Here is a 111,758-nt window from a genome sequence, read left to right as displayed (position 1 = left end):
CGTCTCGATGCCCTCGCCGGCCAGCATGCCGGTGAGCATCTGCGCCTCCAGCAGGTCACGCGGCTCGTAGATACGCTGCATCAATCGTCCTCCCGACGAACCTGCAATTGCCAGACTTGACCATCGGTACTCAAATCGAACACCGCAGGGCGACAGCACACCGGGCAATCCTCGACGTACTGCTGATCGCCGCCGCTCAGGTCGAGCAGCGCTTCGGCCTGCTCGCCGCAATATGGACATTGGTATAGCTGTGACTCCAGCATCGACGTCTCCCACGTGACTTGTCGCTATAATCGCCGTCTAGTTTCAGCCCCATTCAGGGACCCGCCGTGGTGATCGCCGGCAGGCACGACTGGACAGGCAGGCTCGGGCAGCCCCCATATTCCTCGGGCGGGTGGCCCCTCTTCCTACTGTATAGCGCGTCCGGACCGCAATCGTGATCCGCCCGGCACCTTTCTCGCCGCTTCCTTATAGAGAGAATGATGGACGAATTCGAAGCCATCCGCCCCTACGCCGACGCCGAAGTACCGGGCGTCATGGCCCGCCTGTTCGCCGATCGGGACTTTCTCGACATTCTGGTGCACTTTCGCTTCCCGCGGCTGGCAGACACTTTCGGCTGGCTGCTCAAGCCGGTCATCGCCCATCGCCTGCGCCGTGAGTTCGCCCGCATCGACTCGGTCGATGCGCTGCAGGACAAGATCGAAGGCTATGTCGATCGGACCATCGAGCGCGCCACCGATGGCGTGACCTACTCGGGCGTGCAAGGGCTACAGCCCGGACGCGCCTACCTGTTCCTGGCTAACCATCGGGACATCGTGATGGATCCAGCGTTCGTCAACTACGCCGTGTATCAGGCCGGTATCCGCACCCCGCGTATCGCCATTGGCGACAACCTGCTGCAGAGGCCGTTTGTCAGCGACCTGATGCGTCTGAACAAGAGTTTCATCGTGCGCCGGTCGATCACCGCCCGACGTGAGAAGCTCGCCGCCTACCAGCTGCTTTCCGCATACATCAATCACTCCATCCGCGAGGATGGCGAATCGGTGTGGATCGCCCAGGCCGAAGGTCGCGCCAAGGACGGTGATGACCGTACCGACTCGGCCATTCTCAAGATGCTGCACATGAGCCGCAAGGACGAACCCTTCGCCGAAGTGCTGGCGGCACTACGCCCGACACCGGTGGCGATCAGCTACGAGTACGACCCCTGCGACCTGGCCAAGGCCCGCGAACTGTTCACCCGCGCCACCACCGGCAGCTATACCAAGGCACCCGGCGAGGATGACGCCAGCATTGCGCTGGGCATCACCGGCTACAAGGGCCGGGTGCACGTGCACTTCGGCGCACCGATGAGCAGCGTACCGGATGATGCGAAGGAACTGGCGGCGGCCCTCGACCGCGAGATTCTCTGCGGTTATCGGCTGTTTCCGGTGCACTACCTAGCGTACCGCATGTGGGACGAGCAGGACCCGGCGCTCAGCGTGCCGAGTGCCGCCGAACTGTTCGACAGGGCCGAGCTGGAGCGGGCCGAAGCGCAGTGGAGCGCGCGCCTGGCCGCGTGCCCGAGCGAGCAACAACCCTACCTGATCCAGCAATACGCCACCCCGGTACGCAACCAGTACCGCCTCAACGCCGGCCTGCCGCTGTAATCGGTTGCCCGCCCCGCCCGGCGCCCTCATGGCAAGGCGTCGCCCGGCGGGAGCCCGAGTCCCCAGCTCGCATCATTGACGCGGTTTATATCTGCTCCTTCGCCAGATCATCTTGACGAAGGCGTCTCCCGCCCTCACCCTCCGAACACCCCGAATGGGCGAAATAGAGCCTTCGCCTGACGATCGTCCGGCACGCGCTCACATCAAAGGAGGACGGCGTAGCCCTGCCGCTGCGTCAATGACCCCAAGAATCAGCGCAATGCGCGAATTTGACCACCTGGTCATGAACGCATCGGATGGGTCATTACTTTTTCAAGGATCACAGGACAACAACAATGAGCACCACATTATTCAAATTGGGGGCCCTCTCGCTGGCACTGCTGGCGGGCACAGCCGGCGCAGCGGTATCCGAATCGGACGCAGCCAAGCTCGGCAACAGCCTGACGCCAGTCGGCGCCGAGCGGGCCGGCAACGCTGCCGGTACCATCCCGGCCTGGACCGGGGGCCTGGCCGAAAATGCGGCCCCGGTCAGCGCCGATGGCTTCGTCGGCGACCCCTTCGCCGATGACCAGCCGAAATTCGTTATCACCGCGCAGAATTATCAGCAGTACCAGGACAATCTGAGTCCGGGCCAGATCGCGATGCTCAAGCGCTATCCGCAAAGCTACCGCCTACCGGTGTTCGAAACCCGCCGCAGCGCGGCCCTGCCGCAGCACATCTACGACGCCGCCGCGCGCAATGCCCGCAATACGACCCTGGTGCGTGGCGGCAATGGCCTGGAAAACTTCGAGACCGCAATTGCCTTCCCGATTCCGCAGGACGGCCTGCAGGTGGTCTGGAACCACATCACCCGCTACCGCGGCGCCTCGGCACGACGCGTGGTCGCCCAGGCCACACCGCAGGTGAACGGCAGCTACAGCCTGGTAAAGTTCATTGACGAGGTGGTGTACGCCAACACCCTGACGGACTACAGCGCCGAAAAACACGGCAACGTGCTGTTCTACTTCAAGCAGCAGGTGACCGAACCGTCACGCCTGGCAGGCAACGTGCTGCTGGTACACGAGACACTCGACCAGGTGAAGGAGCCGCGCATGGCGTGGATCTACAACGCCGGCCAACGCCGCGTGCGCCGCGCTCCGCAGGTCGCCTACGACGGCCCCGGCACTGCCGCCGACGGCCTGCGCACCGCAGACAACCTCGACATGTTCAACGGCGCGCCCGATCGCTACGAGTGGAAACTGATCGGCAAGCGCGAACTGTACATTCCTTATAACGCCTACCGCCTGGACTCGCCGAAGCTGAAGTACGACGACATCGTCAAGGCCGGCCACATCAACCAGGATCTGACCCGCTACGAACTGCACCGCGTCTGGGAAGTCGAGGCGACCCTCAAGGCCGGTGATCGCCACATCTATGCCAAGCGCCACTTGTTCATCGACGAAGATACCTGGCAAGCCGCGGTAATCGATCACTACGACGGCCGTAACCAGCTGTGGCGCGTCGCCGAGGCCCATGCGCAGCAGGTGTACAACGTGCAGGTCCCGCTGTATGCAATGGAGACGTTGTACGACCTGGTCTCCGGGCGCTATCTGGTGATGGGCATGAAGAACGAGGAAAAGAACCCCTACACCTACAACTACAAGGCCAACTCCAACCAGTACACCCCGGCCGCACTGCGCAACGCCGGCGTACGCTGAGCGAACACGCCGCTGATGATCTAACGCCCCGATCTCGGGGCGTTTTTCGTTGCAGCGCTCAATCCTGCCGGCAAAGAAAAAGCCCGCTGCTGCGGGCTTTTCCGGGTCGATCAACCAGCGTAGCGCTAGTGCTCACTGCGCCAGCAGCTGGCCGATGTTCTGATCCTTGAAGGCGCGCGTCAGCGCGTCGCTCAGCACGTCACTGACCAGCTTGGTATTGGTCTGCTCGTTCGGTGCCATGCCGAAACGCTGGTTCAGCGAAGCGCCGTAGCGACCGCTGTAACGACGTCCGGAGTTCTGCACCTCGACCCGCAGCGTTGCGCCGATGTTGGCTTCGGTGACATACAGGCCTTCCTTCGGCGACTGGTACTTCAGCTCCGCCAGCGTCAGCGTCAGTTGCGGTGCGTTGTAGGCGTTCGGCGAAGGCGTGAAGCCGAGCAGCCGTACAGCCGCCTCAGTCTGCGCCTGCAGCTTGGGCAGCACCTTCTCGCTCGGCACGATGACCGCACTGGTTTCCGGATACAGCCCGCCACGCGTGCCCAGGGTCGGCGAGGAACGACCATCGACGACGCGCACAACGACCGGCTGACCCTGACCAACCGGATTGATGGTACCCATGAGTTTGGGATTGGGGTCGAGCTGCTGCGGGCTGTGGGCGCAACCTGCGAGAGCCAGTCCAAGCACAGCGATAAGTCCGAACAACAGGCGTTGCAGCATGCTGTTTTTCTCCAAGTGGGGGGATGACGAACGCCGCGCAGTATACCCAGCGCCACCAAACCCCGACAGTGATGCGAATCAGACCGGACGCAGCGCCGGTGCGTTCCTTCATCTAGCTGTCATGCGCAGCTGCGATAAAGCCGGCAACTCAACGACCGGGTATGCCGAGCATGGAATTTCTTCGCCGACTGCTGCGCCGTCAGCATCACCGCCACTATGCGCTCGTCGACGAGCAGGGCTGCTGTCGCATGCTGCTCAGCGCGACCCGCAGCCCCAGCGGCCAGCAATGGGTCGAGGTCACCGAGAGTCGACTCGGCTGGATCGGCCAACCGTTACCGGCCGGCAAGGCTGAACATGCAAAAAAAAACCGCCCTGTCTCAGTGAGGCAGGGCGGTTTCGTGTACGACGTCAGCAGATACGCTTCGATCAGCCCGCCAGACCCAGGCGCTTGTCGGCCATCGCACTGACTTCGCGATACGCAGCGGCATCGTTCTGCAGGGTCGTTTCCCGCGCCGGGAACATCTCGGCCAGTTTGGACGACCAAGCCTGCGAGCGGTATTGCTCGGGGAAGCAGCGCTCGATCAGGTCAAGCATGATCGATACGGTGACCGAAGCGCCCGGCGAGGCACCGAGCAGAGCTGCAATGCTGCCGTCCTTCGCCGCGACCAGTTCGGTACCGAACTGCAGGATGCCGCCCTTCTTCGGGTCCTTCTTGATGATCTGCACGCGCTGACCCGCGATTTCCAGACGCCAGTCTTCGGCCTTGGCCTCGGGATAGAAACCACGCAGGGTTTCCAGGCGGTCTTCCATGGACTGCATCACTTCCTTGATCAGGTAACGAGTCAGGTCCATGTTGTCGCGCGCCACGGCCATCATAGGACCGATGTTGCTCGGCCGGATCGACAGCGGCAGATCCATGAAGGAGCCGCGCTTGAGGAACTTGGTGGTGAAACCGGCATAGGGTCCGAACAGCAGGGATTTCTTGCCATCGACTACGCGGGTATCCAGGTGCGGCACCGACATCGGCGGTGCGCCGACCGCGGCCAGGCTGTAAACCTTGGCCTGGTGCTTAGCGACGATCTCCGGGTTGTCGCAACGCAGCCACTGGCCGCTCACCGGGAAGCCACCGAAGCCCTTCCCCTCCTCGATACCGGACATCTGCAGCAGCGGCAATGCCGCGCCACCGGCGCCAAGGAAGACGAAACCGGCAGCCACTTCGCGAGAATCGCCACTGCGGGTGTTCTTGATGTCGACCTTCCAGCCGCTCGCGGTACGCGCCAGTCCGGTCACCTTCTGGTTGTAGGAAACCTTGACGCCCGCGCTGCGCGACAGGTAGCCGAGCATCTGGTTGGTGACAGCGCCGAAGTTGACGTCAGTACCATTCATGGCGCGGGTGGCGGCGATCGGCTCGTCGGCGGCGCGACCCGGCATCATCAGCGGCATCCACTCGGCCAGCGTCGCGCGGTCTTCCGAGTAGGTCATGTCGGCGAAAGCATGGTGGGTCTTCAGCGCATCGAACCGACGTTTGAGATAGTCGATGTTCTTGCTGCCGCGCACGAAGCTCAGATGCGGAACGGGATTGATGAAGTCGCGGGGAGAGCCGAAGCCTTCGCGATCGGCGAGGTAGGCCCAGAACTGCTTCGAGACTTCGAACTGGGTATTGATCAGGACGGCCTTCTTGATGTCGATCGCGCCGTCCTTGCTGTCCGGGGTGTAGTTCAGCTCGCAAAGCCCCGCGTGGCCAGTACCGGCATTGTTCCAGGGATTGGAGCTTTCGATGGCTCCGGATTCCTGCAGTTCGACGATCTCAAGCTTGATGTTGGGGTCGAGTTCCTTGAGCAGTACCGCGAGGGTAACGCTCATGATGCCGGCCCCCACCAACACCATATCCACTGCTTCGCTATCGTGTTGCGTCATTAACGCGTTCTCCAGAATCACAGCATTAAACTGTCACGTCCGCAGTACGCGGGCGCGTATAACCCACCAGCCAGACGGCCAGAAACGGAGGATGGTTTCTGTTCCGCTGCTCGGGAATCCTGTGCCCGAGAACAGGCGAGAAAGACGCCTGCCAGCTGTCGGAAGGGCGGCTTTTGGCCTCCTTCCTATCACCTCAACCAGTCCGGAGCAGGGCTTTACCCAAGGCTCGACGGCCGGATGTGGCGAGAAAAACGATTGCGAGTCTGCGTGCCGGTCCAGCGCCTCGGCGTGCTGCCATGTTCGCCGCCGGCACTCGACAGTTTGCGGTCAGCCGCGAGCGGCTTCGATTACCTCGATGTAGGGCCGAGCCTGATGCTGATCGGCGATCAGGTCGATGAAGTCCTGGCCCTTGACGTTACGCGCGCCGAGGTCGTAGCCGGCAGCTACGAAGAAACCGATGAAGCGCTCGAAGTCGTCGATGCGCAGACCGCGATATGCCTTGATCAACTTGTGCAGCGACGGCGGCGTATCGTCAGCCGGTTCCGGCAACAGAAACAGCTTGATCGATTCGTCGCCGATCTCCTCGCCAATCACCTGTTTCTTGTCTTTACGCATGTCGATTCCGCTCCACGGGGTCTCACGGGGGCGGCAGTTTACTCCTCGCGGCCGGCACGCTCAACGCGCGAGGGCGGCTTGCGACCAAGGTCGTACACCCGCTGCCGCACACCCGGCGCGGGGATTAACATCGGTCGAGCATCGACCCGTGCTTATACTGCGGTATTGCGTACAAGGAGCGTCACTGCATGAACCTCCCCCCCCTGTTTGCTGCGTGGCGCCAAAGCCTACGTCTGGGTTACGGCGCCGCTGCTCTGCGTGGCGATCTGAGCGCCGGTCTGACTGTCGGCATCATCGCCATCCCGCTGGCGATGGCTCTGGCGATCGCGGTGGGTGTCCCGCCGCAACATGGCCTGTATACGGTGCTGGTGGCCGCCCCCCTGATCGCGCTGACTGGCGGATCGCGCTTCAACGTCAGCGGCCCGACCGCCGCCTTCGTGGTCATCCTGCTCCCCATCACCCAGCAGTTCGGCCTAGGAGGGTTACTGCTGTGCACCATGCTCGCCGGTCTGATCCTGATTACCCTTGGCTTATTGCGTGCCGGCCGGCTGATCGCCTTCATCCCTTATCCGGTGACCCTGGGCTTCACTGCGGGGATCGGCATCGTTATCGCCACGCTGCAGATCAAGGACCTGTTCGGCCTGACACTCACCGAGCAGCCGCAGCACTATGTCGAGCAGGTAGCGCTGCTGGTGCGTTCACTGCCGGATGCACATCTGGGCGATGGTCTGATCGCAGCGATCTGCCTGGCTGTACTGATTCTCTGGCCGCGCTGGGTTCCGCGGGTGCCCGGCCACTTGGTTGCGCTGACCGTCGGCGCATTGGCTGGACTCGCCCTGGAAGCCTCCGGCCTGGCAGTCGCCACACTTGGCGAACGCTTCAGCTATGAGCTCGACGGCACCACCTATCCGGGCATACCGCCACTGCTGCCCGACTTCAGCTTGCCGTGGCAGCTACCCGGTCCGGATGGCCAGCCACTGCAGCTGACCTACGAACTGTTCCACCAGCTGCTAGCACCGGCATTCGCCATCGCCATGCTCGGCGCCATCGAATCGCTGCTCTGCGCGGTAGTCGCCGACGGCATGACCGGCAGCAACCATGAGCCCAACGGCGAACTGATCGGCCAGGGTCTTGGCAACCTGATCGCACCGCTATTCGGCGGTATCACCGCCACCGCCGCCATCGCCCGCAGCGCCGCCAACGTGCGCGCCGGCGCGTTCTCGCCGCTGGCGGCAATCATCCATGCCGGCGTGGTGCTGGTGGCGATTCTCTGGCTTGCGCCTCTGTTCAGTTACCTGCCGATGGCAGCGCTGGCGGCGTTGCTGCTGATGGTGGCGTGGAACATGAGTGAAGCGCCGCATGTCGTACACGTGCTGCGCATCGCCCCACGCAGCGACGTGCTGGTACTGCTGACCTGCCTGATCCTGACCGTGCTGTTCGATATGGTGCTGGCGGTGGGCGTCGGCCTGCTGCTGGCCGCCGGCCTGTTCATCAAGCGCATGAGCGAGCTCACCGACACTACCGGGTTATCGCGCGACCAGGGCCGTATCCTCGCCGATCTGCCCATCCATGTGGCCGCCTACGCCATCCGCGGACCGCTGTTCTTCGGTGCTGCGGAAAAAGCGCTGGGGGCGCTGCGACGCTTCAATCCCGAGGTAAAGGTGGTGATCGTCGATATCAGTGCGGTGCCCATGCTGGACATGACCGCCCTGGCTGCACTGGAAAACGTGCTGATCGACTACCGACGCCTCGGTGTCACACTCATTCTCAGCGGCAGCAATGCCCGAGTCCGTCTGAAACTGCGGCGCGCCGGCATCCACCGGCTGCAGGGGCACCTGCTGTATGTGCGTGACCTGACCCAGGCACGGGAGAAAGCCATACGGCTGTTGCAGGCAGACAGCGAGTCCTTGCCGCAACCGGCCTGATCTCGCGCGGCAGCCGGCCGGCTCCGCCCGGCTGTCGCGCAGCGCCAGGTGCTCAGCCGGCGTACTTCTGCAGGTTGGCCATCATCTCTTTCAACGCCTCGAGGTTGTCCGCCGGGTGCGCGGCATCGCTGAAGTCGCAGATCTGCTGCCAGTTGGCGGCGACATCCTCGGCATCGAATCCGGCCTTCGGATCGAACCCGAAACCCAGGCTACGCTCCCAGCGCACCTTGCCCATCCAGCCACCGCCCACCTCGAACAGCCCGGCGGTCTCCTGACATTGCGCGCTCGCCAGATACACGACCAACGGGCTCACCAGCTCCGGCTTAAGCTGCTCGAACACCTGGGGCGGAATCAGTCCTTCGGTCATGCGCGTGCCGCCGGTGGGCGCGATGGCGTTGACCAGGATGTTGCTCTTGCGACCCTCCAGCGCCAACGTGCGGGTTAGGCCGTAGAGGCCGAGCTTGGCCATGCCGTAGTTGGCCTGACCGAAGTTGCCGTAGATGCCCGACGTGGACGCCGTGAAGATCACCCGGCCGTAGCCCTGCTCGCGCATCAGCGGCCAGGCGGCACGCGTGATCTTGTAGGCACCTTCGACATGCACGCGGTAAACCAGGTCCCAGTCGGCATCCTCCATCTTGTGGAAGGTCTTATCGCGCAAAATACCGGCGTTGTTTACCACCACATCGACGCGACCGAACGCGTCCAGCGCCTGTTCAACGATACGCTGGCCGTCGATAACCGAATCATGATTGGCCACCGCCGTACCGCCAGCCTGACGAATCTCCTCAACCACCTGATCGGCAGCCGAACTGTTAGCGCCTTCGCCTTGGGCGCTACCGCCCAGGTCATTGACGACCACGCGAGCACCGTGCCGAGCGAACAGTAGAGCATGGGCGCGCCCAAGGCCGCCGCCGGCTCCGGTCACGATAACCACTTGGTCTTCAAAGCGGATGGCTTGCGTCATTGTTGGATCCTTGGCTTGTCGTGGAGAGGTGAGTGTCCGGCAGCCTGGCTAAGCGCGGCAATCAACCGGCCCTGAATGAATGACTGAGCATAACGGGCCGGGATACGCGGAGACCTGTGATCATTTTTTAGACGAAGCTGCGCAGCCCTGTGGTACTGCGCTTCGCAGAGGTTTCCCACCAACTTATGCACAGCAGTTTCCACAGCATCCGGGGATAACGGCGGCTAGCTTGGCGTGGCATTAACGGAGTCCAACGATCCGGCGCAAGCCCTCTAAATTGGGCTTTCCCCTCTATAAAGCAACCGTTGATGGAAAATCACACGATCCTTCGCAAGCCAGGCTTCATCGCACCGCCGCAGTTCCACCCAATGGTTATCCACAGACTGTTACACAGGTTCAGGGGATAACGGCCAGCAGACGCGTGACGTGTCGTTTTCTCCTATGGACGCGATGGCCGAAATCAACGAGGCAGCCGGCGATTTCAGACCTAGCATGGGGGCGTCCAGTCAGAGCGGGAGCCGTATCATGTTCAGCCACACCTTTTTCCAACGCCTGTTCGCCAACTACGCATCCGCTGCCAGCGGTGCCTGCCCGGACGAGTGATCGGCTGACAGGCTTGGCCACAGCAGGGGCACGGCGGTACTCTTCGGGCCCGCTCTTGTTGGAATCCCATCATGTCCCTACGTTCCGTTTGCGTATTCTGCGGCGCCAGCACAGGCACCAATCCCGTCTACCGAGAGGCGGCTGCAGCACTGGGCGAAACGCTGGCCGCCAATGGCATAAGGCTCGTCTATGGTGGCGGCGCGGTCGGTCTGATGGGTGTAGTCGCCGATGCCGCGATGGCTGCCGGCGGTGAAGTCGTCGGCATCATTCCGCAGAGCCTGAAGGATGCCGAGGTCGGCCATAGCGGCCTGACTCGCCTGGAAGTAGTGGATGGCATGCACGCCCGCAAGGCGCGGATGGCCGAGCTATCCGATGCCTTCATCGCACTGCCGGGAGGGCTCGGGACACTGGAGGAGCTCTTCGAGGTCTGGACATGGGGCCAGCTCGGCTACCATCGCAAGCCGTTGGGCCTACTGGATGTCGATCATTTCTATAGCAAGCTCAGCCATTTCCTCGATCACCTGGTGGACGAAGGCTTCGTGCGCGCCCCGCACCGCGCCATGCTCCAGCGCAGCGATTGCCCCGCAACGCTGTTGCAATTGCTGGTGAACTGGCAGCCCACCGTGGTAGCCAAATGGCACGACCGTACGCCAAGCTGAGCTCGCCCGCGGCTGCGCTGCTCAAATTTCAACCGCATCGCTACAGCCGTCGCCTGGCAGGGCTTCCAGCGAGCCTTGCCCATGTTATCCACAACGTGATTCACAGTAACCGGGGATAAGCACGAGCGAAGCGCGATTCTGCACCTGAGCTTTGCCGAGATCGCTTTCCGGAACCCACTCCAAGGCCAACGATCAATAAATGATCAAGACGCCGAACGCCCCGCAGCGCAAGGCTCAGGACAAGTCATTCAGTACTTATCCACAACTCGTTGCACAACTAACGGGGATAACATGCCGACGGCTGCGGCGAACAGTCCCAGGCAAAAACCTATCAAGTCATGGAATGCCGTCACCTACGGACGGTCACACCCGGGTCGGCCAACCGCCGATGCGCGGAACAGCGCGCCCCCATCCACACCGATCCGGGACCCGCAATGAACCACACCATATCCATGCTGCTCGCCGGCGCCGCAAGCCTGCTGTCCATCTCCATCCAGGCCGCCACCGAGACCTGCCAGCCCGCTCGCGAAGACGACATCGCCGCCTTGTTCGTACGCTGGAACGAGGATTTGCAAAGCGGCGTCCCCAAGCAGGTGGTCAATAACTACGCCGCCAACTCGTTACTGTTGCCCACCCAGTCGAACACCCCAAGACGCTCGGCGGCCGCCAAGGAGGACTATTTCTCGCACTTCATGACCAAGCGCCCGACGGGCACCATCGACTCGCGGATGGTACAGATCGGTTGCACCACCGCCCTTGATACCGGGCTCTACACCTTCCACTTCGCCGATGGCTCGGCAGTGCAGGCGCGCTACACCTTCACCTACAAATGGTATCCACAGGAGCAGCGCTGGCTGATCACCAGCCATCACTCCTCGACGATGCCGGAAGAAACCGCCAACACCCGCTGATCCAACTACCACGCCGCTTGACCGACCCGCAGTATCGGGCCCATTGTGCGGCCGGTCTGTGGCCGCACAACCTGCCGTCGCCCCATCGCCTGCGCTTACCTTCTTCACCGCCCCAGCTTGTCCATACTGGATGCAGCCAACGGGTCAGAGTTATCGCCGCATGTTTCTGAAGACTCAGCTGCCCCGCCTGATCGACCAGCTCAGCCGCCTGGTCCGTCGCTACCCGGGGACCATCGCGCTATTCGGCTTCTGCTCCGGCTTGGCGAGCTTCCTGTTGGTGGAGCGCCATGCCGGGCTGGCCAAGGGCATCGCGCTGATCATGCTGATCAGTTGGGTCTGGCTGGCGCTCGAGCAAAGCCTGCGACGCAACCTGAAACGCTGGTTCGGTTGGCAGATCCCCGCGCCCCTGCTGCGCTACGCGACACAAATGGTGCATCAGGAAAGCCTGTTCTTCATCATCCCGTTCTTCGCCATCACCACCACTTGGAACAGCGGGCAGGCGCTGTTCACCGGACTGCTCGGTGTCGCCGCCCTGGTATCGCTGATCGATCCGTTGTACTACCGCTGGCTGGCGCCGCGGCGCTGGATCTACCTGGGTTTTCATGCACTGACGCTGTTCGCCGTCCTGCTCACCGCGCTGCCGATCATGCTGCATCTGTCGACTCCGCAGAGCTATCAGCTGGCCCTCGCCGTTGCCGTGGTGCTGGCGCTGCCAAGTCTGGGCAGCCTGTTTACGCAATGGAGCTGGCGTAGCCTGCTGGGCGTACTGGTGTTAGCGGCCGCGCTGGGTGGTGCCGGCTGGCTCGGGCGCACCTGGGTACCGCCAGCGACACTGTGGCTCACCGATGTCGCCGTGACGGTGAGCCTCGATGATCGCCAACGCAAGCCCGGCAAGAGCCTGCGTCAACTGAGCACAGCCGAACTGCACGACAACGGTCTCTATGCCTTCACTGCAATCAACGCGCCCCGCGGGCTGAAGGAGCGTATCTACCATGAGTGGCTGCACAACGGCCGCAAGGTCGATCGCATCGCCCTCGACATCAGCGGCGGACGCGAGGCGGGCTACCGCGCCTGGACGCACAAGCGCAACTTCCCGGCGCGACCGGCAGGCAAATGGCGCGTGCGGGTGGTTACCGAAGCGGGGCAGATGATCGGCATGCTGCGCTTCGAGGTGACCGACTAGCGAACCCGCAAACGCCGGCCCGACTCCAACGTAGAACGTCGAGGCGAATCCGGAGAGCGGCATGGAGTGGTGGGACATCGTGACGCGGACGATCAGCGCGGAGTTTTCGGACATTCCTGATCTGGACGAGGCGGTGCGCGTCAGCACACGCCTGCTGATTGCCGCGCTGCTCGGCGGTATGCTCGGCTACGAGCGCGAGCTTAGACGCAAGGCCGCAGGCCTGCGCACCCACATGCTGGTGGCCTTGGGCGCTGCCCTCTTCGTTCTGGTGCCCTTGCAGGCCGGCGTACCCAAGGAGGATATCTCCAGGGTCATGCAGGGCATCGTCACTGGCGTGGGCTTTCTGGGTGCAGGAACCATTCTCAAGGGCAACTCCATCGAAGACGTGCAAGGCCTCACCACCGCCGCTGGCATCTGGATGACCGCGGCAATCGGCGTCGCCGCCGGGCTAGGTCACGAGGCGACGGCCGTCCTGAGTACGCTGCTCGCCCTGCTGGTATTGCTGCTGATGCCTCCTCTGGAGCGTTATGCGGTACGCCGCGCAGCGCGCAAGCATCGCGAGATGCGCAGGCACTGACGAGCGACCGAACGATGTGGCTGCCTGGGCGGTCGTAGATCGGACAAGCCCGCGCCAGGAGTCGACCATGCGCTTTGCCCGCCCCTGTCTGACCACTGCCACCCTAGCCCTGACTCTCGCCGGCTGCGGTGATACCGCGAAGGCACCGGTGGAGTCCGGTTACGGCCCCAACCCCGCGCTGCCGGAGCCGCACAAGACGCTGCTGCCCACCGTCAACATCGCGCCTGCCAAGGGCTGGCCTGAGGGCGCCAAGCCGCAGGCCGCTCCCGGCCTGGAGGTCGCCACGTTTGTCGACGGCCTGGAACACCCACGCTGGATTTACGTACTGCCCAATGGCGACGTGCTGGTCGCCGAATCGGACGCGCCGCCCAAGGAAGACAGCCAGGGCATTCGCGGCTGGATCATGAAGAAGGTCATGGCCCGTGCAGGCTCCGGTACCCCCAGCGCCAATCGCATTACCCTGTTGCGCGACCGTGATGGCGACGGCCAGCCGGAACAGCGCAGCGTCTTCCTCGAAGGGCTCAACTCGCCATTCGGCATGACCTTGGTCGACGATCAGCTGTACGTGGCCAACACCGATGCATTGCTCCGCTTCCCTTACCAGCAAGACGTCATGCATCTCGACAGGGCGTCAGGCGAGAAGGTCGTCGACTTGCCGGCAGGCCCGATCAACCACCACTGGACCAAGAACGTCATCGCCAGCGCGGACGGCTCGCGTCTCTATGTAACCAGCGGCTCGAACAGCAACGTCGCCGAGAACGGCATGCAGGCTGAGGAGAACCGCGCGGCCATTCTCGAAGTGGACCCTCAGGCCGGGACGCTGCGACTCTTCGCCTCCGGACTACGCAACCCCAACGGCCTGGCCTGGCAGCCCGATAGCGGAGCGCTGTGGACTACCGTCAACGAGCGCGACGAGATCGGCAGTGATCTGGTTCCGGATTACATGACCTCGGTGCAGGAAGGCGGCTTCTACGGTTGGCCTTACAGCTACTACGGCCAACACGTCGACAAGCGGGTCAAACCGCCACGTCCGGATCTGGTGGCCAAGGCGATTGTCCCGGACTACGCGCTGGGCGCCCACACCGCCTCTCTGGGGCTGGCCTTCTACGACGGCAAACTGCTGCCGGAGCGTTACGCCAACGGTGCGTTCGTCGGCCAGCATGGCTCGTGGAACCGCAAACCTCGCAGTGGCTACAAGGTGGTCTTCATTCCCTTCCGCGATGGCAAGCCCGCCGGTCACGCCGAGGATGTGCTGACCGGCTTCGTCAACGAAGACGGCGAGGCCATGGGGCGCCCGGTCGGCGTGACGGTCGACAAAGCAGGCGCCCTGCTGGTGGCAGACGATGTCGGCAATGTCATCTGGCGGGTTACGCCGCAGACGAACTGATGACTTATCCGCAATCACCTATCTGCAATATCGGCCAAGGAGAACACTCATGCCTCGTGGGGATAAATCCAAGTACACCGACAAGCAGCAACGCAAGGCGGAGCATATCGAGGAGAACTACGAACAGCGAGGCGTCCCCGAGCAGGAAGCCAAAGCACGCGCCTGGGCGACCGTCAACAAGCAATCCGGCGGTGGCGAGCGCAAGGGCGGTTCAGGGCGCAAGAAAAGCGAAATCGCCAAGCGGGCCGATCGCAAGGACTCTGCCCAGCGTGCCGCCAAAGCGCGCCAGGGCGATTCGCCCAATCGCGGCTCAGCACGCGGGCGCGGGAAGTCTGCCAGCACCTCACTCAGCGACATGACCCGCAACGAACTGCTGCAAAAGGCCCGCGAGCGTGATGTCCAAGGACGTTCGAAGATGCGCAAGGCCGAACTGATCCGTGCACTTAGCTGAACCGGAGAACTGCCCATGTCCACCGAGACCGACCACTTCCCCGACCTACCCGCCGCTGATAATCCCAAACGCGAGGAACCGGACGAGCCGCTACCGCTTGGAGATCCGGAGCAACCAGAACCGCCAGAGCAAAACGACAACAGCTGACGTGATGCTCAGGTGCTGGACCAGCCACCGCAAAAGATAGGCAAAAAAAAGCCACCCGAAGGTGGCTTAAGAATTTCAGGAAGAGAGGTATTGCTTAGCCGGCTGCCGCCGGACGCATATAGGAGATCGGGGCGGTCTGAGAGTCATCGAAGGTGACCAGCTCCCACGCATCCTTCTGGGCCATGAGGGTGCGCAGCAGACGATTGTTCAATGCGTGCCCGGACTTGAAGCCACGGAATTCGCCAATCAGGCTGGTACCTAGCAGATAGAGATCACCGATAGCGTCCAGAATCTTGTGCTTGACGAACTCGTCCTCGTAACGCAGGCCGTCTTCGTTGAGCACACGATTCTCGTCCACCACGATGGCATTCTCCACGCTGCCGCCGAGAGCCAGATTATGCGAGCGCAGGAATTCGATGTCGCGCATGAACCCGAAGGTTCGCGCACGGCTGACTTCCTTGACGAAGGAAGTACTGGAGAAATCCACACTGGCGGTCTGGGTACGGCCCTTGAACACTGGATGGTCGAAATCGATCTCGAAGCTCACCTTGAAACCGTCGAACGGCAGGAAGGTCGCACGCTTGTCGCCTTCCTCAACGGTCACTTCACGCTTGATTCGAATGAACTTCTTCGGCGCGTCCTGCTCCTGCAGACCGGCTGATTGAATCAGGAATACGAACGGCCCGGCACTGCCATCCATGATCGGCACTTCCGAAGCGGAGAGCTCGACGTAGGCATTGTCGATCCCCAGTCCGGCCATCGCCGAAAGCAGATGCTCCACTGTGTCGACCTTGACGTCACCGTTGACCAGCGTCGTGGACATGGTGGTTTCACCCACGTTCTCCGCCCGAGCAGGAATCTCGACAGGCGGATTGAGGTCGGTACGACAGAACACGATTCCGGTGTCTACCGGTGCCGGTTTCAGGGTCAGGTAAACCTTCTCTCCCGAATGCAAGCCGACGCCGGTAGCGCGAATGATGTTCTTCAGGGTGCGTTGTCTGATCATGGCCTTTGGTTCGCTATAGCACTAGTTGCGAATTGTTTTCAACAATTGCCGGCGATAATAGCAGATGCCAACTTTGCTGAACACCAATCACACCAATACTCCTGATAACTTCAATCAATCGGCCTGACGACGCAGGAAGGCCGGAATATCGAGGTAATCCAGATCTTCTTGCGGGTTCAGTTTCGCCGCGGTAGCCGCAGCATGAGCCTGGTTGCGCATCACGGTCGGACGCTCGAGGTCGCGATAGTTCACCGCAGCCTGCTCCTGACGCGGCGCGACCGGGGCGGACGCAGCCACGGTGGTCTGCAGAGTATTGTCCACGACCTTCACCGGCTTCTCGTTGCGCGGACCCAGGCCAGTAGCGACCACGGTCACGTGCAGCTCGTCGCGCATGTCCGGATCGATCACGGCGCCTACCTTCACGGTGGCCTCATCGGAAGCGAAGGCTTCGATGATTTCACCCACGGCGGCATATTCACCCAGGGACAGATCCAGGCCGGCAGTGATGTTCACCAGAATGCCGCGGGCACCCTGCAGGTTCACGTCTTCCAGCAGCGGGTTGCGGATCGCCGCCTCGGTGGCCTCACGCGCACGATTCGGACCAGTGGCGCAGCCAGTGCCCATCATCGCCATGCCCATCTCGCCCATGACGGTCTTGACGTCAGCGAAGTCGACGTTCATCAGACCCGGACGCTGCATGATGTCGGAGATGCCGCGCACCGCGCCGGTCAGCACGTCGTCAGCCTTGGCGAAGGCGGACAGCAGGCTGGCGTCCTTGCCGAGGATGGTCAGCAGCTTCTCGTTGGGAATGGTGATCAGCGAGTCGACGCATTCGGACAGCGCGCGAATGCCTTCGTCGGCCACCTGCATGCGGCGACGGCCCTCAAACGGGAACGGACGAGTGACCACAGCAACGGTGAGGATGCCCATTTCCTTGGCCACCGACGCGATGATCGGCGCCGCGCCGGTACCGGTGCCGCCGCCCATGCCGGTGGTGATGAACACCATGTCGGCGCCTTCAAGCACTTCGGCGATGCGCTCGCGATCTTCCATCGCCGCCTGGCGACCGATGTCCGGATTGGTCCCGGCGCCCAGGCCCTTGGTGATCGCCGAGCCGAGCTGCAGCACGGTACGCGCTTCGATTTTCTTCAGCGCTTGTGCGTCGGTGTTGGCACAGATGAATTCGACGCCCTCGACGTTGTTACGGACCATGTGATTGACGGCATTGCCGCCACCACCGCCGACGCCGATGACCTTGATGACTGCACTTTGCGGGGTATGATCTACGAGTTCGAACATTTCCCTCTCTCCTTCCAGCTTTCTAGTTTTGAGTTGCCGCGTACTGCTTAGAAATTGCCCTGGATCCAGCCTTTGAGCCGATCCAGAACAGATGTTTTGGTTTCTTCGTTGAAGCTGCCGGTACCGCGCGGGCCGACACCATCGGCCTGCTTTTGCAGACCGTAGAGCAGCAGGCCGACACCGGTTGCGTATATCGGATTGCGCACCACGTCATTCAGTCCCTTGACCGTATGCGGAACGCCCAGACGTACCGGCATATGGAAAATCTCTTCGGCCAGTTCGACTGCACCTTCCATCTTCGACGTGCCGCCGGTCAGCACGATGCCGGCCGGTACCAGATCTTCGTAACCGCTGCGCCGCAGCTCGGCCTGGATCAGCGTGAACAGTTCGTCGTAACGCGGCTCCACCACTTCGGCCAAGGCCTGACGGGATAGCTCGCGCGGCGGGCGCTCACCCACGCTCGGCACTTTGATGGTTTCGCCGGCGCCGGCCAGCTTGGCCAGTGCGCAGGCATAGCGAATCTTGATTTCCTCGGCGTACTGCGTGGGGGTGCGCAGGGCCATCGCGATGTCGTTGGTGACCTGGTCACCGGCGATCGGGATCACCGCCGTATGGCGAATCGCCCCTTCGGTGAAGATGCAGATGTCGGTAGTGCCGCCGCCGATATCCACCAGGCACACGCCCAGCTCCTTTTCGTCATCGGTCAGTACCGCGTGCGCCGAGGCCAGCTGCTCGAGAATGATGTCGTCAACCTCCAGACCGCAGCGACGCACGCATTTCTCGATGTTCTGCGCAGCATTTACCGCACAGGTCACGACATGCACCTTGGCTTCCAGGCGTACCCCGGACATGCCCAAGGGTTCACGCACGCCTTCCTGATTGTCGATCACGTAATCCTGCGGCAGCGTGTGCAGCACGCGCTGATCCGCAGGAATCGCCACCGCCTGAGCGGCATCGAGCACGCGCTCGAGGTCCGCACTGCTGACTTCGCGGTCACGAATCGCCACGATTCCATGGGAGTTCAGGCTGCGGATATGGTTGCCGGCCAGGCCAACGAAGGCCGAGTGAATACGGCAGCCGGCCATCAGCTGGGCCTCCTCGACGGCACGCTGGATCGACTGCACGGTGGACTCGATGTTGACTACCACGCCCTTCTTCAGGCCGCGGGACGGATGAGTGCCGATGCCGACGATCTCCAGTTCACCGTCGGCCGTCACCTCGCCCACCAGCGCGACCACCTTAGAGGTGCCGATGTCGAGACCGACGATCATCTTGCCGCTTTGCACGCTAGACATTTTGTTTCGTTCCTCAATTCTTCACGGCGACGGTCATGTCCGTCGCCGCCGGGATCGGCTCACGCCAGGCAACGGCCAGGCCGTTGGCATAACGCAGGTCGATCCGTGCAATTTTCTCGCTTTCCGTCTGCAGCGCCTTTTGATAGATGGCATTGAAACGGCGCATTTTTTCCACCACGTGGTCCCGTCCCAGCAACAGCTCGATGCCCTGGCTGGTGGTCAGGAACCAGCTGCCCCGCTCCCGCAGTTCCAGGCTTGCGATGGAGAAGCCCAGCGGCCGAAGCATCTGGCTGAGCATCTGGTACTGCTGCATGACCCGTTGCTGAGCCCGCTTCGGACCATGCAATTGCGGTAAGTGTTCATAATGATTGAGGTTATTCGGCGCGAAAGCCTGCCCCTTATTGTTCAGCAGGGCCTCGTCGCCCCAGCGGGCGATCGGCAGTTGCTCCTCCAGACTCACCTGCACCTGATCCGGCCATACGCGGCGCACCTCGACATGGGCGATCCAGGGCATCTGCTCGAGGTCGTGGCGCAAGGCATTCAGATCAACCTTGAAGAAACTTGCCTCGACGAATGGTGCGATGCGCTGCTGTACCGCGTCTCGAGCCACATAGCTCAACTCGCCTTGCACGCTGACCTTGGTGATAGGCCGATCGGCATAAGGCAACAGACGTTCCCCTAGCTCGTAGAGGCCGACCGCCAGGCCAACCAGCAACAGCGGCCAGACGAAGCGTTTGATTCCGCCCAGGCTTGGCCGAGGCAGGCGCGCAGACAACGGCTCACGTTCCACCAGGCGACTCGCCCCACGCGGCGCCGGCTTGCGCGAAGTGCGGCCGCCTCCGGGTTGCGAATGACGCAGCGTGGTGATCATGCTTAGTTCCCCGCTCCGACGCTGTCTTCCAGAATGCTCAGCACCAGTTGCTGGAAGTCCAGCCCAGCCGCCCGTGCAGCCATCGGCACTAGACTGTGGTCAGTCATGCCTGGCACGGTATTCACCTCCAGCAGCCAGAAATCGCCGTTGTCATCCTGCATCACGTCGACCCGTGCCCAGCCGCGCACACCCACTGCCTCGCAGGCCCGCGCCGAGAGTTCCTTCAGCTGTTGCTCCTTGGCAGGATCGAGTCCACAGGGAATGCGGTACTGGGTATCGGAGGCCAGGTACTTGGCGTCGTAGTCGTAAAAACTGTGCGGGGTACCCAGCCCGATGGGCGGCAGTACCTCGCCACGCAGGACGGCGATGGTGAACTCGGGACCCTGAATCCACTGCTCGACCAGCACCTGCGAGTCGTAGGCACTCGCAGCCCGCCACGCAGCGATCAGTTCGGCAATCCCGGCGACCTTGGCCATGCCGATACTGGAGCCTTCATGGGCCGGCTTGACGATCAACGGGAAGCCCAGTGCTGCGGCGGCAGCGTGACAGTCATCCTCGCTGGCCAGCACGGCATGACGCGGTGTCGGCAGGCCGAGACTCTGCCAGACCTGCTTGGTCCGCAGCTTGTCCATCGCCAGAGCTGAAGCCAGTATGCCGCTCCCGGTGTAAGGGATGCCGGCACATTCGAGCAGGCCCTGCATGCTGCCATCCTCGCCGCCGCGGCCATGCAGGACGATGAATGCGCGGTCGATACGTTCGCTACCCAGACGCTGCAGCAGATCGTCACCGACATCGATGCCGAACGCATCCACACCAGCCGCACAGAGCGCTTCCAACACGGCCGCGCCGGATTTCAGGGAGATCTCGCGCTCGGCGCTCTTGCCACCGAACAGCACGGCGACACGGCCGAAAGCCTGCGGGGCGCGGGTCGATTGCAGGGCACTCATGAATTCTTCCTCGCGGTACCTTCGGCGCCGCTAAACAGGGGGCTTTTGATCAGTTGCGGGGCCACGCCACCGATATCACCGGCACCCTGACAGAGCAGGATGTCGCCGGCACGCAGCAACGGCTTTATCACCGGCGCGAGATCACTGCCCCGCTCCACGTAGATCGGATCGAGCTGACCACGCTGCCGAATGCTGTGGCACAGCTGGCGGCTATCGGCGCCGGGAATCGGCTCCTCGCCGGCCGGATACACTTCCATCAGCAACAGCACGTTGGCATCTGCCAGCACCTGCACGAAGTCGTCGTACAGATCACGAGTACGGCTGAAACGATGCGGCTGGTAGACCATCACCAGGCGTCGCTCCGGCCAGCCGCCGCGCACGGCTTTGATGACGGCCGCCACTTCGCGCGGATGGTGGCCGTAGTCGTCCACCAGCATCACGCTGCCGCCTTCGACCGGCAGTTGGCCATAGACCTGGAAGCGCCGACCGACGCCCTCGAACTGCGACAGGCCCTGCACGATGGCCTCGTCGTCAATGCCTTCGTCAGTTGCGATGGCAATGGTCGCCAAGGCGTTGAGCACGTTGTGGTTGCCCGGCATGTTCACCGAGACATCCAGCGGCTCGCAGCCGGCACGCAGCACCGTGAAATGGGTCCGCATACCTTCCTGACGGATGTTGATGGCCCGCACGTCGGCGTCCTCGCTGACGCCATAGGTAGTGGTCGGGCGACCAATCTGCGGAATAATTTCGCGCACGACCGGGTCGTCGACACAGAGCACCGCCAAACCGTAGAACGGCAGGTTGTGCAGGAACTCGACGAAGGTTCTCTTCAGCTTGCCGAAGTCACCGCCGTAGGTGCTCATGTGGTCGGCGTCGATATTGGTCACCACCGCCACCATCGGCTGCAGATGGAGGAAGCTGGCGTCGCTCTCGTCCGCCTCGGCGATCAGGTAACGACTGCTGCCGAGCTGTGCATTGGTGCCGGCCGCAGTCAGGCGACCACCGATGACGAAGGTCGGGTCCAGGCCGCCGGCGGCGAACACCGACGCCAACAGGCTGGTGGTCGTGGTCTTGCCGTGCGTACCGGCGACCGCGATACCGTGGCGATAGCGCATCAGTTCGGCAAGCATCTCGGCTCGTGGTACCACCGGAATGCGTTGTTCCAGCGCCAACGCCACTTCCGGGTTGGCCGCATTGATCGCGCTGGACACCACCAGCACATCGGCGCCGGCGACATTGCCGGCCTGATGGCCGATAAAGATCTGCGCGCCGAAACTTTGCAAACGCTCGGTGCTCGCCGACTCCTTGAGATCGGAGCCGGACACTTCATAGCCCAGGTTGAGCAGCACCTCGGCGATGCCGCACATGCCGACACCGCCGATACCGACGAAATGGATACGCCGGATGCGCCGCATGCGCCGCACTTCGGCTTTCACGGCTGCGGGAGACTTAGCCATTGGCCACCTCCAGACAGATATCGACCACGCGACGGGTGGCATCCGGCCGAGCCAGCCGGCGTGCGGTGGCTCCCATGGCCTTGAGTTTTTCCGGCTGCATCATTACCTCGGTCAGCCGTGCGGCAAGCACGGCGGCATCAGTCTTGGCTTGTGGCAGAAGAACGGCAGCGCCTTCCTTCGCCAGATATTCGGCGTTGCGTGTCTGGTGATCATCGATTGCATGGGGCAACGGAACGAGGAACGACGGCAGACCGGCAGCCGCCAACTCGCAGACGGTTAGCGCTCCGGCACGGCAAATCACCAGGTCCGCCCAGGCATAGGCCCGCGCCATGTCCTTGATGAAGGGCGCGACCTCGGCCTCGACTCCCGCCTCGACGTAGCGCTGTTTGGTGATTTCGGCGTGCTGCTTGCCAGCCTGATGGAACACCTCGGGGCGCAACTCCGCCGACACCTGAGCCAGCGCGGCCGGCAGCAGCTTGTTCAACGGTTCGGCACCCAGACTGCCCCCCAGAACCAGCAGACGCGGACGACGGCCGGTCAGCGTATCGCGCGGTGTCTCGAGGAACAGTTCCTCGCGCACCGGATTGCCGGTGGTACGACGCTTGTCGCTGGCCTTGAAGGTATCCGGGAAGGCCTCGCAGACACGACGAGCCAACGGCACCAGGCTGCGATTGGCGGTCCCGGCCACGGCGTTCTGCTCGTGAATGATCAGCGGCGCGCCGGCAAGCTTCGCCGCCAGGCCGCCCGGGCCGGTGACATAACCGCCTAGTCCGAGTACACAGACCGGCTTGATCTCGCTGATGATCCGCCGCGCCTGCAGCAGCGATCGGAACAGTTGCCAAGGTGCCTTGAGCAGCGCCAGCAGATTCTTGCCGCGCAACCCACTGACCTGGATCAGATGCAAAGGCAGGCCGGCAGCCGGCACCAGCTCGTTCTCGATGCCGCGCGGCGTTCCCAGCCAATGCACGGCATAACCGCGCGCCTGGAACTCCCGGGCACAGGCCAGGGCAGGAAAAACGTGGCCGCCGGTCCCGCCGGCCATGATCAATACATTAGCGGCCATGGGCGACCTCCTTGGCGGCCGGCGCCTCGTCGAAGTCCGCCTCGCTGAACTCGACATCCTCGCTGCCTAGCACCGTGCGGCTTTCCCATTCGATACGCAGCAGCAGCGCCATGCTTGCGCAGGTCACCACCAGCGAACTGCCGCCGTAGCTGAGGAACGGCAGGGTCAATCCCTTGGTGGGCAGCAGGCCGACGTTCACTCCAACGTTGATCAGGAACTGGCCGAGCCAGAGGAATGCCATGCCCCACGCCACATAGGCGGCGAAGAACTGCCGAGCCTTTTCCGCGCGCAGACCAATGTACAGCGCACGCACACCGACGAAAGCGAACAGCAGAATGGTCAGCAACGCGCCGACCATGCCCAGTTCCTCGGCCAGCACGGAGAACACGAAGTCGGTATGCGCCTCGGGCAGATAGAACTGCTTCTGCACGCTGTTGCCCAGTCCGACACCGAACCACTCACCACGCCCGAAGGCGATCAGCGCCTGCGTCAGCTGGTAGCCGGCGCCGTACTGGTCGGCCCACGGATCGGTGAAGGTGATCAGGCGCTGCAGACGATACTCCTGGGTCTGCACCAGCACGAACACCGCGCCAACGGCCGCGGCAACCAGCAGGCTGAAGCGGATCAGCCCGACGCCGCCGAGAAAGAGCATGGCCACCGCCGAGCCCATCATCACCACGGTGGCGCCGAAGTCCGGCTCCATAAGCAGCAGGAAGGCCATCGGCAGCAATACCAGGAACGGTTTGGCGAAGCCCCAGAAGCTCTCACGTACCTCTTCCTGACGGCGCACCAGATATCCCGCGAGGTAGATCACCACGAACACCTTCGCCAGCTCGGACGGCTGCACGTTGAAGGCACCGAAGCCGATCCAGCGCATCGAACCGTTCACCTCGCGGCCGATACCTGGAATCAGCACCAGGATCAGCAGGCCGAAGGCAGCCAGCAGCAGCATCCAGTCCAACCGCTGCCAGGTGGATACAGGGACCAGCAGCATCACCGCCGCTGCCCCCAGGCCGAGCGCCACGTACACCAGGTGACGACTCATGTGATACAGCGCGTTACCTGCGTTCACCGCCGCCACCTCGGAGGACGCCGAAGTGATCATGACCAGGCCCAGGCCGAGCAGCGCCAGGCAGCCGGCCAGCAGCGGGAAGTCCAGATCCAGACCGCGAGGGCCGAACAGTGGCGAAGGTGCGGTACGCAGGAAGGCCAACATCAGCTGAGCGCCTCCACCGCTGCGGCGAACAGACGGCCGCGCTCCTCGAAATTCTTGAACATGTCGAGGCTGGCGCAAGCCGGTGAGAGCAGCACTGCATCGCCGGTCTTGGCGCATGCGGTCGCCTGCTGTACCGCCTCGTTCAACGAGCTCACGTGAAGCAGCGGCGCGGCACCATCCAGCGCGACAGCCAGCTGATCGGCATCGCGCCCGAGCAGAATCACCGCACGGCAGAAGCGCGCAACCGGTGCATGCAGAGCGGAAAAATCGGCGCCCTTGCCGTCACCGCCAGCGATGAGCACTAGCTTGCCGTCGATGTCGGCACCAAGACCGTCGATCGCCGCGAGCGCCGCGCCGACATTGGTCGCCTTGGAGTCGTCGTAGAACGCGACGCCCTGATGCTGACCGACCCACTGACAGCGATGCGGCAACCCGGCAAACGAACGCAGCGTCTGCAGCATTGCGTCGAACGGCAGGCCGACCGCATGCCCCAACGCCAATGCTGCCAAGGCATTGGCCTGATTATGTGCACCGCGGATCTTCAACTCACCGACCGGCATCAGCGCTTCGAACTGGAACGCGAGGTACTTCTCGCCACGCTCCTCGAACAAACCGAAGCCCTTGAAATCCGGCTTGCCGAGGCCGAACGACCAGACCGGTACATCTTCGCCGATCAGCGGCCGGCTCAGACGGTCATCGCGATTGATCACCACCTGCCGCGCTCCGCGGAAAATGCGGTGCTTGGCCTGATGGTAAGCCGGCAGCCCGCTGTAGCGGTCCATGTGGTCTTCGCTGACATTCAGGCAGGTAGCGACCTCGGCGTTCAGCTGGTCCGTGGTTTCCAGCTGGAAACTCGACAGCTCTAGCACGTAGAGCTCGACATCGTCATCAAGCAGATCGAGTGCCGGCGTGCCCAGGTTGCCACCCACAGCGACCTTACGCCCTGCCGCGGCGGCCATTTCGCCAACCAGCGTGGTAACCGTGCTCTTGGCGTTGGAGCCGGTGATCGCGACGATCGGCGCCTTGGCCTCGCGGGCGAACAGATCAATATCGCCGGAGAGCTTCACACCGCGCGCGGCAGCAGCCTGTAGCGCGGGAGTGCTGACGGCCAGCCCGGGGCTGACCAGCAGTTCGCTGGCACGGCAGAGGAACTCTACGTCCAGCTCGCCGCAACGTACTTCGACCTGAGGGTATTGCGCCTTGAGCGTGTCCAACTCCGGCGGGTTCGCGCGCGTGTCGGCGACCGCAAACGGCAGCCCGCGGCGCGCCAGATGGCGAACCACGGACATGCCGCTCTTGCCGAGGCCGACAACGATACGGAACTGGTCGGAAGCGATGAGCACTCTCTGTTACCTCAGTTTCAACGTGGCAAGACCGATCAGCACGAGGATCACGGTGATGATCCAGAAGCGCACGATCACCCGTGGTTCAGGCCAGCCTTTGAGTTCGAAATGGTGATGGATCGGCGCCATGCGGAAGACCCGCTTGCCGGTCAGCTTGAAGGAGGCGACCTGGATCATCACCGACAGTGTTTCCATCACGAAAACGCCGCCCATGATGAACAGCACCACTTCCTGGCGAACGATGACGGCGATGGTGCCCAGCGCGGCGCCCAGCGCCAGGGCGCCGACGTCGCCCATGAATACCTGAGCCGGATAGGTGTTGAACCAGAGAAAGCCCAGGCCAGCGCCGGTCAGGGCACCGCAGAATACGATCAGCTCACCGGCCCCCGGCACGTAGGGAATCAGCAGGTACTCGGCGAAGTTCATGTTGCCTGACAGGTAGCAGAAGATGCCCAGGCCACCGCCGACCATAACCGTTGGCATGATCGCCAGGCCGTCGAGGCCATCGGTGAGGTTCACCGCATTGCTCGACCCGACGATGACGAAGTACGTCAGCACGACGAAGCCGATACCCAGCGGAATCTCGATATCCTTCAGCAGCGGTAGGATCAGGGTCGTCTCTACCGGCGTCTGCGCCGTCATATAAAGGAAGATCGCCGCGCCGATGCCGAACACCGACTGCCAGAAATACTTCCAGCGGCTCGGCAGGCCACGCGAGTTCTTCTCGATGACCTTGCGGTAGTCGTCCACCCAGCCGACTGCACCGAACAGCAGCGTCACCGCGAGCACCACCCAGACATAGCGGTTGGACAAGTCGGCCCAGAGCAGTGTGCTGATGGTGATGGCGCTGAGAATCAGAGCGCCGCCCATGGTAGGCGTACCGGATTTGGACAGGTGCGATTGAGGGCCATCGGTACGCACCGCCTGGCCGATCTGCCGCAGTTGCAGGGTCCGGATCAGCCAAGGCCCCATCCACAGCGACAACACCAGCGCGGTGAGCACGCCAAGGATGCCGCGCAGGGTCAGGTACTGGAAGACCGCGAAGCCCTTGTGGAACTGTTGCAGGTACTCGGCGAGTAGCAGCAGCATCAATGTTTCTCCATAACAGACCCGCACAGGGCGTCGACGACTTTGTCCATCGCCGCACTGCGCGAACCCTTGACCAGGATGGTGGTGGCGCTGCCCTGCTCGACGCGCAGCGCCTCGATCAGGCTCGCCTGATCGGCAAAATGACGCCCGCCGGCGCCAAAGGCATTGACGGCATGGGCCATCAGCGGTCCGACCGCGTAGAGCGCATCGACCTTGCCGGCGGCATAGGTGCCGACCTCACGATGTCCCTGCTCGGCCCACTCACCCAGCTCGCCCATGTCACCCAGCGCAAGGATGGTGCGACCGGAAAAGCCAGCCAGCACATCGATTGCCGCGCAGATCGATGCGGGGTTGGCGTTGTAGCTGTCATCGATCAGACGCACGCCGTTGCCGAGCATCTGGGCCACGCCACGCCCTTTGACCGGTTCCAGGTTCTCGAGACCAGCAACGATCGCCTCGGGTGAAATGCCCAGTGCATGCGCGGCAGCCGCCGCGGCCAGGGCATTGGCGACGCTGTGACGCCCCAACAGGTTGAGCTGGACCCGGACGGCACCACGCGGTCCGGTCAGCACGAAATTGACGCAGCCACGGATGTCGAAGGCAATCGAACCCGGATAGAAATCCGCCAGCGGATTCTGCAGGCCAAAACTGACGATACGCTTGCCGGCAGCCCGTGCGGCCCAAACCGGGTAGGCCTTGTCGTCGCGGTTGAGCACGGCAATACCGTCTGCGGCCAGCCCATCGAGGATCTCGCCCTTGGCCTCGACGATCTTTTCCGGACCACCGAACTCGCCGACATGCGCGGTGCCAGCGTTGGTGATCAGGCTGACATGGGGACGGACCAGTCCCACGGTGTAGGCGATCTCGCCTGGGCGCGAGGCGCCCAACTCGATGACCGCAGCGCGATGCTGGGGGCAGAGTTCGAGCAGCGTCAGCGGCGCGCCGAGGTCGTTGTTCAGGTTGCCGCGGGTGGCCAGCACGGCGTCTTGTCCGTACGCGGCACGCAGGATGCTGGCCACCATCTCCTTGACGCTGGTCTTGCCGCTGGAACCGGTGATTGCCGCCACCGGCCCGTTGAAGGCAGCACGATTCAAGGCCCCGAGCTGCCCGAGGGCAATCCGCGTATCCGCCACTACCAACTGCGGCAGCCCCGCACCTTCGATCTCACGCTCGACCAATGCAGCGACCGCGCCTTTGGCTGCCACGTCGCGAAGATAGGCGTGGCCATCGAAGCGCGGGCCCGTCAACGCGATGAATAACTGCCCCGGCTGAATGCCGCGGCTGTCGGTACTTACTGCCGTGAAGCAGGCGTCATCACCCACCAGACGCCCGGCGAGGGGCTCGCGCAGCTGGCTCAGGCGCATCGCTTCAAGCATCGTGCTTCTCCCAGGCGGATAGCGCCTTGCGGGCTTCGTCGAGATCGGAGAATGGCTGGCGGACACCGCAGATTTCCTGATAGTCCTCGTGCCCCTTGCCGGCGAGCAGAACGACATCGTCTGGCTGACTGCGCGCGATGCAGGCGGCGATTGCGGCGCCACGTCCAGTGGTAAAAATCGCTCGCTCGGGCTGGCGGAAGCCCTGACGGATCTCATCCAGAATCTGCTCGGCAGGCTCGTTGCGCGGGTTGTCGTCGGTGACGATGACCGCATCGGCCAGCCGCTCGGCGACCTGCGCCATCAGCGAGCGCTTGCCGCGATCACGTTCGCCGCCGCAGCCGAACAGGCAGACCAGCCTGCCGCGTGCATGCGGACGCAGCGCGGTCAGCACTTTCTCCAGTGCGTCGGGCGTATGGGCGTAGTCGACCACGACCAGCGGTCGATCGCCGCCACCCAGGCGTTCCATCCGTCCGGCAGGCCCCTGTAGCTCGGGCAGCACGGCAAGAATCTCATCCAGCGGGTAGTCCATGCCCAGCAGTGCACCGATAGCCGCCAGCACGTTGCTGACGTTGAAGCGCCCCAACAGCGGGCTGCGCAGCGAGCGCTCGCCCTGCGGCGTGACCAACCGTGCGTGAATGCCATCGTCATCCAACCGCGCGTCCGGGCAGTACAGGTAGGCCGAACTGTCGTCCAGGCTATAGGTGATCAAGCGCGACTCATGTGACTGCGCTGCCAGCACGCGGCCAAAGGCGTCGTCCAGATTGATCACCCGGCAGCGCAACCCGGGTACGTCGAACAGGCGGGCCTTGGCGGCGCCATAAGCCTCCATGGTGCCGTGGTAATCGAGGTGATCACGCGACAGATTGGTGAACACCGCGACGTCGAAGTCGAGGGCAGCCACGCGGCCCTGCTCGAGCCCATGGGAGGAAACCTCCATCGCCACCGCTCGCGCGTCCTGCTTTTTCAGATTGGCCAACGTGGCCTGCACACCAATCGCGTCGGGAGTGGTATGGCGTCCCAGCTCCAGCTCGCCATAAAAGCCTGTGCCCAACGTGCCGATGATTCCGCAGCGCTCGCCGAGACGATCGAGCGCCTGGGCGACCAGCTGGCTGACACTGGTCTTGCCGTTCGTGCCTGTCACGCCGATCAGATGCAGGCTCCGGCTCGGCTCGCCGTAGAAGCGCCCAGCAATCGCCGAAAGCTGGCTGGCAAGCTGGCGAACCGGCACCAGCACGGCGTCGCCGACCGGCTGCAGCTCGACGCCTTCCGACTCATAGGCAACGGCCGCAGCACCGCGCGCGACAGCATCGTCGATATGCCTGCGGCCATCCTGCTGCAAGCCTGGCACGGCTAGAAACAGGTCCCCGGGACGCACCTTGCGGCTATCGAGGGTCAGCTCGCGGATCAGGACCGGGCTATCAGCCTGGGGCAGCAATTGGTTCAGTGGCATCGGCATCAGGTGCGCCCTCCTTTGCCAGCCGCCGCTTCGGCGGTCTGAACTTCTGTTGGCGGCGGCAGGTTGTCCGGCGCCACATTCATCAATCGCAATGCGCGCGCCATGACCTTGCCGAACACTGGCGCCGCCACCAGGCCACCGTAGTACTGACCCTTGCTCGGCTCGTCGACCACGACCACCGCAGCGATGCGCGGGTTCGACAGCGGCGCCACGCCGGCGAAGAACGACCGATAGGCATCCTTGGTGTAACCGCCGGTGCCGGAAATCTTCTTCGCCGTTCCGCTCTTGCCACCTACGTGATAGCCGGGCACCTGCGCTCGCGCACCACCGCCGCCTTCCTCTTCCACGACAGCGCGCAGCATCTGCAGCACGATTCCGGAGATCTTCTGATCGATGACCTGCACGCCTTCCTGCTTGCGATCGAGCCGCAGCAGCGAAAGCGGGACGTTCACCCCCTCGTTGCCAAGCACGGCATAAGCATGGGCAAGCTGAACGGCCGTGACAGAAAGACCGTAGCCATAGGCCAACGACGCGGTTTCGGCCTCGCGCCACTTGCGATGATTGGGGAGATTGCCGACACGCTCGCCCGGAAAGCCGAGCCCGGTATCCTGACCGAAGCCAGCCTGCTGCATTACCGCATAGACCGGCTCAGCGCCGATATCCAGAGCGATCTTGCTGATGCCGACGTTGCTCGACTTCATCAGAATTCCGGTGAGCGTCAGCATGCCGCCGCGCGAGACATCGCGGATGGTGTAGCGACCGATACGCATCCATCCCGGCAATGTATTGACCACCGAATCCGGCTGATACTTGCCGGTTCCCAACGCCGCCGCGATGCTGAATGGCTTAACGGTGGAACCGGGCTCGAACACATCGATCATTGCTCGGTTACGCATCGCAGCCGGTTGCAGATTGCGGCGGTTGTTGGGGTTATAGGTCGGCTGGTTTGCCATGGCGAGGATTTCGCCGGTCTTGACGTCGACCATCACCAGGCTCGCCGCCTTGGCGCCGTATTCCTGAACGACGTTGCGCAGTTCGCTGTGAGCCAGGTACTGCAGCCGCAAGTCGATCGACAGCGCCATCGGCTTGCCCGGCTTGGCATTCTTGACCACCTGGACGTCCTTGATCAGGCGCCCACGACGATCCTTGAGCACCTGACGCTTGCCTGGCACTCCCGCCAGCCACTCATCGTAGGCCAGCTCCATGCCTTCGCGCCCACGGTCATCGATGTCGGTGAAGCCAACCAGGTGCGCGGCCACTTCGCCTGCCGGATAGAAACGGCGAAATTCTTCCTGGGCGTACACACCCGGAATTTTGAGATCGAGTACGGCTTGTCCCTGTTCGGGAGTCAAACCCCGCACCAGATAGGTGAACTCCCGCGCTGCTTGCTGCTGTAACCGCTCCGAAAGGGCAGTCGGGTCCTGGCCGATCGCCTTGGCCAGCTCAGCCCAACGCCCGCGCGCCGCCTGTAGCTCCTTCGGGTTGCCCCACAGCGTGGTAACCGGCGTACTGACGGCCAGCGGCTCGCCATTACGGTCGGTGATTAGACCGCGGTGAGCAGGAATCGGGATATGGCGAACACTGCGCGCATCACCCTGGCCCTGCAGAAAGGCCTGATCCATCACTTGCAGATCGACGATACGCCAGGCAATCACCCCCACCAGCAATGCGAGCAGAGCCAGGACGATGCGGAATCGCCAGGGATAGAGCGCGCCCTCGAGCCTCATGGCGCCACCAACCGAACATCCGCCGCAGCGGGAATGTGCATCTTGAGCTGCTCGCTAGCCAGCGCTTCGATACGGCTATGCGCCGTCCAGGTGCTCTGCTCGAGAATCAGTCGCCCCCACTCAGCCTGTGCTTTGTCACGCACGCTCAGCTCGCCATATAGCTCATTAAGCAGCTGACGATTCCAGTGCGCGCTGTAGGCCACGGCAATCGCGGACACCAGCACGCCGATGAACAGCACCAGCATCAGCAGGCTGCCACGCGGCATGGCGGAAAGGCGGCGGTTCATCGCACTTTCTCCGCGACGCGCATGACGGCGCTGCGCGAACGAGGATTCGCCTTGACCTCGGCATCGGAGGCGAATTGCGGCTTTCCTATCAGTTTCAGGCGAGGCTCGAACGCCTTGGGAATGATTGGCAGGTCGCGCGGCAACTTGTCCGCTTCGCCTTTGGCGTGCCGGCGCATGAACTGCTTGACGATCCGGTCTTCCAGGGAATGAAAGCTGATTACCACCAGCCGCCCACCTACCTCGAGCGCCTCAAGCGCCGCGTCGAGACCGGTTTCTAGATCGCCCAGTTCGTTGTTGATGTAGATGCGTAGCCCCTGGAACGCCCGCGTCGCCGGATTCTTACCTTTCTCCCAGGCAGGATTGGCGTCGGTCAGCACCTTGGCCAGGTCGGCGGTGCGCTCGAACGGCTTTTCCTGTCGCCGCTGCACTACCGCGCGTGCCATGCGCTTGGCAAAACGCTCCTCGCCGTAGTCCTTGAAGACTCGGGCGATATCATCCTCACTCGCCTGAGCGATCCACTCAGCCGCGCTGACGCCACGCGAGGGGTCCATGCGCATGTCCAGCGGACCGTCATTCAGAAAGCTGAAGCCTCGCTCGGGGTCATCCAGCTGCGGAGAGGAAACGCCCAGGTCCAGCAGAATGCCGCTCAAGGTCCCGGTCCAGCCGCGCTGCGCCACTTCGTCACCGAGTTCCGCAAAGCTTCTCTGCACAACGACAAAGCGGCCGTCTTCGGCCGCCAATGCTTGCCCCGTAGCGATGGCTAGCGGGTCCTTGTCGAACCCCAGCAACCGGCCATCGGGCCCGAGCTGCTGAAGCAGGAGCCGACTATGTCCACCGCGACCGAAGGTTCCGTCCAGATATCGCCCAGCCGGACGCACAGCCAGCGCCGCGACGGCTTCGTCGAGCAACACGGTGATATGTCGCAGGGCGCTGATCTGGCTCACAGGATAAGGTCACGTAGTTCTTCCGGCAGACCGCCGGGTTGCTTGATGGCCGCCAGGTCCGCGTCAGAGATCGCATTCCAGTCGTCCTCGTTCCACAGCTGAAACTTGTTGAGCTGCCCGACCAGCATGGCGTGCTTGTCCAGTCGGGCGTATTCACGCAAACGCGGCGGCACCAGCACCCGGCCACTGCCGTCCATCTCGACGTCCACGGCATTACCGATCAGCAGACGCTGCAACCGGCGGGTTTCTTCACGCAACGAGGGCAGCTCGCGCAGCTTCGCCTCGATCAGTTCCCATTCGGGCAGCGGATACACACAGAGACAGCGATCCACGGCATCGATCGTGACGATCAGCTGGCCCTCACCACGCGAATTCAGCTCGTCACGATACCGGCTAGGCATAACGAGCCGGCCTTTGGCGTCGAGACTGATGGCGTTGGCTCCGCGAAACACGGCTGCGCTTCCCCTGAATTAGCTATCCATGCCCATATAAACCCACTTCGTGCCACTTTCTACCACTTGCGCGCACTATAGAAATGCTCACGCCCCACCGTCAAGGCAAGCCTGACGGGAAAAAGCCTTATCCCGCGGTAATTTACGAAGCCTAGAGACATCAAGCGGAAGGAAGAGACAGAAATCGGGAAGCGAAACCAAGGAGGCGCAGGAAGTTACTCAACAAAGTTAAAGTACTTTATTAAGAGCAATACTGTTTCGGAATTAAAAACAGGAAGGAGCGAAGGGAAAAGTCGGAGAGTCGATCTGTAAGCCGGGTTCTGTCGAGGACAGCCATTCCTCTACGACAGCCATCGCTGACTGCCTCTAGCAACCTACCCGGATCCAGCGCGGGCCACGCCAATGGATCCCTATTTGGTCTTGCTCCAAGTGGGGTTTACCTAGCCGCGGACTGTTACCAGCCGCGCGGTGCGCTCTTACCGCACCTTTTCACCCTTACCGGCGCCGAAGCACTTAGGCGGTTATTTTCTGTGGCACTTTCCGTAGGCTCGCGCCTCCCAGGCGTTACCTGGCACTTTGCCCTATGGAGCCCGGACTTTCCTCCCTCCCCTCTTGTCGGAACAAAAAGAGACAGCGACTGTCCGATCGACTCTCCGGGCGCCAGAGTACCGTCGCGAATCATCAATCGCAAGGAGGACCAATGCGTGATCGGCACCTCAGCGCCGCCATCTGAGGTCAACGCAGGAACTACTGCTTGCGCTCTAGGGCCAACTGATACAGCAGATTCTTGCGCACGCCAGTGATCTCTGCAGCCAGCGCAGCTGCACGCTTGAGCGGCAGCTCCGCGAGCAGCAGATCGAGCACCCGCAGAGCCTCCGACCCAACCAGCCCATCACCCACTGGGGCCTGCCACCCCGCCACCACCAGCACGCACTCACCTCGCTGCTGGTTGGCATCCGCCTCGACCCAGGCACGCAGCTCGCCGAGCGGAAGGCCTTTGAGCGTTTCGAAGGTCTTAGTCAGTTCGCGCCCGAGAACAGCCGCCCGCTCGCCACCGAAAACCGCCTCGAGATCCTCCAGACATTCCAAGATACGATGAGGAGCCTCATAGAAGATCAATGTGCGCGGTTCCTCCCTCAGCAATTCGAGTCGCGCCCGACGCCCTGCCGCCTTGGCCGGAAGGAATCCTTCGAAAATGAAGCGATCCGAGGGCAACCCTGACGCCGACAAGGCGGCGATCAACGCACATGCCCCTGGCACCGGCACCACCCGAATACCGGCTGCGCGCACCTGCCGCACCAGGTGGTAACCAGGATCGGAAATGAGCGGCGTACCCGCATCGGAAATGAGCGCTACATCGGCGCCCGCCTGCAAACGCTCAAGGAAACGCCCCCCTTCCACGCGCTCATTGTGCTCGTGGCAGGCCATTAATGGTGTCGAGATACCGAAATGCGCCATCAGACGCGCCGAGTGACGGGTATCCTCAGCCGCAATCAGCGCCACCTCGCGCAACACTCGCAGCGCCCTAGCGCTAAGGTCCTCCAGGTTACCTATAGGCGTGGCAACCACGTAGAGCGTACCCGCACAGGAATTCGCAGCGGCGGTGACAGTCACAGGGCATACCTCGATCACAAAAACACGCATTGTAGCCCGATTACCCGCAGCGGCATCGCGACCTAACCGGGGCTTGGGTACAATCCGCCCCCACTTGCCATTGCCTTTCAGGAACGATCACATGATGGCCCGCTTACGTCCGCTGCTAATCCTCGGCCTGGCCGCTATGCTGTCAGCCTGCGCCAGCTCACCCTCATCCACGCTGGGCGAGCTGCCGCGCACCCCGCAAGCGACGACTCAACAGCTGCTCCAGCAAGCAGACCAGAGCGATCCGGAAAAAGCCGCACAGCTGCGCCTGGCCGCAGCGGATCAGAGCTTTGCCAAGGGCGAGATCGCTCGAGCCCGCAGCATCATCGATCAGGTTCCGATGGCTTCTCTGAAGCCGGCACAACAGATCTTCGCCAACACGCTACTGGCTGAAATAGCACTAGCCGACGACCGACTGCAGCAAGCCCAGCAAGCGCTCCAACACCCGGCATTCGAGCGCCTCGGCGAGTTGCCGATCGAGCAGCAGATCCGCAGCCAGACCGTTCGAGCCAAGGTCCTCGAGGCCGACGGACAGCAACTCGCCGCGGCTCGCGAGCGGGTCTTTACCGCCCCCCTTCTCAGCGGCCCGGCAGCAGAAGCGAACCACGAAGCGATCTGGAGCCTGCTTTCCTCGCTGCCGGGCGACGAGCACCCACACCTAGCCGCCGACGAGACTGATTTCGATGGCTGGCTGTCGCTGGCCGCGGCGGTCAAGCAAGCGGGCACCATCGCCCAGCAGCAACGCGCAATCGACGACTGGATCGCTCGACATCCGCAGCACCCAGCTGCGCAGCAGCTGCCGGTACAACTGGCTCAGCTACGCGAGCTTGCCGACCAACCGCTGACTCATGTGGCACTGCTACTGCCCATGCAAGGCAAGCTTGCGACCGTCGCACAGGCGCTGCGCGACGGTTTTCTCGCCGCGCACCTGCAAGCCCAGCAAGCCCAGCAAGCGGGCCAATCTGCACTGCAAATTGAGCTGTACGACAGCACGCAATTGACTTCCCTGGACAACTTCTACCGCCAGGCGGAAACGAATGGCGTACAACTGGTTGTCGGCCCGCTGGAGAAAGATCTGGTACGCCAACTGGGCGAGCGCGAGCGCCTGCCGATTACCACACTGGCCCTAAACTACAGCGATGCCGGACAGAAAACCCCGCCGCAGTTGTTCCAGTTCGGCCTCGCCGCAGAAGACGAGGCGCGGGAAGTGGCGCGCAGGGCGTGGGCCGACGGCCACCGCCGAGCTATCGCCTTAGCCCCCCGAGGCGATTGGGGCGCACGCATCCTCGAGGCTTTCCGGCAGAGCTGGGACCAGGCCGGTGGCACTCTGATCGCTGCCGAACCGCTAGCCGAGCCCGTAGAGCTGGCCAATCAAATCGCCCGCCTGCTGCAACTACGTGACAGCGAGGCACGCTCGCAACACCTCCAAAGCACGCTGGACAAAAGCGTAACCAGCGAGCCAACACGCCGCCAGGATGTCGACTTCATTTTCCTTGCCGCAACCCCGCAGCAGGCGCAACAGGTCCGCCCCACACTGATCTTCCAGTACGCCGGCGACATCCCCGTTTACGCCACCTCCCACCTGCATGCGGCTAATCAAAACCGCACGCAGTATCTGGATCTCGAGGGTATCCGTTTCGCCGAAACGCCCTGGCTACTCGACAACCAATTGCCCCTGCGCCAGCAGATCGAACAGAAATGGCCACAGGCGGGCGGCAGCCTCGGCCGTCTCTATGCAATGGGCGCCGACGCCTATTTGCTTGCCCCCCGCCTGAACCAGCTGCTCGCACTGCCGAGCACGCGCCTGAATGGTCTTTCCGGCTCGCTGGCACTCAACCCGCAGCAGCGTATCGAACGGCAGCTGCCTTGGGCGCAATTCCATGATGGCCAGATCGAACGCCTGCCGAACAACCCGTTGCCATGAACGACAAGCATGATCGCGGACGAACCACGGAAGCGCTCGCCCTCGATTACCTTGCCCGACAGGGCCTGCGCCTGCTGGCGCAGAACTGGAGTTGCCGCAGCGGCGAGCTCGATCTGGTCATGCTGGACGGCGATACAGTAGTATTCGTCGAAGTCCGCTATAGACGTCATGCCGGCTGGGGTGGAGCTGCGGCGAGCATCGACGGGCGCAAGCAGCAGCGACTGATCAAGGCCGCCGAACTGTTTCTGCAGAAAGAAAGCCGCTGGGCCCGACATCCGTGTCGTTTCGACGTAGTAGCACTCGACACGAGCGGGCCGATCCGGGAGCACCATTGGATCCGCAACGCTTTTGATAGCTGAACGCCGCACCTGCCGCACAGGCGCGAAATCGCAGCAACCGAGCACGCTCATAGCAAGCCCAGAGAGGCTTGCCGATCACTGAAGGTTATCCATCGATGGACATGCAAACCCGTATTCGTCAGCTCTTCCAGGCCAGCATCGACACTAAACAACAGGCTATGGAAGTCCTTGCCCCGAGCATTGAGCAAGCCGGACAGGCCATGGTCAGCGCCCTACTCAGCGAAGGCAAGATCCTCACTTGCGGCAATGGTGGTTCCGCCGGTGATGCGCAGCACTTTTCGTCCGAACTGCTGAACCGCTTCGAGCGAGAACGTCCAAGCCTGCCGGCCATCGCACTGACGACCGATAGCTCGACGCTAACCTCCATAGCTAATGACTACAGCTACAACGAGGTTTTCTCCAAACAGATCCGCGCGCTAGGTCAGCCAGGAGATGTTCTGCTGGCCATCTCCACCAGCGGAAACTCCGCCAATGTCATCCAGGCCATTCAGGCAGCACATGATCGGGAGATGCTAGTGGTCGCGCTGACGGGCCGTGATGGAGGCGGCATGGCCTCGCTGCTGCTTCCAGAGGACGTCGAGATACGGGTGCCAGCCAAGGTCACTGCGCGCATTCAGGAAGTCCATCTGCTTGCCATCCACTGTCTGTGCGATCTGATCGACAACCAATTGTTCGGGAGTGAGGAATGAAAGCGCTGCGTCTCCATGCCATAGCCCTAGGCCTCTGCCTGGCAGCCAGCGGCTGTAGCTCGGTGCTGACTGCAACCCGCGAGGATCCGATTGCCGACAATCGCGGCACGCGCACCATCGGCAGCACTATTGACGATTCGCTCATCGAAACCAAAGCAGCCGTCAACATCGCCAAGGCCCATCCAGACCTCGATACTGGCTCGCATATCGTCGTCGCCAGTTATAACGGCGTGGTCCTGCTGGCCGGCCAAACCCCACGCAACGATCTCAAGCAAATGGCGGAACAGGCCGCAAGCTCCGTGCAACGCGTCAAGCGAGTCCACAATGAACTGCAGGTGCTGCAACCATCGTCGGCGCTAGCACGCAGCAATGACACCTGGCTGACCACCAAGATCAAGACGCAGATGCTTGCAGACAATAGCGTTCCCGGCTCTCGTATCAAAGTGATCACCGAGAACGGCATCGTTTACCTGCTCGGCCTGGTTACTCGCCAAGAAGGCAATCGCGCCACCAGTCTGGTGCAAGGCGTTGGCGGTGTTCAGCGAATCGTCAAGCTGTTTGAGTACATCGACTGAGCAGCGCGCTCTCTTCCACCGCCCAGATGGCCAACTGAAAGCGCCCACCGACCATCAGGCACGCACCAGACGGCCGACAACGCATCGCACTGTCGTGCACGTAGCGAGTTACTTCACGACCTTCAGGCTGGGCCGACCACTGGGCCGCGAACTACCACCTTTATCATCGGACGAACCACCTTCAGTGGGCGCGTCATCCGGAGGTGACGGCTCGATCTCAAAGACCATTCCCTGGCCATTTTCCCGCGCATAGATCGCCATCACAGCGTCGGAAGGGATGTACAGCGAGTGAGGTACACCGCCAAAACGACCCTCGAAGGCAATGGCCACGTTGTCCATCTGCAGGTGGCGAACTGCACTTGGCGCAACATTCAGGACAATCTGTCCATCACTGGCGAAGCCGGAAGGAATCTGGACATTGGGGTATTCCGCATTGACCAGCAAGTGAGGAGTGCAGTCGTTATCGACGATCCACTCGTAAAGAGCCCGGACCAAATAAGGGCGACTTGAAGTCATGTGAACGTCCTCTCTAGCGCATGCCGCGCTCGACCTCAGAAAGACTGGCCTGAAAAGCCTCGCGCGCAAAGTTGCGTTCCATATACTCGAGCAATGGCTTGGCCGCTCGCGGCAATTCGATGTCCAGTGTGGGCAAACGCCAGAGTATCGGCAACAGACAACAATCCACCACACTGATGTCGTCGCTCATGAAGTACGGTTTCTCAGCAAAAATCGGGGAAACGCCACTCAAGCTTTCACGCAATTCCTTACGCGCCTGACAGCGCATCTCATTGCCGGTACGCCGGTCCAAGATACGATCGACTAGCACGCACCAATCGCGCTGGATGCGATGCACCAGCAGTCGCGTATTGGCGCGAGCGACCGGATAAACCGGCAGCAGCGGCGGATGCGGATAGCGCTCCTCCAGATATTCGAGAATGACGCTCGGCTCGTACAGCACCAAATCCCGATCCACCAGCGTCGGCACGCTGGCATAAGGGTTTAGCTCAGCGAGCCGTGCCGGACATTGCCCAGGCTGCACATCGACGACCTCGACAGCGACTCCCTTTTCAGCAAGCGCAAGACGCACACGATGGGAGTAATGATCGGCCGGATCGGAATAGCAGGCCAACCGATTGGTTGCGGCCATAGGTCCTTCCTCAGTCTACTTTCTGACGGCATAAAAAACGCGCGCGCCCATTGGGCGCGCGCAAGGTACAACCGGAAAAACCGGATACTAGTGAACGTCTTTCCAGTATTCGCGCTTGAGCAGATAAGCGAATACGAAGAAGAACGCCAGGAACAGCAGCACGTAGGTACCAATACGCTGGCTCTCCAGCTTCACCGGGTTCGCCGAGTATGCCAAGAAGGTCACCAGATTCTTGATCTTCTCGTCATATTCCGCCTCGGTGAGCGTACCAGTACCCGGCTCCACAACCATCTGGTCACAGGCTTCCTTGGTAATCGGCGTGCCGGTAAGCGGATCGAACTGCTTGCGTCCGTCCTCAACGACTTGGACCTGCTTGCAGCCCATCACACGACGCCCCTGCAACGGGGCAAGCACATGCGGCATGCCAACATTCGGGAATACCGTGTTGTTGACCCCATACGGACGCGCTGGATCTTCATAGAAGCTGCGCATGTAGGAATACAGCCAATCGTTACCACGAACTCGGGCGACAAGCGTCAGATCCGGCGGAGCAGCACCAAACCATACCTTGGCATCCTCGGGCTTCATACCAATCTTCATGTGATCGCCGAATTTCGCGTCACTGAAGACGACATTTCCCATCATCACCTCTTCGGGAATACCCAAATCGGTAGCGACGCGCTCATAACGCTGATACTGCGCACTGTGGCAACCCATGCAGTAGTTTGCGAAAGTCTTCAGACCATCCTGCATCGCGGCCTTGTCCGTCAGATCGACGTCGACCTTGTCTAGATGGGGCTCGGTGCCGGCAGCGAAGGCAAAGGCCGGCAGAATCGCGAGAATCAATGCAGCAAATTGCTTTTTCATCAGCCAGCCACCCTTTGCGGAACCACTTTGGTCTTCTCGAGCTTGGTATAGAACGGCATCAGGATGAAGTAGCCGAAGTAGATAGCAGTACAGATCCGCGCCAGCAGAGTGCGCTCAGGGGTCGGAGACAGTACGCCAAGCACGCCGAGAATGATGAAGGAGATGCAGAACGCCAACAGCGCGACTTTGCTCATCCAGCCCTTGTACTTCATGGACTTGACCGGACTACGATCTAGCCAAGGCAGAACGAACAGTACTGCGATGGCAGCTCCCATGGCGATGACGCCAAGCAGCTTGTCCGGAACGGCACGCAGAATCGCGTAGAACGGCGTGAAGTACCAAACCGGCGCGATGTGCGCAGGGGTCTTAAAGGCGTTAGCGACTTCGAAGTTAGGCTTCTCGAGGAAATAGCCACCCATTTCCGGGAAGAAGAACACAATGGCGCAGAAAACGAAGAGGAACACCACCACACCGACGATGTCTTTCACCGTGTAGTAAGGGTGGAACGGAATGCCATCAAGCGGCACGCCGGCTTCATCCTTGGTCTTCTTGATGTCGACACCCATCGGGTTGTTCGAGCCCACTTCGTGGAGGGCCAGAATGTGCAACACCACCAAACCGAGGATCACGATTGGCAGCGCAATCACGTGCAAAGCGAAGAAACGGTTCAGGGTGATCCCGGAGATCAGGTAGTCACCGCGAATCCACTGAGTAAGATCGTCGCCGATGACCGGAATGGCACCAAACAGCGAGATGATCACCTGGGCGCCCCAGTAGGACATCTGCCCCCAAGGCAACAGATAGCCCATGAAGGCTTCAGCCATCAGCGCCAGGTAGATCATCATTCCGAAGATCCACACCAGCTCGCGAGGCTTCTGATAAGAACCGTAGAGCAGGCCACGGAACATATGCAGGTAGACCACCACGAAGAACGCAGAAGCACCGGTGGAGTGCAGGTAACGGATGATCCAGCCGTACTCCACGTCGCGCATGATGTACTCGACGGAAGCGAAGGCACCTTCGGCAGAAGGCTCGAAACTCATCGTTAACCAGACACCCGTCAGAATCTGGTTAACCAGTACGAGCAGCGCCAGCGAGCCAAAGAAGTACAGGAAGTTGAAGTTCTTCGGGGCGTAATATTTAGATAGATGGTCTTCCCACATCTTGGTCGCGGGGAAGCGGGCATCAACCCATTCCATGAACTTGCTCATCAGGCGTTCTCCTGGTCCACACCGATGATGATGACATTATCGGTCTCGTACGAGTGCGGGGGCACCGGCAGGTTCAAGGGAGCCGGCTGCGCTTTATAGACGCGACCAGCCATGTCGTACTTGGAGCCATGGCAAGGACAGAAGTAGCCACCCAACCAATCAGCACCGAGATCCGCCGCCGCGACTTCAGGACGGAAAGACGGGGCACATCCCAAATGCGTACAGAGACCGACAACAACCAGCAGCTCCGGCTTGATCGCACGATTCTTAGGGTCGACATAGGTCGGCTGCACCGAAGCCTTGGACTCTGGATCAGCCACCTGAGGGGCAATCTTCTCCAGATTCCCGAGAACCTCCTCGGTACGACGCACGATAAATACCGGCTGACCGCGCCATTCGGCCACCATTTGCTGGCCCGGTTCGATCTTGCTGACATTTACTCTCACCGGTGCACCGGCAGCCTTGGCCTTGGCACTAGGGAACCACGATCCCACAAACGGGACCGCGGCACCCACCGCTCCTGCAGCTCCTACCACCGAAGTGGCGGCTACAAGGAAGCGACGCCGGCCAGCATTCACGCCGTCATTGCTCATTCAGTCGTCTCCCATCAGCTTCTTATGGCCTGCTTGACACAGGCATGTACTACGTAAAATTGAGCCGCGAAAAATTCGCCAAATGGTAAAGAAAAGACCCTCATCTGACAAGGTAATAGCCGGACACAAAACAGCTACAGCCCTGTAAAATCGCGGCTTTCGGCGCGCGACACGCTGTCGCAGCAAGAGTGCACGCATAAAAAAACGCCCAGCTCTTGCGAGACTGGGCGTTTTTTTGACAGCGTAAATTAACGCTTGGAGTATTGCGGACGCTTGCGCGCCTTGCGCAGACCAACCTTCTTCCGCTCAACCTCACGAGCATCGCGGGTTACGAAGCCAGCCTTACGGAGCGAACTGCGCAGAGTCTCGTCATAAGAGATCAGAGCACGAGTGATACCATGACGGATAGCACCCGCCTGACCGCTCACGCCGCCACCCAGCACGGTGACATAGACATCGAATTTTTCGACAGTCTGAGTCAGCTCAAGTGGCTGACGAACCACCATGCGCGCAGTCTCGCGACCGAAGAAATTGTCCAGCTCACGATTATTGATCGAGATCTTGCCCGTACCCGGACGCAGGAAAACACGTGCGGTTGCGGTCTTGCGACGGCCAGTGCCGTAATTTTGAGTCGCCGACATAATGAACTATTCCGTTAAATCTTAAGTTCTTGGGGCTGCTGAGCGGCATGCGGATGATTGGCACCCTTATACACTTTCAGCTTACGGTACATGTCGCGACCCAGCGGGTTCTTCGGCAGCATGCCTTTCACCGCGGTCTCGATCACACGCTCAGGCGCCTTGGCAATCAACTTTTCGAAGTTGATCGACTTGATGCCACCCGGAAAACCAGAGTGGGAGTAGTACATCTTATCGGACGTCTTAGCACCCGTAACACGCACCTGCTCAGCATTGATGACAACGATGTAGTCGCCTGTATCAACATGAGGGGTGTATTCGGGCTTGTGCTTACCACGCAGGCGGCTAGCGATCTCGGTAGCCAGACGACCCAGGGTCTGGCCGGCAGCGTCGACGACGAACCAGTCGCGCTTGACGGTTTCCGGTTTAGCAGTAAAAGTCTTCATTCGTTATAGCCTCAGGGCCGCCCTGAAAATAAGACGGCGAATCTTACTGAATAGTGCTCGCCCTGGCAAGGCCAGGACAGCCGGAAACAGACGCTATCGGGGGCTCGGGTCAGCGCGTCCGCCACGGCAGTGATTCGGTAGGCTAGGCATCCCCTACCTTGTTTTGCGTCGTCAGACTAGGCATCCCCAACGACAGGCTGCGGAATTATCCTGATTACCCAAGAAATAGCAACCCACTTTTCTTCAGAATGGCCGCCATTCAGCACGTATAGCTTCATCCGTAACGACAACCCACGACACCTCACCTCACGCAGCAGAGGCAATCCACCCAGAACCAAAGAGCGAGAGGGCAATCTGTAACACATGAAGTACGAAGGCTTCGAACAACTGGGCAGCACCCACCGCGCAGCGGCAGCCGATTTGAAGCGCCCTCAGCGCGAATGGCAGCTGGATTAAATGCTTCGCTACGACCGCGCTCAGACCCCAGACAAATTCTTAGTGGACGCAGCGCCTCGGCTGAAGCACGTAAATATACTGGTAATCGGAGATGGCCGATGATCTCAATCCACCTGCTCAGCCCTTCCAGCACGTTCTTCGGCTGGCTTATTTATGGGCTAGCCCTGACTTGGGCAGGAGTCCGCAGCCCCTGGATCGAACTGTTCAGCGATACGCGCAAACAACATCTATTTTTTGGCGCGATGCTATCCATCTTTTTGCTTTGGCTGGTTCGTCGCGACTTCGAGTCAGGACTGTCCATCCATTTTATCGGACTCACCGCCGTCACACTGCTGCTTGGCTGGCCCTTAGCGATACTCGCTGCGTTCGCGGCGCAAATTGGACTCACCGCAACCGGACACCTGCATCTCGGAGTGCTTGGTGTGAATGGTGTGTTACTTGTGCTAATCCCGGTTCTGATCACCGAAGCATGCGCATCGCTGCTCGAACGCACGCAGCCACGCAATCTCTTCGTATATATTTTTTTTGCTGGATTTTTCCCAGCCGCACTGGCGACACTACTCTGCGTAACAGCTTCGCTGGGAATACTTTGGGTCGACGGGCAACTTCCCATGCCGCCCTGGCTGGAAGATTTTGCCGGCTATATCTGGCTGATCATGTTTCCAGAGGCCTTCATAAATGGTACTGCAGTAACCGCCCTAGTAGTTCTTTGCCCGGAATGGCTAGAAACCTTCAACCGCAGCCGCTACCTGCAGACTCCCTGGAAAGAGGGAGAATGATTACCAACCCACTCAGAGCGCGCAGACAATAAACACTAGTGGTGCCTAGCTGGGAAATCATCAGAAAACAGCTCATCCTCGACATCGCCGCCGGGAATTGCATGCTCCTCGGCAGCCCATGCACCAAGGTCAATAAGCTTGCAGCGCTCCGAGCAAAAGGGCCGAAAAGGACTTTGCTCGCCCCACTCAACAAGCGCACTACAGGTGGGGCATTTCACAACAGCCGAACTCACTCCCGCCCTCCTCGAAGCTTCAGATAAAAAGCATGCAAACGCTCAACCTCCGAGCGCAACCAAGCGATGTCACGATCATTTACCAACACATCATCGGCATAGCGCAGGCGCTCCTCTCGACCGACCTGGCGCTTTAGTATCGAACGGACCTGCTCTTCGGATACCCGATCACGAAGCAGTGTGCGCCGTATCTGCGTGTCTTCCGGCGCATCGACGACCAGCACGCGATCCACGCGCCGAAATTGGCCAGACTCAATCAACAGCGGAGAAACCAAAATCGCATAGGGGAACTGTGCGCAAGCCAAATATCGATCAATCTCTTCACGAATCAACGGGTGCAGTAAGCGCTCCAACCATTCGCGCTCTTCTGCATGTTGGAATACCCGCTCGCGTAGCGCAGCCCGATTCAGCTCCCCGCTAGGCAGCACGATATCTGTTCCGAAATGGGCAACGATTTGCGCAAGCGCCGGCCTACCCGGCTCAACTACCCAGCGTGCCGCCTCATCCGCATCGACCAGAGGCACGCCGAGCTCAACGAAGCACTTTGCTGCCGCACTCTTGCCGCTCCCGATTCCGCCCGTCAGACCCAAAACCCAAGGTTTCATTCGACTCACTCCCCACCACGACAGGCAGTAGTAGCGCCTCGCTGCCAGATCCGCAAGCGCCGGAAGCAAAGACCCCCCCCATCCAACAGAGCAGCAATACTTGTCGCCGGCCTGCGAACCCCGCCGGCTAGAAGCGCACCAATTGCAGATAACCAGCAGTGATCATGTCACCCCAGATCAAAGCCACCCATCCCGCGACTGCCAAAAAGGGACCAAATGGGATTGGGGTCCCGTGCTCAGCCCTGCGCATACGCAGCATAATGCTCCCGAGCACCGCCCCAACAACGGACGACAACAGTATGGTCAGGGGCAGTATCTGCCAGCCCCCCCAAGCCCCGAGCATGGCGAGCAGCTTGAAATCGCCATAGCCCATACCTTCCTTACCCGTGACCAGCTTGAACAGCCAGTAAACCGACCACAGGCTTAGATAACCCGCTACCGCCCCCCACAGCGCAGTCTCGAGGGAGACGAACAGTCCGAAATTGTTGAGGATAAGCCCCATCCAAAGCAGCGGCAGCACCAACGCGTCAGGCAATAGTTGATGGTCGATGTCGATCATGCTCATGGCCAGCAAGGCCCAGGTTAGCAACAGCATCGCACCTGCATGCCAGGAGAATCCGAAATGCCACGCGACATAACCTGACAGGAGGCCGCAAGCCAGCTCCACCAGGGGATAACGGCAACTAATCGGCGCACGACAGGATGAGCATTTACCACGCAGAGCGAGCCAGCTGACTAGAGGGATGTTTTCCCAGGCTCGAATCTCATGGCCACAGTGCGGACAACGTGAGTTCGGCAATAGAAGATTGAAGCGCTGACCGGGCGATTCCGGCGGATATTCCAGAAATTCTCTTGCCTGAATACGCCATTCCCGCTGCATCATGATCGGCAAACGGTAGATCACGACATTGAGAAAACTGCCAACCAGCAATCCAAGCACGACTGCAGATAAAACAAAGGCCAGCACATGGCTGGCCAATAGCTCAAACATCATCAAGTTATCCAACCACGCTACCCAGCTGGAAGATCGGCAGATACATAGCAATGATCAACCCACCCACCAACACACCCAAGACCGCCATAATCATCGGCTCCATCAGAGTAGTAAGGTTGTCCACCATATTATCGACTTCAGCCTCATAGAAGCTTGCAAGCTTGTCGAGCATCTCGTCTAGCGAGCCGGACTCCTCGCCAATCGCCGTCATCTGGATCGCCATCGATGGAAAAATTCCGGTGGTGCGCATCGAGAAATTCAATTGAACACCTGATGACACATCGTTGCGAATTTTCCCGACCGCATTGCGGAACACCACGTTGCCGGTTGCTCCCGCGACCGAATCCAGGGCATCAACCAACGGCACCCCTGCAGCAAAGGTGGTAGATAGCGTCCGCGCATACCTAGCTACCACTGATTTATAAAGAATATCGCCAACAATTGGCAGTTTGAGCAGAAGGCGATCCATAGAGTCACGGAACTTCTCCGATCTCTGATATGCATTCTTAAAAAGAAATACGCCTAAAAAAAGCACAAAAAATACGATGTACCACCATTCCTGCAACCAACGGGAAAGCTGGACCACCATCTTAGTGAAGGCAGGGAGCTCTGCGCCGAACCCCTGGAAAACACTTTCGAACTGCGGAACAACCTTTATCAACAGAATGGCCGAAACGATGATCGCCACTACGATTACCGCGATCGGATACGTCATAGCTTTCTTGATCTTGGCTTTAAGCGCTTCGGTTTTTTCCTTGTACGTTGCCACCCGATCCAAGAGAGTTTCGAGCGCACCAGACTGCTCCCCCGACTCAACCAGATTGCAATACAGATCATCGAAGTATTGCGGCTTTTTGCGTAGCGAACCGGCAAAGCTATTACCTGCAGCCACCTCCTGCTTAATCTCATCGACTAACTTGCGCATTTTGGGATTATCGAAACCTTCCCCGATGATGTCGAAAGACTGAAGCAGTGGTACGCCGGCCTTCATCATGGTGGCCATTTGCCGAGTGAACAAGGCAATGTCCATCGGCTTGATTTTCTTGCCCGCCCCGAACAAGGAAACGGCCTTCTTGCGAACCTTCAGCGGATTGATGCCCTGCTTGCGGAGCTGCGCCTTGATCAGTGCCGGGCTCTGGCCTGCCAGCTCCCCCTTGACCTTGCCACCTTTTCTGTCGGTGCCTTCCCAGGTGAAAACACTGGTTTTCAACGCTCTTTCCGCCATGGTTAATCCTTGGTCACGCGGTTGACTTCTTCCAGACTGGTGACGCCGTTCATGGCTTTTACCAGCCCCGAAATACGCAAATCATTGAAACCATCTTTGCGCGCCTGCAAGGCGATATCGATGGAATTACCTTCTTCCATGATAAGCCGTTGCAGAGCCGGCGTGATTTTAACCACTTCATAAATACCGACACGGCCCTTGTACCCACCCTTGCAGCTATCGCAGCCCACAGGACCGTACAGCTTGAAAGTGCCGATCTTTTCTTCTGGAAATCCTTCCTTGAGCAGCACGTCACGCGGCACATCAATTTCCTGCTTGCAGCTCGGGCAAAGCTTGCGTGCCAGTCGTTGCGCGATAATTAGATTTACGGAGGTTGCGATATTGAACGCCGGAACGCCCATGTTTCGAAGACGGGTGAGCGTTTCCGCAGCACTGTTGGTGTGCAACGTGGACATCACCATGTGACCAGTTTGCGCTGCCTTGATGGCTATCTCGGCAGTTTCGAGATCCCGAATCTCCCCCACCATGATGATATCCGGGTCCTGACGCAGAAACGCGCGTAGCGCCTGAGCGAAATCCATTCCCTGCCGCGGATTGACGTTAACCTGGTTGATACCCTCAAGGTTGATCTCTACCGGGTCTTCCGCCGTAGAGATATTCACATCGACCGTATTGAGAATGTTCAAGCCCGTGTATAGCGACACCGTCTTGCCCGAACCGGTCGGCCCGGTCACCAAGATCATGCCCTGCGGCTGCTTCAAAGCATTCATATAAAGCTCTTTCTGATCGTCCTCGTAGCCCAGAGCGTCAATACCCATCTTGGCACTGGATGAATCCAGAATCCGCATCACGATTTTCTCGCCCCACAACGTGGGTAGCGTATTGACGCGAAAATCTATGGACTTGGTCTTAGAGACCTTCATCTTGATGCGTCCATCCTGCGGCTTGCGCCGCTCAGCGATGTCGAGACTCGCCATCACCTTGAGGCGCGCGGAGATTCGACTGACCAACTGCACGGGCGGGCGAGCCACTTCGTGCAACATACCGTCAGTACGGAAGCGCACGCGGTAGCTCTTTTCATAAGGCTCGAAATGCAAATCGGATGAACCACCTTTGATTGCATCCAGCAGCATCTTGTTAACAAAGCGGACAACAGGAGCATCATCGGCTTCGTTATGCTCGCCTGCGTCATCCTTCGTCTCTGCACTTACCTCGATATCCAGATCATCAAGATCCGAGCCGCTCAAACCATCGAGCGCCGTACTAGCGGATTCGAAGAACTTTTCAATGGCCTCACCGAGCTTGTCATCCTCGACCAACACCGCCTCGACTGAAAGCCCGGTGTTGAATTGAATATCACTGATCGCTTGATGATTGGTCGGATCCGAGACCGCCACATACAGCTTGTTACCACGACGCTGTAACGGCAGCGCACGATGCTGACGAACGAGCTTCTCACTAACCAGATCCTTCGGCTGGGTTTCCCTGTCTAGCGCCCCTAGATCAAAAATTGGAACGCCAAACTGCTCACCCGCGATGTCAACCAGCACCCGCCCTTTGACCAGTTTGTTTTGAACCAGCCAGGTCACCAGCGGCACCTGATTGCGTTGAGCCTGCAGGTGAGCCTGCGCTGCCGCTTTTTCGTCCAACTGACCCGACAGGACGAGCTGCCGCGCGAGACCACCGAGAGGAACAGTTTCGTTCATGGGATTCAACCGAGACTGAAAGAATCGCTGCCTTATAACGCAGTTCCGGCCATGAGCAAAATCCATCAAAACAAAGTGGCATTTTTTGTCAGCTACTGACCGCAGACGCCAAACCACGTTAGCAAATTTAACTAATCTCGCTTACGGATTGCAGCTTGTCGTACACCCAGTTCGGGTGACCGCAAGAATGACGAGACCTACGCCTCCTCGACACGCCTCCGCCTTGAAGGCCGCTGGAAATGGCGGCCTTTGGTGAACGAACTGCAAGCCCGGCACTCGGACCACCATCATTGAAACACCTCACAAACAGCGAACCACTGCACATCATTCGGCAGCAACAAAATCCCACGACTTGATTGGCACAGAAGCTGCTGCTCTTTTGCCGGGTCTAGGACCTTACCAACATAGGAGCTTTTCCATGAAGTCCATCAAGAAGCAAAAAGGTTTCACTCTCATTGAACTGATGATCGTGGTTGCGATCATCGGCATTCTGGCTGCCATTGCCATTCCGCAATTCAACGAATATCGCGCCAAGGCCAACGACTCTACCGCTCAGGCTGATGCCAAAAATAGCATCAGCGTAATGACCGCTGCCCAACGCTAAAACGCAGACTGAATCAAGAGGATAAAATTTATGAATATTAAAGCTTCTGCACTGATTCTGGCCCTTAGCATGAGCGCATCTAGCGTTATGGCTGCCGGCACCGCCATCCAATCCGGTCAACCAATTACTGGCGGAGATGCTGGAGATTGCGTACTGCTGGGCGATAACGTAAGCCTGAACCTCTCCAAAGACGTCTATGGCGCTTATTCTTGCACCGAAGTAAGCAGCGCGATCAAAGTCGCGACCTGCCATAAATCTGGTAGCCGCAAGCCAACAAACGTATCCTGCGCCGTTACTGGTGAAGATGCTTCTGGTAATCCGACATATAACGGCCCCGGCTGCGACGGCACCGCTGGTCAGACATTCGAAATTACTGACTACCGTGCATTTGTAGCAAACAGTCGCGGTGGCTCCGTTAGCGCGACCGACCTCGGCGGCTCCTGTAGCGACGCGCAAGTAGGCGGCCTGAGCCACTTTAATGATTAATTGAAGCATTAGGCTGGAGGGAAGCCCCTCCAGCCTTAAACTTTATAGAGCCTAAATCATGCCCGAAACAAGCAAGGAGTCAGCTTTCACACTGATAGAACTTTTGATAGTTTTGGCAATTATCGCAACCCTCGTAGCAATCGCCACACCCCAATACTACGAATACAAAAGCAGAAGTAATGATGCGCAAGCTCAAGCCGACGCAAAGAACTCGATTCAAACAATGACTGCCAATCTAGCGCGCTGAGCAGGACATTAAGTCGTTGACTGATCAGTCGCCCCATCTTAAGATCATCAATTGCTAGCGATGAAGCCCTGCAACCCGTCCAACTTGCAGAGTTTATAGAAGCAGTAAATTGTCCAGGTTCCGCGACCGACATGTTCCGCCGAGACATACCTCAAAGCCAGGCAGATCAGCGCGTAGGAACGCCGTTGCGTTAATTGAAAATATTCTATGCAAACCTCAACCAATATCGCGATTGGCTTGCAACTTTCCTTCCGCACGAACTTCGTCTGGTTGGCTAGCGGCGCTCTCGTTTTATTAATCCTAGCAGCATCCCTATCTGCACAGTTCAGCGGCCGCCAACCAGCAACTGTAGCACTAGATGTTGGCCTTTCGATGATCCGCCTATTATTACCGTTTGTGTTGATCCTAACGACACAAGATTTACTATCTCGAGAATTCGACCGGCGCTACTTTCTCAATACGTTTTCTTACCCACACTCACGGCGCAGGCTATTACTTGGTCGCTTTTTGGCATCTACAACATTAACCTTAGGTTTATTGATACTACTCGCAGGCGCCCTCGCTCTACTTGCCTGGACCGCTGAAAAGGACTATGCACAGGCTAGCCCCGTTTCGCTTGGCCTTCCTTACATGATCACTATTACTTTCATTGGACTAGATATCTTGTTGCTATCAGCATTAGCAACCTTTATAGCAGTTGTTGCATCCACACCCAGTCTCGTTCTTCTCGGCACCGTCGGTTTTATGCTGATCGCCCGCTCGTTCTCTACCATCATCGAGCTATTGACGCGCAGCAGCTACGTGGTCGAAGACCCAGAAAGCTACCGCTCCGGTCTTACTTTACTGGGCTATTTGCTACCCGATCTCGGCGCACTAGATGTCCGAGAGATCGCACTGTACGGCAAGATGCAGTTCTTGCCAGCAGACTGGGGCTGGCTAGTTGTATCCACCCTCGCTTACGTGATCGGCTTGCTCGCGTTGGCAACATGGGCACTCAATCGCAAGCGCTTTTCCTGATATGAGGCAGCGTTGTGCCCCACTACTAGCATTACTGAGCTTTACCCTGTTTTTTGGTACTGCATTCTGGCGTACCCAGCTCCCACCACAATTGACGCCTCCGATTGCAAAAGATCGGGTCGTTATCTCTGCACCTATTTTGCTTGCGCTGTATGGCGGAGACCGTTTTCTGACCGCGAACTTGGAGGCCATGCGCCTCGCCACCACCGGAATCAATGACCGGGGTACCGATATTGATTATCTGGTCCGAGCTCAACGCGAAGTAGCCCGCCTGAATCCTTGCCATGAAGACAACTATTATCTGGCCAACGGTTTGCTCACCTGGGGCGGCGCGGTAGAACAGGGCAACGAGGTGTTGCGCGCTGCCGTCGAATGCCGCTTCTGGGACGAGTTCCCGCCGTTCTTCTATGGCATCAATCTTTCATTCTTCCAGCACGACAACGAAGCCGCCGCCCGCGTGCTGGAGATCGGTGCGAAGCGCTCGACAGGCAACGCCGCGGCCATGCGCAAGCTGGCGGTGATGCTTCGGGCAGAGCAACTTGCCGACGAGCATCTGGCATTGAATTACTTGACCCAGCAACGCGACAGCGCAACGGATCAGAAACTACGTGACATGTTGGACAAGCGAGTCACCCGCTTACAGGGCCTAATCGACCTGCGCACCGCCCAGCATGATTACGAAGCGGTACATGGTCCGCTACGAGAACTCCAACTGCTGGTCGATCTAGGCATTATTAATGAGCTGCCTCACGACCCTCTCCGCCTCGGCTACGAGCTTCGCGACGGGCGCATCGAGCTGAAAAAACTGAAGATCGCCGGACTGGAGGAACAGCCTTGAGCGCTGCCGTTGAGTTTCAGGGTGTCAGCCATACCTTCAAGACGAAAGGCAAACAGGTACAAGCAGTTCGCGATGTGAGCTTTAGCCTTTCCGAGGGCGAGGTGTTCGGCTTTGTCGGCCCCAATGGCGCAGGCAAGTCCACCACAATCAAGATCATGCTAGACATCATCAATGACTATCAGGGTCGGGTGACAATTTACGGCACGGACGCTCACCGTGCTGAGGCACGTCAGGGCTTGGCATATGTACCCGAAGCACCTGCACTGTACGATCAGTTCACTCCACTGGAAATCCTGCGCATGGGCTTGTCCATGTACGGCATCAAGCGCAGCGACGCCGATGCCTGGTGTATGCAATGGCTCGAGCGATTTTCCATCGCAGAGTACGCCAAGCGACGGATTCGCCAGCTCTCCAAAGGTAACGTGCAGCGAACCGCCCTGGCCCACGCGATGGTCGTAGAGCCGCGACTGTTGATTCTCGACGAGCCGCTCTCTGGACTGGATCCTGTAGGTCGTAAAGATGTGGTCGACATCCTCAACGACTACAAAAAACAGGGCGGCGCAATCTTCTTCACCTCGCATGTGCTGCACGACGTCGAGCGAATCGCCGACCGCTTCGGTTTCATCAATAAAGGCCAGTTACTGACGGTCCGATCCCCTCGAGAGCTCGCTGCGGAGCGAGCTGGTCATTTCATCATCCGGTACCAAGCTGACCTCCCACTCACTGCAGGCTGTACCGTTCTGCGCCCCGGGGAGTTCGAATGCGAGATTGAGCAATCCAGGCTGCCTGAACTTATCGCTCAGCTGAATAACACCAGCGGGCATTTGCTCGCCCTTCAGCCGGCCGTCTCCTTGGAAACCGTATTCTTCCGAATTCTCGAAGAAGCTAATTGACCACTCAGCAGCAAACAGGTTTCTCTCGCACAAAAGAAAGCCCCGCATCCGCGGGGCTTTCTTTCTACCAAGCTGTCTTTAGACAACGCCTTGATCGCGCAACAGACTCATCACCTGCCTGACGCCCTCTTCCAGGGACGTCATTTCGCTATCAACCACCAAGTCAGCACCCAGCGGCACATCGTAGGGGAACGACTCGCCCGGAATATTATCCCCGCCCGCCGCATACAAACCCTGCGGATCGCGCTGGCGGCAGGCTTGCGGGGAGGCCTGGACGTAGACGGTGATCAGTCGATCATCACCAATCAGCGCCCTGGCCTGCTCGCGACCTTCAGCATCCGGAGCAACGAAAGCGGCCAGCGTGAGCAGGCCTGCCTCGTTGAACTGCCGTGCTACATGCGCTGCGCGACGCCAATTCTCGGTGCGCCCGGCGCGATCCTGCGGTAGCCCTTTGTTCAAGTCGTGACGCAGGTTCTGGCCGTCGAGGACGTATACCGCGCGGCCCATATCGAACAGCTTGCGCTCCACGGCATAGGCCAGCGTGCTCTTGCCGGCGCCGGACAGGCCGGTGAACAGCACAGTCGCGGGCTGCTGGCCGAATCGCGCGGCGCGCTCTTCGGTGGAGACATGAGCTAGGGCCCCGTGATGGTCGCCTGTGCCGTGAGCAACCGGTTCGGCAATGATCATTCCGGCGCCGACGGTGCCATTGGTCAGGCGATCAATGACGATGAAGGCGCCAGTCGTGCGGTTCTGCGCATAGCCGTCCAGCGCAATCGGCGCATCCAAGCTGACCTTGACCTTGCCGATCTCATTCAGCTGCAGGCTGCTCGCCACGCCCTTCTCCAGCGTGTTCACATCCACCTTGTGAGTGATGCTGGCTATCGAGCCTGGCACATAACTGGTGGCGCGCTTGATGTCATATTTCTTGCCCGGCAGCATCGGCTCCTCGCCCATCCACACCAGCATGGCGTCGAAGCTGTCGGCGATGCGCGGACGATTGTCGGCATGCACCAGCATATCGCCGCGCGAGACGTCGATCTCGTCTTCCAGCGTCAGGGTGATGGCCTCGCCCGGGGTGGCCTGCTCCAGCTCACCGTCGAAAGTGACGATGGATTTGATTCGGCTGGTCTTGCCGGACGGCAGGACGGCGATCTCGTCGCCCTTGCGCACGATGCCGCTGGCGAGCGTACCGGCGAAGCCACGGAAGTTCAGATTGGGACGATTGACGTACTGCACCGGGAAACGCAGATCGTCGAAATTGCGATCGCCGGCGATCTCGACACTTTCGAGAATCTCCATCAGCGACTGGCCGTCGTACCAGGGCGCGCGTTCGCTGCGGTTGACCACGTTGTCGCCCTTGAGCGCCGACATCGGCACGAAGAATAGCGAGGTCGACTGCAGCCCAATACGCTCGGCGAACGCCAAGTAGTCAGCCTTGATTCGCTCGAATACGGCCTGATCGAAGTCCATCAGGTCCATCTTGTTGATGGCCACAACGATGTGCTTGATGCCCAGCAGCGAGGCGATATAGCTATGGCGGCGCGTCTGCGTCTGCACGCCGTAGCGAGCGTCGACCAGGATGATCGCCAGGTCGCAGGTGGATGCGCCGGTGGCCATGTTGCGGGTGTACTGCTCGTGGCCGGGGGTGTCGGCGATGATGAACTTGCGCTTGGCTGTGCTGAAATAGCGATAGGCAACATCGATGGTGATGCCCTGCTCGCGCTCGGCTTGCAGACCGTCGACCAGCAACGCCAGATCAACCTCGTCACCGGTGGTACCGACCTTCTTCGAGTCGCGGGTGATGGCTTCCAGGTGATCTTCGTAGATCATCTTTGAATCGTGCAGCAGACGGCCGATCAGCGTGCTCTTGCCATCGTCGACGTTGCCGCAAGTAAGGAAGCGCAGCAGTTCCTTGCGCTCGTGTTGCGCCAGGTAGGCGAGGATATCCTCGCTGATCAGATCGGATTGGTGAGACATGGTGCGAATCCTTAGAAGTAGCCCTGGCGTTTCTTTTCTTCCATCGAGCCGGCCTGATCGTGGTCGATCACGCGGCCTTGGCGCTCGGATGTACGGGTCAGCAGCATTTCCTGGATGATTTCCGGCAGCGTGGTCGCCGTGGACTCCACCGCGCCGGTCAGCGGGTAGCAGCCGAGGGTGCGGAAACGCACCATCTTCTTGGTGATGCGTGCCTTCTCGTCATCGGACAGGTGCTCGAGGATGCGCTCGTCGTCGATCATGATCAGCGTGCCGTTCTTCTCGATCACCTCGCGTTCGGCGGCGAAGTACAGCGGCACAATCGGAATCTGCTCCAGATAGATGTACTGCCAGATGTCCAGTTCGGTCCAGTTGGACAACGGGAAAACGCGGATCGACTCGCCTTTCTTGACCTTGCCGTTGTACACGTTCCACAGCTCGGGACGCTGGTTCTTTGGATCCCAGCGGTGCTTGCTGTCGCGGAAGGAACAGACGCGCTCCTTGGCGCGTGACTTCTCTTCATCGCGGCGCGCACCACCGAAGGCCGCATCGAAGCCGTACTTGTCCAGTGCCTGCTTGAGTCCCTCGGTCTTCATCACGTCGGTGTGCTTGGCGCTACCGTGGGTAAACGGGTTGATGTCCTGGGCGATGCCATCCGGGTTGACGTGGGTGATCAGGTCCAGGCCCATCTCGGCGACCATGCGCTCGCGGAAGCGGTACATCTCCTGAAACTTCCAGCGCGTATCAACATGCATCACCGGAAAGGGCAGCTTGCCGGGGTAGAAGGCCTTGCGCGCCAGGTGCAACATCACGGCCGAATCCTTGCCGATGGAGTAAAGCATTACCGGGTTACCGAACTCGGCAGCCACCTCGCGGATGATGTGGATGCTTTCCGCCTCCAGCTGTTTCAGATGCGTCAGTTTGTCGACCATGGCTACTCACGGATTGTGCAGATGGAACGGCCGGGGGCCGTGGAGAGGCGCCAACTCTAGCACGCGGCCAGATTCTAATCAGGACGCCTTTTAGATCGAAATCTTATAGTTTTATAGCTGCGATCCTTGCTACTCGGCTTTGCGACGTAGCGAACGAACGACTCAGGCCGGGTTGTCGCAATCGATGAACAGATGGTCGATGGCAAACAGCGTCGCCAGATACTCGCCGAGCGCCTGCACGCCGTAGCGCTCGGTAGCGTGATGTCCCGCGGCGATGAAGCTCAAGCCGTTCTCGCGGGCGATGTGCACGGTAGGCTCGGATACCTCACCGGTCAGGTATGCGTCCACTCCAGCAGCTACCGCCTGCCCGATATAGCCCTGGGCGCCGCCCGTACACCAGGCGATGCGCCTGATCGGACGCCCACCATCGATCAGCAGAGGCTCGCGACCAAGCGCGTCCTGCACCCTCTTTCCGAAATCCGCCGGCATCATGGGCGTCTGCAGCGAGCCGACCAGACCGACCGATCTCGGATTATCCGGCTCCAGCGCCCCCTCCGCGACCAGGCCGAGTACGCGCGCAAGCTGCACATTGTTGCCGACCTCCGGGTGCACATCCAACGGCAGGTGGTAGGCCAACAGGCTGATGTCGTTGTTCAGCAGGGTCTTCAGTCGGCGTTGCTTGATACCGACGATGCGGGCATCTTCGTTTTTCCAGAAGTAACCGTGATGCACCAGGATCGCATCGGCCTGCGCCTCGACCGCCGCGTCCAGCAGCGCCTGGCTCGCGGTAACGCCACTAATAATGCGACGGACCTGAGACCGTCCTTCGACCTGCAGGCCGTTGGGGCAGTAGTCGACGATCCTCGCAACATTCAGATAACGATCACACTCTTCGACCAGCTTCGTCAGCTCAACGGTCATGGGTAACCTCTCGAATCGGTGGGGCACGTCAGCCGGACGGTTCCGGATCAGCGCACGGAGCTGCGCCGCACTGGCTCACACTCACTTTGTGGCGGGCTCTTCACTGACGTGCAGCGCGGAGCTGCATTTCGCCTGCAGCTTCGTATAATGCCGCCACCTTAAGGGGCGCTCCTCGCGCTCGCAACCTGTCCGGACCCCTTGCGATGCTCAATGCCCTGCGTTTTATTGGCTGGCCGCTGCTGGTAGGCATACTCGCCGCCCTGCTGATCATCCAGCGCTATCCGCAGCTGGTCGGCGGCACGGCTGACAGTTACACCCTGGAGCGGGCGCCGCAGGCCCTCACGCCAACGCAAGGGCCATACTCCTATGCCGCGGCGGTCAGCGGCGCGGCGCCAGCGGTGGCCAACTTGTACACCACCAAGGTGATCGACAAGCCGCAGCAGCAACCGCTGGCCAAGGACCCGGTATACCAGCGATTCTTCGGCGACAACCTGCCACGCCAGCGGCGCATGGAGTCCAGCCTCGGTTCGGCGGTGATCATGAGTCCAGAAGGCTATCTGCTGACCAACAATCATGTCACCGCCAACTCTGAGCAGATCGTGGTAGCGCTGCGCGACGGCCGAGAAACCCTCGCACGCGTCATCGGCAGCGACCCGGAAACCGATCTGGCGGTTCTCAAGATCGACCTAGCCGAGTTGCCAGTGATCAAGGTCGGGCAGTCTGACAGCATCCGCATCGGCGATGTCACGTTGGCCATCGGCAACCCGTTCGGCGTCGGCCAGACGGTTACGATGGGGATCATCAGCGCCACCGGCCGCAACCAGCTGGGGCTGAATACCTACGAGGACTTCATCCAGACTGACGCGGCGATCAACCGCGGCAACTCCGGCGGAGCCTTGGTGGACGCCGCCGGGAACCTCATCGGCATCAATACCGCAATCATCTCGGAGTCCGGCGGCTCGCAGGGTATCGGCTTCGCAATTCCGGTGAAGCTGGCACTGGAGGTGATGAACTCGATCATCGAACATGGCCAGGTGATTCGCGGCTGGCTAGGCGTCGAGGTGCAGTCGCTGACCCAGGAGCTGGCCGAATCGTTCGGTCAGGAAGGGCGGCCGGGAATCGTCGTCGCCGGAGTCTATCGCGATGGTCCGGCGGAACGCGCCGGCCTGCAGCCTGGCGACCTGATTCTGAGCATCGATGGCAAACAGGCCAGCGACGGCCGCACGTCAATGAATCAGGTCGCGCGTACACGTCCGGGCGACGAGATCGATATCGACATCCTGCGTAACGGCAAGCCACTGACCCTCACTGCAGAAGTGGGTGTGCGCCCGCCGGCGGCTAGCAGCCCCAGCGCCACCAGCCCTGAATAGCAGCGCGCCGCTGATCGCCAGCGATCGTCGACACGCATAGCATGGCGGGCGGGCTCAGCGAGCCAGCGCATCCAACAGCGCCCGATTCTGCTCCGGCGTACCGATGGTGATGCGCAGGAACTGCTCAATGCGCGGATGCTTGAAGTGCCGCACGATCACGCCCTGCTCCCGCAGGCCCGCGGCGATAAGCGCCGCATCGCGCTGCGGATGCCGGGCGAAGATGAAATTCGCCGCCGACGGCAGCACGTCGAAACCCAGCGCGCGCAACGCATCGACCACCGCTTCACGGCTGGCGATGACCTGACGGCAAGTCTCCTGGAAATACTCGCGATCCTCGAATGCAGCGGCGGCGCCGGCAATGGCGATTCGGTCCAGCGGATAGGAGTTGAAGCTGTTCTTGATCCGCTCCAGCGCCTCGATCAGGTCGGGATGACCGACCGCGAGGCCGACGCGCAGGCCGGCCAGTGAGCGTGACTTCGAGAGGGTCTGCGCCACCAGCAGATTCGGGTAGCGATCGACCAATGCAATGGCCGACTCGCCGCCGAAGTCGACATAGGCCTCATCCACCAGCACTACGGAGTCCGGGTTGGCCTGCAACAGCCGCTCGATGGCATCCAGCGCCAGCAGGCAGCCAGTCGGCGCGTTCGGGTTGGGGAAGATGATGCCGCCGTTCGGCCGATCGTAGTCGGCTACCTCGATCTGGAACTGCGCATTCAACGCGACGGTCTCGTAGGCGATGCCGTAGAGCCCGCAATAGACCGGATAGAAGCTGTAGGTCACATCGGGGAACAGCAGCGGACGGCCATGCTGGAACAAACCGTGAAAGGCGTGTGCAAGCACCTCGTCGGAGCCATTGCCGACGAACACCTGGTTCGGCTGCACGCCGTAGTAGTCGGCGACCGCCTGCTTGAGGCGCTCGCCGTTGGGGTCCGGATACAGGCGCAGGTTGTCGTTGACCTCCGCCTGCATCGCCGCGATCGCGCGAGGCGACGGGCCATAGGGATTTTCATTGGTGTTGAGCTTGACCAGCTTATTCAGCTTCGGCTGCTCGCCCGGCACGTAAGGCACCAGGTCCTTGACGAAGGGGCTCCAGAATTTGCTCATTGCCCTTTCACTCCTCGAAATTCGCTCGATCTATCGACCGCGGGTGAACGGCTTAGCCGCACCCACAGCACTCATTCTTTGATCCGGTATTCGGCGCTGCGGGCATGGGCAGTCAGCGACTCGCCACGGGCGAGGACCGACGCGACCTTACCCAGGTTCGACGCCCCTTCGGCCGAGCAGTAAATGATCGAGGAGCGCTTCTGGAAATCGTACACACCCAGCGGCGAGGAGAAGCGCGCAGTTCCTGAAGTCGGCAGTACGTGGTTGGGGCCGGCGCAGTAATCACCCAGCGCCTCGGCGGTGTAGCGCCCCATGAAGATCGCCCCGGCGTGACGGATCTGCGGCAGGTACTGCTCGGGGTTTTCCACTGACAGCTCCAGATGCTCGGGAGCGACACGGTTGGCCACCTCGATGGCCTGCTGCATGTCGGCGACCTGAATCAGCGCGCCACGCCCCTGGATGGATGTACGCGCGATCTCGGCACGCTCCAGGGTGGGCAGCAACCGCGCGATGCTCTCGGCGACCTTGTCGAGGAACGCCGCGTCCGGGCTGACCAGGATCGACTGGGCATCCTCGTCGTGCTCGGCTTGAGAAAATAGGTCCATGGCGATCCAGTCCGGATCGGTCTGACCGTCGCAGACCACAAGAATCTCCGAAGGCCCAGCGATCATGTCGATACCGACCTTGCCGAACACATGGCGCTTGGCAGTGGCAACGTAGATGTTGCCCGGGCCGACGATCTTGTCCACCGGCGGCACGCTCTCGGTGCCATACGCCAGGGCGGCAACCGCCTGGGCGCCACCGATGGTGAATACCCGGTCGACCCCAGCCAGGGCGGCAGCGGCCAACACCAGCTCGTTGATCTCACCGCGCGGCGTGGGTACTACCATTACGACTTCTGGGACACCGGCAACCTTGGCCGGGATCGCATTCATCAGCACCGAGGACGGATAGGACGCCTTGCCGCCGGGCACATAGAGCCCGGCACGATCCAGCGGTGTGACCTTCTGACCGAGCACGGTGCCGTCCGCCTCGGTGTAGCTCCAGGAGTCCTGGCGTTGTTTCTCGTGATAGGCGCGCACGCGTTCAGCGGCAATCTCCAACGCTTCGCGCTGCGCCGGCGTGATGCGCTCAAGGGCCTGTTCGAGTCGCGCGCGCGGCAGAATCAGATCGCCCATGGAGGCGACTTCCAGGCCATCGAAACGCTCGGTTAGTTCAACCAGTGCGGCATCGCCGCGCTCGCGCACGGCCTTGATGATCTCCAGGACCCGCTGATTGACGCCGTCATCAGACACGCTTTCCCAGCTCAGCAGATGGTCAAGATGCTGGCCGAAATCAGCATCTGCAGCGTTGAGTCGGCGAATAGCGTTGGGAGCGGTCATAGCGGGCCTCGTGATTGGCTAAGCATCGGAAACTGCTCGTGATCGTTGCGACTGCAACGATTCGAAGATCAGGCTCTCAGGCGCCGCTAGATTACCAAGCCGGCCGTGCGGGCACCTGAGAATTTCGGCTATGACACGGATAGGCGGGGGCGCGGCCACGGCCACGCGGAAGATCAGTGTTGGTGTCGCTCAACGGCCGCATGCAGGGAGTCGATCAGCGCCTGAATCCGCGCATGCTGCATCTTCATCGAAGCCTTGTTGACCACCAATCGCGAGCTGATCGTCGCAATCAGCTCCTGCGGCTCGAGCCCATTGGCACGGAGTGTGTTGCCCGTATCCACCACGTCGATGATCTTGTCGGCGAGCCCGACCAGCGGCGCCAGTTCCATCGAACCGTAGAGCTTGATGATGTCGACCTGCCGCCCCTGCTCGGCATAGTAGCGCTTGGCGACATTGACGAACTTGGTCGCCACCCGCAACCGGCCTTTCGGCTCCGGCGCACCGACCTTGCCGGCAGTCATCAGCTTGCAATTGGCTATGCGCAAATCCAGCGGCTCGTATAGCCCCTGCCCGCCATACTCCATCAGCACATCCTTGCCGGCGACCCCGAGGTCGGCAGCGCCATGCTCGACATAGGTCGGCACATCGGTGGCACGGACGATAAGCAGGCGCACGTCATCCTGCGTAGTCGGAATGATCAACTTGCGGCTTTTGTCCGGATTCTCGGTCGGCACAATGCCGGCCTCGGCCAGCAGCGGCAAGGTGTCATCGAGAATGCGGCCTTTGGACAGCGCGATGGTGAGCATGGAGCAGATTTCCTTTGGAACCGGGGATGGATCCCCGGCGCGCCGGGGATCCGCTAGCAGCCAACCGTGTCGTGCAACCTAGCCCGGCACGCGACGGATCTTGGCACCCAGCAACTGCAATTTTTCCTCGATGCACTCGTAACCGCGATCGATGTGGTAGATGCGGTCGATCAGCGTGTCGCCCTCGGCCACCAGGCCGGCGATGACCAGACTCGCGGATGCCCGCAGGTCGGTCGCCATAACGGGCGCACCCTTAAGGCGTTCGACGCCGGTGACGATGGCCGTATTGCCCTCGACCAGAATCTGCGCACCCATGCGGTTCATCTCGTAGACGTGCATGAAACGGTTCTCGAACACTGTTTCGATCACCGTGCCGGTGCCTTCGGCGATGGCGTTCAGCGCGATGAACTGCGCCTGCATGTCGGTGGGGAATGCCGGATAGGGTGCGGTACGCACGTTGACTGCCTTAGGCCGCTTACCCTTCATGTCCAGCTCGATCCAGTTGCTGCCGGTATCGATGTGCGCGCCGGCCTCGACCAGCTTGTGCAGCACGGCTTCGAGCAGCGTCGCGTCGGTGTCCTTCAGGCGCACCCGGCCGCCAGTCGCCGCGGCCGCCACCAGATAGGTGCCGGTTTCGATGCGGTCAGGCATCACGCTGTAGCGGCCGCCACCGAGACGCTTGACGCCATCGATGACGATGGTGTCGGTGCCAGCCCCGGAAACCTTGGCACCCATGGCGTTGAGGAAGTTGGCCAAGTCGACGACTTCCGGCTCGCGCGCAGCGTTTTCCAGCACGCTACGGCCGTTGGCCAGCGCCGCGGCCATCATGATGTTCTCGGTGCCGGTCACGCTGACGGTATCGAAGAAGAAGTGCGCGCCACGCAGGCCGCCGGCCGGTGCCTTGGCCTTGATGTAGCCGCCTTCCACCTCGATCTGCGCACCCATCGCTTCGAGGCCGCGAATGTGCAGGTCGACCGGCCGCGAGCCGATCGCACAACCGCCGGGGAGCGCGACTTCCGCCTCACCAAAACGCGCGACCATCGGCCCCAGCACCAGGATTGAAGCGCGCATGGTCTTCACCAGCTCATAGGGTGCGACCAGCGTCTTGATGCTGCTGGCGTCGACTTCGACGCTCAGCTTCTCGTCGATGATCGGCTGAACACCCATGCGACCGAACAGCTCGATCATCGTGGTGATGTCGTGCAGATGCGGCAGATTGCATACGGTGACCGGCGTGTCGGCCAGCAGGGTCGCTGCGAGAATCGGCAGGGCAGAGTTCTTCGCCCCGGAAATGCGAATCTCGCCATCGAGGCGAATACCGCCGGTAATGATCAGTTTGTCCATGGATGTTCCCGTAGCCTGCAGGCTGGAAGACCTGTCGAAGGGGGCGGCGCGCTCATCGCTGACGGAACGCGCTCGGCCTGAAAATATCTCTTTGTATCTGCTCGGCTGAGCCTTGTCAGGCGCGCGCGGCCCAGTCGGCGCGACTGAAGAACTTCATGGTGACCGCATGAATGCTGCCGTCAGCAATCCAGGGGTTGAGATGCGCGTAGACCTGCTGCTGGCGCTTGACCGGACTCAGTGCAGCCAGTTCGTCGCTGACGACATTCAACTGAAAGTTGCAGCCTTCGCCTTCGACTTCTACCTGGGCACCTGGAATCTTCTCTTCCAGGAAATTTTTCACTTCTAGGGCCTGCATGTTCAACCTCAATCGGCGCCGGACGCGCGCGGGCCGGCCATCATACAAAAAAGCCCTGAGGCTGCGAACCCCGATCCACACCGATCCGACAGAGACGTCTCAATCCAGTGTTTCGGCCGCAGCCCCGTCATGGCGCTGCTCGCGATGCCGATGGCCGTCGCCCTGCACCGCGGGAAAACGCGAAGAGGCAAAGCGCACCACCAGAATCGCCAATGCCAACAGCAGGATGGCCCCGGAAACGTAAACCACCGCCATATCAGGCCGATGATGATGGGAGATATCGGAGATCAGAAGACGGGTGAGCGCGGTGATCGCCACGTAGATCAGAAAGCGCACCGGCATGTGGTTGGTCTTGAAATAGATCCCCACCATGGCACCGAGCTCGAGATAGATGAACAACAGCAGGATGTCATCGACCGTGACGTTACCCTTGTCCACCATGCCCAGAAAGGCCATGACCGCCGCCCAGGCCGTCACCGCACCGATGGCGAACAGCGCCAGGTAGTGGAAGCTCTCGACCAGCAAGTTGCCCAGCGACTCGGCCAGCCCATGAACCTTGTCCCGCATGCTCTCAGCCCAGCGCAGACTCATTTGAGACGCTCCTGCGTCGCCGCATCCAGCGGCAGAACATCCAGCAAGCCGGACACCTTGGCGATCTCGAGCATGTCGCTCGGCAGTTCGCTGATGTGCACCGGGCGACGGACGGACTTCGCGTCACGCATGAAAGCTAACAGCAGGGAGAGCCCCACGCTGCTGGACTTCTCTACCGCCGAGCAATCCACGACCAGCGCGGTATCCGGAGCACCGAGAATCAGCCCCCGACCCTGCTCACGCAAGAGCGGGCCACTGCGATAATCGAGCACCCCGCCCAGCCGCAGCTCGCCATTGTTGCCAACGTCGATACGGCCCTCACTCATCGCCGGCGGCCTGCTGACCTGCCGGAGTGTCCTTGGCACGCGCCACGACCTCGGCCCAACCATCAATGGTCCGATCCAGGTCACCGCCGTTCTTCTGCATCGAATCGGCGAACTGGTCGCGGAAGAGCTTACCGATGTTGATGCCATTGATGATCACGTTGCGCACGCGCCACTCCCCGTCCTTCACCATGGTGTACGACACCGGATAGATCTCGCCCTGGCGCCCCACCACTTCCATGCCGACACTGGTGCGCTTGTCATCCTGTTTGCCGCTCGGCGGCAGCACGCGAATCTGCTGATTGTTGTACTCCAACAGTGCATTGCCATAGAACTGCATCAGACTGCGCTTGAAGTTCTCCTGGAAGCGCGTCATCTGCTCGGGCGTAGCACTGCGCGAGTATTTGACGGTCATGATGCTGCGCGAGATGCCTTCAGCATCCACCACCGGACCGAGGATCTCGTTCAACGCCTCGTAGAATGCCGAAGGATTGTTGCGATACTGCTCCTTGTTGGCCTTCAGGTCGGCCAGCAGCTGATCGGTGGTCTTCTGGATCAGCTGATGAGGACTCAACGCAGCCTGGGCGAACAGCGGCAGTGCCGCCAGCAGCACCAGCAGGCCACGACGCAGGACAGTCATCATTCGAAGCACTCCTTATTCCTTGTTAACCGAGTTGAGCAGGAACTTGCCGATCAGATCCTCGAGCACCAGCGAAGACTGGGTGTCGCTGATCGTATCGCCGTTGGCCAGCAGCTCGTCATCGCCGCCCACGCTGATTCCGATGTACTTTTCGCCAAGCAGTCCCGCGGTAAGAATCGATGCGGTCGAATCGGCTGGCAGCATGTCAACGTCCTGCTGAATTTCCATCGTCACGCGCCCGGTGAAGCTATCGCGATCAAGATCGATGGCAGTGACCTTGCCGATGGTGACGCCGGCCATGGTCACCTTGGATCTGACCGTCAATCCGGCAATATTGTCGAAATAGGCATACAATTTGTAGGTATCGGCGTTACCGACGTTCAGCCCGCTTACCCGTAGCGACAGCAACAGCAGCGCCAGCAAGCCTGCCAGCAGGAACAGCCCGACACCCATTTCCAGTGTGCGGATACGCATCAGAAATCTCCAAACATCAACGCGGTCAAAATGAAATCGAGGCCGAGCACCGCCAGCGACGCGTACACCACGGTGCGCGTGGTAGCCCGGCTAATGCCTTCGGAGGTCGGTTCGCAGTCGTATCCTTGGAACACCGCGATCCAGGTCACTACCAGCGCGAACACCAAGCTCTTGATCACGCCATTGAGCACATCCGAATGGAAGTCGACGCTGTTCTGCATGTTGGCCCAGAACGAGCCCTCATAGACGCCGAGCCAGTCCACGGCAACCATTGCGCCGCCCCAGATACCGACCACATTGAAAATCAGCGTCAGCAAGGGCAGGGAAATGAACCCCGCCCACAGGCGCGGCGCGATGATGTACTTGAGCGGATCGACACCGATCATCTCCAGGCTCGACAGCTGCTCGGTGGACTTCATGTTGCCGATCTCGGCCGCCAGTGCGGACCCGGCGCGACCGGCAAACAGCAGTGCCGTGACTACTGGTCCGAGTTCGCGCAGCAAGGTCAGCGCCACCATCTGTCCGACTGCCTGCTCAGAGCCGTAGCTACTAAGGATGTTGTAGCCCTGCAGCGCTAGCACCATTCCGATGAAGATGCCGGAAACCACGACAATCGCCAGCGACAGCACGCCGACCGAATACAACTGTTTGACCAGTAACGTCAGACCGTTGTGCAGTCCGCTGCGACCGAACAGCGCCCGCGCGAGAAATATTGTCGAACGCCCCAGCGCCGCCAGCACATCGAGGCCGGCGCGCCCAAGCAGGGCGACCCGATCAAACAAGGAACGCTTACGCATCGACGCCCCCCAGAAGATCGTCAGCATAGGCCGGCGCAGGAAAATGGAACGGCACCGGCCCATCGGCCGAGCCTTTCATGAACTGTCGAATGCGAGGATTATCCGATTCCATCAGTTCGGCCGGCGCGCCATGACCCAGCACCTGCGCATCCCCTACTACATAGATGTAATCGGCAATGGAGGCGGTTTCGGCCAGGTCGTGCGACACGACGATACTGGTAATCCCCAGCGCATCGTTGAGCAGACGAATCAGGCGCACCAGCACCCCCATGGCAATGGGGTCCTGGCCAGCGAAGGGTTCGTCATACATAAGAATCTGTGGGTCCAGAGCAATCGCCCGTGCCAGAGCGACCCGCCGCTTCATGCCACCGGAAAGCTCGTCAGGCATCAGCTCAATGGCGCCACGCAGGCCAACCGCCTGCAGTTTCATCAGTACGATGTCGCGGATCATCTCCTCCGGCAGGCGGGTATGCACCCGCAGCGGAAAGGCGACGTTCTCGAACACATCGAGATCGGTGAACAGCGCACCGCTCTGGAACAACACCCCCATCTGCTTGCGCATGTCGAACAATTCGCTGCGCGACAGGCTCGGCAGGTTATTGCCGGCTACCCAGACCTCGCCATGAGAGGGCATCAGCTGGGCGGCAATCAGGCGCAGCAACGTCGTCTTGCCACACCCGGACGGCCCCATGATAGCGGTGACCTTGCCTCGCGGAATGGCGATATCGACGTTGTCAAAGATACTCCGCTCGCCACGCATGAAGGTCACTCCCTTCAGCTCGACGGCGTAGTCGTTGCAGGCGCTCATCTGGTCTCCTTGCATGCAGTCTGCGAAACAGACGGCTCCCGACCGCGCCGGGATACTTTCTGCCATGACCGTTTTCGGCGGCGCACTATAGCACCGCACCGACGACCTCCCAACCTGCCGGGGTTTCAGGGAATGACGGCGCCTGCTATTCGCCTGCACCCAAGCGTCAGCCACTTTTTTCCAATGAGCCACTAGCCGATTAGCGCTATAATCCTGCGCTTTTAATCGGACAACCTCGCCCACGATGAGCCAGAGCAGCCAATTGATCGAGACCGCACAGCGCACCATTCGACTGGAGATAGAGGCCGTCGAGCAGCTTCAGACGCGCATCGATGAGCGCTTCGTACGAGCCTGCGAGCTCATCCTCAATTGCAAGGGACGCGTGGTGGTAGTCGGCATGGGCAAGTCCGGCCATATCGGCAACAAGATCGCCGCGACGCTCGCCAGTACTGGGACCCCGGCCTTCTTCGTGCATCCCGCCGAGGCCAGTCACGGGGACATGGGCATGATCACCCGTGACGATGTGGTCCTGGCGCTCTCCAATTCTGGCACCACCAGCGAAATCGTCACCCTGCTGCCACTGATCAAGCGCCTGGGGCTGACCCTGATCAGCATGACCGGCAATCCCGAATCCGTGCTGGCCAAGGCCGCCGCAGTCAATCTGGACGCCAGCGTGGCCGTCGAAGCCTGCCCGCTCAACCTGGCACCAACCTCCTCCACCACCGTCAGCCTGGTACTCGGCGACGCGCTTGCCATCGCCCTGCTGGAAGCGCGCGGCTTCACTGCCGAGGATTTCGCCTTCTCGCACCCGGGCGGCGCCCTTGGTCGCCGGCTGCTGCTCAAGGTCGAGCACGTGATGCACACCGGCGAACGTCTGCCGCGCGTCGCACGCGGCACCTCGCTGCGTGATGCCCTGCTGGAAATGACGCAAAAAGGCCTAGGCATGACTGTCGTCGTGGAGCGCGACGGGCGGCTGGCCGGGATCTTCACCGACGGCGACCTGCGCCGGACCCTCGACAAAGGCATCGACGTGCGTCAGGCGACTATCGACGACGTCATGACGGTTCACGGCAAGACCGCGAGCGCCGACATGCTGGCAGCCGAAGCGCTGAAGATCATGGAGGATCACAAGATCAACTCGCTGGTGGTGGTCGACGCCGGGGACCTGCCGGTCGGCGCATTGAATATGCACGACCTGCTGCGTGCGGGAGTCATGTGATGCAACAGGACATCCTGCAGCGCGCTCGCAACATCCGCCTGGCAGTGTTCGACGTTGATGGCGTACTCACCGACGGACGCTTGTACTTCCTGACCGACGGAAGCGAGTTCAAGACGTTCAACACCCTCGACGGCCACGGCATCAAGATGCTGATCAATTCCGGCGTGCGCACCGCCATAATCAGCGGCCGCAAGACGCCAGTGGTCGAGCGCCGCGCGCAGAACCTCGGCATCCAGCACCTCTACCAGGGGCGCGAAGACAAGCTGGTGGTGCTCGACGAACTGCTGGCCGAACTCGGACTGGGCTACGCTGAAGTTGCCTACTTGGGCGACGACCTGCCGGATCTGCCGGTAATTCGCCGGGTTGGTCTGGGCATGGCGGTAGCCAGCGCCGACGCCTTCGTTCGACAGCACGCGCACGGTGTGACGCAGGCCCGCGGTGGTGAAGGCGCGGCCCGTGAATTCTGCGAGCTGATCCTGCACGCCCAGGGCAACCTGACGGCCGCGCAATCAGCCTACTTATAGAGGTTCTGATGCTTCGCAAACTGCGCTTTCCCGCCCTGCTGACGCTGATGGCGGCGCTACTGGTAGCAGTCGGCTACTGGAATATCCGTCCGGAAAGCTTCATGCAGCAGCCGGCTCCGGTTGCCAGCGCGGAGCCGGCGATCGATTTCTACGTATTGAACTCACGCACCGTGCAGTACCAGCCAGACGGCAAGCGGCACTATGAGATGACCGCGGAAAAGATGGAGCACCTCAAGGCGAACGATATCAGCCTGCTCACACGCCCCGAACTGTACGCATACCGCGGCACGGACCTGCCTTGGCACGTGCGCAGCGAGCGTGGAGAGGTGGCTGCCGGGGGCACCGAGGTCGAACTGATTGAGCAGGTTCGGGTCGAGCGTACCGATGCCAAGGGCCGTCCGACGATCCTAACTACCAGCCGGATGACGGTATGGCCGGAGAAGGATTATGCCGAGACCAAGCAAGCCGTTAGAATCGACGCCGCTAACGGCGTGACCACGGCCACGGGAATGAAAGCGTATCTGAATGACGGCAGGATGCACCTGCTGTCCAATGTAAGAGGCAAGCATGAGCTGCGTTAAGACCCTCCCCCTCCTGCTCGGTTTGAGCGCATTGTTGCTTGGTACCACTGCCTCGGCGCTACCCGAAGACCGCGAACAGCCGATTCGCGTACAGGCCGATTCGGCAGAACTGGACGACCAGCAAGGCGTGGCAGTTTATCGTGGCGACGTCGTCATTACGCAGGGCACGATGAAGATCACCGGCGATACGGTGACCATCACCCAGGATCGTAACGGCGACGTCGAGGTGTTCACCTCCATCGGCAAGCCCGCCTATTACGAGCAGAAGCCAGCGGTCGACAAGGACATCGTCAAGGCATACGGACTAACGATCCAGTACTTCGCCGCGAACGAGCGCATCGTGCTGATCGACCAGGCCAAGGTCGTGCAAGAAGGCAACACCTTCGAGGGCGAGAAGATCGTCTATGACACCCAGCGGCAGATCGTCAACGCCGGGCGCGCGACCAATGCCGACGTCACCACGCCCCGACCGCGCGTCGATATGGTCATCCAGCCACGCAAGAAAGAGCAGCCAGCGGAGCAATCGCAATAATGGCCGTTCTCAAAGCCCAGCATCTGGCCAAGAGCTACAAGAGTCGCCAGGTGGTTCGTGACGTCAGTCTGTCGATCGAGAGTGGCCAGATCGTCGGCCTGCTTGGCCCCAACGGCGCCGGCAAAACCACCTGCTTCTACATGATCGTCGGCCTGGTGGGCGCCGATCAGGGACGCGTACTGATCGACCAGCAAGACGTCACGCATCTACCCATGCACGGCCGCGCACGGGCCGGCATCGGCTATCTGCCGCAGGAAGCATCGATCTTCCGCAAGCTGTCGGTGGCGGACAACATCATGGCCATTCTGGAGACCCGCAAGGATCTCGATCGTGCAGGCCGACAACAAGCGCTGGAAGCGCTGCTGCAGGAATTTCATATCAGCCATATCCGCGACAGCCTCGGCATGAGCCTGTCGGGCGGCGAGCGGCGTCGCGTGGAGATCGCCCGCGCACTGGCTACCGCGCCCAAGTTCATCCTGCTGGACGAACCCTTCGCCGGCGTCGACCCGATTTCGGTGGGCGACATCAAGCAGATCATCCATCACCTCAAGGCCAAGGGCATCGGCGTACTGATCACCGATCACAACGTCCGCGAAACGCTGGATATCTGTGAGACGGCGTACATCGTCAACGACGGCCAACTGATCGCCGAAGGCGACGCCCAGACCATCCTGGCCAACCAGCTGGTGAAGGAAGTCTATTTGGGCCACGAATTCCGCCTCTGACGGAGCTCTGCGCTACGGATTTTTGCGTCACCCTACAAATCGGGCCTAGGCAAAGCCTTCGCTAGCAGGCATATAATTTGCTTTCGTTCGGCGCCTGGCGCCAAGTAGGAACAGGCGCGGTTGCGCCGGCACATAAGGTTCGAAGTCCTCTGCCATGAAACCATCGCTAGTCCTGAAGATGGGCCAGCAGCTGACGATGACACCTCAGCTGCAACAAGCCATACGCCTGCTGCAACTATCCACGCTGGACCTGCAGCAAGAGATCCAGGAAGCCCTGGACTCCAACCCGATGCTCGAGCGTGAGGAAGACGGCGACGACTTCGATAACGCCGACCCAATGGCCGAAGCAGTCGACCAGAGCAACGAAGGTGGCGCGGCGAGCCAGGCAAGCAGCGACAGCCACTACGAAGAACCTGCCCATAGTGCCGAAAGCGCCGAAGACGGCGACTGGGGCGAGCGCATCCCCAGCGAACTACCGGTCGACACGGCCTGGGAAGACATCTACCAGACCAGTGCCAGCAGCCTGCCAAGCAGCGAGGATGACGAGTGGGATTTCACGTCCCGCACCTCCAGCGGTGTAAGCCTGCAGAGCCATCTACTATGGCAGCTCAATCTGGCACCAATGAGCGACACCGATCGCCTGATCGCCACGACACTCATTGATTGCATCAATGATCAGGGATATCTCGAAGAAACCCTGGAAGAGGTGCTCGAATCGCTCGATCCAGAGCTGGAGGTCGAGCTCGATGAAATCGAGGTCGTCCTGCACCGCATCCAGCAATTCGAGCCTGCCGGCATCGGCGCTCGCGATCTGCGCGAATGCCTGCTCCTGCAACTGCGTCAGTTACCCGAACGCACGGCCTGGCTCGAGGAAGCGAAGCGGCTGGTGAGCGATTACCTGGATGTGTTGGGCAACCGCGATTACAGCCTGCTGATGCGCAGGATGAAACTCAAGGAAGAAGAACTGCGGCAGGTCATCGAGCTGGTGCAGAGCCTCAACCCGCGCCCGGGCTCGCAGATCGAGGCCAGCGAGCCGGAGTACGTGGTGCCAGATGTCATCGTACGCAAGCACAATGGCCGCTGGCTGGTGGAACTGAACCAAGACGCCATGCCGCGTTTGCGAGTCAACGCCCAGTATGCCGGCTTCGTCAAACGCGCCGACTCCAGCGCCGACAACACCTTCATGCGCAACCAGCTGCAGGAAGCGCGCTGGTTCATCAAAAGCCTGCTTAGCCGCAACGAGACGCTGATGAAGGTCGCCACCCAGATCGTCGAGCACCAGCGCGGCTTTCTCGATCACGGCGACGAGGCGATGAAGCCGCTGGTGCTGCACGACATTGCCGAAGCAGTAGGCATGCACGAGTCGACGATTTCGCGCGTGACCACCCAGAAATACATGCACACTCCGCGCGGTATCTACGAGCTGAAGTACTTCTTCTCCAGCCACGTCAGCACTGCCGAAGGTGGCGAATGCTCGTCCACCGCAATCCGCGCAATCATCAAGAAGCTAGTGGCCGCGGAAAACCCGAAAAAGCCATTGAGTGACAGCAAGATCGCTGGTTTACTGGAAGCACAGGGCATTCAGGTTGCCCGCCGTACAGTCGCCAAATACCGCGAATCCCTTGGCATCGCTCCTTCGAGCGAACGCAAGCGTCTGTAGTACGGCCAGGTCGAACGTTCCGGCGGCAGGTAGTTAGCCTGCCACCCTCGCAGAAGGTAAAAAGGAGAAGCAGTATGCAAATCAACATCAGCGGTCTTCATCTGGAAGTGACTGACGCCCTGCGTAGCTACATCGAGGAGAAGTTTGAGCGCCTTGCCCGCCACTTCGATCGCATCATCAGCATTCAGGTGTTCCTGCAGGTCGAGAAGCTCAAGCAGAAAGCCGAGGGTACGCTGCATATTGCCGGTCGCGAAGTCGTGGCCAACGCAGAACACGAAGACATGTATGCCGCCATCGACCTTCTGGTCGACAAGCTCGATCGCCAGCTGATCAAGCACAAGGAAAAACAGCTCGACCACAATCAGGGTGTCGTTGCCCGCTGATCCTCAATCATGATTCGACTGGAAAATATCCTGTCCCCTGGACGTTCCCTGGTGAACGTCCCAGGCGGCAGCAAGAAGCGAGTCCTCGAACAGATCGCCAAGGTGATCGCCCAGGACCTTCCTGACCTCGACGCTCAAGCCATCTTCGAAAGCCTGATCGCCCGCGAAAAACTCGGATCGACTGGCTTCGGCAATGGCATAGCCATTCCGCACTGTCGCATGGCTGGCTGCAATGCGCCGCTCAGTGCCGTTCTGCGCCTGGAAACACCAGTGGATTTCGACGCCATAGACGGCGCGCCGGTGGATTTGCTGTTCGTGCTGCTGGTCCCGCAGGCCGCCACCGATGAGCACCTTGAACTGCTGCGCCAGATCGCCAGCATGCTGGACCGCGAGGACGTACGCGAACGCTTGCGCCAGGCGCCATCCAGCCACGACCTCTATCAGGTTGTAGTCGACGTGCAAAACGGCCAATAGATGCGCCTGATCATCGTCAGCGGCCGCTCCGGATCAGGGAAGAGCACTGCTCTGGATGTTCTGGAGGACAACGGTTTCTATTGCATCGACAACCTTCCTGCAGGACTGCTTCCGGAGTTGGCCGAGCGCGCGCTACTCCATACCGAGTTGCTGCAGCCGCAGGTGGCCGTGTCCATCGACGCGAGAAATCTGCCGAGTCAGCTGAAGCGTTTTCCCGAACTGCTTGCTGAGGTCCGCTCCCGGCATATCCAGTGCAATGTGCTCTATCTCGATGCCGATGACGAGACGCTGCTGAAGCGCTTTTCCGAAACGCGCCGTCGTCATCCTCTGACGAACGAAACGCGCTCGTTGGCCGAGGCCATTCACGAAGAAGAGCAACTGCTGGCTGCGATCAGCGATCACGCCGACCTGAAAATCGACACCACCCACCTGAATCTCTATCAGCTGCGCGACACCCTCAAGCTGCGCCTGCTGAACCAACCTGAGCCGGGCACTGCCTTTCTCATCGAATCGTTCGGCTTCAAACGCGGCATGCCGGTCGATGCCGATCTGGTATTCGACGTCCGCTGCCTGCCCAATCCTTACTGGAAAGCCGAGCTGCGCGACTTTTCCGGACTCGACCAACCAGTCATCGATTACCTGGCGGCACAGCCGGACGTGGACGAGATGTTTCAGGATATCCACGGTTACCTGACCAAATGGCTGCCACGTTTTGCTGCCAGTAACCGAGCCTACGTGACGATTGCCATCGGCTGCACCGGTGGCCACCATCGCTCGGTCTATCTGGCCGAGCGCCTAGGTCAGGCACTCAAGACCCCACTGAAGAATCTGCAGGTCCGTCACCGGGACCTCGCCTAGGACTACCAGCCGCCATGCCTGCCCGCGAAGTCACCATCATCAACAAGCTCGGCCTGCACGCGCGTGCGGCCGCCAAGTTCGTCGGAGTGGCCAGCCGCTATCCTTGCGACATCCGCGTCGGTCGCAGCGCCACCAGTCTGGTTGATGGCAAAAGCATCATGGCGGTAATGATGCTCGCCGCCAGCAAAGACACGCCACTGCACCTGCAGACGGAAGGTGAGCAGGAAGACGATGCACTCGAAGCCCTGATCGCTCTGATCGAGGATTATTTCGAGGAAGGCGAATAAAGCGAAGAAGGGATCGGCGCGCAAAACACCGCGCCCAGCAGCGTCCCGTGTTGGTAGCTGCTGGCACCTCGTCGAATCGGCTACGGCGTCCTTGCCGCTGTTACTTCCCGGCCACCATCATCCGCTCGATCAGCACAGAGCCAGTACGCACATTGCTGCGCGTCTCGGTATCGCAGCCGACCGCAAGAATCTGACGGAACATGTCCCGTAGATTTCCGGCGATGGTGACCTCCTGAACGGGGAACTGAATTTCTCCGTTCTCCACCCAGTAACCACCAGCGCCGCGCGAATAGTCGCCAGTGACCAGATTCAGCCCCTGCCCCATCAGCTCAGTCACCAGCAAACCGCGTCCCATCCGCCGGACCAAAGCAGCCTGGTCTTCATCGCCGTGACTGACAAACAGATTATGCACCCCACCGGCATTGGCGGTGCTTGGCATACCCAGCTTGCGCCCCGAGTAGGTACCCAGCACATAGGAGATTAGTTTGCCGCTCTCCACGAACGGCTTGGCGTAGGTGGCCAGGCCATCGCCATCATAGGCCGCACTGCCCAGCGCCTGTGCGAGATGCGGACGCTCATCCAGGCTCAGCCACTCGGGGAACAGCATCTGACCCAGCGCGCCCTCCAGGTAGGAGGCCTTGCGGTAGAGATTGCTGCCCGAGATCGCCGCAAGGAAATGGCCGAACAGCCCGGTAGCCAGATCCGCGGAAAACAGCACCGGTACCTCACATGTCGGTACCGGCCGCGCACCCAGGCGACGAACCGCCCGCTCGGCGGCACGACGGCCGATGCTGAGAGGATCGGTCAATGCGTCACCGCGACGACTAACGTCGTAGTAGTAATCACGCTGCATCTGCCCCTCGTGCTCGGCAATCATCACGCAGCTCAGGCTGTGCCGCGTGCTGCAGTAGCCACCGATGAAGCCGTGGCTATTGCCATAGGCTCGGCAACCCTGATGGGTGTTGAGGCTGGTCCCATCAGCGTTGCGGATGCGCGGATCCTGAGCGAAAGCCGCGCCTTCGCAGCTGAGCGCCGTCTCGATCGCCTGCTCGGGCGAGATCTGCCAGGGATGAAACAGATCCAGGTCCGGCAGATTCCGTGCCATCAGCGCTGGATCGGCAAGGCCGGCGAACTCATCCTCGGACGCATGTCGCGCGATCGCCAGCGCGGCGGCGACTGTTTCCCGGATTGCCGCATCGCCGCTGCCGGTGGTGCTCGCCGAGCCCTTTCGCTGCCCGACATAGAGAGTGATGCCAAAGCCCTGGTCGCGGTTGAATTCGACGGTTTCCACTTCGCCTTGACGCACCGTCGTGGATAGCCCCTGCTCCATCGAAACCGAAACTTCGCTGGCACTGGCACCTTGCCGACGCGCCTCCTCGATAATGCGCTCGACCTGCTCGCGCAACCCTGGCAGAGCCTGAGGGCCGATGCCTTCTACTTCAGTCATAAGAACTCCCAACCCTGCATTCAATCAAGACACAGCCCGCCGACGCTCTTCTGGAGCCTGCCCGGCGGGGCTGCTGTTATCATGGCGACATTTCCCAGTGGACCATCCCCATGCCTGAATACTCCGACGACGGCGCTTTCGAAGAGAAAAGCAAATCCCAGGTCAAACGCGAACTGCATGCGTTGCAGGAGCTGGGCGAACGCCTGACCACGCTCAAGCCCGACCTGCTGGATCGCCTGCCGCTGAGCGACGCCCTGCGCAAAGCCCTCGCCGACGCGCCAAAACATACGGCGCACATCGCTCGCAAGCGTCATATCCAGTACATCGGCAAGCTGATGCGCGATCAGGACATCGAGGCCATCCTCGCCTTGGTCGACCAGCTCGACGCTTCCACCCGCCAGTACAACGAACGTTTCCACGCACTCGAGCGTTGGCGCGACCGTCTGATCACCGGCAACGATGACAGCCTGGAAGCCTTCGTCGGCGAGTATCCGGATACAGACCGTCAGCACCTGCGCAGCCTGATCCGTCACGCCCAGCACGAGGCTGCTCACAACAAGCCACCGGCGGCCAGCCGCAAGATCTTCAAATACATCCGCGAGCTGGACGAGACCAAGCGCGGCCTGCGCTGAAGCGCGCAAAACGCACGCCAACGGGCCGAAGTACTCAGGCGCCGGTACCGCCCACGGTTATGCCGTCGATCTTCAGCGTCGGCTGACCAACTCCCACCGGCACCGACTGGCCATCCTTGCCGCAGGTGCCAACGCCACTGTCCAACTCCAGATCGTTGCCGACCATGGACACCCGGTTCATTACCTCCGGTCCGTTGCCGATCAGCGTCGCGCCCTTCACCGGCGCGGTGATCCGGCCATCCTCGATCAGGTATGCCTCGCTGGTGGAGAACACGAACTTGCCGCTGGTGATATCCACCTGACCGCCGCCGAGGCTGGCGCAATAGATGCCCTTCTTCACCGACCGGATGATCTCCTGCGGATCGCTCTCCCCGGCGAGCATGTAGGTGTTGGTCATGCGCGGCATCGGCAGATGCGCATAGGATTCGCGCCGGCCGTTACCGGTTGGCGCCACGCCCATCAGCCGGGCATTCAGCTTGTCCTGGATGTAGCCCTTGAGCACGCCGTTCTCGATCAGCGTGGTGCACTGCGTCGGCGTGCCCTCATCATCGACGCTCAAGGAACCCCGGCGGTCGGCTAGGGTGCCATCGTCGACGATCGTGCACAGCCGCGAGGCGACCTGCTCACCGATCCGCCCGCTATAGGCAGAACTGCCCTTGCGGTTGAAGTCGCCCTCGAGGCCATGGCCGACCGCCTCATGCAGCAGCACGCCGGACCAGCCTGGCCCCAGCACTACCGGCAGCGTGCCCGCCGGCGCAGGCACCGCCTCGAGATTGACCAGCGCCTGACGCAGCGCCTCGCGGGCATAGCCCATAGCGCGGTCTTCGCTGAGAAAATACTGATAGCCGGTGCGTCCGCCGCCACCTTGGCCGCCCCGCTCACGACGACCGTTCTGCTCGACGATCACGCTGACGTTGAAGCGCACCAGCGGTCGGATATCCGCCGCCATACCGCCATCCAGGCCGGCCACCAGAATGTGCTCCCAGACACCGGCCAGGCTTACCGTAACCTGTTTGATCCGCGGGTCCAGCGCGCGGGTCGCCACATCGATGCGCTTGAGCAGTTCGACCTTCTCCGCACGGCCCAGGCCATCCAAGGGATTATCGCGTCCGTATAGCGCGGCGAACTGTGCTTGCGACAGTACCTCGACCCGCTTCTGCTGTCCGCTGCGAGCGATGGAACGCGCGGCATGCGCCGCCTGACGCAAGGCATCACGGGTGATCGCGTTGCTGTAGGCGAAACCGGTCTTCTCGCCTGACAGGGCGCGCACGCCCACGCCCTGCTCGAGATGGAAACCACCTTCCTTGACGATGCCATCCTCCAGCACCCAGGACTCGGTCACCTGATCCTGAAAATACAGATCGGCCGCGTCGATGCCCGGCCCCGCAAGTTCGCCCAGCAGGGTCGGTAGATCGTCGATAGCCAGGCCGCTCGGGGTCAGGAGCCGCTCGACAGCGGGCAACAGCAGTTCACTCATACTTACTCCAAAGTAGCCGTAGCAACGCACGGTACGCTAAATCTTCGGTGGCTGGTCAGCGGCATACGCTCGCGGATCGCCGCCTGCTCTGCCGCATCGCGACGGGCGACCAGCGCGCCCGTGCCGGTCGCCTGCTCGCAGAGAAGGCGACCCCATGGATCAACGATAGCCGAATGACCGTGGGTCAGGCGGCCGCCCGGATGCATGCCACCCTGTGCCGCCGCCAGCATATAGCATTGTGTTTCGATGGCGCGGGCACGCGCCAGCGTCAGCCAGTGCGCCTCACCGGTCACCGCGGTAAATGCCGACGGCGCACTGATCAGCTCAGCGCCAGCCAGGCGCAAGGCCGTGTACAGCTCGGGAAATCGCAGGTCGTAGCAGACCGTCATGCCTAGCCGTCCTACCGGCGTGTCGACGACGACCAGCTCATGTCCCGGCGCATAATCATCCGATTCGCGATAGCGACCCCGGCTATCGGCGACATCCACATCGAACAGGTGCAGTTTGTCGTAACGCGCCACGCGCTGCCCCTGCTCGTCGATCAACAGCGAGCAGGCGCGTGGCTTGCCTTGTGGCTGGGCATCCGGCGGTAACGGCAAGGTGCCTGCGACAATCCACAACCTGAGGTCGCGGGCAGTCTGTTTCAACCACGGCAGGATCGGCCCTTTTCCCTCCGCCTCGGCGCGTCCTAGCGCAGGCAGGTCGCCTCGCCCCATGGCAGCGAAGTTTTCCGGCAGCACGGCGAGTCGGGCACCGGCGCCCGCGGCCTGCTCAAGCAGGCCGCGGGCGTGGCTCAGGTTAGCGAGAATGTCGGCCTGACTGGCCATCTGGATAACCGCTAGCGACATGCTGAAAACGCCCATGCAATCAAAGGGAACGCGCGCCGACAGTGGGCCGTTCCTGTGGTACGGCCTGATGCGTCCATCAGTTCGGCTTTTCGAACGGCTTGTCGAAGGTGATCTTGGGCGACTGCCAAGGGCCCTCGACGTTGTATTGAACGCTGGCGAATCGGGCCACCTTGTCGCCCAACAACTTGTCGACCACGAACAACGCGCCACCGATCGCCGGCGCGCCGACGATGAGTGCCGCCAGCGGCAGGTTATTGCTCACCGGCAGAGTCACCAGCAGTTTGGCGTCGATGCGGTCATGCACCAGATCCAGCTTGCCGTTGAGCTCAAGATTGCTCGACGGTCCGGTCACGGTGATCGGCTCGCGGGTCCGATAGACACCATCGCTGGCCTGCAGTAGGCCGCCGACACGGTCATAGCTGAAACCCTTGCCGAACAGATCGGAGAAGTCCAAGCGCAGACGCCGACCGATGGAGTTGAAATTGAGCAAGCCAAATACCCGCAATGCCTGGGCGCTCCCTTCGACCTCGACGAACTGGCCATTGCGCAAGCGTGGCTCCATGCTGCCGGTAAAACGCCCAACGCCGAACCAGGCCGGCGATCCAGGCCAGCTGCCGTCGACATCCATGCGAAAGCTCTCGCTGGTGGTCGATGGCGCGAACCCCCAGGCCAACAGCACATCGGCCAGGTTGCCCCCGGCCAACCGGCCCTTGTACCAACTGCGCCCCTCGCGCCAGCCACCGCTGCCGTTGATGCGCAGCCCCTTCAGATTCAGCTCCAGCGTCGGGAACGTCACCCCCCCGACCACCGGCCGCATCGTCAATGACCATTGCCCCAGCAGCGCGTCGCCCTGCAACACCTCGGCGATAGAGACATCCAGCGCCGGAAAGCGCGAAGGATCGACATCGGCCAGCGGATCGGCACGCTCCGCTGGTGCAGTACCAGGTTCGGAAGCCGGCAGACGCAAGCGCTGCAGGTTTGCCACGATTGGCGCGCCCTCGGCATCGGGCAACCGGACGGCACCCGTGATCAGGTCGCTGCGCAGATTCAACGCCCAGGCGTCGGCGACGCGACGCAGCTCGACGCCAAGGCCGTCGATTCGCGTACCAAATCCCTCGAAACGGTCGACGCTCAGCTGCGCATCGCGTAACAGCGACGCCACCGCGGGGCCTTCGGCTGCCGCCGCCTGGCGCTCCCGGACGGCCTGCCAGGCCGACCAATCCAGCCGTGCCAGGCGGCCACGCACACGCAAGCCTTTGGCAGTCGGCAGCGCGGCTGCCCCGGCGCCCAGACGCAGTTCGCCACGTCCGGCCCGCCAGTCCTCTGCTGGCGCCGCGAAGTTCAGCGAGGCCAGATCGGCATGCTGCACGACGTAACGTCGCTCCGCGCCCTGCAGCGTCATGCGCAGCGATGTGTCGCGACGCTCGCCGGCCGCCTTGCCGAACGGCTCGGGCAGCTCGATGGCCAGCCCCTGCAACGACGAGTCGAGCTGGAGCTGGCTGTCGGCGCCGGCGAGGTTCAGGCGCAGCTGGTACGGCAGTTCCCCCCTGGCCGGCAACGTCGGCTGGATATTCAGCCACGCTGCCAGGCGCTCGAGCGTGATGCTGCCCTGTGCCTCGATACGCGTTGCCGGGCTGCCCCGACTACCAGTGGCTACTGCGCTACCGCGCACCGTTCGGCCGAACGTTTGCGCGTGGATATCGCTGGCGCTGAAGCCTTTTTCGCTGTCGTAACGGAAATGCCCGCTCAGCTTGTCGAACTGCAGGTCAGGCTTGTCGATCTGTAACGTCGCCGCGCTGCTGGTGAAATCGACCGCAACGCGTGGCGCTTCGCCTTTAGCCAACGGGATGAGCAGATCGAGGGAGCCATCCAGCGCGCCCTCACCCTGCCAGCCCGCGAAAAGCTCTGCGGTGCCGAGCGGCGCCTCGCGCAGGATCTTCAGGCCGTCGCCGACGCTGCTCTGCAGCTGCCCCCTGATCGCCAGTTGCGGCTTTGCTCCGGGTTCGGCGTGGGGAATGTCAGCGGAGGCATCCTGCAGTCGACTATCGAGAATACGGCCCTCGGAGAGGCGCACCCGCACACCGCTATCCTCGATCAGGACCTCACCGCGAGCGTCGTGCAAGTTCGGCCAGCCGGGCTGGTACGCCAGTTCGGCATCACTGACTTTGAAGTACAGGCTGAGATTGCGCGCTGCATCCCCCGCGTCTTTGTTTAGCGCGCCTTGATACTGGAAATAGCCCTGCTCGATGGCGCCGCCGCGGATAGCGGTCTGCAGCCATTCGCTTAGCGCCGGGCTCAAAGCCGGTGAACGTGTCGGCAGATACTTTGCCGTGTAGCGCGCATCACCCTGGCTGAGGCCGACGCGCAGATCCATGTAATCCTCTTCGGCCGGATCGCGGCGCAGGCGAATGAGAAAATCGCCGGCGATCTGTCCCTCCTCGCCGTCGAGCCGCAGGTAGGGCGCAGCCAACGTGAAGGCCTGCTCGTCCAGACTCCAGCGCAGTCGACCACGCGCATGTCGGTAACGCCAGGGCTCGGCGAACAGCGGCGTCAGATGCAGGCTGAAGTCCTCGCTGTCGATGCGCAGCTCGCCGCTGCCGAGATCACCCTGAATGCTGCCGCTGACGTTCTCGGCTGCAGGGATCCAATGGTGCGCGCTGATCGTCACATCATCGAGTCGGGCGGCGAACTGTAATCGCTCGGGCCCCTGCAGCTCGGGCCGATAATCCGCCTGCAGCGCTCGCAGGGTTCCGCGCGGCGCGAGGTCGGCGAGAATCAGCCCCGCGCTTTCCGGCAACGGCGCCAGCGCCTGGGCAAGGGTAGCCAGCGGCGCGATTCCCACGCGATCAACCTGCAGGTGCCAGCTGCGCGCGCGCTCGTCCTGCTCGGCGATGAGGCGGGCATCGCCCCAGCGTGTCTCGCCCTGATTGAACGCCAGCTCGTCGACCAGCAGTCGATAGCCACGCTCGTCTCGCTGGGCGTAAGCCGTCAGCGCCAGATTGTCGACCTGTACTGACGGACGCTCGCCGAAGGCCGCGCTGATCTGTGGTGCATCGAGGCGCAATACCGCGCGAGTAAGCGCCTGTTGCTGCCAGCTGGCCCAGGCCTCACCGCCCGCGCGCAGGCGATCGAAGTGCCACTCACCGGTCAGCCGTTTCGGCAACCAGGCGGCCCAATCGCTCTGCGGCAGACTCAGATACAGCTCGACCGCCGCCTGCTGCCAACGCTCCGGCTCTACCCGCGCCTTGATCTGCAGCGCCAGCGGCTGCCCATCGGGCAGCACGGTGCGCCCATCCAGACGAAGATCCCGACCACCGACCTGCAGGCTGAGGTTGGTATAGGTCAGGGTCAACGGCGACTCGCCGTAAGGCTGTAGTGTTAGCTGGCTGTCGAGCAGAGCCAGCGAGCGGATCTTCTGCAACGCGAGCAGAAGCTTTGCAGGGTCCGGCGGCGGCTGATTGTCGCGCGCCGGCAGCCCTTCGATACGCCACTGTCCGCCGGCATCCTGCACCAGACTCAGGCGCGCACCGTCGAACTGCAGCGATGCCAGGCGCACTTCGCGAGCCCACAGGCTCGCCGGCAGATCGGGGATGACCACCAGGCGATCCAGATGCATCGCCGCAGCGCCCTCGCCGAGCAGCACATCATGCGCCAGCAGGCGGGGCGCGAAGCCTTCCCAGTGCCCCTCCAGGCGCCCCAGCGTTACCGGCATGCTGAGCAGTTCAGCGGCCTTGTTCTGCGCCTCCTGACGATACTCGGCCACCAGCGGCACCAGCTGCCGTCCCAGGCTGACGTAAAACGCAGCGGCAACCAGACCCAGCGCCCCGACCAGCAGCAGCTGGCGCAGCACCGAACCCAGGACGCTGACGAGCCGATTCATTGGTGCGTGCTCCGTTGTTCAGGACCGGGGCCGGACTGCAATCTGCTCAGAGCAACACCACGTCGTATTGTTCCTGCGAGTACATGCTCTCCACCTGGAACTTGATCGAACGGCCGATGAAGCTTTCCAGGTCGGCGACATTGCCCGACTCTTCGTCGAGCAGCCGATCGATCACCTTCTGGTTGGCCAGCACCCGATAGCCTTCCGGCTGATAGGCCCGCGCCTCGCGCAGTATTTCGCGGAAGATCTCGTAGCAGATGGTTTCCGGGGTCTTCAGCTTGCCGCGCCCCTGGCAGCACATGCACGGTTCGCAAAGCACCTGCTCGAGGCTCTCGCGGGTGCGTTTGCGGGTCATCTGCACCAGCCCGAGCTCGGTGATACCGATGATGTTGGTCTTGGCGTGATCGCGCTCCAGCTGCTTCTCCAGCGTGCGCAGGACCTGGCGACGATGCTCCTCGTCCTCCATGTCGATGAAATCGATGATGATGATTCCGCCAATATTGCGCAGGCGCAGCTGGCGGGCGATAGCCGTGGCAGATTCGAGATTGGTCTTGAAGATCGTCTCTTCCAGCGTGCGGTGGCCGACGAAAGCGCCGGTATTAACATCGATGGTGGTCATCGCCTCGGCCGGATCGATGATCAGATAGCCGCCGGACTTGAGCATCACCTTGCGCTCCAGTGCCTTCTGAATCTCGTCCTCGACCCCATACAGATCGAAAATCGGTCGCTCGCCCGGATAATGCTCCAGTCGGTCGGCCAGCTCCGGCATCAGCTCGCCGACAAACTGGCGAACCTTCTGGAAGTTCTCCCGCGAGTCGATGCGAATCTTCTCGATGCGCGGATTGACCAGGTCGCGCAGGGTGCGCATCGCCAGTGACAGGTCTTCGTAGATCACCGTCGGCGCGGCCGCAGTCTTCATCTGGCCGGCAATCTGCTCCCAGAGCCGGCGCAGATAGCGGATATCCATGAGAATCTCATCGCGTCCGGCCCCTTCGGCAGCGGTGCGCAGGATGAAACCGCCCACCTCCTCGATACCCTCGGCCGCGACGCACTCGGCAACGATCTGCTTGAGCCGTTCCCGCTCGGCCTCCTCTTCGATGCGCAGGGAGATGCCGACATGGCTGGTACGCGGCATGTACACCAAGTAACGCGAAGGGATCGACAGCTGCGTAGTCAAGCGCGCGCCTTTGGTGCCGATCGGGTCCTTGGTGACCTGCACCACCAGGCTCTGTCCCTCATGCACCAAGGCACTGATCGGTTCGACGGCATTGCCCTCGCGCGCAGAAATCTCCGAGGCATGGATGAAGGCCGCGCGTTCCAGACCGATGTCGACGAATGCCGCCTGCATACCCGGCAGCACCCGCACCACCTTGCCCTTGTAGATATTGCCGACGATGCCGCGGCGCTGGGTGCGCTCGACATGCACCTCCTGCAGGACACCGTTCTCCACCACCGCCACCCGTGATTCCATGGGGGTGATGTTCATCAGAATCTCTTCGCTCATTGTTGTTCTCGGCCGAAAAGCAAATACGAAGCAGCCGAAGCTGTCAGTCTGACCCGATTCTAACGGCATAAACGCCGCCACCACAGGTTCTAACCGGCGCTTTTGCTCCAGCGCGGCAATCCGAAGCGGTCGAGCAGCTGCGCCGTTTCGCACAGTGGCAGGCCGACCACGGCCGAATAGCTGCCGCGCAGCTGGCTGACGAACACCGCACCCCAGCCCTGGATCGCATATCCGCCGGCCTTGTCCTGCGGCTCGCCGCTGTCCCAGTAGGCTTGCGCCTCGGCAGTACTGATAGGACGAAACTCCACCTCGCTGCTGACCAGCCGCACTTCGCAGGCGCTACGGTTTGCTAGCACAACAGCCGTCAGGACGCGGTGGCTGCGTCCGGATAACGCGTCCAGCATCGCCAGGCCATCCGCACGATCCGCCGGCTTGCCAAGAATGCGCTGGTCCAGCACCACGCTGGTATCGGCGCCGAGCACACAGGCACTAGCGTCGGAAAGCATATCCAGTCCCGCACACGCTTTACTCCGAGCGACGCGCTGGACATATTCCTCGGCTGATTCGATCGGCAGCGGTGTTTCATCGACGCACACCGCCAGGAGAGAAAACGGCACACCGATCTGTTGCAAGAGTTCACGGCGCCTGGGCGACGCCGATGCGAGAAACAAGCTGCTCATGCCTGACCCTATCGACAAATAAGTCGCAGGGTCGCATATCGGCTAACACTGGGAAAGCGATTGGCCCGGCCCAGAGCGGCCGGGCGCGGGGACAGTCAGAACCTGAAATTGACGACGCGATCGTCGTTAAGCGACAGCTTGCGGGACTGGGTGACACCGTTGGACGTCACCTGGATGTTGTAAACGCCGCCCTCGAGAATCAACGATACCGGCGTCGCGCCGTGAGGCTGATCGTTGATACGCACCTGATCGTTGAACTTGTTGCTGCGCACGATCAGTGAATAGCTCTTGGCATCGCAGAGATCGTAGGTCACGCCAAGAATGGCGCATGGCATCAGTTTCTTCGGCGTGATCGCCGCTTCGATGGCGACTTCGGCAGTGACGGTGCCGTCGAGATTCATACTCGCTTCGGAAAAATCCGCCTTGGTACGGTACGCGTACCAATTCGGGTCCAGCTGCAAGCTGTCGACCTCATCACGAAGCTCTTCAGCCAGCACGCGCTGGTAGCGCTCCAGCACCCATTGTGACAGGCGACTGTCGTTACGGTGTTCGGCCAGACAGGCCGCCATGCTCTTGCTGGTGGAGCAGCGGAACGATACCGACTCGGTGAAGTGAATCGTCCGCTCCAGGCGCCGGGCAATCGCCTGGATCTTCTTGCCGTTGCGTTCGCGGGCCTCGGACGCCAGCAGCGCAGTCAGCCGCTCAACCTCACGAGTCGCTTGGGAGAATTTCAGATGCTGGCGTCCCAGCTCCTCCTCCACCGTCTGCACACGCTGCCGGGCCGTCAACTCGGCTTCGGCGCCGCGCTGATAGTCGGCAAGCAGGCCATCCAGCCGCTCCTGGCTGGAAGGCTGCTTGAAGAAGTCTTCGACTTCCTGGCGGATGAGTGTCTTGGTATTGGCGAGCTGCAGAACCGCCGCGTCCTGCGTACTTTTCTCGCTGCGCAGCTTGTCCTCCAGCTGCTGTTTCTCCCGCCGGATCACGTCGAGCTCGCCCTGCTTGCGGGTCAGCTGCTCCTCGCGCGATAGCTCGACCGCCGCAACAGCCATACGGTCGCCCGACTCCGCCGATGACGTCATCGCGGTCCGCACCGGCTCACCGGCGCTTTCGGCCTGGCTGTAACCGGTCAGCAGCGTCAGCAGCAGAGCCGCCAGGGCGCCGCCGGCAACCCACGAACGCACTCCCTTGGAACAAATCGATACTTCAGCATCCATAACCACTCGCCCGTGTTTTTTGTTTGCGCTGTGTCGGAATACTTCTGGGCCGCCCACCACTGATGGCCCAGCGCCATAAGAGCGGCATGATTTCAGAAAAGCAAGCCAGGTTCAATGCGACCACGGGAGGGTGGCACGCGAGCATCCCAGGCCGACCGTTGCCAGAGCGGAACGCGGACAGGAATTAATTGACGTCGAAACGCCGGCGCAACCAGTGCAGCACGACGAAAACCCAAGGCCAGAGCAGCGCACTGATCGGCACAGGCACAAGAAAGAGCAAGGTCGGCGGACGATTGCCAGTCAGGGTGTTGAGCCACAGCTGCACCAGCTGCGCCAACCCCAACACCACCAGCAACACCATGCTCTGCTGCCACAACGGGAACATGCGTAGCCGCTGCTGCAGGCTCAGCACGAGGAAGGCGATCAGAATCAGCGGCAAGCCGTTCTGCCCCAGCAGCGTGCCGGAAAGCACGTCGAGAGCAAGACCGAAGCCGAACGCGGCCCCCATCCCGCCCCGATGCGGCAGGGTCAACGACCAGTAGGCGATCACCATCCCCAGCCACAACGGCCTGCCAAGCTCGGCGCTGGCCGGCATCGGCGCGATGCTGAGCAGCAACGCCACCAGCAGCGACAGCCAGATCACCCAACCATTACGAGCACGCCCCGCGATCATGGCCGCACCTCGCTAGAGCCGGATGCCGGCTCCACCGCCTGGCTAGCGCCCGCCGGAGCAGGTTGCACGGCCGGCGGAACCGCGTCGCCCACCGGTGGGGCCGGGTTCTCTGTAGCCTGCCGATCGGCACTGGCCTGGGCCTCGGCGGCGGCCGCGGCACGCTCTTCGGGGCTGCGCGAATCACTGAACACCAGCAGCAGATACCGGCTGCGATTGAGCATCGCGGTGGGAACGGCGCGCACGATCGCGAACGGCTGGCCCGAGCCACGGACCACTTCCTTCACCTGCGCCACCGGATAACCGCTAGGAAAACGCTGCCCCAGACCGGAGCTCACCAACAGGTCGCCCGCCTTGATATCGGCGGTTTCCGCGACATGACGCAACTCCAGATACTCGGGATCGCCGGTACCCACGGCGATCGCCCGCAAACCATTGCGATTGACCTGCACCGGAATGCTGTGGGTGACGTCGGTGAGCAGCAGCACGCGAGCAGCGTACGGCATCACTTCCACCACCTGCCCCATCAGACCATTGGCATCAAGCACGGGCTGGCCAAGGAAGACACCGTCCTTGCTGCCCTTGTCGATCAGAATACGATGAGTGAACGGATTGGGGTCGAGCCCGATCAGCTCGGCAACGATGACGCGGTCATCGACCAGCGCCGCCGAATTGAGCAGCTCGCGCAGGCGCACATTCTGCTCAGTGAGCATTGCCAGCTTCTGCAGACGCCGCTGCAACAATAGCGCCTCGGCCTTGAGCTTCTCGTTCTCTGCCACCAGGCTGCTGCTGCTGGTGATCTGCTCGGTCGCCCCCTTCCAGACCCGCACCGGCAGGTCGGCCAGCCAATAGAACGGCGTCAGCACCAGCCCCATCTGGCTGCGTAGAGGTTTGAGCGAGTCGAACCGCGCATCCACCACCATCAGCGCGACACAAAGCACGGCAAACGCCAGCAGGCGCACACCGAGCGAAGGTCCCTTGGCAAATAGCGGTTTGATCGCGAGTTCCTCGAAATTGCCGGCTACAAACTAAACGCGGCGAGCCGAAAGCAGAGTCTGACTCGGCCCTCGGCTCGCCGCATCGGGACGTGCCGCCTGCGACTCACTCCGTGGAGAGCAGGTCCATGGCATGACGGTCCATCATCTCCAGCGCACGGCCACCGCCACGAGCAACGCAGGTCAGCGGCTCCTCGGCGACGATCACCGGCAAACCGGTTTCCTGGGACAACAGCTTGTCCAGATCACGCAGCAGTGCGCCGCCACCGGTAAGCACCAGACCGCGTTCGGCAATATCGGACGCCAGTTCCGGCGGCGACTGCTCGAGCGCGCTCTTGACTGCCTGGACGATGGTCGCCAGCGATTCCTGCAATGCCTCGAGCACTTCGTTGGAGTTCAGCGTGAAGCTGCGCGGTACGCCCTCGGCCAGGTTGCGACCGCGCACGTCCACTTCGCGCACCTCGCCACCCGGGAAGGCGGTGCCGATTTCCTGCTTGATACGCTCGGCGGTCGATTCACCGATCAGGCTGCCGTAATTACGACGCACGTAGGTCACGATGGCCTCGTCGAAACGATCACCGCCAACACGTACCGACTCGGCATAGACCACGCCATTGAGGGAAATCAGGGCGATCTCCGTGGTGCCGCCGCCAATGTCGACGACCATCGAGCCGCGCGCCTCGTCCACCGGCAGACCAGCACCGATGGCCGCTGCCATCGGCTCCTCGATGAGGAACACCTCACGAGCGCCAGCACCAAGGGCCGACTCACGGATCGCCCGGCGCTCGACCTGAGTCGACTTGCACGGCACGCAGATCAGCACCCGCGGGCTCGGCTGCAGAAAGCTGTTCTCGTGCACCTTGTTGATGAAGTACTGCAGCATCTTTTCGCAGACGCTGAAATCGGCGATCACGCCATCCTTCATCGGTCGGATGGCCGAGATGTTGCCAGGAGTACGGCCCAGCATCCGCTTGGCTTCGGTGCCTACGGCTACCACGCTCTTCTGATTGCCATGGCTACGAATCGCAACTACCGAGGGTTCATCGAGAACAATGCCGCGATCGCGCACATAAATGAGGGTATTGGCAGTGCCCAGGTCGATCGACAGATCACTGGAAAACATGCCACGCAGTTTCTTGAACATGGGAAAAGGGCCCTGGGGCAAACGCGTGGGGAAAAAAGTGCCGCAAACTCTAACAATGGTGCCAAGTTAGGGCAAGGCAGGAATCCGTGACACAGCTGTCAGACGTGAGTCGCCGCGCGAGTCGTGCGCGTTCGTCGACATCCCGCACAGGCCGCCGCCGCAGCAGCCCGCGCTACCGGGAAGCGCGTCGGGCATGTAAGATTACCGGCTTTTCCGGGCCCGAAAGGCCCTTGCCGCGGCTCGACCCGCTGCTCTTCCGCCGGCCCATCCGACGGAAGGTGCAACCCGATTCGCTTTCCGCTGGAGAACCCCGATGGCGCTTGAACGCTGCGAAGTGGAAAAGATCGCTCACCTGGCCCGTCTTGGGCTGAGTGAAGACGACCTGCCCCGCACCACCGAGACCCTCAACAACATCCTCGGCCTGATTGACCGCATGCAGGCCGTCGCCACCGATGGCGTCGAGCCTTTGGCCCACCCGCTGGAGACCATCCAGCGCCTGCGCGCCGATGCCGTGACCGAAACCAACCAGCGCGACGCCTACCAGGCGATCGCCCCGGCCGTAGAGAACGGTCTGTATCTGGTGCCCAAGGTGATCGAGTGATGACTATGCAGCAACTGACTCTCAGCCAGATCGCCGCCGGGCTGGCCAGCAAGGACTTTTCCGCAGTCGAACTGACCCAGCATCTGCTGGCACGCATCCACGCACTCGACCCGCAACTCAACAGCTTTATCACTGTCACCGAAGAGCTGGCGCTGGCGCAGGCCAAGGCCGCGGATGAACGCCGCGCCGCCGGTGAGAGCGGCGCCCTGCTCGGCGCGCCGATCGCGCACAAGGATCTGTTCTGCACGAAGGGCGTGCTGACCAGCTGCGGCTCGAAGATCCTGCACAACTTCAAGGCGCCCTACGATGCCACCGTGGTCGAAAAGCTGGCAGCTGCCGGTGCCGTCAGCCTTGGCAAGCTGAATATGGACGAGTTCGCCATGGGCTCGGCCAACGAGTCGAGTCACTTCGGCGCGGTGAAGAATCCCTGGGATCTGTCCCGCGTGCCGGGCGGCTCTTCCGGCGGCTCCGCTGCGGCTGTGGCTGCGCGGCTTATCCCGGCCGCGACTGGTACCGACACCGGCGGCTCGATCCGCCAGCCCGCGGCGCTGACCAACCTCACCGGCCTCAAACCGACCTACGGCCGCGTGTCGCGCTGGGGCATGATCGCCTACGCCTCCAGCCTCGATCAGGGTGGACCGCTGGCGCGTACCGCCGAGGACTGCGCCCTGCTGCTCGGCAGCATGGCCGGTTTCGATCCGAAGGATTCCACCTGCGTCGACCAGCCCGTGGATGACTATCTGAGCGCTCTTGCCCAGCCCTTGGCGGGCCTGCGCATCGGCCTGCCCAAAGAATACTTCGGTGCCGGCCTCGACAGTCGCATCGCCGATGCCGTGCTGGCCGTGGTCGAGGAGCTGAAGAAGCTCGGCGCCACAGTCAAGGACATCTCGCTGCCGAACATGCAGCACGCGATTCCTGCCTACTACGTGATCGCTCCTGCGGAAGCCAGCTCCAACCTGTCGCGTTTCGACGGCGTGCGTTTCGGCTACCGCTGCGAGAACCCGGTCAACCTCGAGGACCTGTACAAGCGTTCGCGCGGCGAAGGCTTCGGCGCCGAAGTGAAGCGGCGCATCATGGTCGGCACCTATGCACTGTCGGCCGGCTACTACGACGCCTATTACCTGAAAGCGCAGAAGATCCGCCGACTGATCAAGAACGACTTCGTCAATGCGTTCGCCGAAGTCGACCTGATTCTTGGCCCCACCACACCCAATCTGGCCTGGAAGCTCGGCGAGAAGAACTCTGACCCGGTCTCCGCCTACCTGGAAGACATCTACACCATCACCGCCAACCTCGCCGGCATCCCCGGCCTGTCCATGCCGGCCGGCTTCGTCGACGGCCTGCCGGTCGGCGTGCAGCTCCTGGCGCCGTACTTCCAGGAAGCGCGCCTGCTCAACGTGGCGCACCAGTACCAGCAGGTCAGCGACTGGCACACCCGCACCCCGGCCGGATTCTGAGGACGATACACATGCAATGGGAAACCGTGATCGGGCTGGAAATCCACGCCCAGCTCAGCACCCGCTCGAAGATCTTCTCCGGTAGCGCCACCACCTTCGGCGCCGAGCCGAATACCCAGGCCAGCCTGGTTGACCTGGGCATGCCCGGCACTCTGCCGGTGCTCAATGAAGAAGCCGTGCGCATGGCGGTGAAGTTCGGCTTGGCGATCGACGCCGAACTGGGCCGCACCAACGTGTTCGCACGCAAGAACTACTTTTACCCGGACCTGCCCAAGGGCTATCAGACCAGCCAGATGGATCATCCGGTGGTCGGCAAGGGCCATCTGGACATCACCCTGGAAGACGGCACGATCAAGCGCGTCGGCATCACCCGCGCACACCTGGAAGAGGACGCCGGCAAGAGCCTGCACGAAGACTTCCACGGCATGAGCGGCATCGACCTGAACCGCGCCGGTACGCCGCTGCTGGAGATCGTCTCCGAGCCGGACATCCGCTCGGCCAAAGAGGCCGTGGCCTACGTCAAGGCGATCCACGCGCTGGTGCGTTATCTCGGCATCTGCGACGGCAACATGGCCGAAGGCTCGCTGCGCTGCGACTGCAACGTCTCGGTGCGTCCGAAAGGTCAGGCCGCATTCGGCACCCGCGCCGAGATCAAGAACGTCAATTCCTTCCGCTTCATCGAGAAGGCGATCAACCACGAGGTGCAGCGGCAGATCGAGCTGATCGAGGACGGCGGCCAGGTCGTGCAGGAAACTCGCCTGTACGACCCGAACAAGGACGAGACGCGCTCGATGCGCAGCAAGGAAGAAGCCAACGATTACCGCTACTTTCCCTGCCCCGACCTGCTGCCGGTGGTGCTGGAAGAGTCCTTTATCGAGCAGATTCGTGGCGAATTGCCGGAGCTGCCAGGCGAAAAGCGCGCGCGCTTCGAGAGTCAGTTTGGCCTGTCCACCTACGACGCCTCGGTACTCTCTGCCAGCCGCGAGCTGGCCGACTACTTCGAGGACGTACAGAAGGTCTGCGGCGATGCCAAGCTGTCCGCCAACTGGGTGATGGGCGAGCTGTCCAGCCTGCTCAACAAGGAAGGCCTGGAGATCGAGCAGTCGCCGGTCTCCGCCGCGCAGCTCGGCGGCCTGATCCAGCGCATCCAGGACAACACCATCTCCGGCAAGATCGCCAAGATGGTCTTCGAGGCCCTCGCGGCCGGTGAAGGTGTCAGCGCCGACGACGTCATCGAGAAGAAGGGCCTCAAGCAGGTCACCGATGCGGGTGCCATCGAGGCGATGCTCGACGAAGTACTGGCCGCCAATGCCGAGCAGGTCGAGCAGTACCGCGCCAGTGACGAGGCCAAACGCGGCAAGATGTTCGGCTTCTTCGTTGGTCAGGCGATGAAGGCGTCGAAGGGCAAAGCCAACCCGGGCCAAGTGAACCAACTGCTTAAGCAGAAGCTCGAAGGTTAAGCCCAGCGTGGCGGCCGGCCTGACCTGGCCGACCGCCCGAGTACCGCCAGCAGCGTTCGCGCTGCACCGCGGCAGCCTTCACGCGGTCCGCGCCGACACATCCTGCGAGTGCCACACTGTCCCGCGGCTGGCGTACCGCAAACCGGCAACAGCGCTCATCAAGGAACGGATCGCACATGCACGTCATACGCCTGCTCGCCCCGCTACTGCTGCTCGCCCTTTTTTCCGGCTGCGCCGAACGCCAACCGACGTCGCCCGCGTCACAAGCCGAGGCACAGCGAGGTTTCAGTCAGCAGGGCAAGGCGTCCTACTATGCGCGGATGCACCACGGCCAGCGCACCGCCAATGGCGAACGTCACGACCAAACCGCGCTGGTGGCAGCCCATCGCTCACTGCCGTTCGGCACGCGGGTGCGCGTAACCAATCTAGCCAACGGCCGGCAAGTCGTCGTTCGCATCAACGATCGCGGTCCGTTCCGCCGCGGCCGTATCATCGACCTCTCACGGGCCGCCGCACAGCAGATCGACATGATCGAACGTGGCGTAGTGGCCGTGCGTATCGAAACCATCGAATGAACTGCAGTCGTCAATGCGCGCGATGCGGCTGGCGACACGCATCGTCGCCTGCCCGCCGCGGACCCCGTGCATGTCGCTGATCATCCTCGCCTATCTACTCGCCGGCTTGACACTGCTGACGCTGGGCGCCGAAAGCCTGGTCCGCGGCGCTACGCGCCTGGCGGCACGCTTCGGCATCCCGCCGCTGATCATCGGCCTCACCGTGGTCGCCTTCGGCACCAGCGCACCGGAGACTGCGGTTAGCGTCGAGGCGTCGCTCAAAGGCAACGGCGACATCGCTGTGGGCAACGTGATCGGCAGCAACATCGCCAATATCCTGCTCATCCTCGGCCTTTGCGCGCTTGTCGCCCCGCTGCGGGTCTCGCGTCAATTGATTCGCCTGGACGTGCCACTGATGATCGGCGCCGGGCTACTGACCTACGCCCTGGCCTACGACGGCCGTATCAGCCGCCTCGATGGCGGCGTGCTGCTCGTAGCCCTGATCGGCTACACCACTTTTCTCGTGCTAGCCAGCCGCCGCGAACGGCGTCCACTCGCTGCCGACGAGTTCGTCAGCGAATTTCACCCCGAGCCAGGCGCACGACCGGCCGCCTGGCTCAAGCACCTGCTGCTGGTAGGGTTCGGCGCGGGCCTGCTGGTAGCAGGGGCGCACCTGCTGATCGAGGGCGCGGTGGCGCTGGCGCGGGCCCTCGGCCTGTCCGAACTGATCATCGGCCTGACAGTCATCGCGATCGGCACTTCGCTGCCAGAACTGGCCGCTTCGTTACTCGCCGTACTGAAAGGCGAGCGCGACATCGCAGTCGGCAATGTGATCGGCAGCTGCATCTTCAACCTGCTGCTGGTACTCGGTGCCGGCGCTGCGGTGACGGCCGAAGGCCTGTCGATTTCGCCCAATGCACTGGCATTCGATTTTCCAGTGATGCTCGCCGTATCCGCCACCTGCCTGCCGATCTTCTTCTCCGGTTACTGCATCAGCCGCTGGAACGGCCTGCTGTTCCTCGCCTATTACCTGGCCTACAACCTGTATCTGGTGATGTTTGCCACCGGCCTGGCGCTGGGTGCACCACTGCGCCATGCAATGACTTGGTACGTATTGCCATTGACCGCCGTGACGCTTTTGGTGATCTTCCTGCGCGCTTGGAAACACCAGCGCTGACTATCCCCCTTTCTTTATTGGAGTCCGATCGCCGTGTCCGTTATGACCTTCGTCTACCTGATTGCCGGTCTGGTGCTGCTCGTCGCCGGAGCCGAGGTGCTGGTGCGCGGCGCCGCCAAACTGGCCGCGCGCTTCGGTATTTCGCCGCTGATTATCGGTCTGACCGTGGTGGCCTTCGGCACCAGCGCGCCGGAAACCGCGGTCAGCGTACAAGCCTCGTTCAACGGCAGCGGCGACATCGCGATCGGCAACGTGCTAGGCAGCAATATCGCCAATGTGCTGCTGATCCTTGGCGCCACGGCGCTGATCGCACCACTGCTGGTGTCGCGTCAGCTGATCCGGCTCGACGTACCGATCATGATCGGCGCCAGCCTGGTGACCTATGCCTTGGCCTGGGACGGCGCACTCAGCCGCCTCGACGGCGCGCTGCTGTTCAGCGCTGTGATCACTTACACACTGTTCCTGATCATCAGCAGCCGGCGCAACAATGCGGCCAACGATGAAGACGAGTTCGCCAAGGAGTTCGGCCTGCACGAGCCAGCCAAACCCCACGCCACGCTGATCAACGTCGGGCTGGTGATCGCCGGCCTCGCGTTGCTGGTGGGCGGCTCGAACTTTCTGGTCGAGGGTGCCGTATCGCTGGCGCGGGCACTGGGGCTGTCGGAGCTGGTCATCGGCCTGACGGTGATCGCCGTCGGCACCTCTCTGCCGGAATTGGCCACTTCGATTCTCGCGGCCATCCGTGGCGAACGCGATATTGCAGTGGGCAACATCGTCGGCAGCAATATCTTCAACCTACTGTGTGTGTTGGGGCTTTCGGCGCTGGTTTCGCCGCAGGCGATCGGCGTCTCCGACAACGCGCTGGGGTTCGACTTCCCGGTGATGATCGCCGTCGCCGTAGCATGCCTGCCGATCTTCTTCGTCGACTATTGCATCCGCCGCTGGGAAGGCCTGCTGTTCCTTGCCTACTACGCGGCCTACACCTCTTATCTGGTACTGGTCAGCACTGGCCGACCTTTCGCGCAGACCCTTGGCGAAGCCATCCTCGGCTATGCGCTGCCGCTGACTGCCGTGACGCTGCTGGTGATCGCCGCCCGCGCGTGGAAGGTGCAGCGCTGACGTCTGGAGCGAGGCTGCGCCGGGCGCGCAGACATCGTGCGGTGCAGCGCGCGGCTCAGCCTTCGCGGACGTGCAAACGTGGCAGCTCGAAGAGCTGAGCCGTCTCGCTCTCATCGCTGATGCACTGGAGCGTGCCATCGACCACTGCGCCGCTTTCCATGCTCAACTGGCGGTAGCGGATATTGCCGCACACCCGCGCATTGGAATGCAGCTCGAGCAGATGCTCGACCACGACGTCGCCAACAATGGTGCCGTCGATCAGCGCATCGTAGCTGCTGACGTTGCCCTCGATCCGGCCTTCGGTGCTCAAGGCCAGCAGGCTGTGCGTTCCAGGTTTGTGGCAGACATTGCCACGCACCGCGCCGCTGACCTTCAGCCCTTCCTCGAACTCCATATCGCCCACCAGCGAGAGACTGCCGGAAATCAGGCTCGAGAACTGATCGATGGTGACTCGAGGCACCGGCTTTTTCCTATTGAACATCTTCTACTCCAACGGTTTAACGGCTTTTCTTCTGCTGACGAAAGAACGCCAGCTCGGTCTGCAGGCGCTCGATCTGGGTGGATAACTGGGTGATGCGCCGCAACAGCTGCTCTTCCGTGGCCTGTGCTTCCTGGCGCTGCAGCCGGCTCCGTTCGAGCGCGGCGTGCAACGCCTCACTCTCGGCGGCCAGCTGCGTGATCTGCTGCGCATGCGCAGAGTTCTCAGTGAAACGCAGGAACAGCAGCGCCGCGACCACACACAGCATGACGCCCGGAAGCCAGTACCGGCGTCTGTTGCGGGCAATCACTGGGCGGTGCTCGGCGTGCAGCAATTCGCGGGTTGAAGGCCTTCTAATCATCGGCCAAGCCATCGCCTGCGCGCTCCAGATCACCCAAGGCCAGGAAGCGCTGCGGATCGACGAAGCGCCCGTTGTGCAGCACCTCGAAATGCAGGTGCGGTCCGGTCGAGCGCCCGGTCGACCCTACCGCGCCGATTCGCTGCTGCGGCGTGACGACATCACCGGCTCGCACGTGCAGCCGCGATAGATGTGCGTAGCGAGTCACCAGCCGGTTGCCGTGATCGATCTCCACCAGATTGCCGTAGGCACCACGGTAGCCAGCAAAGCGCACTCGCCCACCGGCCGAGGCAAATACATCGGAGCCCGTTTTTAGCGCGAAATCCACGCCAGAGTGAAACGCCAGCTGCTTGCGGAACGGATCGACGCGGTTGCCGTAGGCCGAACCCAGGCGCGCCACCGCGACCGGTCGACGCGACGGAATAGCCATCAGCGCCGCGTTGCGCTCGGCCACGCGCTGCATCATCCCATCGAGCGCTGCGCGCATGCAGCGCGCCGATGTCTCACTGTGCTCCAGATCGGCTAGCGTCACGCTATCCGCCTGCAACGACAGCTCGCCCGAGCAGCCACGCGGAGGCAATAGCAGACCGCCCTGCGCGGCGCTGCTGCGCGAAGCCGGGTCCGGTGCTAGCACCGGCAGCAAGCTCGGATCCAACGCTGAGAGCTGCTCACCGAGGGCGCGCTGCTCGCTAAGCATCTGCTGCAACGCGAGCACATCGGACTCCAGCGATTTCAAGCGCCCTACCATTTCCCCGACCCGCGCAACGGCGAAACGCCCTTCATTCGCTAATTCAGGTTGGCCGGGGCTTACCGCAGCGGTGTCGGGGCTCAGGTCCCGCCCGACCAGGACACCTCCAGCGAAGGTCCCCAGGTTTGCGAGCAGCAGCACCAGGACTGGCGCGCGCATGCGCCGCAAGTTGACTACTCGATTGGTCTCACGCGTCAGCGAACGGGTCGATGGTGTGAAGAACGGCATCTTGGCATCCCCAGAGAACAAGACGACCTGCCCAGATAGGCAAGCCGTCGAACATCCGGGGGCGATTGGACGGGAATGAGGCTTTTTTTTCTGCGGCCTGTTGGGCGATTAGACGCATCTACCCCTTTCTCACGCTGGAAAGCCGATATCGGTCACATCACCGACGCCGACGTTGGCTGTTGCAGACAACACTTAAGAAACGCCGAGGCCAATTGTGCTGGTCACTAGATCCAACCGAGCCAGCCGAGCAGCAACAGACCGATGTTGATGCTCAGCGCGGCCATCAGCGTCGTCACAACAATGATGGTGGCCGCCAGCTGGTAATTGGCGTTCACTGCGCGGGCCATGACGAAACTCGCCGCGGCAGTCGGGCTGGCAAAGTAGAGAAACAGAATGCCCAGTTCCGGCCCGCGAAACCCAAACAGCCAGGCACCAAGCGTGGCCAGAACCGGCAACCAGATCATCTTCATCAGGCTGGAGCTGAGAGCGATGCCGCTACTTTCGCGCAAGGCGGCTAGCGACAGGGTGGCGCCGATGCAGATCAGAGCCAGTGGCAGCGTCATCTGCGCAAAATAACCGCCGGAGGTCATCAACCATTCGGGCAGGGCGATCTGCCAATAGGCAAACGGCACGGCCACCAGCACACCGAGGATCAGCGGATTGCGCAGGATACCGAGGCAGATCGACGCGACAGTGGTACGAGCACCCGGGCTATAGATCGCCAGCACCACCGCCGACAGGCTGTTGTAGACCAGAATCACCACACCGGCCAGCACGCTGCCGAGCGACAGGCCATAGTCGCCATAAAGGCTGCCGGCCAACGCCAGTCCGACGATGCCATTGTTGCCGCGAAACGCGCCCTGCACATACACGCCGCGGTCCGCTTTCGGGCAACGCCACAATGCCCAGGCCCAAGCCATGCCGAAGGTCGCCACTGTGGCAAGCACGAAGTAACCGAGCACCGCTGGCTGCAAGGCGGCGCTCAGATCCGCCTTGACGATGGAGATGAACAGCAGCGTCGGCATCGTCGCTTTGAACACCAGTGCCGACGCTGTGTTGATGAATGCCGCATCGATCCAGCCCAGCCGCTTGAGCGCCACGCCAAGAAACAACATGACGAAAACCGGCGCCGTGACGCTGAGGGTTTGAAGCACGAGAGGAAGCATGGACCCGCCTGCAGAAGCAAAGGCGCCATGTTAAAGCATGGGCGGGCAATTAGCGGCCCGGCGCAAGGAGCGTGCCGGGATCACGCTGAGAGACGGTGATGGCTGCCAGATGGTGGCACTCTGCATGGGCAGGCGGCGAATCTGCGCGTTCTGCCCATGCCGGGTAACCTAGGCGATCAGCGACGGACCGGGCGCTTCTGCAATTTGCGTTGCAGTGTGCGCCGGTGCATGCCCAGCGCGCGCGCAGTGGCCGAGATGTTGCCGTCGTGCTCGCTGAGTACGCGCTGGATGTGCTCCCACTGCAGCCGGTCGACCGACATCGGGTTTTCCGGCACCAGGCTGTCGAGGTCGGCGTGCTGGGACAGCAGTGCGGCCAGCACATCGTCGGCGTCCGCCGGTTTGCACAGGTAGTTGCAGGCGCCACGCTTGATCGCCTCCACCGCAGTGGCGATGCTCGAGTAGCCAGTGAGGATCAGCACGCGCATTTCCGCGTCCAGCTCGAGCAGCTTGGGCAGCAGCACCAGTCCGGAGTCACCCTCCATCTTCAGATCGAGCACGGCGTAATCCGGAATATCCTGCTTGGCCAGGGCCAAACCTTCCTCGGCGGAACCGGCAATGCTCACCCGCAGCCCACGACGGCTCATGGCCCTTGCCATCACACGGGTGAATGTCGGATCGTCGTCCACCAGTAGCAGGTGGGGTTGTTCTTCGCCCTCTTGCTGCAACTCGTCGGTCATCTATGCATTCCTCGCATTGGGGTCACGATCGGATCAGGCGCGTACCGAACCGTGCGGCAGGCGCAACTCGGTCAGTGTGCCACCTTCTTCGTGATTGTAGAGTTTCACCGTTCCTCCGGCGCGAGTCACGCTGGCCTGACTGAGGAACAGGCCGAGGCCGAAGCCTTTGCCTTTGGTGGTAATGAAAGGTCGGCCGATCTGCTCGGCGATCGCCAGGGGGACGCCTGCGCCATGATCACGAATGGTCAGCTTGATCCACTGTGCATCCCAGTCCAGACGGATGTCGAGATCCTCCGGGCTGGCATCGGTGGCGTTGTTCAGCAGGTTGAGCAGCGACTGGCTGAGATCGGCCGGCGGCATCAGGCGTGGTGCGCTACCCCGGCCGATGCACTGGAACCGGTAGGTCGCTTCCGGGCGCATCAGGTGCCAGCGCTGCAGCACAGATTCGACCCACTCGCGCGCCGTCTGCTCGACGATCGCCTGCCGTCGATCGGCCTCGGCGGCGCGCACCAGCTGACGCAGACTTTCCTTGCACAGCTGGACCTGCGACTGCAGCAGCCCCAGGTCCTCGCTCAGCTGCGGATCCTTGTATTCCTGACGCAACTCCTTGAGCAGCACGCTCATGGTCGCCAGCGGTGTACCCAGCTCATGGGCGGCGCCGGCAGCCTGAGTGGCGACAGCCAGCAGTTGCTGGTCACGCAGGCTCTCCTCGCGGCGTTGGGCCTGCAGTTGTGCCTGGCGACGCAGTTGCTCGGCCATCCGCGCGACGAAGAAGGTGATCAGCGCGGCAGCCAGCGCGAAGCTCAGCCACATGCCATATACCAGCAACGTCGCACGCTCGACTGGCGGCAGGGTGATCGGGTCGTACCACACCAGCATCAACGTGTACCCCGCCAACGCCAGCCCGGCGAGCACCAGGGTGTACAGCCACGGCAATGTCGCGGCGGCGATGGTCAGCGGGACCAGATAGTAGGAGACGAAAGGATTGGTCGAGCCCCCGGAGTAATACAGCAGCGCACTGTGGACCAACAGATCGAAGCCCAAGTGCACCGCATATTCCAGCTCGGTGACCGGCCAGGGACCGCGCAGGCGCAATGCGGCGCCGAGACACAGCAAACCGGACACCGCCAGTGTCAGGCCCAGCGCCAGCCATGGCAGCGTCAGTGCCTGGGTGGCGTAGGCAAGCCCCACCGCGCCGGACTGTGCCGCCAGCACGAGGACACGAATCAGAATCAGGAGCCGAAGGTTCTGACGGCTGGCCGAAAGCAGCTGAACGGATGCGTACATGGAGTCTCCAAAGATGCGCCGAGTATAACCAAGCCACTGATCGGGCAACCTCCGTGCGGCAACGCGACGCAGAGATTCACTGCACGACGCCGTCGTCGCGGTTACAGTTTGTGCCTGCTGCCGCGATTGCCGGCGCTCACCACCAGGAGCCGTCATGTTCTACCCCGTCTCTCGCACCACCGTTCTGCTGGCCAGCCTGGCCAGCCTCGCCACCCTGCCCGCCAGCGCCGAAGAGCAGCGCTACAACCAGGTGTCGCTGCGCGCCGAAGTCAGCAGCGAAGTGGCGCATGATCGCATGCATGTCACGCTCTACAGCGAAGCACAGCACAAGGATCCAGCCCAGCTCGCCGCCGCGACCACCCGCACACTGAATCAGGCGTTGCAGCGCGCCCGCCAAGCCAAGGGCGTGACCGTCAGCCAGGGCAGTCGCAGTAGCTACCCGGTCTACGACGACAAGGGCCAGCAGATCACCGGCTGGCGCGAGCGCGCCGAACTGCGCCTGGAAAGCGGCGACTTCGCTGCGCTGTCGCAACTGACCGGCGAACTGATGCAGAGCCTGAAGATGGGTGACATGCACTTCAGCGTGTCCGACCCGGTCCGCAAGCAGAACGAAGACGCGCTGCTCAAGGATGCCGTAACAGCCTTTCGGGCCCGCGCGCAGCTTGCCACCGAGGCGCTCGGCGGCTCCGGCTATCGACTGGTCAGCCTGAACCTCAACAGTGGCGGCGGCTATCAGCCGGTGATGCGCAGCGCCGCGATGAAGCTCAGCCGCGATGCCATGCCGACACCCGAGATCGAAGCCGGGACCCGCGAGATCAGCATCAGCGCCGATGGCGTGATCGAAGTGCAGATGCGCTGATCCGAGCCATATTACCGCCCTGCGAATTACAGCCCTGTCGAGCGGCCTGCCGGCCCGCCCGGCTGCGGCGGGCGACCTTGCAACAATTTCTTACAATCGCCCAACCCCACGCCAGCCTTGGCTTTCGCCGCTTTCCACAACGCCGGCTGGGCACATTGACATGTAAATGATCCTACATAACAGGTGCGACTGATTATCATGCGCCGCTAATTCGCAACCCGCGCATTGTTCAGGAGCCCGCATGTTCATCCCCTTCGCTCGTACCGCCCTCGCCAGCGCCCTGCTTGGCAGCAGCCTCGGCGTCATGGCCCAGTCCTCCCCCGTCACGCTGGACAACATGGTAGTCAGCGCATCCGGCTTCGAGCAGAAGGTCACCGAGGCGCCGGCTAGCATCAGTGTGATCAGCCAGGAGGACTTGCAGCAGAAGCGCTACAACAACCTGGCACAGGCCTTGGGCGACGTGGAAGGCATCGATATCGGCCAAGGCACCGGCAAGACCGGCGGATTGAATATCAGCATCCGCGGCATGCCGAGCCAATACACGCTGATCCTCATCGACGGCCGCCGGCAGAACGCTGCCGGCAACGTCACGCCAAACGGCTTCAACGAAACCTCCACCAGCTTCATGCCGCCGCTGTCCGCCATCGAGCGCATCGAAGTGATCCGCGGCCCGATGTCGACGCTCTATGGCTCCGACGCCATGGGCGGCGTGATCAACATCATTACCCGCAAGGTAGCCAAGGAGTGGACCGGCTCGCTGACCCAGGACTACACCTATCAGGAAGACCGGGACTTCGGCGACACCCGAAACACCAGTGTTTACGCCAGCGGTCCGCTGATCGACGGCCTGCTCGGCCTGCAAGTTCGCGGCAGTCTGTTCGACCGCCAGGAGTCGGACTTGAGCTATGGCAACGGCGTCGATGTCAGCAAGCGCGGGCCCTCGCCGGTCGAAGGCCGCACTAATAACTTGGGCGCGCGCCTGACGCTGACGCCGCACGAGGATCACGATTTCGGCCTGGACGTCGAACGTGGCCGCCAGGTCTACAACAACGACGAATGCCAGCTCGGCAGCCTGGACGGCCAGAATCAGCAGTGCAGCGCCAGCGCTGTCACCCGGGCGAATGGTTACGACGACGAGCTTCGTTTCGAACGCGAGCAGATCGCGCTCACCCACACGGGCCGCCTGGGTTTCGGCACGCTTGAATCCAGCCTGATGCGCAACACGACCGAAACCCTAGGCCGCACCATCCCCGGCACCATCGGCGACCCGACCGCAGTGCCAGGTGCCATCGGCGGCGCGCCACGCGAACTGGAGACGACCAATCTGGTACTGGACACCAAGCTGGTCGCGCCTGTAGGTGAGTCGCACATCGCCACGGTTGGCGGGCAGTGGTGGAAAGCCGAGATGGACGACGGCATCGCCCAGACCACGTTCGAGCAGAAAACCTGGGCCGTCTTCGCCGAAGACGAGTGGCGCCTGCGCGAGGATCTGGCGCTGACGCTGGGTGCCCGCTACGACGATCACGAAGCCTTTGGCGGGCATGTCAGCCCACGCGCTTACCTCGTCTGGAACACGTCCGACAGCTGGACCATGAAGGGCGGTGTGAGCCGCGGCTACCGCACACCGGACCTGAACGACCTCCACTCCGGCGTAAACGGTGCGACCCGACAGGGTCAGGTCATCACCATCGGCAACCCCGACCTCGAGCCGGAAACCACCACCAGCACCGAATTCGGCGTGTACTTCGACAACCTGGCTGGTTTCAACGCCAACGCCACGCTGTTCCACAACAAGTTCAAGGACAAGATCGCCAGCGGCGACCCTATCCAGATCACCGGGCGCCCGGGAATTCCCGACGGCAGCTATGCGCAGCAGATCAACATCGATGAAGCCGTCACCCAGGGCCTGGAACTTGCCGCCAGCTGGTCCTTCGCCCCCGCCTGGACGCTGAGCGCCAACTACACCTATACGGACAGCGAGCAGAAGAGTGGCGAAAACAAGGGCGAACCCCTGACCAACACGCCGGAGCACCTCGCCAATGCCAAGCTGAACTGGCAGACCAGCGACCGCCTGAACCTCTGGCTGAAGAGCGAATACCGCGGCGAGCGTGCTCGCTTCACGTCCAAGTATGAAAACCTTGCCGACAGCGGCCGTTACTCCACCAACCAGTCCATCTACGACACGTTGGGCAAGAACACCAAGGCATATACGCTGTTTCACCTAGGCGGCTCGTTCCGCGCATCGGAGAACCTCACGCTCAACGCCGCCATCTACAACCTGCTGGACAAAGACTTCGTCGATGGCAAGGCTTACAGCACGTATAGCTACGCCAACTCCAATCCGGCGACGCTCCCCACCATTGGCACAGCCTACGGTACCGACTTCTCTCACTCGACCGCTGGCACGACCGGGGTGATGGAAGAAGGCCGTCGTCTCTGGCTATCCGCCAACTTCACCTTCTGACCGCCCAGAAATACCACGAGCCGGGTTTAACCCGGCTTCGTTGTTTTAAGCACAGCCCCGGCAGCCAAGACGCGAATGTATGCTGTTTGTAAATCTTTAACATTCCCGTGCTGAGGCGCCCTAGAATTCGCCCCACTCTTCTCCAAGGCAAAGGATCACCATGCGTCTGTGGCTCGGCACGTTGCGCCAATGGCACTGGATCAGCTCCGCGCTGTGCTTGGTCGGCATGCTGCTGTTCGCGGCCACCGGCATCACCCTGAACCACGCTGGGCAGATCGAGAGCAAACCGCTGGTGCAAAGCCACGCCGCGCAGCTTCCCGAGCCGCTGCTCGCCAAACTGCAGGCCGAAGCGCCCGAGTCGGGTCTGCCCGTCGAACTACGCGCATGGCTGGAGCAGACCTTGGAAATCCGCCTGGCCGGGCGTGAAGCCGAATGGGGCGATGGCGAACTCTACGTCGCCCTGTCCCGCCCCGGTGGCGATGCCTGGCTGAGCCTGAGTAGCGAAACCGGCGAACTGGAATACGAGTCGACCGACCGCGGCTGGATCGCCTACTTCAACGACCTGCACAAGGGCCGCCACAGCGGCGAGGCCTGGAGCTGGTTCATCGACTTCTTCGCCGGTGCCTGTGTGGTGTTCAGCCTCACCGGCCTGCTGCTTCTGCAGCGTCACGCCGGCAACCGCCCCAGCACCTGGCCCCTGGTGGGCCTGGGGCTGGTGATCCCGCTGCTGCTGGCGCTGCTCTTCATTCATTAAGGACTGCCCATGCGTAAACGCCTGTTGTTGCCCCTCGCCCTGCTCAGTGCCCCGCTGCACGCGGCGGACCTGCAGCTGGACGTGAAGATTCCGCGTCTGGATGTCGCCGAGTACCACCGGCCCTATGTCGCCATCTGGCTCGAGCGGCCGGACCAGAGCCACGTCGCCAATCTGGCGGTGTGGTACGACACCAAGCTCAAGGACAAGGAAGGCGAGAAATGGCTCAAGGACCTGCGCCAGTGGTGGCGCCGTAGCGGCCGCAGCCTGGAAATGCCGGTCGACGGTGTCAGCGGTGCCACCCGCGCCGTGGGCAGCCACAGGCTGCAGTTCTCCGACCAGCAAGCGCCGCTCAAAACCCTGGAAGCGGGCGAGTACCGCGTGGTGGTCGAAGCGGCTCGTGAGGTCGGCGGTCGCGAGCTGCTGCGCGTCCCATTCAGCTGGCCGCCCCAGCAGAACGCCGAACGTCAAGCCCAGGGCAAGAGCGAGCTGGGCGCCATCACCCTCACGCTGACCCCATGAACAGGACCCACGCCATGAAACCCGTCATCAAATGGACCGCCCTGGCGCTCGCCGCCTGCCTGCCGCTGTCGGCCCAGGCCCACCGCGCCTGGATGCTGCCTTCGGCTACCGTGCTCTCCGGCGAAGAGCCGTGGATCACCGTCGACGCCGCCGTATCCAACGACCTGTTCTATTTCGAACACGTACCGATGCGTCTCAAGGGCATCGGCGATGCTGCCCAGGCCCCGGCAGGCGGCCCGCCGGGCATGCGCGCGCGGCCGGCACCGGAGCTGCAGATCATTGCCCCGGATGGCTCGAAGGTGTCGGCACAGAACGGTGCCGTCGGTCGCTACCGCAGCACCTTCGATGTGCAGCTGAGCCAGAAAGGCACCTACAAACTGGCCGTGGCCAACAATGGCCTGTTTGCCAGCTGGAAGGAAAACGGTCAGCCGCGCCGCTGGATGGGCAGCGCGGAAGGTTTCGCCAAAGACGTCCCGGCCAAGGCCGAGGGCCTGAAGGTCAGCCAGAACAGCAGTCGCATGGAAGTCTTCGTCACCTCTGGCGCACCGACCCGCAGCGTGCTCGAACCAACCGGCCAGGGCCTCGAGCTGAAGCCGCTCACTCACCCCAACGACCTGTTCGCTGGTGAGCCGGCCGAGTTCGTCTTCCTGCTCGACGGCAAGCCGGCGGCCGGCGTCGAGATCAGCGTGATCCCTGGCGGCAACCGCTATCGCGATGAGCTGGGCGAGATCAAGGCCAGCACCGATGCCGCGGGCAAAGTCAGCATCACCTGGCCGCAGGCCGGCATGTACTGGCTGACGGCCGAGTACACCACCCGCGAGGGCGTCCGCAAACCCGCCAGCGAGCGCCGCGCCAGCTACAGCGCCACGCTCGAAGTCCTCGCGCCCTGACCCGCCAGCGTGTCGAACGCCCTGCTGCGGCTTCTACCGCTGTCTGCCGTTGTCGCGCTCGCGGCACTGCTGCTGACCTGGCAGCCGGCGCGCGAAGTGTCGGCGGCGCTGGTGGCATTCGCCTATGTCGCGCTATGCGCCGGCATCTACCGGCAACGGCGCGCCCGCCCCGCACCTGAGCCGGCCGGTGAGCTGCTGATCGCCTACGCCAGCCAGAGCGGCCAGGCGCGCAACATTGCCGAACGCAGCGCCGCACAGCTGGCCGCCGCCGGCATGCATGCCATGCCGCTCGCGCTGAACGAGCTGGACCCCAGCCATCTCGCGCGCTACCGACGGGGGCTATTCGTCGTCAGCACCTATGGCGCAGGCGAAGCCCCCGACAACGCTACGCGTTTCGAGCGCCAGCTGCTCACCAGCAGTCTCACCCTGCGCGGCTTCGAGTACGCCGTGCTGGCTCTGGGCGACCGTAACTATCCTGACTTCTGCGCCTTCGGCCGGCGCCTGGACCGTCGACTGCAAGCCGCGCAGGCGAGTCCGCTGTTCGACCGAATCGAGGTCGATCGCGGCGAACACGGTGCGCTGCGTCACTGGCAGCAGCGCCTGGCTCATCTTGGCGGGCAGCAGGAATTCAGCGACTGGCAACCCACGCCCTACCGTCGCTGGCAGCTGCAGCGCCGCCAGTGCCTCAACCCCGGCAGCGCGGGTGCGCCGGTCTACCTGCTGACGCTGCTGCCACTCGACGGCGAGGATCGCTGGCAGGCTGGCGATATCGCCGAAGTCGGGCCGCGCCACGCCGCGGAAACCGTCCGCGCCTGGTTGCGACGCGCGGGACTCGCCGCCGATCAGCCGCTGCCGGACGGACGCACCATTGCCGACGCGCTCGGCGACCGGCGCCTGCCACCGGCCGGCAGTGCAAAACCGGACATCGCCAGCCTGCTTGCGCTGCCGCCGCTGGCACCTCGGTCGTACTCGATTGCCTCGATCGGCACCGGTGGTGCCCTGCAATTGCTGGTCCGCGAGGCACGCGCGGCCGACGGCCACCTCGGTCTCGGCTCCGGCTGGCTATGCCGGTATGCCCCGCTCGGCAGCGAAATCGCCTTGCGCGTGCGTGCCAATCCCGCCTTCCACGGCCCGTCCGCCGACACCCCGCTGATTCTGATCGGCAACGGCACCGGCATCGCCGGCCTGCGCAGCCACCTGCAGGAGCGGGCGGCACTGCCGAACACGCGCAACTGGCTGCTGTTCGGCGAGCGCAACGGCAAGCACGACTTCTTCTTTCGCGAGGAACTGCAAGGCTGGTTGGACAGCGGTCACCTGCAACGCCTGGACCTGGCCTTCTCCCGCGACCAGGCAGCGAAGCTCTACGTGCAACACCTCCTGCGCGACGCTGCCGACGAGCTACGGTGTTGGGTCGATGCCGGTGCGGCGATCTATGTCTGCGGCAGCCTCGAGGGCATGGGCGCCGCGGTGCAGCAGATCCTCGTCGGCGTGCTCGGCGAACAGCGGCTCGCGGTGCTCGCCGAGCAGAGCCGCTACTGTCGCGACCTTTACTAGCAGCACCGCAAGCGCCGCGCTAAGGCTGGGTCAGCTGCTTGTACAGCTGCGGCAGACGGAACGGCAGCTGCTGCGGCTCCTTGATCAGGGTGTAGCCGTTGGCGCCGAACATGTAGGGCAGGTAGTCGCCGGCCTCGCGGTCGATGGTGATGCAGAACGGCAGCAGGCCCTGCTTGCGCGCTTCCATCACCGCCTGGCGGGTGTCCTCGACGCCGTAACGGCCTTCGTAGAGATCCAGATCGTTGGGCTTGCCGTCGGTCACCAGCAGTAACAGCTTGCGCCGCTGCTTGCAGTTGCCGAGCAGCTCGGTAGCGTGACGAATTGCGGCGCCCATGCGGGTGTAGTAACCGGGCTTGAGCGCCTGGATGCGTCCGCGGGTTTCGTCGCCGTAGGGCTGGCGAAAGCTTTTCAGCTCCTGCATGCGCACCTGCTGACGACGCAGCGAGGAGAAACCGTAGAGCGCGAATTGATCGCCCACCGCCGATAGCGCCTCGCCGAACAGCAGCAGACTGTCGGTGATCACGTCGATCACCCGGTGCTCGTTGTCCAGGTGCGCGTCGGTGGACATCGACAGGTCGGCCAGCAGCAAACAAGCGAGGTCGCGGCGGTTCTGCCGCTGCTCCATGAACAGGCCGCGCTCGGCGCACTGGCCGTTCTGCCGCTCGACGTGGAAATCCAGCCAGGCCTGCAGGTCCAGCTCCGAGCCCTGGGGCTGCTGGCGCAGCCATTGGCGATCATTGCGCAGGTGCTCGAACTGCCGGCGCAGACGGCGTGCCAGCGGCGCCAGATGCAGCGGCAGCGGCTTGGCCTCGGAGCCGCGCGGCAACATCAGCTGCAGATTGACGAAGTCCTTCTGCAGGGCCTGCTTGCGATAGTCCCATTCGGGCAGTTTGATGCCTTCGCCCAGCGGCACGTCATCGAAATCTGCCGCTGGCAGGTCCAGGTCCAGCTTCAGGCCGCCACCCTGACGCATGCGTTGACGCGACAGCGCCAGTTCATCGAGATCCTCGGCGACGCGCGCGGCATCCAGATCCTCGGTGTCATCGCCGCAGCGATCCAGCTCGACGTGCTCCGACCAGCTGAACAGGTTTTCCAGACGGAACAGCAGCAGCCCGCCCTTGCTGGTGCTCTCCTCGACGCGCTTGGCGCGCTTGCGCTGACGCGCTTCACCGCCCGGAGGGGTTTCCAGATTGCCCTCGCCGTCCTCGCCGCGGTCGGCGGCCTGGGGCTCACCGAGGTTTTCCGCCGGATATAACCACAGCGGCAGCGGCCAGGGCGCCCGCTCGCTGCGGGGAAACTGGCTGACGCTGCCCGGCTCGCGCAAAGCCTGACACAGCGCCACTTCCAGCGCGGCTTCGGCCTTGGGCAGCTGGCTCGGGTCCGGGCGCAGCAGCAGGTGCGCCTCGACCAGACGCTGATAGCGTGGACGCATGGCGGGAAATTGTTCCAGCAGCTGCTGAGTCCAGCGCTGGTTGTCACGCGCCCAATGGCGCATCTCGCCGGCCTGCGCTGCGAGCAGCGCCAGCCAACGATAAAGATCCTGGTTCAGCGCCGCCTCGGGGTAGACCGCGAGGCTTTGCGGAAGCCGAAGGTTGTTGCGGTCGCACCAGGCCACCGGCAACTGCTTGCAGGTGCCCGCGACCTGTTGCAGCAGGTTGCGCCGCAATAGCAGATCCCGCGCAGCAGCGGCTTCGACACCGACACCGCTGGCGCCGCCCATCGCGCGGAACAGCAGCGCCAGCGGCCGCTGCATGCTTTCCAGCTCGACCCGTGCCTCCGGAAAGTCCGGGCTGGCGCGGCGGGTGATGAAGCGGTGCCAGACGCTGCCGACCCACTCTTCCACTTCGATGGTAAAGGCCATGGCGGGTTACTCCGTGCAGGCGGTTGAAAAGCACAACGGCCCGCTAGTACCAGCCGGGCCGTCGATCATCGCTACGCTTCGTCTCAGGCCGCAGCGGCGGCTGTCGAAGCGACTGTCACCCGGCCACGCTGCCGGAAGCTGTACAGGTAGCAGACCAGGCCGATCAGGAAGAATACCCCGGCGATTAGACGCAGCCAGAAGAAGATGGCCAGCTGGTCAGCGGTATTCATGAACGACATGGCAGCACCATCGGCCGGCAGACGCTGCAGCCACACCTGCACCACGCCAGCGGCGGTGAGGAACAGGGTGATCAGCACCATGGAGATGGTCATCAGCCAGAAGCCCCAGATCTCCACGGTCTGCGCACGGGCATCCGGCGCTTCACCGAGGCCACGCAGACGCGGCATGGCGTAGCTGATCATGGTCATGACGATCATCGCGTAGGCACCGTAGAAGGCCAGGTGACCATGCGCGGCGGTGATCTGCGAACCGTGGGTGTAGTAGTTCACCGGAGCCAGGGTGTGCAGGAAGCCCCACACGCCGGCACCGAGGAACGCAGTCACGGTTGTGCCCATGGCCCAGATCGCGGCGGCACGGTTCGGATGCTCGCGGCGGCGACGATTCACCATGTTGAAGGCGAACAGCACCATGGCGAAGAACGGCAGCGGTTCCAGCGCGGAGAAGATCGAACCCAGCCACAGCCACACGGTCGGTGCACCGATCCAGAAGAAGTGGTGACCCGTACCGATGATGCCGGTGATCAGTGCCATGGCGATGATCACGTAGAGCCACTTCTCGACCACTTCACGGTCCACGCCGGTGATCTTGATCAGGACGAAGGCCAGCATCGAACCCATGATCAGTTCCCACACGCCTTCCACCCACAGGTGCACCACGAACCACCAGTAGTACTTGTCGCGCGCCAGGTTTTCCGGATTGTAGAAGGAGAACAGGAAGAACACCGCGAGGCCGATCAGACCGGTCATCATCACCGTGCTGACCACGGTCTTGCGACCCTTGAGCATGGTCATGCCGATGTTGTAGAGGAAGCCCAGGGCCACCACCACGATACCGATCTTGGTGATCGTCGGCTGTTCGAGGAACTCGCGGCCCATGGTCGGCAGCAGCTCGTTACCGGTCATCGCTGCCAGGCCCGCATAGGGCACGAACAGATAGCCGAGAATGGTCAGCACACCGGCAGCGGCGAACACCCAGAACAGGATGAGTGCCAGCTTCGGACTATGCAGTTCGCGATCGGCTTCCTCGGGAATGAGGTAGTAGGCCGCGCCCATGAAGCCAAACAGCAGCCAGACGATCAGCAGGTTGGTGTGGACCATCCGGGCCACGTTGAACGGCAGCAGCGGGAACAGGAAGTCACCCACCACGTACTGCAAGCCCATGATCAGACCGAACAGGATCTGGCCGACGAACAGCATCAGCGCAAAGACGAAGTAAGGTTTGGCAACAGCCTGCGATTGGAATTTGAGATGCGGATTAATGATGCCCATCTCGTAGCCCTCCTAAGGATTCGGTAACAAAGACGTTCATCAACTCAACCTTCCTTGTTTGGCGGCCAGTTGTTGGTGTCGATCTTCGAAGTCCACTTGAGGAACTCCGCCATATCGTCAACTTCCTGCTCGCTCAGATTGAATTGCGGCATGGCGCGACGACCCGGAGCCCCGAGAGGCTGGGCCTTCATCCAGGCGTGCAGGAAAGGCTTGAAAGCCTCATCTCCACCGCGACGGACGAATACGTTGCCCAACTCCGGCGCGAAGTAGGCGCCTTCACCGAGCAGGCTGTGGCAGCCGATGCAGTTGTTGTTTTCCCAGACCGCTTTGCCGCGCACCACCGCCTCGGTAATTTCCGATTCGTTGGATCGCTCGGGAAAGGTCTGCTCTGTGTGATAGGTCAGGCCCAGGAACACCAGGAAGAAGAACACGCTCCCCCCGAAGTAGATATTCCTGGCCATTCCTTTGGTGAAGGTCTCGGACATGGTCGCCTCCTCATGGCTTGGCGTGGCCAGTTTAAGAAGGGGGCTATCGAAACCTGCTTGATGGCAATCAAGAAAAACCTGAACGCTACAGTAGGGCTTTATACGCAAGGCAAAACGCGCGCTCGGCGGCCATCGACGCAGCGTTGCCGATGCCAGAGCGGCCGGGGGGGCGATTGCCGTTGCCGACATCGCCGAGGGAGAGAGCGGGTGCTAGGCGCTGCGCTGGGCGGCTACGCGCAGGCCGGTCTTTTTCAGAATGCGGGTGGAAACCAGCATTTCGTCGGCCCGGCAGGCCGTGCCGAGCAGCGCACGGATCTGGTTGCGGTAGGCCTCGATATCGGAGGCATCACGCCCGTGGACCATGGCGAACAGGTTGTAGCGCCAGCCTTCACGACGTGGACGGCGATAGCAGTGACTGACGAAGGCCTGGGCGCCGATCAATGCGCCGAGGCGTTCGATCTCGGCGTCGTCGACGTCCCACACGGTCATGCCGTTGTGCCGATAACCCAGACGATAGTGGTTGGGTACCGCGGCAATGC

At 61.9% G+C, this 111,758-nt stretch carries 113 protein-coding genes and 1 other RNA gene (2 of these 114 only partly in view); 44 read left to right on the top strand and 70 right to left on the bottom strand.

The window, feature by feature from the left end:
• Both N8H22_RS14955 and N8H22_RS14950 read right to left on the bottom strand, forming a co-directional pair.
• Positions 1-81 carry the beginning of a DUF2007 domain-containing protein gene (locus N8H22_RS14955; RefSeq protein WP_264591301.1) on the bottom strand. Its footprint begins 180 nt before the window's first position, so the window shows 81 of its 261 coding nt (coding positions 1-81); it begins with the start codon at positions 79-81; its stop codon lies off the left edge, out of view.
• Positions 81-263, bottom strand: a complete 183-nt coding sequence (locus N8H22_RS14950; RefSeq protein ID WP_264591300.1) for a CPXCG motif-containing cysteine-rich protein — start codon at positions 261-263, stop codon at positions 81-83. Before N8H22_RS14950 ends, N8H22_RS14955 begins: the two co-directional genes overlap by 1 nt.
• Before the next feature lie 216 nt (positions 264-479).
• On the opposite strand from N8H22_RS14950, the gene N8H22_RS14945 reads away from it, so the two are divergent.
• Both N8H22_RS14945 and N8H22_RS14940 read left to right on the top strand, forming a co-directional pair.
• Positions 480-1,646: a 1-acyl-sn-glycerol-3-phosphate acyltransferase gene (locus tag N8H22_RS14945; protein WP_264591299.1), complete on the top strand. Its 1,167-nt coding sequence runs from the start codon at positions 480-482 to the stop codon at positions 1,644-1,646.
• 335 nt (positions 1,647-1,981) lie between these two features.
• Complete coding sequence (locus tag N8H22_RS14940; RefSeq protein WP_264591298.1) at positions 1,982-3,343, top strand: DUF1329 domain-containing protein; 1,362 nt, start codon at positions 1,982-1,984, stop codon at positions 3,341-3,343.
• A 132-nt stretch (positions 3,344-3,475) separates the two neighbouring features.
• Here N8H22_RS14940 and N8H22_RS14935 read toward each other — a convergent pair whose 3' ends face one another.
• From N8H22_RS14935 to N8H22_RS14925, 3 genes are all read right to left on the bottom strand, one after another.
• Positions 3,476-4,060, bottom strand: coding sequence for a YajG family lipoprotein (locus N8H22_RS14935; RefSeq protein ID WP_264591297.1), 585 nt, complete (start codon positions 4,058-4,060; stop codon positions 3,476-3,478).
• 426 nt (positions 4,061-4,486) lie between these two features.
• The gene (gene mqo / locus N8H22_RS14930) at positions 4,487-5,998 is read right to left on the bottom strand and encodes a malate dehydrogenase (quinone) (protein ID WP_264591296.1); all 1,512 of its coding nucleotides are present in this window, start codon (positions 5,996-5,998) and stop codon (positions 4,487-4,489) included.
• 306 nt (positions 5,999-6,304) lie between these two features.
• Positions 6,305-6,592 carry a PA4642 family protein gene (locus N8H22_RS14925; protein ID WP_264591295.1) on the bottom strand — a complete coding sequence of 96 codons (288 nt, stop codon included), beginning with the start codon at positions 6,590-6,592 and terminating at the stop codon, positions 6,305-6,307.
• A gap of 188 nt (positions 6,593-6,780) precedes the next feature.
• On the opposite strand from N8H22_RS14925, the gene dauA reads away from it, so the two are divergent.
• Positions 6,781-8,517: a C4-dicarboxylic acid transporter DauA gene (gene dauA, locus N8H22_RS14920; protein ID WP_264591294.1), complete on the top strand. Its 1,737-nt coding sequence runs from the start codon at positions 6,781-6,783 to the stop codon at positions 8,515-8,517.
• 52 nt (positions 8,518-8,569) lie between these two features.
• Here dauA and N8H22_RS14915 read toward each other — a convergent pair whose 3' ends face one another.
• Positions 8,570-9,481: an SDR family oxidoreductase gene (locus tag N8H22_RS14915; RefSeq protein WP_264591293.1), complete on the bottom strand. Its 912-nt coding sequence runs from the start codon at positions 9,479-9,481 to the stop codon at positions 8,570-8,572.
• 674 nt (positions 9,482-10,155) lie between these two features.
• On the opposite strand from N8H22_RS14915, the gene N8H22_RS14910 reads away from it, so the two are divergent.
• From N8H22_RS14910 to N8H22_RS14880, 7 genes are all read left to right on the top strand, one after another.
• Positions 10,156-10,743, top strand: a complete 588-nt coding sequence (locus tag N8H22_RS14910; protein ID WP_264591292.1) for a TIGR00730 family Rossman fold protein — start codon at positions 10,156-10,158, stop codon at positions 10,741-10,743.
• Positions 10,744-11,177: 434 nt separating this feature from the next.
• Positions 11,178-11,654 carry an SgcJ/EcaC family oxidoreductase gene (locus tag N8H22_RS14905; RefSeq protein WP_264591291.1) on the top strand — a complete coding sequence of 159 codons (477 nt, stop codon included), beginning with the start codon at positions 11,178-11,180 and terminating at the stop codon, positions 11,652-11,654.
• A 160-nt stretch (positions 11,655-11,814) separates the two neighbouring features.
• Positions 11,815-12,837: a DUF2914 domain-containing protein gene (locus N8H22_RS14900; RefSeq protein ID WP_264591290.1), complete on the top strand. Its 1,023-nt coding sequence runs from the start codon at positions 11,815-11,817 to the stop codon at positions 12,835-12,837.
• Positions 12,838-12,898: 61 nt separating this feature from the next.
• Positions 12,899-13,414 carry an MgtC/SapB family protein gene (locus N8H22_RS14895; RefSeq protein ID WP_264591289.1) on the top strand — a complete coding sequence of 172 codons (516 nt, stop codon included), beginning with the start codon at positions 12,899-12,901 and terminating at the stop codon, positions 13,412-13,414.
• A 67-nt stretch (positions 13,415-13,481) separates the two neighbouring features.
• Complete coding sequence (locus N8H22_RS14890; RefSeq protein WP_264591288.1) at positions 13,482-14,801, top strand: sorbosone dehydrogenase family protein; 1,320 nt, start codon at positions 13,482-13,484, stop codon at positions 14,799-14,801.
• A gap of 49 nt (positions 14,802-14,850) precedes the next feature.
• Positions 14,851-15,252 (top strand): Rho termination factor N-terminal domain-containing protein, encoded by a 402-nt coding sequence (locus N8H22_RS14885; protein ID WP_264591287.1) that lies wholly within the window; start codon positions 14,851-14,853, stop codon positions 15,250-15,252.
• Positions 15,253-15,267: 15 nt separating this feature from the next.
• The gene (locus tag N8H22_RS14880; RefSeq protein WP_264591286.1) at positions 15,268-15,399 is read left to right on the top strand and encodes a hypothetical protein; all 132 of its coding nucleotides are present in this window, start codon (positions 15,268-15,270) and stop codon (positions 15,397-15,399) included.
• A gap of 94 nt (positions 15,400-15,493) precedes the next feature.
• Here N8H22_RS14880 and lpxC read toward each other — a convergent pair whose 3' ends face one another.
• The 18 genes from lpxC to rsmI all read right to left on the bottom strand — a co-directional run bounded on the left by lpxC (position 15,494) and on the right by rsmI (position 34,841).
• The gene (gene lpxC, locus N8H22_RS14875; protein WP_264591285.1) at positions 15,494-16,405 is read right to left on the bottom strand and encodes a UDP-3-O-acyl-N-acetylglucosamine deacetylase; all 912 of its coding nucleotides are present in this window, start codon (positions 16,403-16,405) and stop codon (positions 15,494-15,496) included.
• 114 nt (positions 16,406-16,519) lie between these two features.
• On the bottom strand, positions 16,520-17,704 hold the full coding sequence (gene ftsZ / locus N8H22_RS14870) for a cell division protein FtsZ (RefSeq protein WP_264591284.1): 1,185 nt from the start codon (positions 17,702-17,704) through the stop codon (positions 16,520-16,522).
• A 47-nt stretch (positions 17,705-17,751) separates the two neighbouring features.
• A complete protein-coding gene (ftsA, locus tag N8H22_RS14865; protein WP_264591283.1) occupies positions 17,752-18,999 on the bottom strand; it encodes a cell division protein FtsA in 1,248 nt (415 codons plus the stop codon).
• Between the two features lie 13 nt (positions 19,000-19,012).
• Positions 19,013-19,870: a cell division protein FtsQ/DivIB gene (locus N8H22_RS14860; protein ID WP_264591282.1), complete on the bottom strand. Its 858-nt coding sequence runs from the start codon at positions 19,868-19,870 to the stop codon at positions 19,013-19,015.
• A 2-nt stretch (positions 19,871-19,872) separates the two neighbouring features.
• The gene (locus tag N8H22_RS14855) at positions 19,873-20,817 is read right to left on the bottom strand and encodes a D-alanine--D-alanine ligase (protein WP_264591281.1); all 945 of its coding nucleotides are present in this window, start codon (positions 20,815-20,817) and stop codon (positions 19,873-19,875) included.
• Positions 20,814-22,274, bottom strand: a complete 1,461-nt coding sequence (murC, locus tag N8H22_RS14850; RefSeq protein WP_264591280.1) for a UDP-N-acetylmuramate--L-alanine ligase — start codon at positions 22,272-22,274, stop codon at positions 20,814-20,816. Before murC ends, N8H22_RS14855 begins: the two co-directional genes overlap by 4 nt.
• Positions 22,267-23,337 carry an undecaprenyldiphospho-muramoylpentapeptide beta-N-acetylglucosaminyltransferase gene (gene murG, locus N8H22_RS14845; RefSeq protein ID WP_264591279.1) on the bottom strand — a complete coding sequence of 357 codons (1,071 nt, stop codon included), beginning with the start codon at positions 23,335-23,337 and terminating at the stop codon, positions 22,267-22,269. The genes murC and murG overlap by 8 nt, the downstream gene beginning before the upstream one ends.
• Positions 23,327-24,553, bottom strand: a complete 1,227-nt coding sequence (gene ftsW / locus N8H22_RS14840; RefSeq protein ID WP_264591278.1) for a putative lipid II flippase FtsW — start codon at positions 24,551-24,553, stop codon at positions 23,327-23,329. Before ftsW ends, murG begins: the two co-directional genes overlap by 11 nt.
• Complete coding sequence (murD, locus tag N8H22_RS14835; RefSeq protein ID WP_264591277.1) at positions 24,553-25,896, bottom strand: UDP-N-acetylmuramoyl-L-alanine--D-glutamate ligase; 1,344 nt, start codon at positions 25,894-25,896, stop codon at positions 24,553-24,555. Before murD ends, ftsW begins: the two co-directional genes overlap by 1 nt.
• A gap of 6 nt (positions 25,897-25,902) precedes the next feature.
• Positions 25,903-26,985, bottom strand: a complete 1,083-nt coding sequence (mraY, locus tag N8H22_RS14830) for a phospho-N-acetylmuramoyl-pentapeptide-transferase (protein ID WP_264591276.1) — start codon at positions 26,983-26,985, stop codon at positions 25,903-25,905.
• A complete protein-coding gene (murF, locus tag N8H22_RS14825; protein ID WP_264591275.1) occupies positions 26,985-28,361 on the bottom strand; it encodes a UDP-N-acetylmuramoyl-tripeptide--D-alanyl-D-alanine ligase in 1,377 nt (458 codons plus the stop codon). The genes mraY and murF overlap by 1 nt, the downstream gene beginning before the upstream one ends.
• Positions 28,354-29,817 (bottom strand): UDP-N-acetylmuramoyl-L-alanyl-D-glutamate--2,6-diaminopimelate ligase, encoded by a 1,464-nt coding sequence (locus tag N8H22_RS14820; RefSeq protein WP_264591274.1) that lies wholly within the window; start codon positions 29,815-29,817, stop codon positions 28,354-28,356. Before N8H22_RS14820 ends, murF begins: the two co-directional genes overlap by 8 nt.
• Positions 29,817-31,544, bottom strand: a complete 1,728-nt coding sequence (locus N8H22_RS14815) for a penicillin-binding transpeptidase domain-containing protein (RefSeq protein ID WP_264591273.1) — start codon at positions 31,542-31,544, stop codon at positions 29,817-29,819. The genes N8H22_RS14820 and N8H22_RS14815 overlap by 1 nt, the downstream gene beginning before the upstream one ends.
• The gene (gene ftsL / locus N8H22_RS14810; protein ID WP_264591272.1) at positions 31,541-31,831 is read right to left on the bottom strand and encodes a cell division protein FtsL; all 291 of its coding nucleotides are present in this window, start codon (positions 31,829-31,831) and stop codon (positions 31,541-31,543) included. The genes N8H22_RS14815 and ftsL overlap by 4 nt, the downstream gene beginning before the upstream one ends.
• Positions 31,828-32,775 carry a 16S rRNA (cytosine(1402)-N(4))-methyltransferase RsmH gene (rsmH, locus tag N8H22_RS14805; RefSeq protein ID WP_264591271.1) on the bottom strand — a complete coding sequence of 316 codons (948 nt, stop codon included), beginning with the start codon at positions 32,773-32,775 and terminating at the stop codon, positions 31,828-31,830. The genes ftsL and rsmH overlap by 4 nt, the downstream gene beginning before the upstream one ends.
• Positions 32,772-33,227 carry a division/cell wall cluster transcriptional repressor MraZ gene (gene mraZ, locus N8H22_RS14800; RefSeq protein WP_264591270.1) on the bottom strand — a complete coding sequence of 152 codons (456 nt, stop codon included), beginning with the start codon at positions 33,225-33,227 and terminating at the stop codon, positions 32,772-32,774. The genes rsmH and mraZ overlap by 4 nt, the downstream gene beginning before the upstream one ends.
• A gap of 293 nt (positions 33,228-33,520) precedes the next feature.
• Positions 33,521-33,880: RNase P RNA component class A (gene rnpB, locus N8H22_RS14795), an RNA gene on the bottom strand.
• Positions 33,881-33,974: 94 nt separating this feature from the next.
• On the bottom strand, positions 33,975-34,841 hold the full coding sequence (gene rsmI, locus N8H22_RS14790) for a 16S rRNA (cytidine(1402)-2'-O)-methyltransferase (protein WP_264591269.1): 867 nt from the start codon (positions 34,839-34,841) through the stop codon (positions 33,975-33,977).
• Positions 34,842-34,962: 121 nt separating this feature from the next.
• Between rsmI and N8H22_RS14785 the strand changes: the two genes are divergently transcribed.
• The 4 genes from N8H22_RS14785 (at position 34,963) to N8H22_RS14770 (ending at position 38,415) form a co-directional block, all read left to right on the top strand.
• Positions 34,963-36,792, top strand: coding sequence for a penicillin-binding protein activator (locus N8H22_RS14785; RefSeq protein WP_264591268.1), 1,830 nt, complete (start codon positions 34,963-34,965; stop codon positions 36,790-36,792).
• On the top strand, positions 36,789-37,151 hold the full coding sequence (locus N8H22_RS14780; protein WP_264591267.1) for a YraN family protein: 363 nt from the start codon (positions 36,789-36,791) through the stop codon (positions 37,149-37,151). Before N8H22_RS14785 ends, N8H22_RS14780 begins: the two co-directional genes overlap by 4 nt.
• A 95-nt stretch (positions 37,152-37,246) precedes the next feature.
• A complete protein-coding gene (locus tag N8H22_RS14775) occupies positions 37,247-37,840 on the top strand; it encodes a phosphoheptose isomerase (protein ID WP_264591266.1) in 594 nt (197 codons plus the stop codon).
• Complete coding sequence (locus tag N8H22_RS14770; RefSeq protein ID WP_264591265.1) at positions 37,837-38,415, top strand: BON domain-containing protein; 579 nt, start codon at positions 37,837-37,839, stop codon at positions 38,413-38,415. Before N8H22_RS14775 ends, N8H22_RS14770 begins: the two co-directional genes overlap by 4 nt.
• 108 nt (positions 38,416-38,523) lie before the next feature.
• On the opposite strand, the gene N8H22_RS14765 is transcribed toward N8H22_RS14770, so the two are convergent.
• The 7 genes from N8H22_RS14765 to rplM all read right to left on the bottom strand — a co-directional run bounded on the left by N8H22_RS14765 (position 38,524) and on the right by rplM (position 43,317).
• Positions 38,524-38,931 carry a ClpXP protease specificity-enhancing factor gene (locus N8H22_RS14765; protein ID WP_264591264.1) on the bottom strand — a complete coding sequence of 136 codons (408 nt, stop codon included), beginning with the start codon at positions 38,929-38,931 and terminating at the stop codon, positions 38,524-38,526.
• A 13-nt stretch (positions 38,932-38,944) separates the two neighbouring features.
• Positions 38,945-39,562, bottom strand: coding sequence for a glutathione S-transferase N-terminal domain-containing protein (locus N8H22_RS14760; protein WP_264591263.1), 618 nt, complete (start codon positions 39,560-39,562; stop codon positions 38,945-38,947).
• A gap of 87 nt (positions 39,563-39,649) precedes the next feature.
• Complete coding sequence (locus tag N8H22_RS14755) at positions 39,650-40,429, bottom strand: cytochrome c1 (protein ID WP_264591262.1); 780 nt, start codon at positions 40,427-40,429, stop codon at positions 39,650-39,652.
• A complete protein-coding gene (locus tag N8H22_RS14750; RefSeq protein ID WP_264591261.1) occupies positions 40,429-41,640 on the bottom strand; it encodes a cytochrome bc complex cytochrome b subunit in 1,212 nt (403 codons plus the stop codon). Before N8H22_RS14750 ends, N8H22_RS14755 begins: the two co-directional genes overlap by 1 nt.
• A complete protein-coding gene (gene petA / locus N8H22_RS14745) occupies positions 41,640-42,233 on the bottom strand; it encodes a ubiquinol-cytochrome c reductase iron-sulfur subunit (protein ID WP_264591260.1) in 594 nt (197 codons plus the stop codon). Before petA ends, N8H22_RS14750 begins: the two co-directional genes overlap by 1 nt.
• Before the next feature lie 248 nt (positions 42,234-42,481).
• Positions 42,482-42,874, bottom strand: a complete 393-nt coding sequence (gene rpsI / locus N8H22_RS14740) for a 30S ribosomal protein S9 (RefSeq protein WP_264591259.1) — start codon at positions 42,872-42,874, stop codon at positions 42,482-42,484.
• A gap of 14 nt (positions 42,875-42,888) precedes the next feature.
• Complete coding sequence (rplM, locus tag N8H22_RS14735; RefSeq protein WP_264591258.1) at positions 42,889-43,317, bottom strand: 50S ribosomal protein L13; 429 nt, start codon at positions 43,315-43,317, stop codon at positions 42,889-42,891.
• 554 nt (positions 43,318-43,871) lie between these two features.
• On the opposite strand from rplM, the gene N8H22_RS14730 reads away from it, so the two are divergent.
• Positions 43,872-44,552 (top strand): energy-coupling factor ABC transporter permease, encoded by a 681-nt coding sequence (locus tag N8H22_RS14730; RefSeq protein WP_264591257.1) that lies wholly within the window; start codon positions 43,872-43,874, stop codon positions 44,550-44,552.
• 35 nt (positions 44,553-44,587) lie between these two features.
• Here N8H22_RS14730 and yacG read toward each other — a convergent pair whose 3' ends face one another.
• The 5 genes from yacG to pilB form a co-directional block, all read right to left on the bottom strand.
• A complete protein-coding gene (gene yacG, locus N8H22_RS14725; protein ID WP_264591256.1) occupies positions 44,588-44,785 on the bottom strand; it encodes a DNA gyrase inhibitor YacG in 198 nt (65 codons plus the stop codon).
• Positions 44,782-45,390 (bottom strand): dephospho-CoA kinase, encoded by a 609-nt coding sequence (gene coaE / locus N8H22_RS14720; RefSeq protein ID WP_264591255.1) that lies wholly within the window; start codon positions 45,388-45,390, stop codon positions 44,782-44,784. The genes yacG and coaE overlap by 4 nt, the downstream gene beginning before the upstream one ends.
• A 127-nt stretch (positions 45,391-45,517) precedes the next feature.
• A complete protein-coding gene (locus N8H22_RS14715; RefSeq protein WP_264591457.1) occupies positions 45,518-46,387 on the bottom strand; it encodes an A24 family peptidase in 870 nt (289 codons plus the stop codon).
• 1 nt (position 46,388) lies between these two features.
• A complete protein-coding gene (locus N8H22_RS14710) occupies positions 46,389-47,609 on the bottom strand; it encodes a type II secretion system F family protein (RefSeq protein WP_264591254.1) in 1,221 nt (406 codons plus the stop codon).
• A 2-nt stretch (positions 47,610-47,611) separates the two neighbouring features.
• Positions 47,612-49,315: a type IV-A pilus assembly ATPase PilB gene (gene pilB, locus N8H22_RS14705; RefSeq protein WP_264591253.1), complete on the bottom strand. Its 1,704-nt coding sequence runs from the start codon at positions 49,313-49,315 to the stop codon at positions 47,612-47,614.
• Positions 49,316-49,733: 418 nt separating this feature from the next.
• Here pilB and N8H22_RS20080 point away from each other — a divergent pair, with 418 nt between their 5' ends.
• The 5 genes from N8H22_RS20080 to N8H22_RS14675 all read left to right on the top strand — a co-directional run bounded on the left by N8H22_RS20080 (position 49,734) and on the right by N8H22_RS14675 (position 53,400).
• A complete protein-coding gene (locus tag N8H22_RS20080; RefSeq protein ID WP_272890827.1) occupies positions 49,734-49,919 on the top strand; it encodes a prepilin-type N-terminal cleavage/methylation domain-containing protein in 186 nt (61 codons plus the stop codon).
• 30 nt (positions 49,920-49,949) lie between these two features.
• Complete coding sequence (locus N8H22_RS14695) at positions 49,950-50,405, top strand: hypothetical protein (RefSeq protein WP_264591252.1); 456 nt, start codon at positions 49,950-49,952, stop codon at positions 50,403-50,405.
• Between the two features lie 454 nt (positions 50,406-50,859).
• Positions 50,860-51,669, top strand: coding sequence for an ABC transporter permease subunit (locus N8H22_RS14685; protein ID WP_264591251.1), 810 nt, complete (start codon positions 50,860-50,862; stop codon positions 51,667-51,669).
• 190 nt (positions 51,670-51,859) lie between these two features.
• Complete coding sequence (locus N8H22_RS14680) at positions 51,860-52,507, top strand: hypothetical protein (protein ID WP_264591250.1); 648 nt, start codon at positions 51,860-51,862, stop codon at positions 52,505-52,507.
• Complete coding sequence (locus N8H22_RS14675; RefSeq protein WP_264591249.1) at positions 52,504-53,400, top strand: ABC transporter ATP-binding protein; 897 nt, start codon at positions 52,504-52,506, stop codon at positions 53,398-53,400. Before N8H22_RS14680 ends, N8H22_RS14675 begins: the two co-directional genes overlap by 4 nt.
• 78 nt (positions 53,401-53,478) lie before the next feature.
• Here N8H22_RS14675 and cysN read toward each other — a convergent pair whose 3' ends face one another.
• The 3 genes from cysN to N8H22_RS14660 all read right to left on the bottom strand — a co-directional run bounded on the left by cysN (position 53,479) and on the right by N8H22_RS14660 (position 57,227).
• Entirely contained in the window at positions 53,479-55,377 is a 1,899-nt protein-coding gene (gene cysN / locus N8H22_RS14670) for a sulfate adenylyltransferase subunit CysN (protein WP_264591248.1), read from the bottom strand.
• Between the two features lie 11 nt (positions 55,378-55,388).
• The gene (gene cysD / locus N8H22_RS14665) at positions 55,389-56,306 is read right to left on the bottom strand and encodes a sulfate adenylyltransferase subunit CysD (RefSeq protein WP_264591247.1); all 918 of its coding nucleotides are present in this window, start codon (positions 56,304-56,306) and stop codon (positions 55,389-55,391) included.
• A gap of 162 nt (positions 56,307-56,468) precedes the next feature.
• On the bottom strand, positions 56,469-57,227 hold the full coding sequence (locus N8H22_RS14660; RefSeq protein ID WP_264591246.1) for a Nif3-like dinuclear metal center hexameric protein: 759 nt from the start codon (positions 57,225-57,227) through the stop codon (positions 56,469-56,471).
• 203 nt (positions 57,228-57,430) lie between these two features.
• Here N8H22_RS14660 and algW point away from each other — a divergent pair, with 203 nt between their 5' ends.
• Positions 57,431-58,597, top strand: coding sequence for a Do family serine endopeptidase AlgW (gene algW, locus N8H22_RS14655; RefSeq protein ID WP_264591245.1), 1,167 nt, complete (start codon positions 57,431-57,433; stop codon positions 58,595-58,597).
• 54 nt (positions 58,598-58,651) lie between these two features.
• Here algW and hisC read toward each other — a convergent pair whose 3' ends face one another.
• The 11 genes from hisC to N8H22_RS14600 form a co-directional block, all read right to left on the bottom strand.
• Positions 58,652-59,701, bottom strand: a complete 1,050-nt coding sequence (gene hisC, locus N8H22_RS14650) for a histidinol-phosphate transaminase (RefSeq protein ID WP_264591244.1) — start codon at positions 59,699-59,701, stop codon at positions 58,652-58,654.
• 71 nt (positions 59,702-59,772) lie between these two features.
• On the bottom strand, positions 59,773-61,083 hold the full coding sequence (gene hisD / locus N8H22_RS14645; RefSeq protein ID WP_264591243.1) for a histidinol dehydrogenase: 1,311 nt from the start codon (positions 61,081-61,083) through the stop codon (positions 59,773-59,775).
• A gap of 173 nt (positions 61,084-61,256) precedes the next feature.
• A complete protein-coding gene (hisG, locus tag N8H22_RS14640; protein WP_264591242.1) occupies positions 61,257-61,889 on the bottom strand; it encodes an ATP phosphoribosyltransferase in 633 nt (210 codons plus the stop codon).
• Between the two features lie 78 nt (positions 61,890-61,967).
• Positions 61,968-63,233, bottom strand: coding sequence for a UDP-N-acetylglucosamine 1-carboxyvinyltransferase (murA, locus tag N8H22_RS14635; protein ID WP_264591241.1), 1,266 nt, complete (start codon positions 63,231-63,233; stop codon positions 61,968-61,970).
• 115 nt (positions 63,234-63,348) lie between these two features.
• Complete coding sequence (locus N8H22_RS14630) at positions 63,349-63,588, bottom strand: BolA family protein (protein ID WP_264591240.1); 240 nt, start codon at positions 63,586-63,588, stop codon at positions 63,349-63,351.
• Between the two features lie 99 nt (positions 63,589-63,687).
• Positions 63,688-64,179 (bottom strand): phosphate-starvation-inducible PsiE family protein, encoded by a 492-nt coding sequence (locus N8H22_RS14625; protein ID WP_264591239.1) that lies wholly within the window; start codon positions 64,177-64,179, stop codon positions 63,688-63,690.
• On the bottom strand, positions 64,176-64,505 hold the full coding sequence (locus tag N8H22_RS14620) for an STAS domain-containing protein (RefSeq protein WP_264591238.1): 330 nt from the start codon (positions 64,503-64,505) through the stop codon (positions 64,176-64,178). Before N8H22_RS14620 ends, N8H22_RS14625 begins: the two co-directional genes overlap by 4 nt.
• Positions 64,498-65,145 carry an ABC transporter substrate-binding protein gene (locus tag N8H22_RS14615; protein ID WP_264591237.1) on the bottom strand — a complete coding sequence of 216 codons (648 nt, stop codon included), beginning with the start codon at positions 65,143-65,145 and terminating at the stop codon, positions 64,498-64,500. The genes N8H22_RS14620 and N8H22_RS14615 overlap by 8 nt, the downstream gene beginning before the upstream one ends.
• A 12-nt stretch (positions 65,146-65,157) precedes the next feature.
• Positions 65,158-65,616 (bottom strand): outer membrane lipid asymmetry maintenance protein MlaD, encoded by a 459-nt coding sequence (mlaD, locus tag N8H22_RS14610; RefSeq protein ID WP_264591236.1) that lies wholly within the window; start codon positions 65,614-65,616, stop codon positions 65,158-65,160.
• Positions 65,616-66,413 carry a lipid asymmetry maintenance ABC transporter permease subunit MlaE gene (gene mlaE, locus N8H22_RS14605; protein ID WP_264591235.1) on the bottom strand — a complete coding sequence of 266 codons (798 nt, stop codon included), beginning with the start codon at positions 66,411-66,413 and terminating at the stop codon, positions 65,616-65,618. Before mlaE ends, mlaD begins: the two co-directional genes overlap by 1 nt.
• Entirely contained in the window at positions 66,406-67,221 is an 816-nt protein-coding gene (locus N8H22_RS14600; RefSeq protein WP_264591234.1) for an ATP-binding cassette domain-containing protein, read from the bottom strand. Before N8H22_RS14600 ends, mlaE begins: the two co-directional genes overlap by 8 nt.
• A 244-nt stretch (positions 67,222-67,465) precedes the next feature.
• Between N8H22_RS14600 and N8H22_RS14595 the strand changes: the two genes are divergently transcribed.
• The 10 genes from N8H22_RS14595 to N8H22_RS14550 all read left to right on the top strand — a co-directional run bounded on the left by N8H22_RS14595 (position 67,466) and on the right by N8H22_RS14550 (position 74,464).
• A complete protein-coding gene (locus tag N8H22_RS14595; protein ID WP_264591233.1) occupies positions 67,466-68,440 on the top strand; it encodes a KpsF/GutQ family sugar-phosphate isomerase in 975 nt (324 codons plus the stop codon).
• On the top strand, positions 68,440-68,964 hold the full coding sequence (locus N8H22_RS14590) for an HAD family hydrolase (RefSeq protein ID WP_264591232.1): 525 nt from the start codon (positions 68,440-68,442) through the stop codon (positions 68,962-68,964). Before N8H22_RS14595 ends, N8H22_RS14590 begins: the two co-directional genes overlap by 1 nt.
• Before the next feature lie 8 nt (positions 68,965-68,972).
• Positions 68,973-69,545, top strand: a complete 573-nt coding sequence (gene lptC / locus N8H22_RS14585; protein ID WP_264591231.1) for an LPS export ABC transporter periplasmic protein LptC — start codon at positions 68,973-68,975, stop codon at positions 69,543-69,545.
• Positions 69,532-70,077 carry a lipopolysaccharide transport periplasmic protein LptA gene (gene lptA / locus N8H22_RS14580; RefSeq protein ID WP_264591230.1) on the top strand — a complete coding sequence of 182 codons (546 nt, stop codon included), beginning with the start codon at positions 69,532-69,534 and terminating at the stop codon, positions 70,075-70,077. The genes lptC and lptA overlap by 14 nt, the downstream gene beginning before the upstream one ends.
• A complete protein-coding gene (gene lptB / locus N8H22_RS14575) occupies positions 70,077-70,802 on the top strand; it encodes an LPS export ABC transporter ATP-binding protein (protein WP_264591229.1) in 726 nt (241 codons plus the stop codon). Before lptA ends, lptB begins: the two co-directional genes overlap by 1 nt.
• Positions 70,803-70,956: 154 nt before the next feature.
• The gene (locus N8H22_RS14570; RefSeq protein WP_264591228.1) at positions 70,957-72,462 is read left to right on the top strand and encodes an RNA polymerase factor sigma-54; all 1,506 of its coding nucleotides are present in this window, start codon (positions 70,957-70,959) and stop codon (positions 72,460-72,462) included.
• 74 nt (positions 72,463-72,536) lie between these two features.
• The gene (gene raiA, locus N8H22_RS14565; RefSeq protein ID WP_264591227.1) at positions 72,537-72,845 is read left to right on the top strand and encodes a ribosome-associated translation inhibitor RaiA; all 309 of its coding nucleotides are present in this window, start codon (positions 72,537-72,539) and stop codon (positions 72,843-72,845) included.
• Between the two features lie 9 nt (positions 72,846-72,854).
• Complete coding sequence (gene ptsN, locus N8H22_RS14560; RefSeq protein WP_264591226.1) at positions 72,855-73,319, top strand: PTS IIA-like nitrogen regulatory protein PtsN; 465 nt, start codon at positions 72,855-72,857, stop codon at positions 73,317-73,319.
• A complete protein-coding gene (gene rapZ, locus N8H22_RS14555) occupies positions 73,320-74,177 on the top strand; it encodes an RNase adapter RapZ (protein WP_264591225.1) in 858 nt (285 codons plus the stop codon). It abuts the gene before it with no gap.
• Positions 74,178-74,191: 14 nt separating this feature from the next.
• Positions 74,192-74,464 (top strand): HPr family phosphocarrier protein, encoded by a 273-nt coding sequence (locus N8H22_RS14550; protein WP_264591224.1) that lies wholly within the window; start codon positions 74,192-74,194, stop codon positions 74,462-74,464.
• A gap of 100 nt (positions 74,465-74,564) precedes the next feature.
• Here N8H22_RS14550 and pmbA read toward each other — a convergent pair whose 3' ends face one another.
• Complete coding sequence (gene pmbA / locus N8H22_RS14545) at positions 74,565-75,911, bottom strand: metalloprotease PmbA (RefSeq protein ID WP_264591223.1); 1,347 nt, start codon at positions 75,909-75,911, stop codon at positions 74,565-74,567.
• 110 nt (positions 75,912-76,021) lie between these two features.
• Between pmbA and yjgA the strand changes: the two genes are divergently transcribed.
• Positions 76,022-76,543, top strand: a complete 522-nt coding sequence (gene yjgA, locus N8H22_RS14540; RefSeq protein WP_264591222.1) for a ribosome biogenesis factor YjgA — start codon at positions 76,022-76,024, stop codon at positions 76,541-76,543.
• Positions 76,544-76,577: 34 nt separating this feature from the next.
• On the opposite strand, the gene tldD is transcribed toward yjgA, so the two are convergent.
• From tldD to mreB, 9 genes are all read right to left on the bottom strand, one after another.
• Entirely contained in the window at positions 76,578-78,020 is a 1,443-nt protein-coding gene (tldD, locus tag N8H22_RS14535; RefSeq protein WP_264591221.1) for a metalloprotease TldD, read from the bottom strand.
• A 2-nt stretch (positions 78,021-78,022) separates the two neighbouring features.
• Positions 78,023-78,868, bottom strand: a complete 846-nt coding sequence (locus tag N8H22_RS14530) for a carbon-nitrogen hydrolase family protein (protein ID WP_264591220.1) — start codon at positions 78,866-78,868, stop codon at positions 78,023-78,025.
• A 76-nt stretch (positions 78,869-78,944) separates the two neighbouring features.
• Positions 78,945-82,748, bottom strand: a complete 3,804-nt coding sequence (locus tag N8H22_RS14525; protein ID WP_264591219.1) for a YhdP family protein — start codon at positions 82,746-82,748, stop codon at positions 78,945-78,947.
• 46 nt (positions 82,749-82,794) lie between these two features.
• A complete protein-coding gene (gene rng / locus N8H22_RS14520) occupies positions 82,795-84,252 on the bottom strand; it encodes a ribonuclease G (protein WP_264591218.1) in 1,458 nt (485 codons plus the stop codon).
• Positions 84,253-84,341: 89 nt separating this feature from the next.
• The gene (locus tag N8H22_RS14515) at positions 84,342-84,932 is read right to left on the bottom strand and encodes a Maf family protein (protein WP_264591217.1); all 591 of its coding nucleotides are present in this window, start codon (positions 84,930-84,932) and stop codon (positions 84,342-84,344) included.
• A gap of 95 nt (positions 84,933-85,027) precedes the next feature.
• Positions 85,028-86,146 (bottom strand): PEGA domain-containing protein, encoded by a 1,119-nt coding sequence (locus N8H22_RS14510; protein ID WP_264591216.1) that lies wholly within the window; start codon positions 86,144-86,146, stop codon positions 85,028-85,030.
• A 184-nt stretch (positions 86,147-86,330) separates the two neighbouring features.
• A complete protein-coding gene (gene mreD, locus N8H22_RS14505; RefSeq protein WP_264591215.1) occupies positions 86,331-86,819 on the bottom strand; it encodes a rod shape-determining protein MreD in 489 nt (162 codons plus the stop codon).
• Entirely contained in the window at positions 86,816-87,814 is a 999-nt protein-coding gene (mreC, locus tag N8H22_RS14500; protein WP_264591456.1) for a rod shape-determining protein MreC, read from the bottom strand. Before mreC ends, mreD begins: the two co-directional genes overlap by 4 nt.
• Before the next feature lie 103 nt (positions 87,815-87,917).
• Complete coding sequence (mreB, locus tag N8H22_RS14495; RefSeq protein ID WP_264591214.1) at positions 87,918-88,955, bottom strand: rod shape-determining protein MreB; 1,038 nt, start codon at positions 88,953-88,955, stop codon at positions 87,918-87,920.
• A gap of 313 nt (positions 88,956-89,268) precedes the next feature.
• Between mreB and gatC the strand changes: the two genes are divergently transcribed.
• From gatC to N8H22_RS14465, 6 genes are all read left to right on the top strand, one after another.
• Positions 89,269-89,556: an Asp-tRNA(Asn)/Glu-tRNA(Gln) amidotransferase subunit GatC gene (gene gatC, locus N8H22_RS14490; RefSeq protein ID WP_264591213.1), complete on the top strand. Its 288-nt coding sequence runs from the start codon at positions 89,269-89,271 to the stop codon at positions 89,554-89,556.
• A 5-nt stretch (positions 89,557-89,561) separates the two neighbouring features.
• Positions 89,562-91,013 (top strand): Asp-tRNA(Asn)/Glu-tRNA(Gln) amidotransferase subunit GatA, encoded by a 1,452-nt coding sequence (gene gatA, locus N8H22_RS14485; protein ID WP_264591455.1) that lies wholly within the window; start codon positions 89,562-89,564, stop codon positions 91,011-91,013.
• An 11-nt stretch (positions 91,014-91,024) separates the two neighbouring features.
• Positions 91,025-92,473: an Asp-tRNA(Asn)/Glu-tRNA(Gln) amidotransferase subunit GatB gene (gene gatB, locus N8H22_RS14480; RefSeq protein ID WP_264591212.1), complete on the top strand. Its 1,449-nt coding sequence runs from the start codon at positions 91,025-91,027 to the stop codon at positions 92,471-92,473.
• Between the two features lie 176 nt (positions 92,474-92,649).
• Positions 92,650-93,048 carry a septal ring lytic transglycosylase RlpA family protein gene (locus tag N8H22_RS14475; RefSeq protein ID WP_264591211.1) on the top strand — a complete coding sequence of 133 codons (399 nt, stop codon included), beginning with the start codon at positions 92,650-92,652 and terminating at the stop codon, positions 93,046-93,048.
• Between the two features lie 70 nt (positions 93,049-93,118).
• Positions 93,119-94,204, top strand: a complete 1,086-nt coding sequence (locus tag N8H22_RS14470; protein ID WP_264591210.1) for a calcium/sodium antiporter — start codon at positions 93,119-93,121, stop codon at positions 94,202-94,204.
• Between the two features lie 33 nt (positions 94,205-94,237).
• Positions 94,238-95,323: a calcium/sodium antiporter gene (locus tag N8H22_RS14465; protein ID WP_264591209.1), complete on the top strand. Its 1,086-nt coding sequence runs from the start codon at positions 94,238-94,240 to the stop codon at positions 95,321-95,323.
• A gap of 55 nt (positions 95,324-95,378) precedes the next feature.
• Here N8H22_RS14465 and N8H22_RS14460 read toward each other — a convergent pair whose 3' ends face one another.
• From N8H22_RS14460 to N8H22_RS14435, 6 genes are all read right to left on the bottom strand, one after another.
• Entirely contained in the window at positions 95,379-95,804 is a 426-nt protein-coding gene (locus N8H22_RS14460) for a polymer-forming cytoskeletal protein (protein WP_264591208.1), read from the bottom strand.
• Between the two features lie 16 nt (positions 95,805-95,820).
• Complete coding sequence (locus N8H22_RS14455) at positions 95,821-96,135, bottom strand: hypothetical protein (protein WP_264591207.1); 315 nt, start codon at positions 96,133-96,135, stop codon at positions 95,821-95,823.
• A gap of 19 nt (positions 96,136-96,154) precedes the next feature.
• Positions 96,155-97,135 carry a M23 family metallopeptidase gene (locus N8H22_RS14450; protein ID WP_264591206.1) on the bottom strand — a complete coding sequence of 327 codons (981 nt, stop codon included), beginning with the start codon at positions 97,133-97,135 and terminating at the stop codon, positions 96,155-96,157.
• Between the two features lie 224 nt (positions 97,136-97,359).
• Positions 97,360-98,301: an AEC family transporter gene (locus N8H22_RS14445; RefSeq protein ID WP_264591205.1), complete on the bottom strand. Its 942-nt coding sequence runs from the start codon at positions 98,299-98,301 to the stop codon at positions 97,360-97,362.
• A 176-nt stretch (positions 98,302-98,477) separates the two neighbouring features.
• On the bottom strand, positions 98,478-99,038 hold the full coding sequence (locus N8H22_RS14440) for a response regulator transcription factor (protein ID WP_264591204.1): 561 nt from the start codon (positions 99,036-99,038) through the stop codon (positions 98,478-98,480).
• Positions 99,039-99,071: 33 nt separating this feature from the next.
• Positions 99,072-100,325 carry an ATP-binding protein gene (locus N8H22_RS14435; RefSeq protein ID WP_264591203.1) on the bottom strand — a complete coding sequence of 418 codons (1,254 nt, stop codon included), beginning with the start codon at positions 100,323-100,325 and terminating at the stop codon, positions 99,072-99,074.
• 154 nt (positions 100,326-100,479) lie between these two features.
• Here N8H22_RS14435 and N8H22_RS14430 point away from each other — a divergent pair, with 154 nt between their 5' ends.
• The 6 genes from N8H22_RS14430 to N8H22_RS14405 all read left to right on the top strand — a co-directional run bounded on the left by N8H22_RS14430 (position 100,480) and on the right by N8H22_RS14405 (position 107,365).
• Positions 100,480-101,184: an SIMPL domain-containing protein gene (locus N8H22_RS14430; protein ID WP_264591202.1), complete on the top strand. Its 705-nt coding sequence runs from the start codon at positions 100,480-100,482 to the stop codon at positions 101,182-101,184.
• Between the two features lie 241 nt (positions 101,185-101,425).
• Positions 101,426-103,648, top strand: coding sequence for a TonB-dependent receptor (locus tag N8H22_RS14425; protein WP_264591201.1), 2,223 nt, complete (start codon positions 101,426-101,428; stop codon positions 103,646-103,648).
• Positions 103,649-103,808: 160 nt separating this feature from the next.
• Positions 103,809-104,402, top strand: a complete 594-nt coding sequence (locus N8H22_RS14420) for a PepSY-associated TM helix domain-containing protein (RefSeq protein ID WP_264591200.1) — start codon at positions 103,809-103,811, stop codon at positions 104,400-104,402.
• A gap of 9 nt (positions 104,403-104,411) precedes the next feature.
• Entirely contained in the window at positions 104,412-104,921 is a 510-nt protein-coding gene (locus N8H22_RS14415; protein ID WP_264591199.1) for a DUF2271 domain-containing protein, read from the top strand.
• A 14-nt stretch (positions 104,922-104,935) separates the two neighbouring features.
• The gene (locus N8H22_RS14410) at positions 104,936-105,811 is read left to right on the top strand and encodes a DUF4198 domain-containing protein (RefSeq protein ID WP_264591198.1); all 876 of its coding nucleotides are present in this window, start codon (positions 104,936-104,938) and stop codon (positions 105,809-105,811) included.
• A gap of 9 nt (positions 105,812-105,820) precedes the next feature.
• Complete coding sequence (locus N8H22_RS14405) at positions 105,821-107,365, top strand: sulfite reductase flavoprotein subunit alpha (protein WP_264591197.1); 1,545 nt, start codon at positions 105,821-105,823, stop codon at positions 107,363-107,365.
• A 19-nt stretch (positions 107,366-107,384) separates the two neighbouring features.
• On the opposite strand, the gene N8H22_RS14400 is transcribed toward N8H22_RS14405, so the two are convergent.
• The 4 genes from N8H22_RS14400 to N8H22_RS14385 form a co-directional block, all read right to left on the bottom strand.
• Entirely contained in the window at positions 107,385-109,226 is a 1,842-nt protein-coding gene (locus N8H22_RS14400) for a VWA domain-containing protein (protein WP_264591196.1), read from the bottom strand.
• Positions 109,227-109,309: 83 nt separating this feature from the next.
• The gene (locus N8H22_RS14395) at positions 109,310-110,734 is read right to left on the bottom strand and encodes a cbb3-type cytochrome c oxidase subunit I (protein WP_264591195.1); all 1,425 of its coding nucleotides are present in this window, start codon (positions 110,732-110,734) and stop codon (positions 109,310-109,312) included.
• 44 nt (positions 110,735-110,778) lie between these two features.
• A complete protein-coding gene (locus tag N8H22_RS14390; protein ID WP_264591194.1) occupies positions 110,779-111,219 on the bottom strand; it encodes a cytochrome c in 441 nt (146 codons plus the stop codon).
• A 210-nt stretch (positions 111,220-111,429) separates the two neighbouring features.
• Positions 111,430-111,758 carry the 3' portion of a nitrite reductase gene (locus tag N8H22_RS14385; protein WP_264591193.1) on the bottom strand. Its footprint extends 178 nt past the window's final position, so the window shows 329 of its 507 coding nt (coding positions 179-507); the start codon falls outside the window, past its right edge — the gene reads right to left on this strand; it ends in the stop codon at positions 111,430-111,432.

Origin of the sequence: Stutzerimonas sp. S1 (assembly GCF_025966695.1) — a bacterium.
GTDB lineage: Bacteria > Pseudomonadota > Gammaproteobacteria > Pseudomonadales > Pseudomonadaceae > Stutzerimonas.
The sequence above is the reverse complement of the archived record's forward strand: the minus strand, read 5'-3'. Positions and strand labels throughout refer to the sequence as shown.

What these genes read in the sequence shown, in the direction of transcription:
- N8H22_RS14950 (WP_264591300.1), bottom strand. Translation starts at nt 263, where the DNA reads ATGCTGGAGTCACAGCTATACCAATGTCCATATTGCGGCGAGCAGGCC.
- N8H22_RS14945 (WP_264591299.1), top strand. Translation starts at nt 480, where the DNA reads ATGATGGACGAATTCGAAGCCATCCGCCCCTACGCCGACGCCGAAGTA.
- N8H22_RS14940 (WP_264591298.1), top strand. Translation starts at nt 1,982, where the DNA reads ATGAGCACCACATTATTCAAATTGGGGGCCCTCTCGCTGGCACTGCTG.
- N8H22_RS14935 (WP_264591297.1), bottom strand. Translation starts at nt 4,060, where the DNA reads ATGCTGCAACGCCTGTTGTTCGGACTTATCGCTGTGCTTGGACTGGCT.
- N8H22_RS14925 (WP_264591295.1), bottom strand. Translation starts at nt 6,592, where the DNA reads ATGCGTAAAGACAAGAAACAGGTGATTGGCGAGGAGATCGGCGACGAA.
- dauA (WP_264591294.1), top strand. Translation starts at nt 6,781, where the DNA reads ATGAACCTCCCCCCCCTGTTTGCTGCGTGGCGCCAAAGCCTACGTCTG.
- N8H22_RS14915 (WP_264591293.1), bottom strand. Translation starts at nt 9,481, where the DNA reads ATGACGCAAGCCATCCGCTTTGAAGACCAAGTGGTTATCGTGACCGGA.
- N8H22_RS14910 (WP_264591292.1), top strand. Translation starts at nt 10,156, where the DNA reads ATGTCCCTACGTTCCGTTTGCGTATTCTGCGGCGCCAGCACAGGCACC.
- N8H22_RS14905 (WP_264591291.1), top strand. Translation starts at nt 11,178, where the DNA reads ATGAACCACACCATATCCATGCTGCTCGCCGGCGCCGCAAGCCTGCTG.
- N8H22_RS14900 (WP_264591290.1), top strand. Translation starts at nt 11,815, where the DNA reads ATGTTTCTGAAGACTCAGCTGCCCCGCCTGATCGACCAGCTCAGCCGC.
- N8H22_RS14895 (WP_264591289.1), top strand. Translation starts at nt 12,899, where the DNA reads ATGGAGTGGTGGGACATCGTGACGCGGACGATCAGCGCGGAGTTTTCG.
- N8H22_RS14890 (WP_264591288.1), top strand. Translation starts at nt 13,482, where the DNA reads ATGCGCTTTGCCCGCCCCTGTCTGACCACTGCCACCCTAGCCCTGACT.
- N8H22_RS14885 (WP_264591287.1), top strand. Translation starts at nt 14,851, where the DNA reads ATGCCTCGTGGGGATAAATCCAAGTACACCGACAAGCAGCAACGCAAG.
- N8H22_RS14880 (WP_264591286.1), top strand. Translation starts at nt 15,268, where the DNA reads ATGTCCACCGAGACCGACCACTTCCCCGACCTACCCGCCGCTGATAAT.
- lpxC (WP_264591285.1), bottom strand. Translation starts at nt 16,405, where the DNA reads ATGATCAGACAACGCACCCTGAAGAACATCATTCGCGCTACCGGCGTC.
- ftsZ (WP_264591284.1), bottom strand. Translation starts at nt 17,704, where the DNA reads ATGTTCGAACTCGTAGATCATACCCCGCAAAGTGCAGTCATCAAGGTC.
- ftsA (WP_264591283.1), bottom strand. Translation starts at nt 18,999, where the DNA reads ATGTCTAGCGTGCAAAGCGGCAAGATGATCGTCGGTCTCGACATCGGC.
- N8H22_RS14860 (WP_264591282.1), bottom strand. Translation starts at nt 19,870, where the DNA reads ATGATCACCACGCTGCGTCATTCGCAACCCGGAGGCGGCCGCACTTCG.
- N8H22_RS14855 (WP_264591281.1), bottom strand. Translation starts at nt 20,817, where the DNA reads ATGAGTGCCCTGCAATCGACCCGCGCCCCGCAGGCTTTCGGCCGTGTC.
- murC (WP_264591280.1), bottom strand. Translation starts at nt 22,274, where the DNA reads ATGGCTAAGTCTCCCGCAGCCGTGAAAGCCGAAGTGCGGCGCATGCGG.
- murG (WP_264591279.1), bottom strand. Translation starts at nt 23,337, where the DNA reads ATGGCCGCTAATGTATTGATCATGGCCGGCGGGACCGGCGGCCACGTT.
- ftsW (WP_264591278.1), bottom strand. Translation starts at nt 24,553, where the DNA reads ATGTTGGCCTTCCTGCGTACCGCACCTTCGCCACTGTTCGGCCCTCGC.
- mraY (WP_264591276.1), bottom strand. Translation starts at nt 26,985, where the DNA reads ATGCTGCTGCTACTCGCCGAGTACCTGCAACAGTTCCACAAGGGCTTC.
- murF (WP_264591275.1), bottom strand. Translation starts at nt 28,361, where the DNA reads ATGCTTGAAGCGATGCGCCTGAGCCAGCTGCGCGAGCCCCTCGCCGGG.
- N8H22_RS14820 (WP_264591274.1), bottom strand. Translation starts at nt 29,817, where the DNA reads ATGCCGATGCCACTGAACCAATTGCTGCCCCAGGCTGATAGCCCGGTC.
- N8H22_RS14815 (WP_264591273.1), bottom strand. Translation starts at nt 31,544, where the DNA reads ATGAGGCTCGAGGGCGCGCTCTATCCCTGGCGATTCCGCATCGTCCTG.
- ftsL (WP_264591272.1), bottom strand. Translation starts at nt 31,831, where the DNA reads ATGAACCGCCGCCTTTCCGCCATGCCGCGTGGCAGCCTGCTGATGCTG.
- N8H22_RS14785 (WP_264591268.1), top strand. Translation starts at nt 34,963, where the DNA reads ATGATGGCCCGCTTACGTCCGCTGCTAATCCTCGGCCTGGCCGCTATG.
- N8H22_RS14780 (WP_264591267.1), top strand. Translation starts at nt 36,789, where the DNA reads ATGAACGACAAGCATGATCGCGGACGAACCACGGAAGCGCTCGCCCTC.
- N8H22_RS14775 (WP_264591266.1), top strand. Translation starts at nt 37,247, where the DNA reads ATGGACATGCAAACCCGTATTCGTCAGCTCTTCCAGGCCAGCATCGAC.
- N8H22_RS14770 (WP_264591265.1), top strand. Translation starts at nt 37,837, where the DNA reads ATGAAAGCGCTGCGTCTCCATGCCATAGCCCTAGGCCTCTGCCTGGCA.
- N8H22_RS14765 (WP_264591264.1), bottom strand. Translation starts at nt 38,931, where the DNA reads ATGACTTCAAGTCGCCCTTATTTGGTCCGGGCTCTTTACGAGTGGATC.
- N8H22_RS14760 (WP_264591263.1), bottom strand. Translation starts at nt 39,562, where the DNA reads ATGGCCGCAACCAATCGGTTGGCCTGCTATTCCGATCCGGCCGATCAT.
- N8H22_RS14755 (WP_264591262.1), bottom strand. Translation starts at nt 40,429, where the DNA reads ATGAAAAAGCAATTTGCTGCATTGATTCTCGCGATTCTGCCGGCCTTT.
- N8H22_RS14750 (WP_264591261.1), bottom strand. Translation starts at nt 41,640, where the DNA reads ATGAGCAAGTTCATGGAATGGGTTGATGCCCGCTTCCCCGCGACCAAG.
- petA (WP_264591260.1), bottom strand. Translation starts at nt 42,233, where the DNA reads ATGAGCAATGACGGCGTGAATGCTGGCCGGCGTCGCTTCCTTGTAGCC.
- rpsI (WP_264591259.1), bottom strand. Translation starts at nt 42,874, where the DNA reads ATGTCGGCGACTCAAAATTACGGCACTGGCCGTCGCAAGACCGCAACC.
- rplM (WP_264591258.1), bottom strand. Translation starts at nt 43,317, where the DNA reads ATGAAGACTTTTACTGCTAAACCGGAAACCGTCAAGCGCGACTGGTTC.
- N8H22_RS14730 (WP_264591257.1), top strand. Translation starts at nt 43,872, where the DNA reads ATGATCTCAATCCACCTGCTCAGCCCTTCCAGCACGTTCTTCGGCTGG.
- coaE (WP_264591255.1), bottom strand. Translation starts at nt 45,390, where the DNA reads ATGAAACCTTGGGTTTTGGGTCTGACGGGCGGAATCGGGAGCGGCAAG.
- N8H22_RS14710 (WP_264591254.1), bottom strand. Translation starts at nt 47,609, where the DNA reads ATGGCGGAAAGAGCGTTGAAAACCAGTGTTTTCACCTGGGAAGGCACC.
- pilB (WP_264591253.1), bottom strand. Translation starts at nt 49,315, where the DNA reads ATGAACGAAACTGTTCCTCTCGGTGGTCTCGCGCGGCAGCTCGTCCTG.
- N8H22_RS20080 (WP_272890827.1), top strand. Translation starts at nt 49,734, where the DNA reads ATGAAGTCCATCAAGAAGCAAAAAGGTTTCACTCTCATTGAACTGATG.
- N8H22_RS14695 (WP_264591252.1), top strand. Translation starts at nt 49,950, where the DNA reads ATGAATATTAAAGCTTCTGCACTGATTCTGGCCCTTAGCATGAGCGCA.
- N8H22_RS14685 (WP_264591251.1), top strand. Translation starts at nt 50,860, where the DNA reads ATGCAAACCTCAACCAATATCGCGATTGGCTTGCAACTTTCCTTCCGC.
- N8H22_RS14680 (WP_264591250.1), top strand. Translation starts at nt 51,860, where the DNA reads ATGCGCCTCGCCACCACCGGAATCAATGACCGGGGTACCGATATTGAT.
- cysN (WP_264591248.1), bottom strand. Translation starts at nt 55,377, where the DNA reads ATGTCTCACCAATCCGATCTGATCAGCGAGGATATCCTCGCCTACCTG.
- cysD (WP_264591247.1), bottom strand. Translation starts at nt 56,306, where the DNA reads ATGGTCGACAAACTGACGCATCTGAAACAGCTGGAGGCGGAAAGCATC.
- N8H22_RS14660 (WP_264591246.1), bottom strand. Translation starts at nt 57,227, where the DNA reads ATGACCGTTGAGCTGACGAAGCTGGTCGAAGAGTGTGATCGTTATCTG.
- algW (WP_264591245.1), top strand. Translation starts at nt 57,431, where the DNA reads ATGCTCAATGCCCTGCGTTTTATTGGCTGGCCGCTGCTGGTAGGCATA.
- hisC (WP_264591244.1), bottom strand. Translation starts at nt 59,701, where the DNA reads ATGAGCAAATTCTGGAGCCCCTTCGTCAAGGACCTGGTGCCTTACGTG.
- hisD (WP_264591243.1), bottom strand. Translation starts at nt 61,083, where the DNA reads ATGACCGCTCCCAACGCTATTCGCCGACTCAACGCTGCAGATGCTGAT.
- hisG (WP_264591242.1), bottom strand. Translation starts at nt 61,889, where the DNA reads ATGCTCACCATCGCGCTGTCCAAAGGCCGCATTCTCGATGACACCTTG.
- murA (WP_264591241.1), bottom strand. Translation starts at nt 63,233, where the DNA reads ATGGACAAACTGATCATTACCGGCGGTATTCGCCTCGATGGCGAGATT.
- N8H22_RS14630 (WP_264591240.1), bottom strand. Translation starts at nt 63,588, where the DNA reads ATGCAGGCCCTAGAAGTGAAAAATTTCCTGGAAGAGAAGATTCCAGGT.
- N8H22_RS14625 (WP_264591239.1), bottom strand. Translation starts at nt 64,179, where the DNA reads ATGAGTCTGCGCTGGGCTGAGAGCATGCGGGACAAGGTTCATGGGCTG.
- N8H22_RS14620 (WP_264591238.1), bottom strand. Translation starts at nt 64,505, where the DNA reads ATGAGTGAGGGCCGTATCGACGTTGGCAACAATGGCGAGCTGCGGCTG.
- N8H22_RS14615 (WP_264591237.1), bottom strand. Translation starts at nt 65,145, where the DNA reads ATGATGACTGTCCTGCGTCGTGGCCTGCTGGTGCTGCTGGCGGCACTG.
- mlaD (WP_264591236.1), bottom strand. Translation starts at nt 65,616, where the DNA reads ATGCGTATCCGCACACTGGAAATGGGTGTCGGGCTGTTCCTGCTGGCA.
- mlaE (WP_264591235.1), bottom strand. Translation starts at nt 66,413, where the DNA reads ATGCGTAAGCGTTCCTTGTTTGATCGGGTCGCCCTGCTTGGGCGCGCC.
- N8H22_RS14600 (WP_264591234.1), bottom strand. Translation starts at nt 67,221, where the DNA reads ATGAGCGCCTGCAACGACTACGCCGTCGAGCTGAAGGGAGTGACCTTC.
- N8H22_RS14595 (WP_264591233.1), top strand. Translation starts at nt 67,466, where the DNA reads ATGAGCCAGAGCAGCCAATTGATCGAGACCGCACAGCGCACCATTCGA.
- N8H22_RS14590 (WP_264591232.1), top strand. Translation starts at nt 68,440, where the DNA reads ATGCAACAGGACATCCTGCAGCGCGCTCGCAACATCCGCCTGGCAGTG.
- lptC (WP_264591231.1), top strand. Translation starts at nt 68,973, where the DNA reads ATGCTTCGCAAACTGCGCTTTCCCGCCCTGCTGACGCTGATGGCGGCG.
- lptA (WP_264591230.1), top strand. Translation starts at nt 69,532, where the DNA reads ATGAGCTGCGTTAAGACCCTCCCCCTCCTGCTCGGTTTGAGCGCATTG.
- lptB (WP_264591229.1), top strand. Translation starts at nt 70,077, where the DNA reads ATGGCCGTTCTCAAAGCCCAGCATCTGGCCAAGAGCTACAAGAGTCGC.
- N8H22_RS14570 (WP_264591228.1), top strand. Translation starts at nt 70,957, where the DNA reads ATGAAACCATCGCTAGTCCTGAAGATGGGCCAGCAGCTGACGATGACA.
- raiA (WP_264591227.1), top strand. Translation starts at nt 72,537, where the DNA reads ATGCAAATCAACATCAGCGGTCTTCATCTGGAAGTGACTGACGCCCTG.
- ptsN (WP_264591226.1), top strand. Translation starts at nt 72,855, where the DNA reads ATGATTCGACTGGAAAATATCCTGTCCCCTGGACGTTCCCTGGTGAAC.
- rapZ (WP_264591225.1), top strand. Translation starts at nt 73,320, where the DNA reads ATGCGCCTGATCATCGTCAGCGGCCGCTCCGGATCAGGGAAGAGCACT.
- N8H22_RS14550 (WP_264591224.1), top strand. Translation starts at nt 74,192, where the DNA reads ATGCCTGCCCGCGAAGTCACCATCATCAACAAGCTCGGCCTGCACGCG.
- pmbA (WP_264591223.1), bottom strand. Translation starts at nt 75,911, where the DNA reads ATGACTGAAGTAGAAGGCATCGGCCCTCAGGCTCTGCCAGGGTTGCGC.
- yjgA (WP_264591222.1), top strand. Translation starts at nt 76,022, where the DNA reads ATGCCTGAATACTCCGACGACGGCGCTTTCGAAGAGAAAAGCAAATCC.
- tldD (WP_264591221.1), bottom strand. Translation starts at nt 78,020, where the DNA reads ATGAGTGAACTGCTGTTGCCCGCTGTCGAGCGGCTCCTGACCCCGAGC.
- N8H22_RS14530 (WP_264591220.1), bottom strand. Translation starts at nt 78,868, where the DNA reads ATGTCGCTAGCGGTTATCCAGATGGCCAGTCAGGCCGACATTCTCGCT.
- N8H22_RS14525 (WP_264591219.1), bottom strand. Translation starts at nt 82,748, where the DNA reads ATGAATCGGCTCGTCAGCGTCCTGGGTTCGGTGCTGCGCCAGCTGCTG.
- rng (WP_264591218.1), bottom strand. Translation starts at nt 84,252, where the DNA reads ATGAGCGAAGAGATTCTGATGAACATCACCCCCATGGAATCACGGGTG.
- N8H22_RS14515 (WP_264591217.1), bottom strand. Translation starts at nt 84,932, where the DNA reads ATGAGCAGCTTGTTTCTCGCATCGGCGTCGCCCAGGCGCCGTGAACTC.
- N8H22_RS14510 (WP_264591216.1), bottom strand. Translation starts at nt 86,146, where the DNA reads ATGGATGCTGAAGTATCGATTTGTTCCAAGGGAGTGCGTTCGTGGGTT.
- mreD (WP_264591215.1), bottom strand. Translation starts at nt 86,819, where the DNA reads ATGATCGCGGGGCGTGCTCGTAATGGTTGGGTGATCTGGCTGTCGCTG.
- mreB (WP_264591214.1), bottom strand. Translation starts at nt 88,955, where the DNA reads ATGTTCAAGAAACTGCGTGGCATGTTTTCCAGTGATCTGTCGATCGAC.
- gatC (WP_264591213.1), top strand. Translation starts at nt 89,269, where the DNA reads ATGGCGCTTGAACGCTGCGAAGTGGAAAAGATCGCTCACCTGGCCCGT.
- gatA (WP_264591455.1), top strand. Translation starts at nt 89,562, where the DNA reads ATGCAGCAACTGACTCTCAGCCAGATCGCCGCCGGGCTGGCCAGCAAG.
- gatB (WP_264591212.1), top strand. Translation starts at nt 91,025, where the DNA reads ATGCAATGGGAAACCGTGATCGGGCTGGAAATCCACGCCCAGCTCAGC.
- N8H22_RS14475 (WP_264591211.1), top strand. Translation starts at nt 92,650, where the DNA reads ATGCACGTCATACGCCTGCTCGCCCCGCTACTGCTGCTCGCCCTTTTT.
- N8H22_RS14470 (WP_264591210.1), top strand. Translation starts at nt 93,119, where the DNA reads ATGTCGCTGATCATCCTCGCCTATCTACTCGCCGGCTTGACACTGCTG.
- N8H22_RS14460 (WP_264591208.1), bottom strand. Translation starts at nt 95,804, where the DNA reads ATGTTCAATAGGAAAAAGCCGGTGCCTCGAGTCACCATCGATCAGTTC.
- N8H22_RS14450 (WP_264591206.1), bottom strand. Translation starts at nt 97,135, where the DNA reads ATGCCGTTCTTCACACCATCGACCCGTTCGCTGACGCGTGAGACCAAT.
- N8H22_RS14445 (WP_264591205.1), bottom strand. Translation starts at nt 98,301, where the DNA reads ATGCTTCCTCTCGTGCTTCAAACCCTCAGCGTCACGGCGCCGGTTTTC.
- N8H22_RS14440 (WP_264591204.1), bottom strand. Translation starts at nt 99,038, where the DNA reads ATGACCGACGAGTTGCAGCAAGAGGGCGAAGAACAACCCCACCTGCTA.
- N8H22_RS14435 (WP_264591203.1), bottom strand. Translation starts at nt 100,325, where the DNA reads ATGTACGCATCCGTTCAGCTGCTTTCGGCCAGCCGTCAGAACCTTCGG.
- N8H22_RS14430 (WP_264591202.1), top strand. Translation starts at nt 100,480, where the DNA reads ATGTTCTACCCCGTCTCTCGCACCACCGTTCTGCTGGCCAGCCTGGCC.
- N8H22_RS14425 (WP_264591201.1), top strand. Translation starts at nt 101,426, where the DNA reads ATGTTCATCCCCTTCGCTCGTACCGCCCTCGCCAGCGCCCTGCTTGGC.
- N8H22_RS14420 (WP_264591200.1), top strand. Translation starts at nt 103,809, where the DNA reads ATGCGTCTGTGGCTCGGCACGTTGCGCCAATGGCACTGGATCAGCTCC.
- N8H22_RS14415 (WP_264591199.1), top strand. Translation starts at nt 104,412, where the DNA reads ATGCGTAAACGCCTGTTGTTGCCCCTCGCCCTGCTCAGTGCCCCGCTG.
- N8H22_RS14410 (WP_264591198.1), top strand. Translation starts at nt 104,936, where the DNA reads ATGAAACCCGTCATCAAATGGACCGCCCTGGCGCTCGCCGCCTGCCTG.
- N8H22_RS14400 (WP_264591196.1), bottom strand. Translation starts at nt 109,226, where the DNA reads ATGGCCTTTACCATCGAAGTGGAAGAGTGGGTCGGCAGCGTCTGGCAC.
- N8H22_RS14395 (WP_264591195.1), bottom strand. Translation starts at nt 110,734, where the DNA reads ATGGGCATCATTAATCCGCATCTCAAATTCCAATCGCAGGCTGTTGCC.
- N8H22_RS14390 (WP_264591194.1), bottom strand. Translation starts at nt 111,219, where the DNA reads ATGTCCGAGACCTTCACCAAAGGAATGGCCAGGAATATCTACTTCGGG.